The sequence below is a fragment of the Microlunatus flavus genome, assembly GCF_900110855.1.
Classification (GTDB): Bacteria; Actinomycetota; Actinomycetes; order Propionibacteriales; family Propionibacteriaceae; genus Microlunatus; species Microlunatus flavus.
The window spans coordinates 56436-171778 of sequence record NZ_FOFA01000004.1; the positions used below are offsets into that span (position 1 = coordinate 56436).

The following is a 115343-nucleotide window of genomic DNA, read 5'->3' on the forward strand; positions in this document are numbered from 1 at the left end:
GAGGATCCTCCAGGCGGCGGAGTCGGAGCGGGCCCGGACCGTCGCGCGCCAGGTGTCCCGCAGCTCGATGGTGCGCGCCGCCAGCTGGCGTCCCTGGTCGACCGCCCGGAGCGAGGCTCGGACGAACTGGCGGACGATCGGGCCGGCGTCGCCCTCGCGGAAGGCCTCGAGCGCGTCGAAGTAGCGGCTCTTCTCCGTCAGCAGACCACCGGAGACGGGCACGGTCGCCGTCCGGGTCAGGCCCTTGCTCCTCAGCAGGATCTGCACGAGCGCGCGGCCGGTCCGGCCGTTCCCGTCGGCGAACGGGTGGATGGTCTCGAACTGCGCGTGGGCGATCGCGATCTGCGGCAGCAGCAGCAGGTCGTCGCGCGCCGCGAAGGCGACCAGGTCGTCGACGGCACCGACGATGCGCCGGTGGTCCGGCGCCACGTAGTCGGCGGAGACCGGGGTCGAGCCCCCGCCGCCGATCCACACCGCCTCCTCGCGCCAACCGACCAGGCCCGGCGAGTGCCGCTCGAGCAGCACCCGCTGCACCCCGGCGATCACCTCCGCCGTCAGCGCGTCGGCCGACGAGACCGCGTCCGTCATGGCCCGGGTGTTGTCGGCCACGACGACGGCGTTGGGCTTGCCCGAGCCCGTCAGCTCGGCCTCGGCGATCGCCCGCGCGGAGGCGCTGATCTGCTCGATCTGGGAGGAGGACGCCGACTCCGAGCGCAGCAGCACGGCGGTGATCGCGCCCAGCCCGTGCTCGGTCGAGGCGTCGAAGCGGGCGATCTCCGCGGCCGCGTCCTCGGCGTCGGCGGCGAGCGCCGGCGGGACCTGCAGACGGAGGTCGGCGATCCGGGCTGGCACAGCCGAGGTGTACGCCCGTCCCCGGGCGGCCCGCTCGCGACGCGTCTGCCCGAAGCCGGTGGGTGGGTCCCAGACCTGCGGCTCCCAGTCGGTCGGAGGCACCCGCACCTCAGCTCCGGCCTTCGTCATGGGAGCCATCCTACTGGCTCGCTAATCACCTACGGCCGTAAGCGCTTAGCGAAGGCCCTCTGTTGCGCTCACGTCCACCCGGCCGCACCCGTCGCCGGTGCACCGGTCATGGCTGGCGATCCGGTCGGCGGGCCTCGACGAGGAAGCGGCTGGAGTGCGCGACGAAGGGTCCGTCGCTCACCATCCGGTCGTGGAGCCGGCGCAAGGTCGGCCGGTACCGCTCGACGCTGAAGTCCGGCACCCACCAGACGCACGTGCGCAGGACGTAGACGATCGCCCCGACGTCGGCGAACTCGGCCCGCAGCCTCACCGACCGCAGGTCCACGACCTCGAGCCCGCACCGTTCCGCGGCCGCGCGGGCGTCCTCGGGCCGCCGCCACCGGTGCGCGTCGGGCAGGGGCCCGAGGAACGCCTCGCTCAGCTCGACCATGCTCGCCGGGCCCACCTGCTGGGAGAGGTAGGTCCCTCCCGGCGCCAGGACCCGGGCGATCTCGGGCCAGTCGGTGCTCACCGGGTGCCGGCTCGTCACCAGGTCGAAGACGCCGTCGACGAACGGCAGCGGTGTCGCACCGTCGTGGCCGAGCACGGTGACGCCTCGCGGGCGGAGACGGTCGGCGGCCACCGCCAGGTTGGGCAGCCACCCCTCCGTCGCCACCGCGAGCGGCGGGTAGGTCCCCGCCTCGGCCAGCACCTCCCCGCCGCCCGTCTGCAGGTCGAGCGACGCGGTCGCGCCTTCGAGCCGCCGGGCGACGGTGCGGGCGTACGCCCACGGCGGGCGCTCCTCGCTGGCGCGGCCGTCCAGCCAGGAGAAGTCCCAGCCCTCGACGGCCACCGCCGACGCCTCGGCCACGAGGTCGTCGAAGCTGGGCACGGCGACAGTCTGTCGGCGTCGCGGGCGTCGGGCGAGGGATTTCCTCGCGAAGGCGCCTTCAGCCTTCCGCCTTCCGTCGTCAGCGGTCGGCCGCCTCGCCCCCGACCGGCGGTCAGGGGCGCGGGCCGGCCGCCACGACCGCGCGGACCTCGTCGAGGTCCATCCGGTACGGCCCGACCTGCGTCAGGACCCAGCTCGCGCCGGCGTCGCCCCACGCCTCGGGGTCGGTGTCCCCGGCGACCTGCACGACGAGCTCGACCGGCTCGTCAGGACGCCCGGCCGCCGCTCGCGCCGCGTCGATCGCCGTCCGGGCCTCGGCGACGTCCTCGGGTCCGCCGAGGCCGATGACGAAGTAGCCGTCGAACCGTGCGGCCCGGCGCTGCGGCGGCTTGTTGGGCCACCGGCCGCCGATCCAGAGCGGGATGCCTCCGGGACGGGTGGCCGGCGGGAGGAACGTGACTCCGGCGGCCCGGTGGTGCGGGCCGTCGTGGTCGACGCGCTCGCCGGACAGCAGGGCGGTGAGGACCTCGAGGCCCTCGTCGAGCAGCGCCGCGCGGGTCTTGGGGTCGACGACCTCGCCGAACGCCGACAGCTCTCCCCCACCACCGTCCCGGGCGCCGCCGTCGTCGCCGAGGCCGAAGCCGAGGACGAGGCGGCCGCCCGACAGCCGGTCCAGCGTCGCGGCCTGCTTGGCCACCACGTGCGGGCGGCGGCGGGACAGCGGGGTCACCATGATCCCGAGCTCGATGGTCGAGGTGACCATGGCCGCCGCTGCGAGGCAGATCCAGGGGTCGGCGATCTCGGTGACGGGGTCGGCGTAGAGCAGGTGGTCCCAGACGAACACGCCGTCCCAGCCCGCCTCCTCGGCCTGCCGGACCACGTCGGCGAACACCCGCGGGTCGGCCAGCGGGTCGAACGCCGGCAGGAAGAGCCCACGCCTCGTCATCGCGCTCCCCCCGCCGCGACGGAGGGGTCCGACGGGAGTCCGGCCGCCTCGCGCGCCAGGCGGAGCGCCTGCGCGACCGGCAGCGCCGACGTCGCCGCCAGGTGCTCCGGGATCGCGCCCTCGCGCAGGACGGCGGCGACGTGCCGCAGCGCCGCGGTGAAGGAGTGCGCGTCGACGGTCGGGCTCTCGACCACGGGCTCCGACGAGGAGGACGAGCGGATCTCCACCTGCGCCCCCGGCGTCGGGTGCCAGGGGTTGTCGACGCGGATGGTGCCCTCGGTGCCGAGCAGCAGCGTCGTGGTCTCCGGCTGGCGACGGAACCCGCACGTGAGCAGCAGCCGGCGCCCGTCCGCGTACGTGAGGACGCCGGCCGCCTCGACCTCGACCTCGACGCCGAGCTCGGCGGCGACCTGGGCCTCCGCGAGCGGCTGGCCGAACAGCTCGTGCGCGAGCCGCATCGGGTAGCAGCCGACGTCGGCGAGCGCGCCGCCGAACATGGGCGCGGAGAGCCGGATGTTCTCGGGCCTCGTGACGGGGAAGTGGAACGACGCGACGATCTCGCGCAGCTCCCCGATGGCGCCGGAGCCGATCAGCTCGACCACGCGCCGGTGCTGCGCCTGGAACGGGAAGACGAACGACTCCCACAGCAGGCCGCCGCTGGTCCGGGCCACGTCGAGCAGCGCGCGGGTGGCGACCGGGTTGGTGGTCAGCGGCTTCTCGCACAGCACGGCCTTGCCGGCCTCGAGCGCGGCCGCGGCCCACTCCGCGTGCAGCGGGTTGGGCAGCGGCACGTAGACGGCCTCGACCTCGGGGTCCTCCAGGACGGCCTGGTAGCCGTCGACGGCCCGCGTGACGCCGTGCTCGCGGGCCCACGCCTGCGTACGGTCGCGGTCACGCCCGCCGACCACCACGGCCACGTCGCCGGACTCGGCGAGGGCGGGCAGCAGCTGGGCGCGGGCGATGTTCGCGGTGCCGAGGACGCCCCAGCGCACCGGTTCGCGGGCGCTCACGCCTGCCCCACGTCCGGAACGGCCGCGGCGAGGAGGTGCCCGGGGACGGTGTTGCGGTCGGTGACGTAGTGGGCGTAGATGGCCTTCTCGATCTGTCGGGAGGTGCCGGTGCGCAGGGCGTCGCGGACCGGTTCGTGCCGGGCGCGCGCCGCGGTGAGGGCGAGGTGCTGGCGGTCGATCGAGGCGCGCATGAGGGCACCGATCTGGCCGTTGACGGTGGACCAGAGCTCGACGGCCCGCCGCCGTCCGGAGGCGTTGACGATGAGCCCGTGGAAGTGCACGTCGGCCTCCACGACGCCCTGCATGTCGCCCTGCCGCGCGGCCTCGTCCATCCGGTCGAGCGCGGCGGCCAGCGCCTCGTCGAGCCCGACCTTCTCCTCGCGGGTCAGCGCCTTGGCGATGCCGGCCTCGAGCACGTAGCGGGCGAAGCAGACGTCGTCGGCGTCCTCCTCGCTCATCCGGGTGACGACGCTGTGCCGCCGCGGCGAGATCTCAATCAGGCCCTCGGAGGAGAGGCCCCGCATCGCCTCGCGCACCGTCGCGCGGCTGACCCCGAGGTCGGAGGCGATCGTCGCCTCGACCAGCCGGGCGCCCGCGGGCAGCTCGTTGTTGAGGATCTGGCGGCGCAACGCGTTGCGCACCGCCTCCGGCAGCGACTCGTGCTCGAGCACCGCGCGCACCCCCTGCCTGCCGGCCGCCTGGACCAGCGTGTCGGACGTCATCCTGCCCTGCCCGAGGTGCTGCCGAGTGCTCCCACAAGGGCGTTCACCGTGAGTCCCTCGTGCGTCTGAGCGTCCGGGACGGCCCGCAGCAGGGCGGCCGGCCCGCAGAGCAGCGGGACCAGGCCGGGACCGTGGCCCGGCATCGGGCTGTCGCCGTGCACCACGAGGCCGACCGTGACGTGCCCGCGGCGGTAGCCCATGTTGTGCCGCACGTCGAGGTCGGCGACGGCGAGCAGGTCGCCCAGCCGCAGCACGGCGAGCAGCGGGTCGCCGGCCGGGAAGGCGAGGTCGACGTCCCACTGCTGGGCCGGCCGGCCGATGCCGTTGCCGGCGAGGCGGCTGGGGACGACCCCGCGCACGCCGACCTCGACGCCGTCGGCACCGAGTCGGATGCCGAGCGCCGGCGCGAGCCACGGGTCGAGGTTCAGCAGGGCGACCCCGTCGGGCAGGCCGTCGAGCGTGGCGCCCTGGCCGTGCGCGCGGACGCTGAACCCGTCGCCGGGCCGGAGCCGCTCGAGCGCCTCGTCGGGGAGCCAGACCAGCAGCCGGCCGTCCTCGCCCCGCTTGCCGAACACCCGTCCCTCGGCCCCCGCCGCCGCACCGGAACGGACGACGACCGGGTTGCCGACGCACCCGTACGCGGTCAGGGCGTGCCGGGCCGGCTGGTCGGGGTGGCCGACGCTGACGCCGGGGGCGACGTGGTCGCCGACGGCAGAGGTGACGAGGTCGCCGAGCGCGACGCCGAGGACGATGCCGCCGTCACCGACCGGCACGTACGGGTGGCCGTCGACGTCGATCCGGTACGGCGTGCTGCCCATCGCGGGCGCCTCGGCGACCCCGGCGAGCTTGACCGCGACGCTCCTCACGCCGCCACCCCCTTCGCAGCGGGCGCGGCGTCGGCGACGTACGCACCCAGGTTGGCGTCGCGGTCGAGCACGACGTGGAAGGCCTCGGCCGGACCACTGAAGAGCGAGGTCGGACCGGGCCCGTGGCCGAATAGCGCGCACTGCCCGGTCGAGATCGTGCCGACGGTGATCCACCCCGGGCGGAACCCGCGCCCCCAGCTGTGGTCGGTGTCGCGCAGGACGACGAGGTCGCCGATGCGCAGCCCCTCCAGGCCGAGCGAGAGGGAGGCGTCGAGGCCGGCGTACGCACCCATGAGGTCGGTGTTCGCGTACTCCGACGACATCCCGCCGCCGGCACCGGCGGCGTCGGCGGGGACGTCGACGGCCACGTGCACCTCGAGGCGTCCGTCGGCCGTGGTGCCGCCGGGCAGGGCCGCGAGGACGGCGGGGTCGAGGTTCTTGACCCGGACCTGCGGGTGGTCGGTGAGCACGAGGCCCTGGCCGCGGGCGCGGACCGTGACCTGGTCGCCCACCGTCGCGCCCTCGAGCACGGCGTCGGCGGCGTCGACGAGGACGTACGCGTGCTGGCCGATCGCGACGCCGCGCCCGCCCGCCGACGCACCGGAGACGAGGGTGACCTCGTTGCCGACGCAGGTGAGGTACTGCAGGGCGAAGTTCGCGGCCGGGTCCGCGTGCCGCACCGACAGGCCCGGCTCGAGGTGGTCGCTGGCCCAGCCCGTCGCCGGCTCGCCGAGGTGGCCGGCGAGGGTCACGCCGCCCATGCCGGGCAGCAGGAACGGCGAGCCGTCCGCGTCGACCCGGTAGGCGTGCCGGTCGGCGGTCGCCGGCCACACCTCGCCGGCCAGCAGCTGGGTCACCAGCCGGTCGGCGTTGCTCTCGACCTTCACGCGGTCTCCTCCTCGGGGGACTGGGATGTCGCAGCGGCGCTGCCCGCCGAGCCGAAGCGGAAGCCCCGGACCCGGAGGGCGGGAGCGGAGACCGCACCGTTCCACACGTTGGCCAGCGGCTGGGCCAGCACGTCGGCGCCGAGCGCGTCGACGCGCGACAGCACGCCGAACACGGACTCGGTGAAGCGCGCCGGCCGCACCGGGGTGGTCAGGCGCCCGTCCTCGATGAGGAAGCAGGCGTCGCGGCTGCCGCCGGTCAGGGTCGTGGCGGCCGGGTCGACCACCCGGAGGTACCACAGTCGCTGGACGTAGACGCCGCGCTCGACGCCGCCGACGAGCTCGTCGACGGACGCGCTGCCGGGCGCCATCGTCAGGCTGGCGGGCGCGGGGTGCGGCGTCTCCTCGCGGGCGATGTGCGCGTGCCCGGTCGCCGGCAGCCCGGCGCGCGCCGCGCTGGCCCGGTCGGTGACGGCGTCGGCGACGACGCCGTGGTCGAGCAGCGGGACGCGCACGGAGTCGGTGCCCTCGGGGTCGAAGGGGAACGGGAGCCCCCGCACGGCCCGCGGGTCGTCGGCCACGTCGACCGTCTCGGGCGCGACGCGCTCGCCGCGGCGCCGCGCGACCGCACCCACCCCGTCGGCGACCGCGTCGCCGGTGAACCCGTACGCGTGGAACCCCTCGAGCAGCTCGCCGGTGGCGAGCGGGCCCAGGACGACGTCGTACGTCCCGTCGGCCAGGTCGACCCGGCCGCGAGCACGACCGGCCTCCTCCACGGTGCGGGCGACCACGGCATCGAGGTCGAGGACGGCGAGGCGCCGGTCGAGGTCGACCCAGTGCGAGGTGCCGTCGTCGATGCGGACCGTGAAGGTTCCGAAGGCCTCGGTCGCGGCGGCGTAGCGCTCGACGCCGTCGTGGTCGACGACGGCGAGCTCGGTGACCGCGCGACCGAGCATGCCGAAGGCCTCGCCTCCCGCGGCTCCGGCGGCGCGCATGAGCCCGCGCACCGCGTCGACGCGCTCCGGGGTGCCCCAGGCCGCGGTGGCCGGGTCCCACAGCGTGCCGGGAGCGAGGACGCCGACGTCGTGCCCGGACGCCGGCGCCGGCAGCACGGGCAGCGGTCCCGCGGCCCGGGCGAGCGCCGCGGCTCGTCCGGTCGCCCGGCGACCGGCGTCGGCCGCTCCGGCCAGGTCGGTGGTCGCCACCCGGGCCGAGCGGCCATCGACGACGGCGCGGACCATCAGCTGGCGCTCGTGCACGTCCTGCGGCTGATGCACGCGGTCGACGGCGAAGCGGGTGTAGCCGCCGGCCCGTCCGGAGAGGAAGGCCTCGGCCTCGTCGGCGCCGGCCGCCCGGGCCGCACGGACCGCCTCGGCGCACGCGGCCACGGCGCGGTCGGCGCCGACGGCGGGTTCGGCGAGGTCGAGGAACGTGCTGGTCGTCATCGGGCCACTCCCGTCGAGAGGCCGCGGAACAGCGACGGCGAGGCGCCGTGCCCCAGGAACCCCCACTGCTTGGGCTCGCCCTTGCCGCAGGGCATGCCGTACGCCTTGAACTCCTCCGGCCCGGCGACCGCCTCCAGCGAGCCCCAGAACTGCGGGGTCAGGCCGCCGTACGAGAAGCCGCGCAGCAGCCGGCCGCGCTTGCCTCCCTTGACCTCCCAGGCCGCCTCGGTGCCGAACTGGAACGCCATCCGCCGGTCGTCGATCGACCAGGTCCGGTTGTCGTCGGCGTAGTAGCCGTCGCCCATCCGGTCGAGGAGCTCGTCGAGCGAGCCCTCGCCCGGCTCGAGGTAGACGTTCGTGGCGAAGCAGACCGGGAGCCAGGCCCAGCCGTCGGACCGGGCCGCGCCGGGCCACGACCCGGCAGCCTCGCCGCCGTGTCGTGCCACAGCGTCGCGGCTGGACAGCACGTCGCGCAGGATGCCGTCCTGGATGAGCAGGTGGCGCGAGGCCGGCGTGCCCTCGTCGTCGAAGGCGAAGCTGCCGCGGGTGCCGGGCACGGTCGGGTCGGCCGCGATGGTCATCGCGGGCGAGCCGTAGCGCAGCGTCCCGATGTCCTCGGGCTGCACCCACGAACGCCCGGCGTAGTTGGTCTCGTCGCCGAGGATCCGGTCGAGCTCGAGCGCGTGCCCGACGGACTCGTGGATCTGCAGGGCGAGCTGGGCTGGGCCGATGACGACGTCGGCCGTGCCGCCGGGGGCCTGCGGCGCGCCGAGCAGCGCGACCGCCTCCTCCCCCACGCGGGTGGCCTCGTCCTCGAGCCCGAGGCCGAGGACGTACTCCCAGCCCGCGGCGGCGGTGTTGCCGTGGAACGAGTTCGGGAAGCTGCGCCGCTGGGCGCCGCGCTCGTCGGCCGCGACGGCCAGCAGCATGGCGCCGCTCTCCACCAGGTGCTGCGACTGCCGTGAACCCTCCGAGTCGGCGTAGTGCTTGTGCTGCCGCTTGGCGTTGAGCCCGGCGGTGACCGAGCGCACCAGGTCGGGCGCCGAGGCGGCCTTCACGACGCGCTGCAGCAGGTCGTGCCGCTCGCCCGCGGAGACCGCGAAGGGGTCGACGTCGACCGGCACGGCCCAGGTGCCGCTGGTCGGCTCGCGCGGGGCGAGCACGACCGGGGCGGTCCCGGCGGACGCGCCCGCGACGGCGACCGCACGCCGGGCGACCGCGCCTGCGCCGCCGGGACCGTCGAGCGGCGCCGAGGCGAAGCCCCAGACCCCGTCGCGCAGCACCCGGACGCCGAGGCCGGCGTTGTGCTCGCGGCGCTCGTCGAGCTTGCCGCGCAGGTCGGTGTAGAGCCGCTCCTCCTCGGCCTCGACGAGGCGGACGTCGGCGAAGGTCACGCCCTCGCCGGTCGCCGCCGCGAGCGCCTCCTCCAGCAGGGCACGGGCCGAGCCGTCGTCGAGGGAGCCCCAGGTGTGGGCGCTCACGCGGCCGGGGTCTGCGACTGCGTCCCGGCCAGCGGGAAGTCGACCCACGCACGCTGCCGGTGCGAGGCCTCGAAGGCGTTGATCGTGTGCTGCACGAGCGCGCCCTGGCGGAAGTCGCCCTGGTTCTCCGGGCCGCCGGACAGGATCTCGGTGGCGAAGTCGGAGACCAGGTTGGAGTAGAAGAGGAACGGCCACGCCTCGAGCGAGGTGCCGCCGACCGGGAAGAAGCGCTCCGGGATCTCCCGCTCGACGAACTCGACCTCGTCCTTGGTCGCGGTCTTGATCGTCTGGCAGATGCCGTTCTCCTCCACGAGGCGGACGATGATCGCGCCCTCGGAGCCGTAGATGCGCACCTCGATGCCGGGGAAGTTGCCGACGGTGACGAAGGAGGACTGCACCGACGCCAGGCCGCCGCCCTCGAACTCGGCGATGAACATGTCGCCGTCGTCGATGTTCATGCGCTCCATGCGGCCCGTGTCGCGGACCATCCGGCGCGGCACGAAGTTGCGCATGGTGCCGACGACGGAGGTCAGGGGCGCCCCCATCCACCAGTGCATGATGTCGATCACCGGGGCGCCGTAGCCCTCGATCGAGGCGACCTGGATGCGGTCGGGGTCGCTCGGGTCGTTCTGCTGGCGCAGCGGGTTCATCGGGTCGAGCCACTGGCTGTTCTGCTCGTAGGCGTTGATCATGTAGACGTCGCCGACGAACCCCTGCTTGATCAGCTCGGCGGCGTACATGGTGGCGGGCGCGTAGCGGAACGTGAAGCCGAGCTTGGTCTTGAGGCCCTTGCTCGCGGCGAGGTCCGCGGCGCGGACGACCTCGTGGTAGTCGTGGTTGACCGGCTTCTCGCAGAGCACGTGCTTGCCCGCCTCGAGGGCGGCCATGGTCACCTCGAAGTGCATCGCGTCGCCCGTCACGACGTCGATGACGTCGATGTCGGGGTCCTCCACCAGCTCGCGGTAGTCGTCGGTCACGCGGTCGACGCCGAACTGGTCGCCCGCGGCCTTGACGAGGTCGCGGTCGACGTCGGCGAGCCCGACGACGCGGCAGCGGGGGTCGCGCTGCCAGCCGGGGATGTGCGAGCGGGTCGCCCAGCGGCCGGTGCCGACGACGCCGACGTTGAGGGTCCTGCCGGACGTGGTCTGGTCGGAAGCAAGAGTCATCGTTGTTCTCCTTGGTCCTTCGGGGTGGTCGGGGGTGCTGCGTCGGCGGTCGCGAGGTCGGGGGCGCGACGGCAGCGGCTCTGGTGGGAGACGAGGCGGAGGGCTGGCCGGAACGGGGACGGGGAACCGGCTGGCGCGCCGACGGGGAGCAGCTCGGTGGGCCACTCGTCGCAGGCCGCCTCGTGCAGCTCGCAGCGGGCGGCGAAGCGGCAGGTCGGGCCGAGACCGACGAGCGGCGGCGGCGCGCCCGGGATGACGCGCAGCGGCTCGTCGCGGGCGACGGCCCCGGGCAGCGCGCCGATGAGGGCCCGCGTGTACGGGTGGCGCGGGCTGCTCAGGAGGGTGGCGGTGTCGGCGAGCTCGACGACCTGGCCCGCGTACATGACGGCGACCCGGTCGCACACCTGGGACACCACGGACAGGTCGTGGCTGACCAGCACCAGGCTGGTCCCCAGGTCGCGCTGCAGCGACAGCAGCAGCCCGAGGATCTGGTCCTGGATCAGCACGTCCAGCGCCGTCGTCGGCTCGTCGGCGACGAGCATCGCCGGGTTCTGCGCGATGGCGATGGCGATGAGCGTGCGCTGCAGCATCCCGCCGCTGAACTGGTGCGGGAAGGCGTCGAGGCGACGTTCCGGGGCGGGCAGACCGACCTGGCGCAGCAGCTCGATCACCCGCTCCCGGCGGGCGGCCGCGCCGTGCACGGTGTCGCCCAGCGCCTCGGCGACCTGGTCCCCGATCCGGCGGACCGGGTCGAGGGAGGTCATCGGGTTCTGCGGGATCATCGCCACGTGCCGGCCCCAGAGCCGGCGCAGCCGCCGCGGCGGCAGGCCGGTGATGTCGTCGACCCCGAGGCCCGGGTACGCGACGGTTCCGCTGACCTCGGTCCGCGGCGTCGGGCGCAGGCCCAGCAGCGCGCGGCAGGTGACGCTCTTGCCCGAGCCGGTCTCCCCGACCACGCCGAGCACCTCGCCCTGGCGCAGCGTCAGCGTGACGCCGTCCGCGGCGTGCACCGGGCCGGCCGCCGTCGGGATGCTGACCCGCAGGTCGCGGACCTCGAGCAGCACGTCGCCGGGCTCGCGGCGGTCGGCCGGGGCGGGCACGACCTCCTCCGCGGCCGGCGTTCCGACCTGCTCGGTGCTGTCGGGCCGGCTGCCGGGCTGGCCGAGCGCCGGCGTCGCGGCGCTCACTGCTCGGCCCTCAGGACGTCGGCCAGCCCGTCGCCGAGGAGGCTGAACGCCACCCCGAGGACGACCAGGGCGATGCCCGGCACGAGCGACAGCTGCCAGTTGGACAGGATGTAGGCCTGCCCCTCGGAGATCATCGAGCCCCACTCCGGGGTCGGCTGGCGCACACCGATGCCGAGGAAGCCGAGCGAGGCGCCCAGCAGCACGTTGCCGACGGCGTCGACCATCGCGAAGACGATCACCAGCGGCGCGACCGAGGGCAGCACGTGGCGCAGCAGCACCCGCGGCGTGGAGTAGCCGAGCACGTTCGCGGCGACGACGTAGCCGTAGCGCCGCGCGGCCAGGGTCTGGCCGTGCGCGATCCGGGCGTAGCCGACCCAGCTCGCCACCCACAGCGCGATGAACATGTTGCGCAGGCTCGGGCCGAGCGAGGCGACGATCGCGATCACCAGCACGATGAAGGGGAACGCGAAGAACAGGTCGACGACGCGCATGACGACCGACTCGACCCAGCCGCCGAGGTACGCGGCGAGCATGCCGAGCGCGGTCCCCACGACGAGCGTCACGATCGTGGCGCCGAAGGCGATGGCCAGGTCGTAGCGGCCGCCGTACAGGACGCGGGCCCAGAGGTCGCGACCGAACGCGTCGGTCCCCAGCGGGTGCTCGGGCGACGGCGGGGCGAGCGGGTTCAGCGGGTCGATGTCGAGCGGCGACGCCGAGGTGAACAGCGGGGCGCCGATGCACAGCACCGCGATGGCCAGCAGCAGCACGATGCCGGCGACGAGCGAGAAGCGACCGCGCAGCACCTTCGGCAGCGGCAGCCGCAGCCAGCGCGCGCGGCTGAGGCCGCGGACGTCGCCCAGCTGGGCGGGGTCGACGAGGGTCGTCACCGGGTCACCGCCACGGCGAGCCGGGGGTCGAGGAGCCGGTGGACGACGTCGGTGAGGACGTTGACGGCCAGCACGAAGACCGCGAGGACGAGGGAGACGGCCTGCACGACCGGGTAGTCGCGCGTGGCGACCGCCCCGACGAGCAGGCTGCCCATCCCGGGGATGGAGAAGACGTTCTCGATCACGACGGTCCCTCCGACGAGGAAGGCGAGGTTGACGCCGAAGACGACGGCGACAGGGGCGATGGCGTTGCGGAGCACGTGCCGCGCCAGGACCGACCACGCCGAGATGCCCTTGAGGCGCGCGATGGTGACGAAGTCCGACTCGAGCACCGTGATCGTGCTGGCCCGCAGCGACCGGACGAGCACCGTCGAGAACGGGATCGCCAGGGTCACCGCCGGCAGCACGAGGTGGTAGAGGTGCCCGCCGAGTCCGGTGCCGTACCCGCCGATCGGGAACCAGCCCAGCTTGAGCCCGAAGACCAGGATCAGCACGATGCCGATCAGGAAGGCCGGCAGCGCGTAGCCGAGGGTGAAGAACACCCGCGTGCCCTGGTCGAGCGCCCCGCCGCGCCGCACCGCCGCCAGCACCCCGAGCGGGAGGCTGATGAGGGTGCAGAGCACGGCGGTCACCGCGACCAGGAGCAGCGAGGGCCCCACCCGGTCGAGGAGGATCTCCCCGACCGGGCGGTGGTACTGGTACGACTCCCCGAACGAGCCCGAGAACACCGAGCGCAGGAAGATCCCGTACTGGGTGAGGATCGAGTCGTTCAGGCCCAGCGAGCTCCTGATCTGCTCGGCCGCCTCCGGCGTGTAGCGGTTGCCGAGGATCTGGGTGGCCGGGTCGCCCGGCACCAGGCGGATGAGCACGAAGCTCACCAGCGTGATGCCGAACAGCACCGGGACCAGGTTCGCCAACCGGGTCCAGCTCAGGCCGAGGTTCCTCATCAATGCCCCCCGTCCGGGATGCGGCACCTGCCTCCGCCCCTCAGGCGGCGCCTCGCTGCGTTCTCCTCAGTCGCGGTACGTCCAGTAGCGCTCCCTCGTCGGCCTTGCGATGCATCCACCTGAGCGACGGATCCAGGCACCGCACCCCGGACGGCGGGCATTCAGTGCGTCCCGACGGTGAGGCTGAGCAGCGAGTCGTTGTAGTTGCCGAGCGGGGAGACCTGGAAGCCGTTCACCCACGCGCCGGAGGCGTAGCGGAAGGGCGGGTAGGCCAGCGGGATGAAGGGCGCCTGGTCGGCGACCGTCTGCTGCACCTGGGTGTAGAGCTCGGCGCGCTTGTTCTCGTCGGTCTCCGAGCGGGCCTCGTTGATCGCCTTGGTCGTCGCGTCGTCGCCCCAGTAGGAGCTGAACGAGTTCGCCCCGCCCTTGATGTCCGCGCCGAAGGTCGCGACCTCGTCGGGGTCGATGATGTCGTTGGTCCAGTAGCGCAGACCGAGGCCGTTGGTGCCCGAGCGCTCGTTCGTGTACGCCGTCGACTGCTCGTAGGACTGGATCGTCACCTCGATCCCGACCTTGGCCAGGTCGTCCTTGATCACGACGGCCTGCGCCTGGCCCGCGGCGTCGCCGCTGACCGTGATGAGGTCGGTCTTGAACCCGTTGGGGTAGCCGGCCTCGGAGAGCAGCTGCTTGGCCTTGTCGAGGTCGGGCTTCGGGGCCTGGATCGACTCGGCCCAGTAGAGCATCTTGTAGGGGAAGAAGGTGTTGGCCGGCGTCGCGTTGCCCTGGTAGGCCAGCGTGTTCATCGCGTCCAGGTCGAGGGCGGCCTTGACCGCCTGGCGCACCCGGACGTCCTCGAAGGGCTTCGTCTTCAGCGGCACCTGCATGAAGTCCACGCGGGTCGACGGGAAGAGGTCGACCTTGAGCTTGGGGTTGGCCGAGAGCTGCTTGAGCAGGTTGCCCGGCGGGTTCTCGATCACGTCGACCTGGCCGCCCTGCAGCTGCAGCACGCGGGTGTTGTCGTTGGTGACGACACTGACCTCGACGGTGCTGATCTTGGGCTTCGGGCCCCAGTAGCTGTCGTTGCGGGTCAGGACCAGCTGGCTGTCGGGGTCGAGCTTGGTGACCTTGAAGGGGCCCGCGCCGTACGGGGTCTTGTTGAAGAAGTCCTTGTCGGCCTCGACGGCCTTCTGCGGCAGGATCCCGAAGGCGTACATGGCGAGGTCGGCGAGCAGCGGCGCGTGCTTGGTCTTGAGCTTGATCACGACCGTCTGCGGGTCGCTCGCGGTCACCGAGGTGACCGGGGTGATCAGGAAGCCCCAGCCGCCCTCGAGCGCGCGGGCGCGGTTGATCGACCAGGCCGCGTCGGAGGCGGTCACCGCGGTGCCGTCCGCGAACTTCGCGTCGGGGTTGAGGTGGAAGGTCCAGGTGAGGCCGTCGGTGCTGGTGTCCCAGCTCGAGGCCAGGTCGGGGACGACCTTGGTGCCGGCCGGGTCGGTCTGCACCAGCCGGGCGTAGATGTTCTGGTCGAGCCAGATGCTCTCGTTGGCGGCGTTCTCGGCGGGGTCGAGGGTGTCGATGGCCACGCCGTTGGCGATCTTGAGCGTGTCGACCTCGCTGGAGGCGGCGGGTGCGGAGGCCTCGGGCGCCGTCGTCGACGAGCCCCCTCCGCCGCAGGCGGCGAGCACGAGCGCCGCGGCGGCCAGGCCGGTGAGACCGGTGAGGCGGAGCCGGCGCAGCCGGGATCCGCGGGCGTGGGTGAGGGGCACGGACGTCATCGGGTTCCTCCAGGGGACGGGGCGGGGTGCGAGACGGCGGCGGCGCCGCTGGCGGGGGTGCTGGGGGGTCGGACCGGGGGTTCGGTGCCCGGGGTGGAGCCCGGGTAGAGGTGGCAGGCGACGCGCTGGCCCGTGGCCGTGGTCGTCGTGAGCGGCACGACCTCGCGGCAGACCGCCATGGCGGCCGGGCAGCGCGGGTGGAACGTGCAGCCCGACGGCGGCGTGATCGGGTTCGGCAGCTCGCCGGCGACGGCGCTGGTGGTCGAGCGGCGCCGGCCGAGCTTGGGGGCGGCGGCGAGCAGGGCCTGCGTGTACGGGTGGGCCGGGCTCGCGAAGAGCGCCTCGGCCGGACCCTGCTCGACCACCTTGCCGAGGTAGAGCACGGCCACGTCGTCGGCGATCCGCTCCAGCACGGCGAGGTCGTGGGTGATGAAGAGGTAGGCCAGGCCGAGCTCGGACTGCAGGCGCTGGAAGAGGTTGAGGACCTGGGCCTGCACCGAGACGTCGAGGGCGGACACCGGCTCGTCGGCCACGAGCAGCCGCGGACCCACGGCCAGCGCCCGGGCGATGCTCACGCGCTGGCGCCCGCCGCCGGAGAGCTGGCCGGGCTTGCGGCCCGCCCAGCCGGAGGGGAAGCCGACCTGGTCGAGCAGCTCGGCCACGCGCGCCGGGCGCCCGGCGGCCGGGACCGACCCGGTGACCTTGAGGACCTCGGCGAGGGCGCCGCCGACGGTCTCGTGCGGGTTGAGGGACGTGTACGGGTCCTGCAGCACGACCTGCACGTCGCGCCGCAGCCGGTGGCTCATGGCGCCGCCGCCGGAGGCGACGTCCTGCCCGTCGAGCAGGACCTGGCCCGCGCTGGGACGCTCCAGGCGCAGCACCAGCCGGCCGAGCGTGCTCTTGCCCGAGCCCGTCTCGCCGACGACGCCGAGCGTGCGCCCGGGCAGCACCGCGAGGCTCACGTCGTCCACCGCGCGCAGCACCTCGCCCGGCTCCCGCCGGAGCCACGCCCGCGTGCTGCGCTGCAGCGCGTAGTGCTTGCTCAGCCCGCGCGTCTCGAGCAGCGGCGTCCGCATGGTCGCCGCCAGCTCCGTGGCGAGGGCGGTCATGCGCCGGCCCCGACCGGGTCCCCCGCGCTGTGGGGCAGCGCGGAGGACCCGGTGGTGGGGGGCGCGGAGGGACCGCTGGTCGTGAGCTCGCCCGGCATCCGGAACCGTCCGGCGCCCGAACCGCCGTCGACGGCGAGGACGGCCGCGTTCACGTGGTCGCTCTCGGGCAGGCAGAGGAAGCGCACGGCGTTGGCGATGTCGGCCGGCAGGCCCGCGCGCCCGGTGGGGATGGACGCGGTGAGCGAGGCGCGCAGCTCGTCGCTGGCGCGGTCGGGGTTGGCCTCGCTGGCGCCGCGGACGTCGATGTAGCCGGGGGCCACGACGTTGCTGGTGATGCCGAGGGGGCCGAGCTCCATCGCGAGCGTCGCGGAGATCGTCTCCACGGCCGCCTTCGACGACGCGTACGCCGCTCCGCGCGGCCGGGGGCTCCGCGCGGAGCCGGTGGAGATGCTGACGATGCGCCCCGACGTCAGGCCGGCGTCGACGTAGCGCTGGACGAAGGCCCGGCAGGCCAGGAACAGGCCGGTGACGTTCACGTCGAACACGTGGCGCCAGGCGGCCGGCTCCATCTCCAGCAGGCCGGCGGTCGGGTAGTCCGCCGCGTCGTTGACGAGGATCGAGGCCGGGCCCCAGCGCTCCTCGAGCGCGGCGAGCGCACCGTCCACGGCGCCGTCGGCGGCCACGTCCCCGACGACCGAGAGCACGTCGGGCCGGTCGAGCGGGCACGGCGCGAGGTCGAGCACGCCGACCTTGGCGCCGCTGTCGGCGAGGGCGGCGACGATCGCGCGGCCGAGCCCGTTGGCCCCGCCGGTGACCAGGGCCACCGACCCCTCGAGCGCTCCTGCGGCCACTGCTCCCCCTCGGTCGATGCGGCACCGTCGCGGTGCGACGTCGTCGTTCGCCGACGTCGTTCTCGTCGTCGGTTGTCGACAATCGACGATGTTGTACGTCGAGGGTCGTTGTCAAGAAGTTCTGAGGAACAGCCGTGTAACGGTCAGGAGTCGGTGCGCAGCCACGGCTTCCGCACCGTGCGCCGCTCTGGACGGGAGCGCGCCGGAGGGTCTACGTTCGGTCGACAATCGACGATCTGCGGCCGCGCTGCGCGTCGCCGCCGTCGATCACCATCAAATCTCCGTCGCGCCCCGGGCTCTTCCGTCGGCGTGCGCCACCCCCCGACCGAGGACGCCCGCCGCGTCCGGGAGGAGCATCCCGACCGTGCCCGGAACCACCACGGTGCTGATCGCGTCACCGCTCGAGCCCGAGCTCGTCGAGCGCGTGGCCGCGGCCGTGCCCGACGTCGACGTGCTCTTCGAGCCCGCCCTGCTGCCGGTCCCCCGCTACCCCTGCGAGCACGGCGGCACCAAGCCCGACCTCGACGCGTCGCAGTCGCGGCGCTGGTCGGAGCTCCTCGCGTCCGCGGAGGTCACCTTCGACTTCGACTGGCGCGACCCCGCCGCGACGGCGACGAACGCCCCCCGGCTGCGCTGGGTGCAGGCCACGAGCGCCGGCATCGGCGGGTTCGTCGCGCGTACGGGGCTCGACCGCACCGGCATCACGTTCACGACCGCGGCCGGGGTCCACGCCGTCCCGCTCGCCGAGTTCGCGCTGACCGGCGTGCTCGACCTGGCCAAGGGCGTGCCGCACCTGCGGGCCCAGCAGGCCGCGCACCGCTGGGAGCGCTACGCCACCTCCTCGGTCCGCGGCCGGCGCGCGGTGGTCGTCGGGCTCGGCTCGATCGGGCGCGAGACGGTCCGCCTGCTCGACGCGGTGGGCCTCGACGTCACCGGCGTCGGGCGACCGGGGCGGACGTACGACGTGCCCGGGGCGGCCCGCCTGGTGAGCACCGACGACCTGGACGCGGTCCTGCCGGGCGCCGAGGTGCTCGTGCTGGCGACGCCGCTCACCGAGGAGACGCAGGGCCTGGTCAGCGGCGCGCGCATCGCGTCGCTGCCGCAGGGCGCGATCGTGGTGAACGTGGCGCGGGGCCAGGTGGTCGACGAGGCGGCGCTCACCGAGGCGCTCACCTCGGGGCATCTGGGCGGCGCGGCCCTCGACGTCTTCGAGGTCGAGCCGCTGCCCGAGGCGTCCCCGCTGTGGGACCTGCCGAACGTGATCGTCTCGCCGCACTCCGCCTCGACCCTGGTGAGCGAGAACGCGGCGATCGTCGACCTGTTCGTCGACAACCTGCGCCGCTTCCTCGACGGGCGGCCGCTGCGCAACACCTACGACGCGACGAGGGGCTACTGAGGGCATGGGGAGCATGGACGAAGCGGCACGGGACCGGGGCCGGCGGACGCTGGCCGGCGGCACCTGGTGGATCGCGCCGACGCCGTTCACGCCGGACGGCTCGGTGGACGGCGACGCGCTCGAGCACGCCGTCCGCACGGCGGTGGGCTGGGGCGTCGACGGCGTGACCGTGCTCGGCGTGATGGGCGAGGTCACCTCGCTCTCCGACGCCGAGCGCGACGTGGTCCTCGCGGCGGTCGCCCGCGGGGCCGGTGACGTGCCGTTCGCCGCCGGGTGCTCCGCCGCGTCGGCGTCGCTGGTCGCCGAGCGGGCCGCGCGGGCGCAGGAGCACGGAGCGGTGGCGGCCATGGTCGCCGCCCCTCCCCTGGTCCGCGACGCCGACACCGTGGTCGGGTTCTTCCACGCGGTCGGCGGGCGGTCGCCCCTGCCGGTGCTGCTGCAGGACGAGCCCGTGGCCACCGGCGTGCAGCTGGCGGTGTCCACGCTCGTCGAGGCGCTGGAGCGCAGCGGCGCCGTGGCGGTCAAGCTCGAGGACGCTCCCACCCCGCCCAAGATCACGAAGCTGCTGGCGAAGGTCCCGGACCTCACCGTCTACGGCGGGCTGGGCGGCGTCTCGGCGTTCGCGGAGCTCTCGCGAGGGGCCGCCGGCACCATGACCGGCTTCGCCTACCCCGAGGTGCTGCGCGCGGTCCGCCTCGCGCTCGCCGGCGGCGACCGCGCCACGGCGGCGAGCGTGTTCGACGCGTTCCTCCCGCTGATCGCCTTCGAGGGACAGCCGGGCTACGGGCTGGCCATCCGCAAGGAGGTGCTGCGCCGCCGCGGCGCGCTGACCTCCGGCGCGCTGCGCGGCCCGGTCCCGTCGGCGGGCATCGACGCCGTCACCGCGGCCGAGCTGGACGAGGTCCTGCAGCGGGTCGGCCTCGAGCCGTCGCCCGACCGCCTCGACGTCGACGCCCACCTGGCTGCGAGGGTGGCGGCATGAGCACCACCTCCGAGACCACCACCACCGGCGGCCGCCGCGTCGCCGTCGTCGGCGGCGCCACCTCCGGCCTGGGCGCCGCCTCGGCCCGCGCCCTGGCCGACGGCGGGCACGACCTGCTCCTGTGGTCGCGCGACGCCGAGCGCCTCGACGCCGCCGCGCAGGAGCTCGTCGCCCCCGGACGCACCGTGCGGACCGTGGCCGCCGACGCCGCGGACCCGGGCGCGGCCGCCGTGGTCGCCGAGGCCGCGCTCGAGGCGTACGGGCGCGTGGACGTCCTCGTCCTCAACGCCGGCGGGCCGCCAATCGCCCGGGCCGACGAGGTGACCGCCGAGGGCCTGCGCACCGCGTTCCAGCTGCTGGCCGTCACGCCGGTCGACCTCGCCAACCGGCTGCTGCCGCAGATGCGCGAGCGCAGGTCGGGGCGCGTGATCGCGATCATGTCCTCCGGCGTGCGCGAGCCGATCGACACCCTGGCCTACTCCAACGCCGGACGGGCGGCGCTCGCCGCCTGGCTGAAGACGCTGTCGCGCACGGTCGCCGGCGACGGCGTGACCGTCAACGGCGTGCTGCCCGGCCGGATCGCCACCCCGCGCGTCGCCTCGCTCGACGAGGCGGCGGCGAGGCGGACCGGCCGCGACGTCGAGGAGGTCAGCCGCGACAGCGCCGCGTCGATCCCGGCCGGGCGCTACGGGCGGCCCGAGGAGCTGGCGGCGGTCGTCGGGTTCCTCGCCTCCGACGCCGCGTCGTACGTCACCGGGACCACGATCGCCTGCGACGGCGGTTCGCTGAGGTCCCTGCCGTGACCGCCGGAGCCTTCACGGTCGGCTCCTCCGCCGCCGCGGCCATCGCGCCGTCGGGCATCCGCGCCGTCGCCGACCTCGCCTGGCGCACCCCCGGCACCCTGCAGCTGCAGATGGGCGAGCCGTCGCACCCCACCCCGCCGCACGTCGTCGACGCGCTGGCGCAGGCCGCGCGCGAGGGGAACACCCGCTACGGCCCGACGCCCGGCGTCCCCGCGTTCCGCGAGGCGGTCGCCGCGAAGGTCGTCCGCGTGAACGGCCTCGACGTGTCCCCCGACGACGTCACCGTCTGCGCCGGCGGCGTCGAGGGCCTGGGCGCGACGTACCGGGCGCTGCTCGACGCGGGCGACGAGATCCTCGTGCCCGACCCGGGCTGGCCCAACCTCGGCACCCTCGCCGTCGTCTGCGGTGCGGTTCCGGTGGGCTACCCGCTGCTCGCCGGGGACCACCCCGGACCCGACCTCGACGCCCTCGATCGCCTCGTGACCCCGCGGACGCAGGCCCTGGTGGTGAACACGCCGTCCAACCCCACGGGCGGCGGGTTCAGCGAGGAGACCCTTGCGGCCGTGCTCGGCTGGGCCGCGCGCCACGGGCTCTGGGTCGTGGCCGACGAGTGCTACGACGAGATGTGGCTCGACGAGCCGCAGCCGTGCGCGGCCCTGGTCGCGCAGCGGCTGCGCGAGGCCGAGCAGCCGGCGCCCGAGGTCGTCAGCGTCTTCTCGCTGTCGAAGACGCACGCGATGACGGGCTTCCGCCTCGGCTACGTCGTCACCCCGCCCGCCCTGACCCCGGTCGTGCGCCGCGTGCAGGAGACGACGCTGTCCTGCGTCAGCACCCCGACGCAGTGGGCCGGGGCCGCCGCGCTCGGCGGGCCGCAGGACCACGTCGAGGAGATGCGCGCAGCGTACCGTTCCCGGCGCGACCGCTGCGTCGAGCAGCTGCGCGACCAGTCGGTGCTGACCCTCGCCACCCGGCCGGCAGGCGCGTTCTACCTCTGGCTCTCCTACGCCGGGCCCGAGCCGAGCACCGACCTCGCGCGCCACCTCGTCACCGAGCACCAGGTCGCGCTGGCCCCCGGGCGCGCGTTCGGGCCCGCCGGCGAGGGGCACCTGCGCATCTCGCTCGCCTCCGCCGACGACGTCCTCACCGAGGGGCTGCGCCGCGTGGTCGCCGCGCTCGGCGACCGGGCGCGCGTCGGCGAGAGCTGAGACGGGCGGGCACGGCCTCGGTACTCTGCCGGGCGTGGACCTCTTCCGCCGGTTCCGGGCTCGACGGGCAGCACCCGAGGAACCGCTGCGGTGCGCCTGCGGCGCTCCGCTCGACCCCGAGAACCTGGACTACGGCTTCGAGCTCCCCGACGAGGTCTTCGCGCTCGCGCCGGAGGAGCAGGACGCGCGCATCCGTGGCCGGCGCCGGGCGTTCGTGCTCGACGGCGAGCGGGGGTTCGTCCGCACGCTGCTCCCGGTCCGGCTCGACCGGGGCAGCGTGACCTTCGGCGTCTGGCTGGAGACCGTCGCCCGGGACGCGGCCGTCGCGATCGAGGTGTGGGAGCTCCCCGCTTACCTGGACCTGGCCGTCGACGGCGTGGTCGCGAACGACCTCGAGCCGTTCGGCTTCGCGCTGACGGGCGCCCGCGCCCAGGCGCGACCGCGCTCCCAGGACGAGCTGCCCCGGGTCGTCGACGGCGAGGCGGGCTGCGCGACCTGCTCGCCCGCACCTGGTCGCGCGACGCGCTCTCGGCGAGCATCCCCGCGCTCGCGCACGCCCACTGACGCCGGCCGGTCCGAGCAGCGGACCGCGGATCAGGCCGACGGGCGTGGTGGCCGCGCCAGGTACGCGCCCAGGGCCTCGACCAGCCCGCGGGTGCCCGCCTCCCGGCCCGGCCCGTCGGCGTGGAAGCGGTCGAAGAACACCCCGTGCTCGGTGTGGGTGAACCGCGTGCCCCCGTCGACCGGCTCGAGCTCGATGGACGCGAGCGAGGTCGACATGTGCACGCCGTCGATCCACATGTCGTACGTCGTGACGATCCGGACGTGCTCGACGATGTCGGTGTAGACCGCCTCGTAGCGCGTCACCGGGCCCTCGTGGAACGTGCCCTCGGCGACGTCGCGCCCGCCGACCCGGAAGTCGAACGCCCACTCCCCCGGCGCTATCGCCTCCGGGTTCCCCCACCACCGGAGCTTCTCCTCCTCGACGGCGAACGCGTCCCACACCCGCTCGACTCCGACGGGGTAGTCGCGGGTGAGCGTGAACCCTGCCCGGGCCAGCCGGCGCCCCTGCGTCACGCGGTCGCCTCCTTACGGGTGAACGTCACGTGGAGGGTGCCGCTCTCGGCCACCTCGCTGCGCACGTCGTGGGTGCGGTCGAGGGCGGGCAGGTCGTCCCACAGCCGGGGCCCACGACCGAGGACGACCGGGGCGACCATCAGGTGCAGCTGGTCGACGAGCCCCTCGCGCAGGAAGGCACGGGCGACCCCGACCCCGCCGCCCACCCGGACGTCGCGACCCGCCGCGGCCTCGGTGGCCTCGGCGAGCACGTCACGCAGCGCGCCGCTCCGGAAGTGGAACGTCGTGCCGCCGTCCATCGGGATGGACGGGCGGGGTGCGGTCCCGGTGAGCACGTAGACCGGGGTCCCGAACGGCGGCCGGTCGCCCCACCACCCCTTCCAGGAGGGGTCGTCGGGGTACGCGTGCAGCCCGAACATCGCGGCACCCATGATCTCGGCGCCCACGCCCTCGGGGAAGGCGGCCGCGTACGCCTCGTCGAGGCCGGTCGTCCCCGCCCCGCTGGTGTCGCCGAAGACCCGCTCGCGGAACGTGCGCGTCGCCGCGTACGCGGCCGTCAGGCGTCCCCAGTCGTCACCCATCGGGTTGTCCGGGGTGGTGCCGGGCTCGGCGGTCCGCCCGTCGAGGGAGAGGAAGAGGTCGAGGCGTACACGGGTCATGGCGGGTCTCCTGGGGTCGAGGGGCGGGTGAGATGGAGGCCGAGGCGGTCGGCCTGGTGCTCGGCCGGCGTCCGCTGCTCGGCGAGCCAGACGTGGAGGACGTCGAGGGCGCCCGGACGCAGGCTCACGGTCCGGACGCGGCCGTGCTTCTCCGACGTCACCACCCCGGCGTCCTCCAGGACGCGCAGGTGCTGCATCAGCGACGGCAGCGCCATCGAGAACGGGGCGGCGAGCTCCGACACGACGGCCGGCGAGCGGACCAGCCGTTCCACCACGGCGCGCCGCGTCGGGTCCGCGAGCGCGCGGAGCACGGCGTCGAGCTCGCCGTAATAGTGAGGCACAAACCTAAGTATTGGGGTCAGGGCCCTCGGGGTCAACAGGTCTGGCGAGGAGACGGACCCTGTCCGCTCAGGCCGGGCGGTAGATCGTGAGGACCTGGTCGGGCTGGTCGCTGACCTGGAACGACGCGTACGTCAGGCGCCGCTCCTCGCCCGACGGCGTGCGGACGCGCTTCACGCCCGACTGGCTCGTCGCGATGTCGTAGCGCGGCCACCAGGCGTCGGCCTCGGGGCTCGCCGCCCGCAGCTCGCGCTCGAGCTCGGCGAACCGCGCCGACCCCGGGTGCCGGCCGGCGTTCGCGCGCAGCCGCGCGAGCACGCCCTGGGCGACGAGAGGCCACTCGGGCAGCACCTCCCGCGCGGAGGGATCGGTGAAGACCCACCGCGCGAGGTTGGGCGCCGGACCGTCCCAGGCACCGCGGAACCAGCGCACCGCGGCGTCGTTCCAGGCGAGCAGGTCGAACGTGCGGCCCGTCACGTACGCCGGGTTGGGCTCGACCATGGCGGGCACGCCGGCCACCTCGGGCGACACGGTCTCCGACTCCACGGCCGGCACGTCCTCGTCCGCGCCGAGCGCGCGGAGGTGGGCCCGCTCCGCGTCCCCGAGCCGCAGGCCGTGCGCGATGGCGTCGAGGACCTGACGGGAGGCCCGGACGTCGCGGCCCTGCTCGAGGAACGTGTACCAGGTGGTGCTGATGCCGGCCAGCGCGGCGAGCTCCTCGCGGCGCAGCCCCGGCGTCCGCCGCCGGCCGCCGGGCGGCAGCCCGACGTCGCCGGGCGAGGTCCGTTCCCGGCGGGCGCGCAGGAAGGCCGCGAGCTCGTGCCGGCTCTTCGTGCTCGTCACCTGCTCGGTCCCTCCGCGTAGCACCTGCAGTACCAGTATGAAGCGGCTCTGGATACCAGTCTCGCACCGACCGAGACTGGCGGACATGAAGGCCTGGACGCTCACCTCGCTCGACGCCGGACTCACCCTGGAGGAGGTTCCTGACCCGCAACCCCGCAGCGGCGGCGCTGTCCTCCGCATGCTCGCCGTGCAGGTGCCCGCCTACACGCGGGTGCTCGTCGCCGGTGGTCGCGGCGGCATCGCCACGCCGACGGTCCTGGGGGTCGGCGGCATCGGCGTCGTCGAGGCGGTGGGCGACGACGTCCACGCGGTGCGGCCCGGCGACGTCGTGATGTCGAGCGGCTTCCTGAGCTCCGGGCGGGTCGCCGAGCCGGAGGAGGTGCTGCTCGGCTGGACGGGCATCGGCGGCCGGGGCACCGCCACCGGGACCACCGACGCGATGCGCCGGACGTGGCGCACCGGCACCTTCGCCGAGCGCGCGCTGATGCCGGCCTCGACGTTGATCGCGCTGCCGGGCGCCGAGGACCACCCCGACCTCGCCCGGCTCGCCTTCCTGCCCTGGCTCACCATCGCCGCCGGTGCGGTCGAGCGCGGCGACCTCGCGGCCGGCGACAGCGTCGTCGTCGCCGGGGCCACGGGGCAGCTCGGAGGTGCGACGGTGCTCCTCGCGCTCGCCGCGGGCGCCGGCCGCGTCGTCGCCTTCGGGCGCAACCGGGCGAGCCTGGAACGGCTGGCCGCGCTCGACGACCGGGTGGTCCCCGTGGCCGCCCTTGCGGACCGCGCCGCGGACGCGGCCGCCCTGGCCCGGGCGTTGGGCGGCGACGCCGACGTGGTCGTCGACGCGCTCGGCCCGGCGCCGACGAGCGACCTCACCATGGCGGCGTACGACGTGCTGCGCACCGACGGAACGATGGTGCTCGTCGGCGGCGTGCGGCAGTCGCTGCCCATCCCCTACTCCGACCTCATGCACCGCCGCCTGACGCTGCGCGGGTCGTGGATGGCCTCGAACGAGACCGCGTACGCCACGTGGCGCCAGGTCCGCGCCGGCCTGGTCGACCTCGACGCGCTGCAGGTGACGACGGTCGGCCTGAACGACCCGGACCAGGCGCTGGCGCAGGCCGAGGCGGTGCGCGGGCTCGAGATCGTCACGCTGCGCCCGTGAGACGGAGCACCGCGACCGGCGCAGATCGCCGGGTCAGGGCAGGAGCACGACCAGCAGCAGGGCGGCGACCGCGAAGGCGAGCCCACCGACGAGCAGGCCGCGCGCGCCGGCGCTGCGCTGCGGCGACGGCCCGATCCGGCCGTCGAGGAAGGTGAGCGACGGCGGGCTGTAGTGCAGCACGACCTGGCCGTCCGGCGGCACGTCGACCGTCGTCGTCGCGCGCCCGTAGTCGCTCAGGTAGTCGATCCAGACGCTCACCGTGGTCGACCCGGGCGGCACGAGGTAGCGGTTGCGGCCCCACTCCGACGCCACCAGCTCGCCGTCGACCCGCACCGCGGTCGCACTGAGCGAGGCCCCGCCACCCCACGGCGGGCGGATGCGGAGATCGAGGAGCCCACGGCCGGAGCGTGCGTCAGGGTCGACCACGTCCACGTCGAGCAGCCGCTGGACCCCCTCGGCGGGCACGGGCGGCAACGCGGTCTCCCGGAGCCGCTCCCGGTGAGCCCTGCGCCGAGCTGTTCTCCGAGCACCCAGGGCCACGATGCCGGCGAGCGACCCTCCTAGCGCCCACCACCAGGGTGAGGTCAGGGCACCCGCCACCACGCAGACCAGAGCCAGCGCGAGGAACACGACCTGGCCGACGCGACCGCTGCCGGGCCGGGCGTCGGCCCACTGCTCGGCCAGGCGGCGGGCCTCGGCGCGGACCACGGGGTCGGCCGGCAGCGGTCCCCCGCGGGCGGTGGCGACAACCTGTTCACGTTGCGTCGCGGTCAGGTTCCCCGGCAGCCGCTCGGCCGCGCGTCTGCGTGACCGCGCGGCCGCGATCGCGCTCATGACGCTGACGCCGACCCCGGCGAAGACTCCGCCGAAACCACCCGGCAGGTCGCCGAACCCCGACCCGGCCAGCGCAAGGACGAGGAACACCGCGAGGGCGGTCGTCACCAGCGTGGTCGAGACCACCGGGAGGACCACCGACCGCAGCGTCGCTCCCCGGGTCACGCGGCCATCGTGGACCCCCGGAGGTGCTCGCCGGGCAAGAACCGCTGATACGGGCTGCGGATCGACGGCCCCGGAACGCTCAGCCCTCGGCGATCAGCGTGAGCACCTCGGTGATACGTCCGTCCACGACCGTCAGCACGTCCAGGCCGCGGGCGACCGGCTCGCCGCCCTCCGGCCCGAACGTCCAGGCGAGCGCCGCCCGCTCCCCGGCCGCGTACGCCGGTCCCGCCTCGGCGAACACGAAGCCGGGCGCGTCCTGGAGGAGGCGGGCCGCCTTGGCGAGGAGCGCGTCGACGCCCACCACCGTCTCCTCCGGGTCGGTGAACCGCACGTCCTCGGCGTACGCGGCCTTCGCGGCGGCGCGGCGTCGGTCCGGGTCGCGCTCCCCGAAGACGTGGTGCAGGTTGGCGGCCAGGAGCTGGTGGGCCGTCGCGGTCATGGGGTCCCCTCACGTCGGTGGTGTCGCGCCCGATGATGCCCGCGGCCGAGGCGGGTGGGAAGCGCACCGGAGGCGCGTCCCCGAGGGCGGACGGCTCCTGCCGCGGGGCACCGGTCGCCGGGATGGTTCGCTGGAGCACCCCATCGCAGGAGGACGCGTGCACGTTCTGATCACCGGCGCCGCCGGCATGCTCGGCCGCAAGCTGACCGAGCGCCTCGTCGCGGACGGCTCGCTGGCCGGCCGACCCCTCGACCGGCTGACGCTGACCGACGTCGTCGAACCCTTCCGACCCGCCGAGGTCACGGCGGACGTGGTCGCGACCGACCTCGCCGCACCCGGGGCGGCCGATCGGCTCCTCGCCGGGCGACCCGACGTCGTCTTCCACCTCGCTGCCGTGGTCTCGGGCGAGGCCGAGACGGACCTGGACCTCGGCTACCGGGTCAACCTCGACGCGACCCGCGCGCTGCTGGAGGCCGTCCGGGTCCTGCACGAGCAGGACGGCTACCACCCGCGGGTGGTCTTCACCTCCTCGATCGCGGTGTACGGCGCCCCGCTGCCGGACCCGATCCCCGAGGACTTCCACCACACGCCGCTCACCAGCTACGGCACGCAGAAGGCGATCGCGGAGCTGCTGCTGGCGGACTGGTCGCGGCGCGGCTTCTGCGACGGCGTCGGCGTCCGGCTCCCGACCGTCTGCATCCGCCCGGGCCGGCCCAACAAGGCGGCCAGCGGCTTCTTCTCCAGCATCCTGCGCGAGCCGCTGGTCGGGCAGGAGGCCGTGCTCCCGGTGCCGGAGACGGTGCGGCACTGGCACGCGTCGCCCCGCTCCGCGGTCGGCTTCCTGGTCCGGGCCGCCGGGCTCGACACCGCCCTGGTCGGGCCGCGGCGGACGCTCTCGATGCCAGGGCTGAGCGCCACCGTCGGCGAGCAGCTCGAGGCCCTGCGCCGTGTCGCCGGCGAGCGCGCCGTACGCCTGGTCCGCCACGAGCCCGACGAGGCGGTCATGCGGATCGTCGGGACGTGGGCGGCCGCGCTGGACGCGACGCGGGCCGAGCGGCTGGGGTTCGTCGCGGAGACCTCGTTCGACGAGATCATCCGCGTGCACGTCGAGGACGAGCTCGGCGGCGTGCTGCCCTCCTGACCTCGTCACATTGTCGCGAATCGGACCCGCCGGACCTCGCCGCCAATTACGGTGACCGCGGCCAGAAAGACCAGACCGCGGCGAGACGTCGCGGACCACGAGGAGAACACGTGCGCATCACCCACGCCATCGCCGCTGCAGCCCTGACCGCAGGACTCGTCGCCGGAGCACCTGCCGCCGCCCAGGCTGCTCCGGTCGCGCCGCCCACCGCGCACGCCTGGCACGCCCAGGAGAGCGCCGCACCGGCCAAGAAGGCCGCGAAGGCCAAGACGAAGATCAGCGCCGACGCCCCGAGCGAGGTCAAGGCCGGCGACGACATCGAGGTCACCGCCAAGCTCACCCGCAAGAGCGGCAAGAAGTACAAGGCGTACGCGGGCAAGAAGCTCGAGCTCGTGCTCCTGGACGCACCCGGCGCGGACACCGGCGTGATCATCGACAAGCGGAAGACCAGCAAGAAGGGCAAGGTCACCTTCCTCCTGGACACGACCGACCCCGAGGTCGCGGGTCAGAGCTACGACTTCCTGGTCGCCTACGAGGGCGGCTCCAAGGCGAAGGCGTCGGAGTCCGACGTCTTCACCGTCACCGTCTCCTCGTAGTCGTGCCGCGGCGCGCCCTCCGGGGGCGGAGGGCGCGCCGCGCGTACGGGAGCACCCCGCCCCCGCGGCGGCCGCGCAGGACGGGTTGGATGGGGGCATGACCACCGCGGACCACGCAGAACCCGCTGTCCCCCTCGGCCGGCACCGGATGCCGCTGCTCGGCTTCGGCACCTGGCAGATCGACGACGCCGACGCGCCCGAGGCCACCACGACGGCCCTCGAGCTCGGCTACCGCCACATCGACACCGCCACCGGCTACCGCAACGAGGCCGGCATCGGCAAGGCGCTCGCCGCCTCCGGCCTCGATCGCGACTCGATCTTCATCACGACCAAGCTGCCCCCGGACCACGGCGGCCGCGAGCGTCAGACCATCGAGGAGAGCCTCACCAAGCTCGGCACCGACCACGTCGACCTGTGGCTGGTGCACTGGCCGCCGGACGGGCAGGCCTCGCCCGAGGTCTGGGCCGAGGTCGTCAGGGCCCAGCAGGACGGGCTCGCGACCAGCATCGGGGTCAGCAACTACTCCCTCGAGCAGATCGACGAGCTCACCGCCGCCACCGGGGTCACCCCGGCGGTCAACCAGATCCGCTGGAGCCCGGGCATCTACGACGCGGCCGTCGCGTCCGGCCTGGCCGAGCGCGGGGTGGTCCTCGAGGGCTACAGCCCGTTCAAGGCGAGCAACCTCGACGACCCGACCCTCGTACGCATCGCCGAGGCGCACGACGCGACCACGGCCCAGGTCATCGTCGCCTGGCACGTCGCCCACCAGTTCGTGGTGATCCCCAAGTCGGTGCGCCGGGAGCGCATCGAGGCGAACGCCGCCGGCGCGGACATCGCGCTGAGCAGCGACGAGGTCGCGGCGATCGACGCTCTGGGGGCCTGAGCCCGCAGCGGTCCCGAGCGGGCGGCGGTCAGACCCTTCCGGTCGCCGCCGCCCGCTCGGCCTGCTCCCGGGGAACGTCCGCGGTGCGCCCGCACACCGTGCACACGTCGAGGTAGCGGGTCCCGACCGGGATCAGCGGGACGAAGAACAGGCTGATGCGGCGTACGCGTCGCAGGAGCTGGTGGGCGCCCTGCTGGTGGCAGCGCTCGCACAGGAACACCAGCGTCGCCATGAGGAAGTCCCGCGAGGACAGCCCGAAGATCAGCACCGGGCCACGGTACGGGCCCGGACGCGCAGGTTCCTGGGCCGGATCGCGAGGTCGGCGCCCTCGCCGCGTCGGACGGCGCTGACAGCGGTTGGCCCCACAATGGCTGCGTGCCGGCCCCGAGCAGCGACGCACCGCCCCACGAGGCGGTCGACCTGACGCCGCTCGAGGGGCTGACCAGCGACGAGGCGGAGGAGCGGCTGCGGCGGGGCGAGGGCAACGTCGCGGTCAGCGCCTCGTCGCGCACCTACGTCCGCATCCTGCGCACCAACGTCTTCAACCTCTACAACTCGATCCTCTTCGTCATCGGCCTCGCCCTCCTCGCGCTCGGGCGCTACAACGACGCCGTCATCAGCGTCGGCATCGGCCTGCTGAACGCCGTCATCAGCGCCGCCCAGGAGATCCACGCCAAGCGGCAGCTCGACGCCCTGCAGGAGAGCGAGCGCGGCACGGTCGTCGTCGTCCGCGACGGCCAAGACGTGGAGCTCGACCCCGCCGAGGTCGTCCGGGGCGACCTCGTCCGGGCGCGTCCCGGGGACCCGGTCGTCGTCGACGGGCCCGTCCGTGAGGGCCGGGTGTCGGTGGACGAGTCCCAGGTGACCGGAGCCGCCGGGGCGCAGCGCCGCGACGTCGGTGACGACCTGCTGGCCGGCAGCCGGGTCGTCGACGGCCACGGCCTGCAGGAGGCCCGCGACGTGGGCGCGACGAGCCGTGCCGGACGGCTCACCGCCGAGGCGCGGGGCTCGCGGACCGGCAGCACCCCGCTGCAGCACCAGATCGGGTTCTGCGTGCGGCTCGTCATGGTCGTCGTCGTGCTGATGAGCGGCGCGATCATGCTGCAGGCCGCGCTCGACGACCTCCGCGTCACCCGCGTCGTGCAGACCGCGGCGGTCCTGTCGGGCCTCGTGCCGTACGGGCTGTTCTTCCTCATCGTGCTCGCCTACACGGGTGGGGCCGTCGTCGCCTCGCGCCGTGGGGCGCTGGTGCAGCAGGTGAACGCCGTCGAGTCGCTCAGCAACGTCGACGTCCTCTGCACCGACACCGGAGCGCTGACGACCGGTCGGCTCGACGTGGTCGAGGCGCTGCCGCTCGCCGGGCGCAGCCGTGGCGACCTGGAGGGCGCCCTGGCCGCGCTCACGCGGGCCGTCGGACCGGCGAGCCCCGTCGGTGCGGCGCTCGTGGACGCGCTGCCCGGCGGCACGGGCGCGCGCGTCGTCGAGGAGGTCCCCTTCACCACCGCCCTGGGCTGGGGCGCCGTCCGCACCGACCGGGGGACATGGGTCCTCGGCGAGGCCGGCACGCTCGCCCCGGCCCTCACGGGAACCGGCCTCGAGGACGAGGTCGCGACCCGCTCGACCCAGGGCGTCCGGCTGCTCGTCGTCGCCGAGACGGCCGAACCCGGCGCCGAGCTGCACGACGCCGGCCGGCCGGCCCTGCCCGCCCTCGAGCCGCTCGGGCTGGTGAGCATCGCCGACGAGCTGCGTCCCGGGTCGCGGGAGACGGTGGACCGGCTCCTCACCGCCGGCATCCGGGTCGTGCTCCTCTCCGGCGACGACCCTGCCGCCGTGGCCGGGACCGCGAGACGGGTGGGCCTCGAGGTGGACACCCCCGTCGACGCCACCACCCTGGACGGGCTCGACGACGCCGAGCTGGACGCGACCGTCACGCAGGCCGAGGTCGTCGGTCGGGTCACCCCCGAGCAGAAGGTGCGGATCGTCACCTCGTTGCGCCGCGACGGCCACTACGTCGCGATGGTCGGCGACGGCGTGAACGACGCCCCGGCGATGCAGGCCTCCCAGGTCGGCGTGGCCATGCGCGGCGGCAGCGCGGTGGCGCGCGACGTCGCCGACATCGTCCTGCTCGAGGACTCGCTCGACGCGCTGCTCCCCGCGCGTCGGGAGGGGCGACGCATCATCGGCGGGATCGCCGTGTCCACGCAGGTATTCCTGACCCGGGTGGCGACGCAGGCGCTGGTCATCGTGATCGTCACCATGCTGGGGCTCGGCTTCCCGTACTCCCCCGCGCAGACCGGCCTGACGCTGTTCACGGTGGGCCTGCCGACCCTCTTCCTGACGGCGTGGGCGCGGCCGGGCGGGACGCACCGCAGGCTGCTGCTCGAGCTGGTCCGGTTCGTGGCGCCCGCGGCGGTGCTCACGGCCGCCTTCGCCGTCGGCACGTACACCTACCTCTACACGACCATCAGCGACGGCTTCGCCGACCCGCGGCTGCGCGACCGGCTCGTCACCGAGTTCTCGCGCTACACCGACCTGACGTACGGCGTCGACCCGGGCTTCGTGCCCGCCGCGGCCACCGTGGGCGCGCAGACCGGCCTGTCGACGTTCGTGTCGATCGCGTCGATCCTGCTGATCCTCTTCCTCGAGCCCCCCACCCGGCTCTTCGCCTCGTGGACCCGGCCCAGCCCGGACAAGCGGCCCACGGTGCTCGTGGTGGTCCTGCTCGTCGGGCTGCTGGCCGCGCTGATCATCCCCACCCCGCGGGACTACTTCGGACTGACCCGGCCGGCGCCGATCGTGTACGAGATCGCCGTCCCGCTGCTCGTGCTGTGGTTCCTCGTGCTCTCGGTCACCTACCGTCTGCGGCTGCTGGACCGGGTGCTCGGCCTGCCCGACCTCGTCCCCGACGAGCCCGGGACCACGGAGGTCACGGGACGGGCCGCGTCGACGGCGCCGACGCGTCCGGAGGAGCCTCGGCGTCGCTCCTGAGGAGCGCGTGCAGCCGTTCGTCCTCCCGCACGAGGCGCCACACGCCGACGCCCATCATCGTGATGCCGACCAGCTCGACCAGGGAGCGGCCGGGCGTCGTGAACAGGCGGTCGCCGAAGACGACCGCGCCGAAGGTCACGGCGACGAGGACGTCGACGATGTTCAGCACCGGCGCGCTGACCGACAGCCGCGTCGCCTGGTAGGCCCGCTGGCTGATCAGGAAGGCGCTGAGGCCCGCCACCGGGACCAGCCAGACCGGCCAGTGCCCGAGCAGCTGCACCAGACCCGGACCAGGGCCAGGACCAGGGCCAGGGCCAGGTCCCGACCCGTGGCCGGGTCCCGGGCCGGGGCCGAGCGGGGACGTCGCCAGCTTGACCAGGCCCGCGGTCAGCCCGTAGAGCACGCCGGCGCCGAGCCCGAGCAGGAAGCCGCGGCGGGCCGGCACCGGGGTGGAGCGCGCGAAGCAGCACGCGGCTACGGCGAGCAGCGCCCCGACGGCCAGCACCAGCAGGGCTTCCCGCTCCGCGGGCGGGTGGTGCGGTGCGCGGAGGCCGGCCGACACGACGAAGAGGGTCAGCCCGGCGACGGTGCAGAGGGCCCAGACGACCTCGGCGAGGTCGGGGCGCGTCCGTTCGAGGCCCGACCGGATGAAGACGGCGAACACCGTCGTCGTGACCACGATGGGCTGCACCAGGCTCAGCGGGCCCTCGTGGAGCGCGGCGACGTGCAGGACGAAGGCCACACCGCTCAGCACGATGCCGAGCAGCCAGATCGGTCGCTGCAGCAGCCGCGCCAGCAGGCGACCCTCGGCGACCTCGGCCCGGGTGACGCCGCTCGCCGCCCGGTGCTGCAGCGCCGTCGCCGTCCCGAAGACGGCGGCGGCCGCGAGGGCGAGCAGCACGGCGAGCATCGCCGCCGACTCTATGACGGGCGTGGGGCGCGAGGCGTCCGACCTGGGTCGCACGCCTCGCCCGGTCAGGGCGCTCGGTGCGGCGCCACGTCCTGGACCTCGAGCTCAGGCGGATGGATCGAGGGCCCCGCCGAGGTCGACAGGGTCAGCGGTCGCTACGCAGGATCGCGTAGAGGACGCCGTCGCGGTACGCGCCGTCGCGCCACTGCGCGCCCCGGGTGACGCCCTCGCGGGTGAACCCGGCCCGCTCGAGGGCGCGCTGCTCGGCGACGTTCTCGACGTCGGTGTGCGCCTCGACGCGGTTGACGTTGGTGTGGGCGAAGAACAGCTCCACCACGCGTCGCTGGGCGGCCGCGCCGAGCCCGCGACCGCGGTGCTCCGGGCGCACCCAGATGCCGATCATGGCGCACCGCGAGCCGGCGTTCGGGCCCCAGCCGCGCCAGTGCCAGCTGATCTCGCCGGCGACCTGGTCACGCTCGTCGACGACGGTCAGCGCGCCGGCGTCGTCCAGGCGCGACGGGGCCGGGTGCGGGCTGGGCGCGAGCGGACCGAAGTCGTCGAACTTGGTGTCCCCGCCGACGAGCAGCGGCAGGTCCGACGGCCGCTGCGGACGCAGCGTGACGGCGGGCGCGCTCTCGGCGGCGGGGGTCACGGGACGGGTCGCAGGATCAGACGTTGAAGCCGAGCGCGCGCAGCTGCTCGCGGCCGTCGTCGGTGATCTTCTCCATGCCCCACGGCGGCATCCAGACCCAGTTGATCGCGAAGCGGTCGACCAGGCCCTCGAGCGCCGTGTCGGTCTGGTCCTCGATGACGTCGGTCAGCGGGCAGGCCGCCGAGGTGAGCGTCATGTCGATGGTCAGCGAACCGTCGTCGTCCAGGTTGAGGCCGTAGATCAGGCCGAGGTCGACGACGTTGATCCCGAGCTCGGGGTCGACGACGTCCTTCAGCGCCTCCTCGATGTCGCCGAGGGTGGCGCGCGCGGCCGGCGCGTAGTCGCCGTTCGACGTGCCCGCGCTCGTCACGTCGGGCAGGTCGTCCTGCACCAGCTCCGACGGCCTCATGGTCTGGCTCTCCCGCTCGCTCGTCTCGCTCGTCACTTCGACACCTCTTCCGTCGTCCCTGCGCTCACCCGTACGGCCGCGTCCTTGAACGCCGACCAGCCCAGCAGCGCGCACTTCACGCGCGCCGGGAACTTCGCCACGCCCGCGAAGGCGATCCCGTCCTCGAGGCGTTCCTCGTCGGGCTCCACCTGGCCCCGCCCCTGCATGAGGGTCAGGAACTCCTGGTGCAGGTCGAGCCCCTCGGCCACGCTCTTGCCGATGACCAGGTCGCTCATCACCGAGGTCGACGCCTGCGAGATCGAGCAGCCCACACCCTCGTAGGAGACGTCGGCGACGGTGCCGTCGGCCACGTGCAGCCGCAGGGTCACCTCGTCGCCGCAGCTCGGGTTGACGTGGTGCACCTCGGCCTCGTACGCGTCGCGCAGGCCGCTGTGGTGCTTGGCCCGGTAGTGGTCCAGGATGATCTCCTGGTACAGGTCCTCGACGTTCATGATCACTCTCTCCTGATCAGCGGCCGCGCGGGGGCCGGCTGAAGAAGCCGACCACGTACGTCAACGCGTCGACCAGCGCATCGATTTCCGACGTCTTCGTGTAGAGGTAGCTCGAGGCGCGCGTCGAGGACTGCACCCCGAACCGCTCGTGCAGCGGACGGGCGCAGTGGTGCCCGCCCCGCACGGCCACCCCGCGGCTGTCGAGCAGCTGGCTGACGTCGTGCGGGTGGATCTGCTCGCCGTCGCGGTTGACCAGCGTGAACGAGAGGGCCCCGCCCCGGTCGACCGCCGTCGCCGGCCCGAGGACCGTCAGGCCCGGAACCGTCGCCAGCCCGTCGAGCGCGTAGGCGGTGATCAGGTGCTCGTGCGCCGCGACCTGGTCCATGCCCAGCGCGCTCAGGTAGCGCGCCGCGGCGGCCAGCCCGACCGCCTGCGCGATCGGCGGGGTGCCGGCCTCGAAGCGGTGCGGCGGCGGGGCGAAGGTCGACCCCGTCATCCGGACCGTCTCGATCATCTCGCCGCCACCGAGGAACGGCGGCAGCGCGGCGAGCAGGTCGTAGCGGCCCCACAGGACGCCGATGCCGGTCGGGCCGACCATCTTGTGGCCGGTGAAGGCGACGAGGTCGGCGCCCAGCGTCTGCACGTCGACCGGCATCTGCGGCACGGCCTGCGAGGCGTCGACGACGACCGTCGCCCCGTACGCGTGCGCCGCCGCGGCGACCTGCGCGACGGGGTTGACCGTGCCCAGCACGTTCGACACGTAGGTGATCGAGACGACCTTGGTGCGCTCGTTGATCAGCCCGGCGGCCAGGCCGCCCTCGACGTCGAGCCGGCCCTCGTCGGTCACGTCGAACCAGCGCAGCGTGGCGCCCGTGCGCTCGGCGAGCAGCTGCCACGGGACGATGTTGGAGTGGTGCTCCATCACCGAGACCACGATCTCGTCGCCGGGACGCAGGGCGGCGCCGACGGTGTGGGCGCAGAGGTTCAGCGCCTCGGAGGCGTTCTTGGTGAAGACGATCTCCTCGCTGGAGGCGGCGCCCACGAACTCGGCGATCACCGCCCGCGAGGACTCGAACGCCTCGGTCGCCTCCGCGCCGAGCAGGTGCATGGCCCGGGCGACGTTGGCGTTGTGGCTGAGGTAGTGGTCCTCGATCGCCTCGACGACGCAGCGGGGCTTCTGCGAGGTGTTCGCGCTGTCGAGGTAGACCAGCGGCCGGCCGTCGGGCGTCGTGCGCTCGAGGATCGGGAAGTCCGCGCGGATCGCCTCGACGTCGAACGGGATCGCCTCCTCGGCCGGGAGCGCCTGCGCGCCCTCCAGCTCCTCCGGCTCGACGAGCGCCGGGTACTCCGCGTGCGTGGTCACGAGGACCTCCTCAGGCTGTGGTGCAGCGTGCTCAGACGGTCGCCGCGGCGTTGGCCGCGCGGACGTACTTGTCGTAGCCCTCGGCCTCGAGGCGCTCGGCGAGCTCCTGGCCGCCCTGCTCGGCGACGCGGCCGTTGACGAAGACGTGGACGAAGTCGGGCTTGATGTAGCGCAGGATCCGCGTGTAGTGCGTGATCAGCAGCACGCCGCGGTCGCCCTGGGCGGAGAAGCGGTTGACGCCCTCCGAGACGATGCGCAGCGCGTCGATGTCGAGGCCGGAGTCGGTCTCGTCGAGGATCGCGAACCGCGGGTTGAGCAGCTCCAGCTGGACGACCTCGTGGCGCTTCTTCTCACCGCCGGAGAAGCCCTCGTTGACGCTGCGGTTGGCGAACTCGCGGTCCATCTGGACCCGGTCCATGGCGCCGTTGACGTCCTTGACCCACGTGCGCAGCTTGGGGGCCTCGCCGTCGATCGCGGTCTTGGCGGTGCGCAGGAAGTTCGCGACGCTGACGCCGGGGACCTCGACCGGGTACTGCATGGCCAGGAACAGGCCGGCGCGGGCGCGCTCGTCGACCGACATGGCGAGCAGGTCCTCGCCGTCCATCGTCACGGTGCCCGAGGTGACCTGGTACTTCGGGTGGCCGGCGATGGAGTAGGCCAGCGTGGACTTGCCGGACCCGTTCGGACCCATGATCGCGTGGACCTCGCCGCTGCGGATGGTGAGGTCGACCCCCTTGAGGATCTCCTTGGGGCCGGACTCGGTGTTCACCGAGACGTGCAGGTCGCGGATCTCGAGCGTGGACATCGTCATATCTCCTAGAGCGTGCGGGAAGTCAGTTCTGGGGGGCGTCAGGCTGGGCCTCGAGGTCGACGAACACGTCGTCCCCGACCACCTCGACGCGGTAGACCGCGACCGGTTCGGTCGCCGGCAGCCCGAGCGGCTGCCCGGTGGTCAGGTCGAAGCGCGACCCGTGGAGGTAGCACTCGATCTCGCCGTCGCCGACGTCGCCCTCCGACAGCGGGATGGCGGCGTGGCTGCACTCGTCGGCGATGGCGTAGACGCGCTCGCCGCTGCGGACGATCGCGACGTCGTCACGACCGATCTCGACCGCGAGGGCCGACTCGCGGGCGAGGTCGCGCAGGGCGCAGGCCCGGACGAGGGCCATCAGGCGTCCGTCCCGGCGGGCTGGGTCGGCAGGCCGACGTTCACCTCGAGCTCGGCCTCGACGGCGGCGAGCAGCCGCTCCTCGACCCCGGCGACGCCGATGCGGCGGATGATGTCGGCGAAGAAGCCGTGCACGACCAGGCGGCGGGCCTCGGCCTCGTCGATGCCGCGGCTGCGCAGGTAGAACAGCTGCTCGTCGTCGAAGCGGCCGGTGGTCGAGGCGTGCCCGGCGCCGGCGATGTCGCCGGTCTCGATCTCGAGGTTCGGCACGGAGTCGGCGCGGCAGCCGTCGGTGAGGACGAGGTTCTTGTTCGACTCGTAGGTCTCGATGCCCTCGGCGACCTTACGGATCAGCACGTCGCCGATCCACACCGAGTGCGCGCCCTGGCCCTGCAGCGCCCCGCGGTAGTCGACGTTGCTGCGGGTGTGCGGCGCGTTGTGGTCGACGAACAGGCGGTGCTCGATGTGCTGGCCGGCGTCGACGAAGTAGAGGCCGAGCTGCTCGACCGAACCGCCGGGGCCCGCGTACTCCGCGGTCTCGACGAGCCGGACCAGGTCGCCGCCGAGCGAGGCGGCGATCGTGCGCACCTCCGCGTCGCGGCCGACGACGATCGAGGTCTGGCCGCCGTGCACGGCGTCGTCGTCCCACAGCTGGAGGCCCGCGAACTCGACCTGGGCGCCGTCGCCGACGAGCAGCGTGGTGTTGCCGGCGTAGACCGCGCTCCCCCGGTGCTCGAGCACGACGATGCCCTTGGCGAAGGCGCCGACGCGCACGAGCAGGTTGCCGTACGCCCGCTGCGCGCCGCGACCGGTGACGGTCACGACGACCGGCGCGTCCAGCTGCGTCTCGGCCGCCACGTCGACGAGCGCCACGTGCGCGGCGTGCGCAGCCGCGAGGGCGGCCACCCGGTCGACGGGGGCCGGACCGCCGAGCGCCCGCGCCTCGTCGGCGGTGATCTCGGAGACCGTGACGCCGGCGGGCGCCTCCACGCTCACCTCGACGTCGCCCTGCGCGTCCCCGCCCTGCAGCAGCCCACGGAACCGCTTCAGCGGGGTGAACCGCCACACCTCCTCGCGCCCGGTGGGGAGCGGGTGGTCGGCGAGGTCGTACGAGGGGTTCGGGTGCAGGTGGGACGCGACGGTCTCCACCGCCGCCGAGACGGCCGCGACCGAGCCGTCGGGCGCGGCGTCCGGCACGACCTCGATGGGCGCGTCGATCTGGACGGACAAGTCAGGCATTCCTTCGGGTTGCGCCCCCGGGCCCCTCCACGGGGCCCAGGGGGACGTGCTCGGTCTGGCGGCGGGTGGTGCGGCCGGCGTCAGCCGACCGCGCCCTCCATCTGCAGCTCGATGAGGCGGTTGAGCTCGAGGGCGTACTCCATCGGCAGCTCGCGGGCGATCGGCTCGACGAAGCCGCGCACGATCATCGCCATCGCCTCGTCCTCGGCCATGCCCCGGCTCATCAGGTAGAAGAGCTGGTCGTCGCTCACCTTGGACACCGTCGCCTCGTGCGCCATGGACACGTCGTCCTCGCGCACGTCGACGTAGGGGTAGGTGTCGGACCGGCTGATCTGGTCGACGAGCAGGGCGTCGCACTTGACGATCGAGGCCGAGTGGCTCGCGCCCTCCTGCACCTGGACCAGGCCGCGGTACGAGGTCCGGCCACCGCCGCGGGCGACGGACTTGGAGATGATCGAGCTCGACGTGTGCGGCGCGCAGTGGACCATCTTGGAGCCGGCGTCCTGGTGCTGGCCCTCGCCGGCGAAGGCGATCGACAGCGTCTCGCCCCGGGCGTGCTCGCCCATGAGGTAGACGGCCGGGTACTTCATGGTGACCTTGGAGCCGATGTTGCCGTCGATCCACTCCATCGTCGCGCCCTCCTCGCAGGTGGCGCGCTTGGTGACGAGGTTGTAGACGTTGTTCGACCAGTTCTGGATGGTCGTGTAGCGGCAGCGGGCGCCCTTCTTCACCACGATCTCCACGACCGCGCTGTGCAGCGAGTCGGAGGAGTAGATCGGGGCGGTGCAACCCTCGACGTAGTGCACGTACGCGCCCTCGTCGACGATGATCAGCGTCCGCTCGAACTGGCCCATGTTCTCGGTGTTGATCCGGAAGTAGGCCTGCAGCGGGATCTCGACGTGCACGCCCTTGGGGACGTAGATGAACGAGCCGCCCGACCAGACCGCGGAGTTCAGCGCGGAGAACTTGTTGTCGCCGACCGGGATGACCGTCGCGAAGTACTCGGCGAAGAGCTCCGGGTGCTCCTTGAGCGCCGTGTCGGTGTCGAGGAAGATGACGCCCTGCTTCTCGAGCTCCTCGTTGATCTTGTGGTAGACCACCTCGGACTCGTACTGGGCGGCGACGCCGGACACCAGGCGGGCCTTCTCGGCCTCCGGGATGCCGAGCTTGTCGTACGTGCTCTTGATGTCGGCGGGCAGGTCGTCCCAGGTCGCCGCCTGCTTCTCCGTCGAGCGCACGAAGTACTTGATGTTGTCGAAGTCGATGCCGTCGAGCTCGGCGCCCCAGGCGGGCATCGGCTTGCGGTCGAAGAGCTTGAGGCCCTTGAGGCGCAGGTCGAGCATCCACTGCGGCTCGCTCTTGAGCGCCGAGATGTTCTCGACGACGGCGGTGCTCAGACCGCGCTGTGCGATCGAGCCGGCCTCGTCGGAGTCGGACCACCCGAAGCGGTAGCGACCGAGGGCGTCGAGGTGCTCGTCCTGGCTCTGCCCGGTGCCCGGGGCGGCCGCGACGGGCGCGGTGCTGGTGGCGGTCTCGTCAAGGATGTCGGTCATGTGTGCTCCTCGTGGTCGGGGGCGTACGTGAAGTTCAAGCCGGGCTCGGGACCGGATGTTCCGGTCGGCCCGTGTGATCTCGGTGGGATTCGGGGGACGTGGGTCGTGCAGACGCCGTCGCCGTGCGCGATGGTGGCCAGGCGCTGGACGTGGACGCCGAGCTGGCGGCTGAACGCCTCCGTCTCGGCCTCGCAGAGCTGCGGGAAGCGCTCGGCGACGTGGGCCACCGGGCAGTGGTGCTGGCACAGCTGCTCCCCCGCCGCCGCCGGGCGGACCGACGCCGCGTAGCCCTCGGCCGACAGCGTCCTGGCCAGGACCTGCGTCGGGCTCTCGGCGTCGTCGGCCCCGTCGAGCGCGCGCCGGAAGTGCTCCTCCAGCGCCGCGAACCGGGCCTCGGCGAAGGCGTCGACCGCCTGCGGCCCCGCGGTGCGCGCCAGGAACTCCAGGGCCTGCACCGCGAGGTCGTCGTAGCCGGCGCCGAAGCTGTCGCGACCGGCGTCGGTCAGGGCGAAGACCCGGGCGGGGCGACCCCGGCCCCGGGCGCCGTACACGCGCTGCTCGCGCGAGGTGAGCAGGCCCTGCTCCGCGAGGCCGTCGAGGTGGCGCCGCACGCCGGCGGCCGTGAGACCGAGACGCTCGGACAGCTCGGCGGCCGTCGACGGGCCGTGCTCGAGGATCGAGCGCGCCACCCGCTGCCGCGTCGGGGCGTGGTCGGGAGCCGGCTGCTCGCCGGCCACCTGCCCCGACGTCTCCTCGGCGGTTTTCACAAGGCCAGTGTGCTCTTATTCACCGCCCGATCAAGCGAGGCGACCCTTACCCCTGGGGCTCGGCCGGCGCCTGCTCCTCCAGGGGTCGGGCCGCCCGGCCCCGCCGGGGCCGCGCGTCGTCCAGCAGGGCCAGGACCGCTTCCCGGTCGGCCGGGTCGAGGCGCCGGAAGAACACCGACGCGTCGTACGCCGCCTGCGTGCGCCGCGCGCGCCGGGCCCCGAGCAGCGCGAACCCGGCGAGCAGCGGCAGGGTCACCACGAACCCGGCGACCAGGTACGCGTTCGTGACGGAGGTGAGGCTGTCGGTCCTCGGCCGGACCATGACCGTGGCGAGGTTGGCGAGCCGGACCAGCCCGTAGACGGCCATGCCGAGCAGGAGCCAGCGGCGCCGGTGCTCGCGCAGGCGCCGCCCGGCCGCCAGGGCGAGCAGGTAGACGGTGGTCAGCACCACCGGCAGCGTGAGGAGCGAGCCGAGCACGGCGTACACGGCCGCGAACCGACCCTGGTCGGCGCGCGCGGCCCGCAGCACCCAGCCCGAGAGGTGGTAGACGAACCATCCCCAGGCCGACTCGACGACGAGCACGCCGAAGGCGAAGGCGGAGGCGAGCAGGACCTTGCGCGACAGGTCGCTGGGCGGGCGCCGCGCGACGGGCCCCTCCCCGCGGCGGCCGCGCCGCTGCCGGAGCCCGTCGACGAGCAGCGGGGCAGCACCGCTCGAGGCGCCCGCGGTCTGCGACGCCAGCTCACCGCCCCAGCCGAGGGCGGCGAACAACCCGCTGACCGCCACCGAGAGCACGACGCCGAGGGCCAGCGCGCCGACCGACGACACCCAGGAGCCACCCGACGGCGGCGTACCTGTGGTGCTCACGCCCTCATTCTGGCCAGAATCGGCTCCGGAGGTGTCCGACCCGGCGCAGCCCGTTCGTCCAGAGGGCAGACCGGGCGCCGGGCCCGGCCGGAAGGAGGAGGACGAATGACCCAGTACGCGCTGCTCATCCACAGCCGGGACGTCGACTGGTCCCTGCCCGAGCACGCCGCGGAGACGGCGGAGTACGACCGGTTCGGCCGGGACCACGGGGCGGACATCCGCGGCGGCGCCGCCCTGCACCCGACCAGCACGGCCACGACGGTCCGCGTCACCGGCGCCCGCGGGGGCGACGTCGTCACGACCGACGGCCCGTACGCCGAGACCAAGGAGGCGCTGATGGGCTTCTACCTGGTCGAGGCGGCCGACCTCGACACGGCGCTGAAGATCGCCCAGGACTGCCCGGGGGCGTGGGACGGCGCGATCGAGGTCCGCCCGGTCCTCCACATGGGCGACTGAGGACCACCCTGAGCAGCTCGGCAGCGGGCACCGGCGACCGGCTCGCCGAGGTGGTGCGGCTGGAGGGCGGGCGGGTGCTCGCCTCCCTGGTGCGCCAGCTCGGCGACTGGTCGCTGGCCCAGGACGCGGTGCAGGAGGCGTCGCTCGCGGCGCTGGAGACCTGGCCGGCTCGGGGGATGCCCGACGAGCCGCGGGCCTGGCTGATCGCCACGGCGCGGCGCAAGGCCGTCGACATGCTGCGCCGGGAGCGGGCTCGCGGGGACAAGGAGCGCGACGGGGTGGCGCTGGTCGACCAGCGGCGGCGCGACGAGCCGGCGGAGGGAGACCCCTCCGGTCTCCCCGCCGGCCTCGAGGACGACCTGCTGCGGCTGCTGTTCACCTGCTGCCACCCCAGCCTGGCCCCCGAGGCGCGGCTGGCGCTCGCGCTGCGGACGCTGTGCCAGCTGTCCGTCGCGCAGGTGGCGGCCGTGCTGCTGACCACGGAGACCGCGATGGCGCGCCGGCTCGGGCGCACGCGGCAGAAGATCACCGCCGCGCGGATCCCCTACCGGGTGCCGGCCGCCGAGGAGCTGCCGGAGCGGCTGGGTGCGGTGTGCGGCGTGGTGCACGCGACGTACACCGCCGGCCACGCCCCGCTCGTCGGGGACGCCCTCGTCGACGTCGACCTGTGCGCCGAGGCCGTGCGGCTCGCGCGGCTGCTGGTCGCGACGTTCCCCGACGAGCCCGCGCCCACGTCGGTGCTGGCGCTGCTGCTCCTGACCGAGGCCCGGCGCCCGGCGCGTGCGGACGCCGACGGCGAGGTCGTCCTGCTGCCCGACCAGGACAGAGGGCGCTGGGACAGCGCGCTGGTCGTGGAGGGGGCCGCGCTGCTGGCGACGAGCCTGCGTCGCAGCGGCGGTGTCGCCGACCCGTACCAGCTGCAGGCGGCGGTCGCGCTCGAGCACGACCGGGCGCCGTCGTACGCGGCGACGGACTGGGCCGAGATCGTGCGCCTCTACGACCTGCTGGTCTCGGTCGCGCCGAGCCCGGCGGCGTCGCTCGCGCGCGCCGTCGCCCTGGCCGAGCGGGACGGGCCCGAGGCCGGCCTGGCGGCGCTGGACGGGCTCGGCGGGTCCCACGACGCCCGGGTCCGCGGCGTGCGCGGCGAGCTGCTCGCCCGGACGGGCCGGCGGGCGGAGGCGGCGCAGGCCGTCGAGCCGCGCGCGGACGACGAGCTCACCGCCCCGGAGCGACGGTTCCGGGAACGGCGGGTCCGCGCCTGGCGAGCCCTGGCCGGGGAGGGCGCCGGCGGTCAGGAGCAGCCGGGTCAGCCGCCCAGGATGTCGGCGAGGTCGTAGGTGACGACCTCCTCGAGCTGCGCGTACGTGCACGAGCGCGGGTCGCGGTCGGGGCGCCAGCGGTTGAACTGCGCCGTGTGGCGGAACCGGGGCCCCTCCATGTGCTCGTAGCGGACCTCGACGACGAGGTCGGGGCGCAGCGGGGTGAAGGAGAGGTCCTTGCCGTTGTTCCAGCGGCTGTACTCGCTGTTGCGCGGCGTGCGGGTGCCCTCTTCCTGCTTGGCCCAGGCCCACGGGTGGTCGTCGAAGGTCGTGACGAGCGGCTGGAGCTCGGTGAAGAGCTCCTTGCGGCGGGCCGCGGGGAAGGCGCCGATGACGCCGACGTTCGCGAGCTGGCCCTCGTCGTCGTAGAGGCCGAGCAGCAGCGAGCCGATGCTGTCGGGGCCGCTCTTGTGCACGCGGTAGCCGGCGACGACGCAGTCGGCCGTCCGCTCGTGCTTGATCTTGAACATCACGCGCTTGTCGGGGCTGTAGCGCAGCCCGTTCGGCTTGGCGACGACGCCGTCGAGCCCGGCGCCCTCGAACTGGGTGAACCACTCCTGCGCGACCGCGGGGTCGGTGGTCACCGGCGTCAGGTGCACCGGGGGCTGCGCGCCGGCGAGGGCGCGCTCGAGCACGGCGCGCCGTTCGGCGTACGGGCGGGCCGAGAAGTCCTCGTCGCCCCAGGCGAGCAGGTCGAAGGCGACGAAGCTCGCCGGCGTCTCCTTCGACAGCTTCGTGACGCGGCTGACCGCGGGGTGGATGCGCTGCTGCAGCACCTCGAACTCCAGCCGCTCCCCGCTCGCTGGGTCGACCACGACGATCTCGCCGTCGATCACCGCCCGCTCGGGAAAGCTCGCCAGGACGGCCTCGACGACCTCGGGGAAGTAGCGCGTCATCGGCTTGCCGTTGCGGCTGCCGATCTCCACCTCGTCGCCGTCGCGGAAGATGATCGACCGGAACCCGTCCCACTTGGGCTCGTAGGTGAGGTCCCCGGTGGGGATCTCCTTGACCGACTTCGCCAGCATCGGCGCGACCGGCGGCATCACGGGCAGGTCCATCCGCTCATCCTGCCCGGACCCGCTGCGCGCCGCCCGGGTGGCTGTGACCCCTCGCTCACCAGGCCGGTTCGCGGGCACCGCCGCCCTAGACTCCAGACGTGGCCAGCCCGACCGCGTTCGCGCTCCAGGTGCGCGACCTGACCGTGCGCCTCGGCGGCACGGCGGTGCTCGACGCGCTGAGCCTCACTGCGGCCGACGGCGCCCTGACGGCCGTCCTCGGGCCCAACGGCGCCGGCAAGACCACCCTCGTGCGCTGCTGCACCGGGCTCGTGCGTCCCGACGCCGGCGAGGTCGCGGTGCTCGGTCGCGCCCCCGGCTCGCCCGACGTCACCGCCGCGATCGGGGTCATGCCGCAGAGCACGGGCGCCTGGTCGGGCATCCGCGCCGTCGAGCTGCTCCGCTACCTCGCCTCGCTCTACGCCCACCCGCTCGACGTGGACGCCCTCGTCGCGCGCCTCGGCATCGGCGCGTACGCCCGCACGCCCTACCGGCGCCTCTCCGGCGGGCAGCAGCAGGCCGTGAACCTCGCGGGCGCCCTCGTCGGGCGCCCCTCGCTGGTGTTCCTCGACGAGCCGACGGCGGGCATGGACCCGCACGCGCGGCGCGCCACCTGGGAGCTGCTGCGCGAGCTGCGCGCGGCCGGGGCGTCGGTCGTGCTCACCACCCACGCGATGGACGAGGCCGAGGCCCTGGCCGACCAGGTCTGGATGATCGACCGCGGCCGCGTGGCTGCGTCCGGCACCGTCGCCGAGCTCACCACGGGCGGCCAGACCCTCGAGGACGTGTTCCTCACGCGGACCCACGGGGTCGTCGGATGAGCGCCGCCGGCACCGTGAGCGGGCCCGGCCCCCTCGACCTCAGCCCCGCCCCGGGCGCCGCCCCCGCGGGCACCCGGGTGCTGAGGCACGCGCTGACCGAGTTCCGGCTGCTGGTCCGCAACGGCGAGCAGCTCCTGCTGGCCCTGGTCATCCCGCTGGCGATCCTCGTGCTCGCCGCGCTGACCCGCGGGCGGTTCGTGCCGCTCGCGGACGCCGCGCCGTCGGTGCTCGCGCTCGCCGTGTGGTCCTCGGCCTTCACCTCGACCGCGATCGCCACGGGCTTCGAGCGGCGCTACGGCGTGCTCGAGCGGCTGGCAGCGACCCCGCTGGGCCGGGGCGGGTTGCTGCTGGGCAAGGCGCTGGCCGTCGCGCTGGTGCTGCTGGCCCAGCTCGTCGTGCTGGCCGTCGTGGCCCTCGCGCTCGGGTGGCGCCCGGCGTACACCGGCGCCTCCGTGCTGGCGAGCCTCGCGCTGCTGGTTCTGGCCGCGGTCGCCTTCGTCGCGCTGGCGCTGCTGCTGGCCGGACGCCTGCGCGCGGAGATCACGCTCGCCGTCGCGAACCTCGTCTACGTCGTGCTGCTCGTCGCCGGCGGCCTCGTGCTGCCGGTCGCGCGCTACCCGCGCGTGCTGCAGCCGGTCGTCGAGGCGCTGCCCACCGCCGCCCTCGGTGAGGGCCTGCGCGCGGGGGCCGCGGGTACGGTCCTGGGCTGGCCCTTCGCCGTTCTCGCCGTCTGGCTCGTGGTGGCCGTGCTCGTCGCGCGGCGAGGGTTCCGGTGGACGTCATGACGACCGCGCCAGCACCAGCAGCACCGACCGAGCCGAGGGGACAGCGATGACCGCGACCGAGGTCCGCCCGGCGTCGCCGGAGCGGCGCAGCACCCCGCCCTGGGCGCCGCTCCTGCGCCTGGTCACGGGCGCGGACGCGATGCGTCGCTGGGCGGTCGCCGCGCTGGCCATCAACGTCCTGATCGTCGTCACCGGCGGGCTCGTCCGGCTCACCGCGTCGGGCATGGGCTGCCCGACCTGGCCGGAGTGCAGCGACGGCTCCTTCGTCGCCCACCCCGAGCTCGGCGTGCACGGCGCGATCGAGTTCGGCAACCGGCTGCTGACGTTCGTGCTGATCGTCGTCGTCGCCCTGACGTGGATCACCGCCCTGCGGTTCCGCGACGCGCGCCGACCCGAGGTCCGCGGCGGCCGGCGTCGCGACCTGCGCTGGCTCGCCGGCGGGCTGCTGCTCGGCATCCCCGCGCAGATCGTCATCGGCGGGATCAGCGTCCTGACGCACCTCAACCCGTGGGTCGTGGGCCTGCACTTCGTCGTCTCGATGGTCCTGGTGGGCCTGGCGACGGCCCTCGTGCGGCAGGCCTGGGCGTCGCGCCGGGCCGACGTCCGCCACGGCCTCGGGCGCCTCGCGGGCCGGGTGGCGTTCGCCGGCATGGTCCTCGCCGTGTGGCTCGGCACGGTCGTCACCGGCAGCGGTCCCCACGCCGGTGACCTCGGTGCGGTGCGCAACGGCCTCGACGGCGGGCAGCTGGCGCACCTGCACGCGGCGGCGGTCTGGGTGACCATCGCCGCGACCGTGGTCTGCCTCGCCCTCACGCGCAGCCGCGCGGTCGTCCTGCTGCTGGTCGTCGAGGTGCTGCAGGCCGCGATCGGGCTGGCGCAGTACCACCTGGGCGTCCCGGTCGGCCTCGTCGCCCTGCACCTGCTGGGCGCCTCGCTCTCGGTCGCCGCCGCGACGAACGTCCTGCTCGCCGTCCGCCGCCGCCCCGCGCCCGCGGCCCTCGTCTGACGGCCTCCGGGAACGCTGCCGTCAGGTGCGCGGGTTGCGCGCCCAGACGAGGCAGAAGACGCCGAACGCGGCGAACCCGAGGGCGAGCGCGGTGAGCAGCACCGCACCGGCCGGCTGGGAACCGACCGTGTGCAGCGCCTCGTCGAGCCCGCCGGCCTTCTTGGGGTCGTAGCTCAGCGCGGCCCAGCCGAACAGCGCGCCGACCACGGCGAGGGCGACCCCCTTGGCCACGTAGCCGATCGTGCCGAGCACGCGGACGGCGCGGGTGCGGTCACCGCTCAAGTCCTCGGTGAACTTCTGCCGCACGCCGCGGACGACCTGCGCCACGGCGACGGCCAGGATCACGGCGGCGACGAGGACGACGAGCGCGCGGCCGAGGGGCACCCCCATCAGCCGACCGGTCAGGCCCTCCTCCTGCTGGTCGGACGAGCCGCCCCCGCCGAGGACCAGCCGCAGCGCGCTCACGCCCAGCGCGAGGTACACCAGCGCCCGACCCGCCGAGGAGAGCCGCTTGAGCGTGCGGCGCCGCTCGTCGTGCTGCTCCGCGACCCGGCCCTGGCCGAGTGCCGCCTCGAACCCCTGCCACACCGTGAGCGCGAACATCCCGACCGCCACCACGCCGAGCAGGACCGGACCGGCCCCGGTCTTGGCCAGCGTCTTGAGCGCACCCTGCTGCGACGCGTCCCCGCCGCCGCCCCACGCCACGCGCAGCGCGAGGTAGGCGATCAGCAGGTGCACCGCCGCCCAGCAGACCAGCCCGGCGCGGACGAGCGCGCCGTACCCGCGGGAGCGCCGCAGCCGCTGGCTCTGCTGCTCGACCTCCGCCTCCGCGCGCTCGGCGGTGACCCCCTCGTCGGCCATGGCCGCAGCGTACGGCGCACGGCGCGGCGGCGGGGGCCGGTTCAGGCTCCTTCCGGCCGGTGCGGGTCAGCGGCGGATCAGGGGCGCTGACGCTCGAGCCACGGGCGCAGCCGGGCGGTGACGAGGGGCAGCACCAGGTAGGTCATCACCGGCGTCAGCACCACGGTGGTGATGAGCACGCGCAGCGCCAGCGGGACCCCGCCCCACGCCGGCAGCAGGGAGACCAGGAGGGTGAAGACGAGGTTCGTGGGGAAGAAGCCGAGCCAGATGCTCACCGCCTGCTTCCACCGGGGCGGGACCGCCCGGCCGCTGCCCTCCTCCTCCAGGACCCGCGAGGCCGGCACGTCGAACCAGCCCTCGATCCCGGTACGCCGCTCGACGCGGGCGTCCTGGACGAACTCCTCGCCCGACCGCAGCCACCAGTGCCGCTCGGCCGACGACTCCCACGCGGCAAGCGAGCCGGCGTCGGCGAAGCGGTAGAGCGTGTACCAGAGCGACGACGAGGCGTCGGCGCGCACCCAGCCCGAGCCGAGGTAGCCGGGCATCCGGCTCGCGAGGCTGGTCCCCGTCTGCACCCAGGCCAGCGCCTCGGCCTGGTGGTCGGCGTCCACGCGCCGCTCGACCGCGACGGTGATGGGCTGCTCGGGGGTCGTCTGGACGTGCTCCACCCCCTCAGTGAAACGCCTCCGGATGACGGTCGTGAAACCGACGACGACGGTTCAGGTGACAGCACCCGACGCCCCTCGAGCCCGTGCGAACGCCCGAGGACGCTCCCTGAGCCTTGTCGAACGCTCCCTGAGCCTGTCGAAGGGCCCAGGACGCTCCCTGAGCCTGTCGAAGGGCCTCGAGAGGTCGGCGTCCGCGCCACGGTTCGACGCCGACCCGTTCCGGGCCCTTCGACGAGCTCAGGGGGCGTTCCGACGGTCGCCCTCACGGCGCGCTCCCGGGGTGGTTGCCGCGTCAACCGCTCGACGACCCGCTATAGTGGTGATCAACAGCTTGCTTTCGCTCCTGCCGCAAGCAGTCCGCACGTCGTAGCCCTCGCGCTCCGTGCGTGGCGCCTCCGAGAGACCTCGGGCCAGGTGTCGGCGGGACATCACGGACGGAACTCCTTGACCCAGCACGACTTCAGCACGCTCGGCGTGCCCTCGTCCCTCGTCGGCGTCCTCGCCGAGCGGGACATCACCATCCCCACCCCGATCCAGGCGGCCACGCTGCCCGACTCGCTCGCCGGGCGCGACGTGCTCGGCCGCGGCCGCACGGGCTCGGGCAAGACGTACGCCTTCCTGCTGCCGCTCGTCGCCCGGCTGACCGCCTCGACGACCCGCCGCCGCTCCGGCGCCCCGCGCGCCCTGATCCTGGCCCCGACGCGCGAGCTCGTCGGCCAGATCGAGGCATCCCTCGCGCCGCTGGCCAAGAGCGCCGGCCTCACCTCGCGCACCGTCTTCGGCGGCGTCGGTCAGGGCCCGCAGGTCGCGGCGCTGCAGCGTGGCGTCGACGTGGTCATCGCCTGCCCGGGCCGCCTCGAGGACCTGGTCCAGCAGGGCCACGCCTCGCTCGGCTCGATCGAGGTCACCGTCATCGACGAGGCCGACCACATGGCCGACCTCGGCTTCCTGCCGGTCGTGCGCCGGCTGCTCGACAAGACGCCGAGCAACGGGCAGCGCCTGCTGTTCTCGGCGACGCTCGACGCCCAGGTCGACGTGCTCGTCAAGCGCTTCCTGCACGACGCGGTCGTGCACGAGGCCGACTCGGCGCAGTCCCCCGTCTCGACGATGACGCACCACGTCCTGCACGTGGACCGCGAGCAGCGCGTGCCGGTGCTCGTCGACCTGACCAGCGCCCCGGGCCGGACCGTGGTCTTCACGCGGACCAAGCACGGCGCCAAGGCCCTCGCCCGCCAGCTGAACTCGCGCGGCGTCCCCACGGTCGACCTGCACGGCAACCTGAGCCAGGGCGCCCGGACGCGCAACATGGACGCCTTCCACAGCGGCAAGGCCACGACCCTCGTCGCCACCGACATCGCCGCCCGCGGCATCCACGTCGACGACGTGGCGCTCGTCGTGCACGCCGACCCGCCGGTCGAGCACAAGGCGTACCTGCACCGTTCCGGCCGCACCGCGCGCGCCGGCAGCGACGGCACCGTCGTCACGCTCGCCACGGGCGACCAGCTGCGCGAGGTCCGTTCGCTGACGCGCGCCGCCGGCATCAACCCGACCACGAGCCGCGTGCAGGGCACGTCCGACCCGGTGCTGGCGCAGGTCGCCCCGGGCGAGCGCACCCTGCCCGGCGGCCTCGCCGTCCCGACGTCGGAGGAGCCCGGCGCGGGTGCGGGTCGCCCCCGTACCGGCGGTGGCGGTCGTCGCCGCAGCGGTGGCGCCGGGGGCGGTCAGCCCAAGGCGGCGTCGCAGCAGCAGCCCGCCCGCGGTGGCAGCCGCCCCGCGCGCGGCTCGGCTCCGGCCGCGGCGAAGACCCCGGCCGGCAAGGGCCGCGGCTCCGCCCGTCCCGCCGGTCGGCGCACCTCCGGCGGCGGTGGCGGGAGCGCGCTCGCGTACTCCACGAGCACCTCCGGCGGCGGCAGCACGCACTCGGCCGCCGGCTTCAGCAGCAAGGGCCGCCGCTAGCCCAGGCCTCGGCCTTGACTTCTCGCCCTCTGACCACCTCAGCGGTGGCCAGAGGGCGAGACGTTTCTCAGCCCAGGTCCCAGGCGACCTTCGCGTCGCCGTCCCAGCGCCGGCAGGTGCGCACCCGCGCGTCGAGGTCGGGCACCCCGTCCAGGGCGGCGACGACGTCGCCGAGCTGCTCGAGCCGTACGCGCCGCGCGAGGGTCACGTGCGGGCTCCAGCGCCCCGGCGCGAAGTGGCTGTCGGGCTCCGTGCCGCACGCGGCGGCGACCGCGGCCTGGAGGGCGAGCAGCGCGGCGCCCGCCACCACCTGCCGGACCAGCACGACCTGACCCCGCCGCGGGCCGAACACCAGCAGCGAGCCGAGCAGCAGCGGCAGGTCCAGGTCCGCGACCAGCGCCGGCAGAGCGTCGTCGACCTCGGCCGGAACCGTCGGTCCGGCCCACAGCGTCACGTGCGGCCGGTGCGTCGGGCTCGGCTCCACCCGCTGCTCGGTCGGCAGCCCGGCCTCCGCCAGCCGGGCCCACTCCCCCAGCACGGACGCCTCCGTCGCGTCGTCCATCAGCAGCTCGACCGACTGCGTCATGCAGCACCGGGACGCGCGCCGGCTCCGCTCGTCCACGACCCCACGCCGGGAGCGTACGGGGCGCCGGTCCTCGCGCTCTGCCACGATGACCGCATGCGCATGGAGGACCTCCGAGCCCCGGACACGCCCGCGACGCGGGGCGCCCTCGAGCTGGCCGCCGCCCTCCACTCGCCGGCCCTGCTGAACCACGTGCTCCGCTCCTGGCTGTGGGCCGAGGCGTTCGCCCTGCTCGAGGACCGCCGCGGTGTCGACCACGAGCTGCTGCGCACCGCCGCCGTGCTGCACGACATCGGCCTCGTGCCGGCGTACGACAACGTCGCGCTCTCCTACGAGGAGGCCGGAGGTCAGGTCGCCGTGGCGCTGACGGCGGGCGCCGGGTGGCCGGCGGAGCGCCGGCAGCGGGCGCTGGAGGTGGTCGTCCGCCACAACTGGCCGGCGGTCGACCCGGGACTCGACGTCGAGGGCTACCTGCTCGAGGTCGCGACCGGCCTCGACATCAGCGGCGCGCGGCCGGACGCCCTGCCCGCCGACTTCGTCCGGGAGGTGCTGGACCGCCACCCCCGCCTCGGCCTCGGCGCGGAGTTCACGGCCCGGGTCACCGAGCAGGCGGCCCGCAAGCCGACGACGGCCGCGCACCGGCTGGTGCAGGGCGGGCTGGCGGACAAGCTGGCCCACCACCCGCACGAGCGCCTGACGGCGGGCTGACGGAGCGACCCTCGCGACCAGTACCCGTCGCGTCGGGCCCCGCGGCGGGCGTTCGCTCGATCTTGTGGCGTTCGCGCGTGTTCAAACGCGCGCGAACGCGACAAGAGCGAGCAGACGGGACAAGAGGGCGACGGAGCCGAGGCCCGGACGTCAGCGCAGCAGCGGGTCGACGGCCGCGGCGACGAACACCAGGGCCAGGTAGGAGTTCGACCAGTGGAACAGCCGCATCGGCCGCAGCGCGGCGTCGGTGAGGCCGGCGCGCGCCCGGTTGTGGAGCTGCACGGCCTCGACCAGGAACACGAGGCCCGCGACCCCGGCGACTGAGGGGTAGAGCCAGCCCGTCTGCGCCACGGGCCACAGCGCGAGCGACACCAGCACGGTGACGACGCTGTAGACCAGGATCTGGCGCGCGACGACCGGCGCGGAGCGCACGACCGGCAGCATCGGCACGTCGGCCGCCGCGTAGTCGGCGCGGTACCGGAACGCCAGCGCCCAGGTGTGCGGCGGGGTCCAGAAGAAGACGATCGCGAACAGCACGAACGGCGCCAGCGCGATGTGGCCGGTCACCGCGGTCCAGCCGATGAGCGGCGGGAAGCAGCCGGCGATGCCGCCCCACACGATGTTCTGCGGGGTGCGCCGCTTCAGCAGCATCGTGTAGACGAACACGTAGAAGGCGTTCGCCCCGAGCGCGAGGCCGGCCGAGAGCCAGTTGACGCCGTAGCCGAGCACGAGGGTCGCGGCGACGCCGAGGACGGCGCCGAAGACCGTCGCCGCACGGGGGCCGACCATGTGGCGCGGCAGCGCACGCCGCCGGGTGCGCCGCATCCGCTCGTCGATGTCGCGGTCGAGCACGCAGTTGAAGACGTTGGCGCTGGCCGCGGCGAAGCACCCGCCGAGCATGGTCAGCAGCACCAGGGTCAGGGGCGGCACGCCGCGGGCCGCGAGGAACATCGCCGGCACGGTCGTGACGAGCAGCAGCTCGATGATCCGCGGCTTGGTGAGGTTGACGTACGCCGAGACGACGTCGCGCGCGGTCACCCGCTCGCCGCTGCTCCCGCGGGTCTCGTCCCGGGTCGCCGGCCCGCGGTCCGCCGCAGCGGCGTCGCCGGTCAGGTCCAGGGCGGTCACACGGATCAGCCTCTCACGTCGGGCACCTCGGACCCAGCGGACCGCGTGCGTGTGCGGGGCCCAGGGTAGGACGCCCGGGCGACCGGACCCATGCCTCAGGGGTGTGGGCTACGTCCCTCCCCCAGGCGCACCTGCGGTGGCGGGCAGGTGAATGGTCGGTGCCCACCCCGGGTAGGCCCTGTCCGGCGGCGCGGCCCGGTCGATAAGGTCGAAGGCGTCGGAGTCGCCGGCCCACGAGTCGTCGGCGCACCCGCCTGATGCTCGCACCCCGGAAGGATCGCCAGTGACCGACACCCAGACCACCTCCCCGACCGAGGACGACGTCTTCCCGGAGGGCTGGACCGACCTCGACACCAGGGCGGTCGACACGGTCCGCGTGCTGGCCGCCGACGCGGTGCAGAAGGTCGGCAACGGACACCCGGGCACGGCCATGAGCCTGGCGCCCGTGGCGTACCTGCTGTTCCAGAAGATCATGCGCCACAACCCGGCCGACACGCACTGGCCCGGGCGCGACCGCTTCGTCCTCTCCTGCGGCCACTCGAGCCTGACGCTCTACCTGCAGCTCTACCTCGGCGGCTTCGGCCTGGAGCTCGAGGACATCGAGTCGCTGCGCACCTGGGGCTCCAAGACCCCGGGCCACCCGGAGTACGGCCACACCGACGGCGTCGAGATCACCACCGGCCCGCTGGGCCAGGGCATCGCGAACGCCGTGGGCATGGCGATGGCCGCCCGCCGCGAGCGCGGCCTGCTCGACCCGGACGCCCCCAAGGGCCAGTCGATCTTCGACCACCACATCTACTGCCTCGCCTCCGACGGCGACATCGAGGAGGGCATCACCTCCGAGGCCAGCTCGCTCGCCGGCACCCAGCGCCTGGGCAACCTGACGCTCATCTACGACCAGAACCGCATCTCGATCGAGGACGACACCAACATCGCCCTCTCCGAGGACACGGCGCTGCGCTACGAGGCGTACGGCTGGCACGTCCAGACGGTGGACTGGACCAACGGCGAGACCCACTACGTGGAGAACGTCAAGGCGCTCAACGAGGCCATCGAGACCGCCCGCGGCATCACCGACCGCCCGAGCTTCATCGCGCTGCGCACGATCATCGCCTGGCCCGCCCCGGACGCCCAGGGCACGGGCAAGGCGCACGGCTCCGCGCTGGGCAAGGACGAGGTCGCCGCCACGAAGAAGGTCCTCGGCTTCGACCCGGACAAGTCGTTCGACGTCGCCCCCGAGGTCATCGCGCACACCCGTGAGCTGCAGCAGCGCGGCCAGGCCGCGCAGGACGCGTGGCAGCAGTCGTACGACCAGTGGGCCGCCGCCAACCCCGAGGGCCACGCGCTCTACCAGCGCTTCGTCAACGACGAGCTGACGCCGGGCTGGGAGGAGGGCCTGCCGAGCTGGGAGGCCGACCCCAAGGGCATCGCCACCCGCGCCGCGTCGGGCAAGGTGCTCAACGGCATCGTCCCGCGCATGCCGGAGATGTGGGGCGGCTCGGCCGACCTGGCCGAGTCCAACAACACCACCGTCGAGGGGGAGCCGAGCTTCCTGCCGACCGACCGCCAGACCAAGGCCTGGAGCGGCAACCCGTACGGGCGCACGCTGCACTTCGGCATCCGTGAGCACGCCATGGGCGCGATCATGAACGGCATCAAGGTCCACGGCGGCACCCGTCCCTACGGCGCCACGTTCCTCACGTTCAGCGACTACATGCGCGGCGCGGTCCGGCTGTCGGCGCTGATGCGCGTCCCGGTCACCTACGTCTGGACGCACGACTCGATCGGCCTCGGCGAGGACGGCCCGACCCACCAGCCGATCGAGCACGTGGCCGCGCTGCGCGCGATCCCGGGCCTGGACGTGGTGCGCCCGGCCGACGCCAACGAGACCGCGGCGGCGTGGAAGCAGATCCTGCTGAACAAGACCCGCCCCGCCGGCCTCATCCTCACCCGTCAGGCCCTGCCGATCGTGCCGCGCGGCAGCGACGGCTTCGCCACCACCGACGACGTGTCCCGCGGTGCGTACGTGCTGAAGGACTCCGAGGGCGCGCCCGACGTGATCCTGGTCGGGACCGGCTCGGAGGTGCAGTACTGCGTCGCCGCGCAGGAGCAGCTCGCGGCCCAGGGCATCCACGCCCGCGTGGTCTCGATGCCGTGCCGCGAGTGGTTCGACGAGCAGGACGAGGACTACCGCAGCTCGGTCTTCCCGCCCGAGGTGACGGCGCGCGTCAGCATCGAGGCCGGCGTCCCGATGGGCTGGCGCGACATCGTCGGCGACGCCGGGCGCATCATCAGCATCGACCACTACGGCGCGAGCGCCCCCGGGGCGTTCCTGTTCGAGCAGTTCGGCTTCAGCGCGGACACCGTCGTCGCCGCCGCCCAGGAGAGCCTGACGGCAGCCACCAAGCCGGGTGCGGCCACCGCGCCCGCGCACCGCGGGCCCAGCGGCCCGCAGACGACCGACGACCAGTCGGACGACCCCGGCGTCTCGATCTCCTGACCGGGCACCAGCAGCAGCAGCAGGGAAGGACACACACATGAGCGACCGACTCAAGGGGCTCGCCGACGAGGGCGTCTCCATCTGGCTCGACGACCTCTCGCGCGAGCGCCTCACCACGGGCAACCTCGCGAGCCTGATCAAGGACTCGTCGGTCACCGGCGTGACCACGAACCCGACGATCTTCGCCTCGGCGCTGTCGAACGGGGCGGCCTACAACGACCAGGTGCGCGAGCTCGCCGCCCGCGACACCGCGGTCGACGACGCCATCAAGGCGCTGACCTCCGACGACGTGCGCCACGCCTGCGACGTCTTCAAGGACGTCTACGAGGCCACCGGCGGCGTGGACGGGCGCGTCTCGATCGAGGTCGAGCCGGGCCTGGCCATGGACACCGACGGGACCACGGCCCAGGCCGCCGACCTGTGGAAGATCGTCGACCGGCCGAACGTGCTGATCAAGATCCCGGCGACCAAGCCGGGCCTGCCGGCGATCACGAACGCGATCGGTGAGGGCATCAGCGTCAACGTGACGCTGATCTTCTCCCTCGAGCGCTACCGCGCCGTGATGGACGCCTACCTGAGCGGGCTGGAGACGGCCGCGGCCAACGGCCACGACCTCAGCCGGATCCAGTCGGTCGCGTCGTTCTTCGTGTCCCGCGTGGACACCGAGGTCGACAAGCGGCTCGACGCGATCGGCAGCGACGAGGCCAAGGCGCTCAAGGGCAAGGCGGCCATCGCCAACGCCCGGCTGGCCTATGCGGCGTACGAGGAGGTGTTCGCGGGCGAGCGCTTCGCGGCGCTGGAGGCCAAGGGCGCGAACCGCCAGCGGCCGCTGTGGGCCTCGACCGGTGTCAAGGACCCCAACCTGCCCGACACGCTCTACGTGACCGAGCTCGCCGTCGCCGGCACCGTCAACACGATGCCGGAGAAGACCATGAAGGCCTTCGCCGACCACGGCGAGCTGAACGGCGACCGCGTGAGCGGCACCGAGGAGGAGTCGACGCAGGTCCTCGACTCCCTCGAGGCCGTCGGCGTCGACCTCGACGACGTCTGGGAAGTGATCGAGAAGGAGGGCGTCGACAAGTTCGACAAGTCGTGGGCGGAGCTCGTGGACACCGTCCAGACCGCGCTCGACGACGCCAAGAAGGGCAAGTCGCCGGGCGAGTCGACCGACGTCGACGACCCGAACAAGTAGCAGCGAGACGGCCGGGGCCGGGTGGAGCAGCGCTCCGCCCGGCCCCGGTCACGTCCCGACCCCTTCCACCGAGGAGACGCCGACCGTGCCCACCCCGAGCGAGATCTACGTGTACGACGGCGCGGACGCCGTCGCGGAGGCCCTGGCCTCGCGGCTGACGGCCGTGCTGGCCGACGTGCAGGCCCGCGGCGGCACCCCCCAGGTCTGCCTGACCGGGGGCCGGATCGCCACCAAGGCGTACGAGCGCCTGGCCGCCGACGGTCCCGGTGACGTGGACTGGACCCACGTGGACCTGTGGTGGGGCGACGAGCGGTTCGTGCCCGCCGGCGACGGCGACCGCAACGCCGACGCCACCCTCGACACGCTGCGGGCTCCGCTGCGCCTCGACGAGGCCCACGTGCACGTCATGGCGCCCTCCGACGCCGGGATGGACCTGGACGCCGCGGCCGCCGCGTACGCCGACGAGCTCGGGGACACGATCTTCGACGTGTGCCTGCTCGGGGTGGGCCCGGACGGGCACGTGGCGTCGCTGTTCCCCGGCCACCCGTCGCTGGAGACCCCGGGCTCGGCGATCGCCGTCCGGAACTCCCCCAAGCCGCCGCCGGACCGGATCAGCCTGACCCTGCCGGTCATCGACCGCTCGCGCCAGGTGTGGTTCGTGGTGTCGGGCTCGGACAAGGCCGACGCGGTGCTCCAGGGCGTCCTCGGCACCGGCCCGGACCCCGTACCCGCCGCGCTGGCCTCGGGCGTCGACGCGACGGTCTGGCTCGTCGACCGCGACGCCGCTGCGCAGCTGCCCGACGACGTGGCCCGGATGGAGCTCTAGCGGGACCCTCCGCGGCCGCGCGGGGCCGGGCGCAGCCGCCCGTCGAGCCACCGGAACAGCAGCAGGAGCAGCACGCCCAGCACCAGGACCCCGCCGACGGCGAGCAGCGCCGTCGCGTAGCCGACCTCGGTCACGTCCAGGAACGGGTAGGGGTACCAGCCGATGACGGCGCCACGGACGAACGTGTAGACGACCCACGCCACGGGCCATGCGAACGCCCAGGCGACGGTCGACCACGTGATGCGGGGGCGCGGCCCCACGAGGAACCACACGACCACCGTGCCCACCGGCGAGACGAGGTGGAAGCCCAGGCCGGCCACCAGCCCCCAGCCCGACAGGTCCACCAGGGGCGCGAGCAGCGCCCAGTAGACGAGGCCGGTGATGGAGATCCCGAGCAGCGCGTCGAGCCGGAGCACCCGCCAGACCGGCCCGTCGCGCTCGGGGTCCAGCGCGAGCGTGAGCGAGATGGCGAGGACGAAGAGGTTGCTCTGGATGGTGAAGTAGCTGACGAAGTCGCCCAGCCGCCTGCTCAGCGGCACACCGGCGAGGCTGTCGCCGGTGTTGGTGTCCGTCCCGCCGAAGAGGAGCAGCGCCAGCTGCACCACGAGGGAGACGAGGACGACCAGGGCGACCGCGGCGTGCAGCACGCGCGGGACGAGGTTGCCGCGGAGACGGGTCGAGCCGTTCAGCGCAGCTCCACGTCGTCGAGCAGGTCGCGCATGGTGCGGTGCGGGTCGGGCGACCCGAGCACGTTCTCCCCGCGCTTGAGCAGGCAGCAGAGGACGCGCGCGTGGTCCGACCCGACCGTGCGCCAGGACGCGACGCGCGCCTGCTCCCACAGGCAGGTCGTCTCGAGGACGTACGGCTGCAGGAGCTGCCAGGTGTTCAGGTCGGCCGTGCCCAGCAGGCCGGTGTTGAGCGGCACGCCGGCCAGCCACGCCACGATCTCGTCGACCCGACCGCCCTCGCGGACCGGGCTGCCCACGGTCGCCCCGGCGAACACGTGCAGGAACGTCGTCGTGGCGACCTCGACGGCGTCCGCGCGGTACAGGCCCTCGAGGCCTGCGTAGCGCGGCGCCCTCGGCGGGACGCTCAGTAGATGACCTCGCCGCGGGCCCGACGGTCGCGCAGCGACTGCAGGGCCTCGCTCAGGATGGTCGCCGCCTCGAGGTCGCTGCGGCGCTCCTTCACGTAGGCGAGGTGCGTCTTGTACGGCTCGGTCTTGGGCGGCGGCGGCGGGTTCTTGGCGTCGTTGTTCGCCGGCAGCCCGCAGCGCGGGCAGTCCCAGACCGCCGGGACCGCCGCGTCGGCCGCGAAGGCCGGCCGCGTCTCGTGCCCCGACGAGCAGAAGTAGGAGACGTACAGCCGCGGGGCGGTGTCGCCCCGCTCGGCCTCGCCCATGGGTCCTGCACCGACCCGGCTCCCCCGGATCGCGCTCCCGCTGCCAGCCACCGTCAGATCCCCCGATCCTTGTTGTCAGGAGTGCACATCGTGCACGTTGTCACGCGAAGCACATCCTCGGTCGCCGGTTGTGAGACGGCTGAACGACGCGCCGCCACACGACCAGCGCCTTCTCAGGAACCGAGCTTGTAGAGCAGGCCCAGCGCCACGATGCAGGCGAGCCAGATGACGGCGATGATGATCGTCAGGCGGTCGAGGTTCCGCTCGGCGACCGAGGAGCCGCCGAGCGAGGAGGAGATGCCGCCGCCGAAGAGGTCGGACAGGCCGCCACCGCGGCCCTTGTGGAGCAGCACGAACAGGGCCAGCGCCACGCTCGTCACGACGAGCACGATCGAGAAGATCAGGATCGGGGTGGTCATCAGGGGCTCGAGCACGGGCTGAAGTTTAACCCAGCATCAAGCCTGGACCGACCTCCTCGCGCGTGCCCCGCCTCCCCCGCGCGTACGCCGTCGGAGTCCCGACGGCCGCGTGCCGACGGCCTGCAGAGCAGACGTCGGCTGCGGGCCTCACCCGAGTCACCGGTTTCTCACGTGAACGTGAAACACCGGTGCTTCCCATGGCAGATCTGCTGGGTGAAGCACCGGAGCTTCACGTGAACGTGAAAAAACCTGAGGCCTTGTACGGGCCCCAGGCGGGGCGTCAGAGGGCGGGCAGGTCGTAGAAGCGCGCGATCGCCGCGAACTCGTCGACCTTGAGGCTCGCCCCGCCGACGAGGGCGCCGTCGACGTCGGGCTGGGCCATGATCGCGGCGACGTTGTCGGCCTTGACCGAGCCGCCGTAGAGGACGCGCACCGCGTCCGCCGTGTCCTGCGCGAACAGCTCGGCGACCACGCCGCGGACGGCCTGGCAGACCTCCTGCGCGTTCTCCGGGGTCGCGACCTCGCCGGTGCCGATGGCCCAGACCGGCTCGTACGCGATCACCAGCGTCGCGGCCTGCTCGGCCGAGAAGCCGGCGAGCGCCGCCTGGACCTGCGCGACGACGTACGCGACGTGCTCGCCGGTCTGGCGGACGTCCTTGCCCTCGCCGACGCAGATGATCGGGGTGACCCCGGCGGCGAGCGCCTTGTGGGACTTGAGGTTGACCAGCGCGTCGTCCTCGTGGTGGTAGAAGCGGCGCTCCGAGTGGCCGACGGTCACGTAGCGGCAGCCGAGCTTGGCCAGCATCGCCGCCGAGATCTCGCCGGTGAACGCACCGGGCTCGTTGGCCGAGACGTCCTGGGCGCCGTAGCCGACCTTGAGCCGGTCGCCGTCCACCAGGGTCTGCACCGAACGCAGGTCGGTGAACGGCGGCAGCACGACGACCTCCGACCTCGCGGCGTCGTGCTTCTTGTCCTCGAGCGTCCAGGCGAGCTTCTGCACGAAGCCCACCGCCTCGACGTGGTTGAGGTTCATCTTCCAGTTGCCGGCCATCAGCGGCGTGCGGGGCACAGTCAGTCCTTCGTCGGTGGAGCGGGGTACGGGTCCGGCGTGGGTGCCGGGCGTCAGCCGAGCACGGACAGGCCGGGCAGCGACTTGCCCTCGAGGTACTCGAGGCTGGCGCCGCCGCCGGTCGAGATGTGGCCGAAGTCGTCGTCGGCGAAGCCGAGGTCGCGCACGGCCGCGGCCGAGTCGCCACCGCCGACGACCGACAGGCCGTCGACCTCGGTCAGCGCCTCAGCCACGGCGCGGGTGCCCTCGGCGAACGGGGCCCACTCGGCGACGCCCATCGGGCCGTTCCAGAAGACCGTCCTCGAGGAGCGGATCACCTCGGCGAAGGCGGCGCCCGACTCCGGGCCGATGTCCAGGCCCAGCTGGTCGGCCGGCATCGCGTCGGCCGCGACCACGGTCGGCGGGGCGTCGGCCTTGAACTCCGGGGCCACGACGATGTCGGTCGGCAGCACGATGCGCTTGCCGTCGGCCTGCGCGCGCTCCAGGTAGCCCTTGACGACGTCGATCTGGTCGCGCTCCAGCAGGCTGGTGCCGACCTCGTGGCCCTGCGCGGCGAGGAACGTGAAGACCATGCCGCCCCCGACCAGGAGCGTGTCGGCGGTGCTCAGCAGGTTGTCGATGACGGCGAGCTTGTCCGACACCTTGGCGCCGCCGAGGACGACCGCGTACGGGCGCTCGGGCGACTCGGTGAGGCGGCGCAGCACCTCGACCTCGGCGAGCACGAGGCCGCCGGCGGCGTTCGGGAGGAGCTGGGCGACGTCGTAGACGCTGGCCTGCTTGCGGTGCACGACGCCGAAGCCGTCGGAGACGAACACGTCGCCGAAGGAGGCGTACTTCTGGGCCAGCTCGGCGCGCTCGGCGTCGACCTTGGACTCCTCGGCCGGCTCGTAGCGCACGTTCTCGAGCATGGCGACGTCGCCGTCGCCCAGCCCGGCCACGATCTCGGCGGCCGACGGGCCGACCACGTCCTCCGCGAGGCGCACGTCGGTGCCGAGCAGCTCGCCGAGCCGCGCGGCGGCCGGGGCGAGGGAGTACTTCGGGTTCACCTGGCCCTTGGGCCGGCCGAGGTGGGCCATCACGACGACCCGGGCACCGGCGTCGCGCAGCCGGGTGAGCGTGGGCACCGAGGCGCGGATGCGGCCGTCGTCGGTGATGGTCCCGCCGTCGAGCGGGACGTTGAGGTCGCAGCGGACGAGGACGCGCTTGCCGCGCAGGTCCCCCAGGTCGTCGACGGACTTCATCGGGCGTGCTCCTTCGCGTGCCGGACGGCACTCAGGGACGGGCGGAGACGTGACCTGAGCCCGCCGAAGCGGGCTTCGACGGGCTCAGGACGGGACGTGCTGCGGTGTCGCGTGGGTCAGAGCGACTTGCCGACCAGGCTCACGAGGTCGACGAGGCGGTTGGAGTAGCCCCACTCGTTGTCGTACCAACCGACGACCTTGACCTGGTTGCCGATGACCTTGGTCAGCCCCGAGTCGAAGATGCAGGAGCTCGGGTCGGTGACGATGTCGGACGACACGATCGGGTCGGCGGTGTAGGTGAGGTAGCCCTTGAGGCTGCTCTCGGCGGCCGCCTTGAACGCGGCGTTGACCTCGTCGACGGTGGTCTCGCGGCCGACCTCGACGGTCAGGTCGGTGGCGGAGCCCGTCGGCACCGGCACGCGCAGCGCGTAGCCGTCGAGCTTGCCCTTGAGCTGCGGGAGCACGAGGCCGATGGCCTTCGCCGCGCCCGTGGAGGTCGGGACGATGTTGAGCGCGGCCGCCCGGGCGCGACGCAGGTCGCTGTGCGGGCCGTCCTGCAGGTTCTGGTCCTGCGTGTACGCGTGGATCGTCGTCATCAGGCCCTTGACGATGCCGAACTCGTCGTCGAGCACCTTGCCCAGCGGCGCGAGGCAGTTCGTGGTGCAGGAGGCGTTGCTGATGATGTTGTGGCTGGCCGGGTCGTAGTCGCCGTCGTTGACGCCCATGACGACGGTGACGTCGTCGTTCTTGGCCGGGGCCGAGATGATGACCTTCTTGGCGCCGCCGTCGAGGTGCGCCTTGGCCTTGAGGCCGTCGGTGAAGAAGCCGGTGGACTCGATGACGACGTCGGCGCCGACCTCGCCCCAGGGCAGCTTGGCCGGGTCGCGCTCGGCGAAGGACTTGATCACGGTGTCGCCGACCTTGATGCCACCGTCGACGACCGCGACGTCCTGGCCGAGCCGGCCGAGGATGGAGTCGTACTTGAGCAGGTGGGCCTGGGTGGCGTCGTCACCGAGGTCGTTGAAGGCCACGACCTCGATGTCCGCGCCGGAGGCCTGCACGGCGCGGAAGAAGTTGCGCCCGATCCGGCCGAAGCCGTTGATGCCGACACGCACGGTCATGAAGCGATCTCCTCACAGGTGGTCCAGCAGCCCTCGGAGGGCTCTACCGCCACGATAACGAAGTCGTCGCGAACGCGTTACGACCGATCGCACACTGGTCTGATACCACTGGGCCCAGTGGTCAGGCACTGGTACGGGTGAGGCTCCGGCGACCTCCGTCAGCGGTCGCGCGGCGGCCGCATCGCGCGTGCGCGGGCGTAGCCCTGGTCGAGCCCGGTCCGCTCGGCGCCCGGCTCGAGGGTCAGCGTACGGACGGTGCCGGAGGGCCGGCCGGCCGCCGGGGGCGAGGTCACCGCGACCGTCCGGTAACCGGGCACCCCGGGGAAGGTCGCCGCGTAGTCGCCCGCGGCGAGACCGCCGAAGGCGTACGACCCGTCGGCGCGGGTGGTCGCCACGAGGTGCGACGGGTAGGCGCGCGGGCTGCGCGCGTCCAGCTGCACCCGCACTCCCCCGAGACCCGCCTCGCCGCGGTCGCGGACGCCGTCGGAGTCCCGGTCGTCCCACACCGTCCCGCGCACGCCGGCCGCACGGAACGCGCTGGTGGAGGTGACGACGGCCATCGGGTGGTCCTCGTCGGTCTGCACCGACCAGTGCGGCTGGCGGAAGGTCTGCGGGCTGAAGGTCGTCGGGCCGGCGACCGCGTACAGGTCGGCCGGCCCGTAGCGCGGGTCGATCTCGCTCACGGTGCACTCCCAGCCGGAGGTGTTGTCGAGCTGCTTGACCCACACGCCCGTGGTCCCGGTCGAGGCGCCCCTGGCGACGTCGACGGAGAAGAAGTCCGGCTCGAGCCAGTCGATGCAGCTGATCTGGCCGGTGAAGGTGAGGGTGTCCCCCGCCCCGTGCGGGCCGAGGCCCGTGACGGTCTTGTCGAGCCGGACGAACTGGGAGAACCAGGTCCAGCAGCCGTCGTCGCTGCAGCGGGCGGGGCTCGCCACCGGCTCGGCGGCGGCCGGCTGCTGGCCCAGGACCCCGCCCAGCAGCAGCGCCAGGACGGCGCCGCCCGCGAGGCGGGCACGGCGGGGACGACGAGCGCGAGCCACGGCTCCTCCTGGGAGACGCTCAGGAGGAGCGTCTGGAGCGCACGCTAGCGGAGGGCGCGAGCGCGCGCCAGGAGTTCGTGCGGCCTACGGACGATCCGAGCTCAGTCGTCGAGCATGTCCGAGGTCAGCGAGGCCTCGGTGCTGGGGATGCCGAGCTCGGCGGCCTTCTTGTCGGCCGTCGCGAGCAGCCGCCGGATGCGCCCGGCCACCGCGTCCTTGGTCAGCTGCGGGGTGTGCAGCTGCCCGAGCTCCTCGAGGCTCGCCTGCTGGTGCTGCACGCGCAGGTCGCCCGCGACGCGCAGGTGCTCGGGGACGTCGTCGCCCAGGATCTCCAGCGCCCGCTCGACCCGGGCCCCGGCCGCCACGGCCGCGCGGGCCGAGCGGCGCAGGTTGGCGTCGTCGAAGTTCGCGAGGCGGTTGGCCGAGGCGCGGACCTCGCGGCGCATCCGCCGCTCCTCCCAGGCCATCAGCGACTCGTGCGCGCCGAGGTGGGTGAGCAGCGCGGCGATCGCGTCGCCGTCGCGGACGACCACCCGGTCGACGCCGCGCACCTCGCGGGCCTTGGCGGGGATGCCGAGCCGGCGGGCGGCGCCGACGAGCGCCAGCGCGGCCTCGTTGCCCGGACAGGTGACCTCGAGCGCCATCGAGCGGCCGGGCTCGGTCAGCGAGCCGTGGGCCAGGAACGCCCCGCGCCAGGCGGCGATGCAGTCGCACGTCGCGCCGCTGACGACCTGGGCGGGCAGGCCCCGGGCCGGGCGGCCCTTGGAGTCGACCAGCCCGGTCTGCCGGGCGAGCGCGTCGCCGTCCTTGACCACGCGGACGACGTAGCGCGTGCCGCGGCGCAGCCCGTTGCCGTTGACGACGATGAGGTCGCTGCTGTGGCCGAAGACGTCGGCGATGTCGGTGCGCAGGCGGCGGGCGGCCGCCCCCGTGTCGAGCTCGGCCTCGATGACGATCTTGCCGCTGACCACGTGCAGGCCGTTGGCGAAGCGCAGGGTGGCGGCCACCTCGGACTTGCGGCAGCAGGGCTTGGTGACCTTGACGGTCGCGAGCTCAGCCTTCACCTGCGCTGTCATCGCCATGCGGGGAACTATGCCACGCGTGTCACGCACCCCCACCCCGCGCGGGACGGCGTACGGGCCGCCCCGGAGAGCGTGCTAGGAGGCCTCAGACGCCCATGATCTCGGCGTACGCGGAAGCCAGCCGGAGCGGGTCGTGGCGCGGCGACCCGTCGCGCACGGCGAGGTCCGCGAGCGCCAGGTCGGCGCCCAGCGAGTCGGCCCAGGCGGCCAGGTGCGGGTCCTCCGAGGCGAAGGCGCTGTCGGCCAGGACGACGTCGAGGCGCAGCTTGGGCGCGTGGTCGGCGAGCAGCTCGATGTGCTTGGCCGCGGAGAAGCCGGCGGTCTCCTCGGCCGGCTCGAGGTTGAGCACCAGCACCCGCTTGGCCGACGTCGTCTCGATGGCCTCGGCCAGCTGGGGCACCAGCAGGTGCGGGATCACCGAGGTGAACCACGACCCCGGCCCGAGCACGACCCAGTCGGCGGCCAGGACGGCCTCGACCGACTCCGGGCAGGCGGGCGGGTCCTCCGGCAGCAGGTGCACCGAGCACACCTCCCCGGTCGTCTTCGCGACGCGGGCCTGGCCGCGGACCGACGAGATCTCGTCGGGTCGCGCCGGCGTCAGGCCGATGACGTCGGCCTCGATCTCCAGCGGCACCGAGGCCATCGGCAGCACGCGGCCGGTGCAGCCGAGCAGGCGGGCCACCATGTCGAGACCGGCGACCGGGTCGCCGAGACGCTCCCACAGCCCCGCGATCAGCAGGTTGCCGATGGCGTGGTCGCCGAGGGGCCCGGGCGAGACGAAGCGGTACTGCAGGACATCGGCCCAAGTACGCCCCGACTCGTCGTCGCCGCACAGCGCGGCCAGGGCCATCCGCAGGTCGCCGGGCGGCAGGCAGCCGAGCTCGCGGCGCAGCCGGCCGGACGAGCCACCGTCGTCCGCGACCGTGACGATGGCGGTCAGCCGGTCCGTGACGCGGCGCAGGGCGGACAGCGACGCCGACAGCCCGTGCCCGCCGCCGAAGGCGACCACCGAGGGCCGCTGCTCCACGAGCGGCCGGCCGTGCAGGCGCACCGGTTCGCGCGCCTCGCCCCTGGGCCTCATCGCCGCCTCATCCCTGCCTCGTCCTCCTCCGCAGCGCCGGGCCTACTCGCGCCCGAGGTCGCGGTGCAGGACCGTGGTCGGCAGGCCGTCGGCCCGCAGCCGGCGGGCCAGCTCCTCCGAGATCGCCGTGCTGCGGTGCTTGCCGCCGGTGCACCCGATGCCGATGGTCGCGAAGCGCTTGCCCTCGTGCAGGTAGCCGGACGCCACCGTGGTGAGCACGGACTCGAGCGAGGTCAGGAACGGCTCGGCCCCCGGCTGGCTGAGCACGTACGCGCTGACCGGCGCGCTCAGGCCCGTCTGCGGGCGCAGCTCGGGCACCCAGTGCGGGTTGGGCAGGAAGCGGACGTCGAAGATCATGTCGGCGTCGAGCGGGATCCCGTTCTTGAAGCCGAAGGACAGCACCGTCACCCGCAGCGCGTGGTCGGGCCCGCCGTACGCGTGCGTGATCCGCGAGCCCAGCTGGTGCACGTTCAGCGAGGAGGTGTCGATGACCAGGTCGGCGGCGGCGCGCAGCGTGGCGAGCAGCTCCCGCTCGCGGTGGATGCCGTCGAGCAGCCGGCCGTCGCCCTGCAGCGGGTGGGGCCGGCGGACCGACTCCTGGCGCCGGACGATGACGTCGTCGGAGGCTTCGACGTAGACGATCTCGGGGACCGTCCCGGACTCCTTCAGCTCGGCGAACATCGCCGGCAGCTGCTCGAAGAAGGAGCGCGTCCGCACGTCGAGCACCACGGCCAGCTGCCGGATGCCCGTACGCCGGGCCTCGTCGCAGACGTCGGGCAGCACGCTGGGCGGGAGGTTGTCGACGACGTACCAGCCGAGGTCCTCGAGGTTGTCCGCGGTCGTGGACCGGCCCGCGCCCGACATCCCGCTCACCACGACGAGCCGCAGCGGCCGCTCCTCGGCGCTCGGGGCCGCGCTGGCCGGGCGGACCGGCTCGGGGACGCTGGTCGCCGCCTCGGCGGCGATGGGCGGCGTGGGGGGTGTCGCCGTCTCGGTGCTCACGCCAGCCATTATCCGCGCCCGCCCCGCTCCACGCAGGACTCCCGCACCGGGGAACGCGAGGTTCCGCGGCGCCCACGGCTGCCGAGTGAAGGCGGCGCCGGGAGGTGGAGCGGGTCGAGTGGCAGGCGAAGCGCGCGCGGGAACGTGACCACGACGGTGCCGCGGGGGCTCATCCGAGCCCGCGCTCGTCGTCCGCCCGGCCGGCGACGCGGTCGGCACCCACCGGGAGTGCGGTCGAGCGGACCTGGGCAGGCAGCCGGTGACCGTGAACGTGGACCTCCGGACGAGGTCGCTGGACGTGGATGGGCCTGACGGGAGCACGGGCGCGGCCGCTCACGAGCCCGAGCGTCGATCACGCGCCCGTGCGGATGGTTGTCCGGCGCCCTCGTCCGGAGGTCCGCCGGCAGCTGGTTCGAGGGGACAGACCTCGACTAGCGGTCGACCAGCACCTCACCCGTGGCCATGTCGATCGCGTCGCCGGCCGGGCGGGCCTCGAGCGCGGCGAGGACCGCTTGCGCGGTCTTGAGGCCGAACCCCGGCACCGCAGCGATCTCCTCGACGCTGGCGGCGCGGAGCTTCTTCAGCGACCCGAAGTGGTGCAGCAGCGCCTTGCGGCGCACCTCCCCCAGCCCGGGCACCTGGTCGAGCACGGACTCGACCATGCTCTTGCTGCGCCGCCCGCGGTGGTGGGTGATGGCGAAGCGGTGCGCCTCGTCGCGGACGCGCTGGAGCAGGTAGAGGCCCTCGCTGGTCCGCGGCAGGATCACGGGGTCCTCGACGTCGGGGAGCCAGACCTCCTCGAGACGCTTGGCCAGGCCGCACAGCGCCACGTCGTCGATGCCCAGCTCGTCCATGGCGGCGGCCGCCGCGGCGACCTGCGGCGGCCCGCCGTCGACGACGACGAGCTGCGGGACGTACGCGAACCGGCGCGGGGCCCCGGTCTCGGGGTCGACGAGCAGCGGCCCCTCGCCGTTCGAGCCGTCGGAGGCGCCCAGCGCGGCCTTGCGGTCGTCGATCATCCGGCGGAACCGTCGGGTGATGACCTCGTGCATGGACGCGACGTCGTTCTGGCCGTCGACGCCGCGGATGACGAAGCGGCGGTACTCGCTCTTGCGCGGCAGGCCGTCCTCGAAGACGACCATCGAGGCCACGACCTCGGTGCCCTGCAGGTTGGAGATGTCGAAGCACTCGATGCGCAGCGGCGCGCCGGGCAGCTCGAGCGCCTCCTGGATCTCCTCGAGCGCGCGGTTGCGGGTCGACAGGTCGCTGGCGCGGGTCGTCTTGTGCCGGACGAGGGCCTCGTTGGCGTTCTTGGCCACCGTCTCCATCAGCGTCCGCTTGTCGCCGCGCTGCGGGACGCGGATGTCGACGTGCGAGCCGCGGCGCTCGGTGAGCAGCTGGGTGAGCGACTCCAGCGACGTCGGCAGCGCCGGGACGAGGATCTCGCGCGGCACGGCGTCGCGGGGGTCGGGCTCGTCGTCGCTCTCCGCGTAGAGCTGCAGGAGGAACTGCTCGACGAGCTCGGGCGTGCCCTCCTCGTCGAACCGGTCGGCCACCCAGCCGCGCTCGCCGCGGATGCGGCCGCCCCGGACGTGGAAGATCTGCACGGCGACCTCGAGCGGGTCCTCGGCCACGGCGATGACGTCGGCGTCGGTCCCGTCGGCGAACACGACCGCGTTGCGCTCGAGCGCGCGCTGCATGGCCTGCAGGTCGTCGCGCAGCCGGGCCGCCCGCTCGAAGTCGAGCTCGGCGCTGGCGGCCTTCATCTGCCGCTCGATCTGGCGGATCATCGGCGTCGCCTGGCCCGCCATGAACTGGCAGAAGTCGTCGACGATGTCGCGGTGCTCCTCCGGGGTCACCTTGCCGACGCAGGGCGCGGAGCACTTGTCGATGTAGCCGAGCAGGCAGGGCCGGCCGAGCAGCTGGTGGTTGCGGAACACGCCGGGCCGGCACGAGCGCATCGGGAACACCCGCAGGAGCAGGTCGACGGTCTCGCGGATCGCCCAGGCGTGGCTGTACGGGCCGAAGTAGCGGTTGCCCTTGCGCTTGGCCCCGCGCCCGACCATCACCCGCGGGAACTCCTCGGACAGCGTCACCGCCATCCACGGGTACGACTTGTCGTCGCGGTACTTCACGTTGAAGCGCGGGTCGTACTCCTTGATCCAGGAGTACTCCAGCTGCAGCGACTCGACCTCGGTCTGGACGACCGTCCACTCGACCTTGGCGGCCGTCGTCACCATCTGCCGGGTGCGCTCGTGCAGGTTGCGCGGGTCGGCGAAGTAGGAGTTCAGCCGCTGGCGCAGGCTCTTGGCCTTGCCGACGTAGATGACGCGGCCGTTCTCGTCGGAGAAGCGGTAGACGCCGGGCTGCTCGGGGATCGATCCAGGTGCCGGTCGGTAGGACAGCGGCGCGCGCCGCGTACGGGTTCCAGGCACGCGCCCCAGGTTAGGTCGCGGCCCCGACAGTTCCGGCCACGTGCGTCAGGCGGACGGGGGGCCGGCGTCGCGGCGGTCGTCTTCGCCCTCCCCCGGCCCGGCCGACCGCTGGAGCTCGGCCGCGCGGTCGTTGAAGCGACGCACCTGCCGCCGCCAGGCCAGGAAGCACAGCACCGCGAGGGCGGACCACAGGACCGCCAGCACCCAGCGGAACGTCGACGGGCCCTGCTGGGCGATCCCGGCGAAGTTCACGACCGCGCTCACCACCGCGAGGGCGGCCAGGACGCCGAGCAGGACCGGAGGACGGCGGGGCCAGGGCTGCGGGACGGACATGGCGTCGACGCTAGCCCGGGCGCGGCGGGCCCTCGACCACCGCACGCTCAGCCGGTGACGAAGACCTTCGAGCCGACGACGGTGGTCGCCGACTCGGCCAGCGGCTTGCGAGCGGGCGGCTGCTTGACCGAGCCGTCCTCGATCGAGAACTCGCTGCCGTGGCAGGGGCACTTGATGACCCCGCCCTCGACCGACCCGACCGGGCAGCCCTGGTGGGTGCAGATCTTGCTGAACGCCTTGTAGGTGCCCTTGCTGGGCTGGGTGACGACGAAGTCCGCGTCCTTCAGGATCACCCCGCCGCCGACCGGGACGTCCGCGGTCGCCACGCTCGGGCCGCTGGGCGCGGCCTGGCTCGACGGCGCCGCGGACGACGCCGAGGCGCTCGGGCTGCTCGCCGCGCTCGACGAGGCGGCGCTGCTCGGGGCGGCCGAGGTCGGGACGGGCGCGCCCGCCTGACCCTCGGCCCCGCACGCGGCGAGCGTGAGGACCGCACCGCCCGACACGGCGACGATGCCGGCCGTCCGCAGGACGTCGCGGCGCGACGGCGCGAACGCGGGCCGTGCGGCAGGACGGGCGGCAGGACGGGCGGCAAGACGGGTGTCGCTGAGCAGGTCGGACCGGTCCATCGGAACCTCCGGGGGCAGGCAGGGCTGCGGTCAGCCACTGGTTGACCAGGCAACGACCCGGTTGCGCCCCGAGGTTCCCGCCGCTCCGCTGCGGTCGAGGCCTGAGACGCTGCGGTGGTGCGTCCGACCCCGCTGCCCTGGCCGGCCGTGCCGCCGGCCTCGGGCACGGTGGTCCTGCGTCGCTTCACCTCGGCCGACGTCGGCATGCTGCGCGACCTGGCCACGGACCCGTACGTCCCTCTGATCGGGAGCCTCCCCCACCGGGCCGACGAGGTGCAGGCGCTGGCGTACGTCGAGCGTCAGCTCAGCCGTCCGGAGCAGGGCGTCGGCTGGTCGTTCTGCGTCGCGGACGGCGTCAGCGACGAGGCTCTGGGCGGTGCCGGCCTCTGGCTGGTGCCGGACGACCCTCGGGTGCTGACGGCGGGCTACTCCGTCGCGCCGCGGGCGCGGGGTCGGGGGGTGGCGACGCAGGCCCTGCGGGCGCTGGTCGGGTTCGCGTGGACGCGGCCGCACGTCGAGCGGGTCGAGCTGCGCGTCGAGCCCGACAACGCCGCGTCGCTGCGCGTCGCCGCGGCCGCGGGCTTCGAGCGGGACGGGCTGGAGCGCGGCCGGGAGTTCCGGGGCCGCGCGGTCGACCTGGTGCGGTTCGTCCTCCGGCGGCCGGCGGGCTGACCCGTGCGGTCCGACGAGCGCTCGGGCTGGCCGGCGCTCGAGCCGGTCAGCGCTCGGCGCGGGCTCCGCGGACCCGGGCGAGGACGTCGTCCAGGGCCGTCGCGACCACCGCGTGGGTGCCGGCGGCGCGGACGTCCTCGCGGACCTGCTGGTTGAGCCCGCCCGGGGTGGCGTGGTCGTCGGCCAGGGCCGCGAGCTCGCGGTCCGGCTCCTCGGCCAGCGCGTCGCTGAGCCCGCGCAGCAGCACCCCGACGTACGCCCGCGCCTCAGGAGCGGGGACGCCCTGGCCCGCGAGCCAGGCCTCCACCGTGGCGAGCAGGTCGAGCTGGGTCGCCGCGAAGGCGGACGCCGCGCTGAAGGCGTCGAAGGCCGTCTCGTCGTCGAGGGCGGCCACGTCACCCAGCCGCCCGAACAGCTCGAGGGCGTCGGGCTCGGGCGGCACGACGGGGACGAGGCCCTGCCGGGCCGCGACCGAGGGCAGCGGGATGGCGCGGGCGACGCGGGTGGCCGGCGCGACCGCCGACCGCAGGTGCGCGAGCGGGAGGGCGGCGACCACGCTCACCACCACGTGCTCGGGCGTGAACCGCAGACCCTCCACGACGGCCGGGGCGTCCACCGGGCGCGGCGCGAGGACCACGCACCGGACCGCGTCGACGACGGCCTGGTTGTCGGCGGCGACGCGCACGTTCGCGAACCGTCGGGCGAGGGCCGCGCTCACGGCGGCCCCGCGCGGCGAGACGACGATCGCGGGCGGGTCGTCGACCGTGCTCAGGCCCTCGACCATGGCGCGCGTGATCGACCCGGTGCCGACGAACCCGTATGCCGCGGTCCCGACCGGGGAGTCGACCCCGTCCGTGGAGCTCACGGGACGTCGACCTCTCCGAGGCCCCCTTCGACAGGCTCAGGACGCCGCTTCGACGAGCTCAGGGAACGTCCCCCGCGCTTCGACGCGCTCAGGGAGCGCTCCTCCGCTGCCGACGCGCTCACCGGCGCTTCAGCTGGCCTTGCGGGCCGCGGCAGGCGTGGCCTTCTTCGCCGCTGCCTTCTTGGCCGGGGCCTTGGCCGCGGCCTTGACGGGGCGCCCGTTGGTCGGGATCTCGCCCGGCTTGCGCTTGGTCGCCTCGCGCTTCTGCGCGTCGGCCGCGCGCTTCATCGCGGCCTTGGTCAGCGGCGCGGCGACCCGGGCGGCGAACGCCTCCTGAACCAGGCCGACCTCGACCTCGCGGCCCTCGAGGAGCGGCCGCAGGAACTCACCCGTGTACGACTCGGGCGTCGCCGCGATCTGCTCCGGCGTGCCCTCGGCGACGAGCGTGCCGCCGCGCGACCCACCCTCGGGACCCATGTCGATGAGCCAGTCGGCGGTCTTGATCACGTCGAGGTTGTGCTCGATGACGACGACCGTGTTGCCGGCGTCGACGAGGCGACCGAGGACCCCGAGCAGCTTGCGGATGTCCTCGAAGTGCAGACCCGTGGTCGGCTCGTCGAGCACGTAGAGCGTGCGGCCGGTCGAGCGCTTCTGCAGCTCGCTGGCGAGCTTGACGCGCTGCGCCTCGCCGCCCGACAGCGTCGGGGCGGACTGGCCCAGCCGGACGTACCCGAGCCCGACCTCCTTGAGCGTGGTCAGGTGCCGCGCGATCGCCGGGATCGCCGCGAAGAAGTCCGCGGCCTCCTCGATCGGCATGTTGAGCACGTCGGCGATCGTCTTGCCCTTGTAGTGCACCTCGAGCGTCTCGCGGTTGTAGCGCGCGCCGTGGCAGACCTCGCAGGGGACGTAGACGTCCGGGAGGAAGTTCATCTCGATCTTGATCGTGCCGTCGCCCGCGCAGTTCTCGCAGCGGCCGCCCTTGACGTTGAACGAGAACCGGCCCGGCTGGTAGCCGCGGACCTTGGCCTCGGGCGTCTCCGAGAACAGCCGGCGTACGTGGTCGTAGACGCCGGTGTACGTCGCGGGGTTGGAGCGCGGCGTCCGGCCGATGGGCGACTGGTCGACGTGGATGATCTTGTCGATCTCGTCCGCGCCGGTGATCGAGCGGTGCCGGCCGGGGACGTCGCGGGCGTTGTAGATCTTCTTGGCCAGCGCCGAGTAGAGGATCGAGTTGACCAGCGTCGACTTGCCCGAGCCGGACACGCCGGTGACGGCGATCAGCTGGCCGAGCGGGAAGCCGACGGTCACGTTCTGCAGGTTGTGCTCGGTCGCCTGGTGCACGACGATCTCGCGGCCCTTGACGCGCGGCCGGCGCAGCGCCGGCAGCGGGATGGACCGGCGACCCGACAGGTAGGCGCCGGTGATCGACTCCTCGCTGTCGAGCAGCTCCTGGACCGGGCCGGAGACGACGACGTGGCCACCGTGCTCCCCCGCGCCCGGACCGATGTCGACCGCCCAGTCGGCGACGCGGATGGTGTCCTCGTCGTGCTCGACGACGATCAGGGTGTTGCCGAGGTCGCGGAGCCGGATCAGCGTCTCGATGAGGCGGCGGTTGTCGCGCTGGTGCAGCCCGATGCTCGGCTCGTCGAGGACGTACAGGACGCCGACGAGGCCGGAGCCGATCTGGGTGGCGAGCCGGATGCGCTGGGCCTCGCCGCCGGAGAGGCTGGCGGTGGGCCGGCTCAGCGAGAGGTAGTCGAGGCCCACGTCGAGCAGGAACCTCAGGCGCTCGTTGATCTCCTTGAGCACGCGCTCGGCGATCTGCAGCTCGCGGTCGGTGAGCTCGAGCTCGCGCAAGAACGCGGCGGCGGAGTCGATCGACATCGACGAGATCTCGGCGATGTTCTTGCCGCCCAGGGTGACGGCCAGCGAGGTCGGCTTGAGGCGGGCGCCCTTGCAGCTCTTGCAGGGGACCTCGCGCATGTAGCCGGCGAACCGCTCGCGGGACGTGTCGGTCTCGGCCTCGGAGTGGCGGCGCTCGATGTAGGCGACGACGCCCTCGTACTTGGCGTTGTAGCTGCGCTCGCGGCCGTAGCGGTTGCGGTAGCGCACGTGCACCTGGCCGGGGACGCCGTAGAGGAGCAGCTTCTGGATCGTCGCGGGCAGGCGGTGCCACGGCGTCGAGGTCTTGAAGCCGTGCTCGGCCGCCAACGACTCGATGAGGCGCTGGAAGTAGTCGGCCACGTGCGCCGACGCCCACGGGGCGATCGCTCCGCCGTCGAGGCTCAGCTCGTCGTCGGGGACGACCAGCTCCGGGTCGACCTCCATGCGCGTGCCGAGCCCGGAGCAGACCGGGCAGGCGCCCCACGGCCCGTTGAAGGAGAACTGGCGCGGCTCGAGCTCGTCGATGGCGATGTCGTGGCCGTTGGGGCACGCCATCTTCTCCGAGTAGGTGCGCTCGCGCTCCGGGTCGTCGGTCTCGCGGTCGACGTAGTCCACGGTCACGATGCCCTGCGCCAGACCCAGCGCGGTCTCGACCGAGTCGGTGAGCCGCTGCTTGATCGTCGGCTTGACCGCGATCCGGTCGACGATGACGTCGATGGAGTGCTTGTACTTCTTGTCGAGCACCGGCGGGTCGGTCAGCTGGACGATCTCGCCGTCCACCCGGGCCCGGCTGAAGCCCTGCGTCGCGAGGTTGCGGAACAGGTCGGCGTACTCGCCCTTGCGGTCGCGGATCATCGGCGCGAGCACCTGGAAGCGGGTGCCGTCGTCCAGCCCCATCAGCCGGTCGACGATCTGCTGCGGCGACTGCTTGCTGATCCCCTCGCCGCACACGGGGCAGTGCGGGCGCCCGGCGCGCGCGTAGAGCAGGCGGAGGTAGTCGTAGACCTCGGTGATGGTGCCGACGGTCGAGCGCGGGTTGCGGCTCGTCGACTTCTGGTCGATCGAGACGGCCGGGGACAGGCCCTCGATGAAGTCGACGTCGGGCTTGTCCATCTGGCCCAGGAACTGGCGTGCGTACGCCGACAGCGACTCGACGTAGCGGCGCTGGCCCTCGGCGAAGATCGTGTCGAAGGCCAGGCTCGACTTGCCCGAGCCGGACAGGCCGGTGAAGACGATCAGCGCGTCGCGGGGCAGGTCGAGCGAGACGTTGCGCAGGTTGTGCTCGCGGGCACCGCGGACGACAAGACGGTCCTGCTGAGCAGCTGCTGGGGGCACGGACGACAGAGTAGATGTGGACACCGACAGTTCCGAACCGCGCGGAGCGGGCCGCTATTCCGCCCGGCGACGCGTCCGCCCGCGGCTCCCGGGCGAACGCGCGGACCCGTGAGGCGACCGTCCGGCGACCGTCCGGCGTCGCCCGGGACAGGCGTGGCGCGAGGGGCAGGAGACGATCCCGAGCACTAGCGTGAGGGCCGTGGACCAGCCCTCAGCGCCCGCCGCCGACGAGCAGCTCGCCGACGTCCGCCGGCTCGTGACCGGCGCCACGCAGCGGCTCCTCGGCGCGACCATCGCGGTGACCGACGAGCAGTGGGCGGCGCCGAGCCGGCTCCCCCGCTGGAGCCGGGCCCACGTGGCCACCCACCTCGCCCGCCAGGCCGACGGCCTCACCCGCCTCGTCGAGGGCGCGGCGGTCGGCGAGCACCGCACCATGTACTCCTCCCGCGAGGCGCGCGACGCCGAGATCGAGGCGGGCGCGCGGCGTACGGGCCTCGAGCTGCAGTCCGACCTCGACACCACCGCCGGTCGCCTGACCGAGGCCTTCGAGCGCCTCGACCACGTCGGGCCGAGCGCCACCACGGGGTGGACGGCGTCGGTCGAGATGCGGAACCTGGTCGCCCCCGCGCGGCTGCTGCCGCTGGCCCGGCTCTTCGAGGTCGAGCTGCACCTCGTCGACCTCGACGTCGGCCACGAGGTGAGCGACGTCGACGCGGCGTCCGCGGAGTGGCTGCTCGAGTGGTTCGCGTTCCGCGCGACGGCCCGCGACGAGTTCCCGCGGGTGGAGCTGCGCGCCTCCTCCGGCTTCACCACCACCGTCGGCTCGGTCGGCGGTCCCGTGGTGGTGCGCGGCAGCGCACCCGCCCTGCTCGGCTGGCTCACCGGCCGGACGGACCCGGACGCCGTCGAGGGTGCCGGCGGGCTGCGCATGCCCAGCCTCTGAGCGAGGCCTCCTGCTCCCGCCTCCTCCCGGCAAGTGGTCACTCCCCGCCCGCGACACGCCGTGAACAGCACCCGGGGTCGACCACTTTCCGCCAAAGGAGACCCACGAGAAAGCGCGGGAGAGACGGGCCCGAGACTGGGCGCATGGCCGGACTGAACCACGTGACCCGCGGCGGCGACCCGCTGACGTTCCCCCTCTCCCCCACCGTCACCCTCACCAAGGTCTCGGTGGGACCGATGGACAACAACGCGTACGTGCTCGAGGGCGCGGGCGGCGTGGTCCTCGTCGACGCGGCGGACGACGCGACGACGCTCGTCGGGGTCCTCGGCGACCGCAGCCTCGACACCGTCGTCACGACGCACCGGCACCGCGACCACTGGCAGGCGCTCGGCGTGCTCGACCGCACCGGCGCCCGCCTGGTCGCCGGGACGCCGGACGCGGACGCGATCGCCACCGAGGCCGGCGTGCACCACCCCGACGGCGTGTGGGACGGCGACACCGTGCCCCTGGGCTCCGAGCACCTCGACGTGATCGGGCTCGTCGGCCACACGCCCGGCTCGGTCGTCCTCGCCTACCGCGGGACCGAGGGGCCGACGCACCTCTTCACCGGCGACAGCCTCTTCCCCGGCGGCCCGGGCAAGACCGGGAGCCCGGAGGACTTCACGTCCCTGATGGACGACCTGGAGGCCAAGGTCTTCGCGGTCTTCGACGACGACACCGTCGTGCACCCCGGCCACGGCGACGACACGACCCTCGGCGCGGAGCGGCCACACCTGGCGGAGTGGCGCGAGCGCGGCTGGTGAGCCGCGGCGTCAGGCGGTGACGGGGCCGCCGGACGCGCCCTCGACGGCTTGGCGCAGCGCAGCGGCCAGGTCTTCGGCCGATCCCGGGTCGAGGTCGCCGACGGTGACGCGCACAGCCGGCCCGGCCTGCTGCCGGAAGCGCTGACCCGGAGCGACGGCCCAGCCGGCGGCGAGCAGCCCGGCCACGGCACGGGCCTCGTCGGGGACGGGTACCCAGACGTTCAGGCCGGTCGCGCCCGAGCCCGGCAGGCCGGCGGCCTCCAGCGCGTGGAGCAGCGCCGTGCGGCGCTCGTCGTACGTGTCCGCAGCGGTGGCGACGACCCGCGCGACGTCCGGGTCCGACCACAGCGCGACGGCGACGTGCTGCAGCAGCGTGCTGACCCAGCCCGAGCCGACCCGGAGCTGCCCCTCGACCCGGGCCACGGTCGCCTCGTCGCCCGCTACCAGCGCGAGGCGCAGGTCGGGCCCGTACGGCTTGGACAGCGAGCGCACGGACGCCCAGGCCGCGGTGACGCCGGCCAGGCTCGCGAGCGGCACCCGGGCCAGCTCGGCCGCGTGGTCGTCCTCGACGAGCAGCACGTCCGGGTGCGCGGCGAGGACCGTCCGGAGCCGGGCGGCGCGCTCCGGCGTCACGCGGGCGCCGGTCGGGTTCTGGGCGCGTGCCGTCACGACCACCGCCCGCGCCCCTTCGGCCAGGGCGCCGGCCAGGGCGCGCGGGTCCGGACCGGCGTCGTCGACCCGGACGGGCAGCGCGCGCAGCCCGGAGGCGGCGAGGAGGTCGAGCAGGTTCGGCCAGCCGGGGTCCTCCACCGCGACCGCGTCCCCGGGCGCCAGCCGCGCGAGCAGCACCCGGCGGATCGCGTCCAGGCCGCCGCCCGCGACCGTGAGGTGCGTGGCGTCGACGCCGTCGGCCACCAGCCGGGCGCGACCGAGCTCGGCGAGGGCGGGCAGCACCAGGTCGCCGGGCGCCGCCGCGGGCCCGCCCGGCACCGCCACCGCCTCGAGCCGGGGCAGCAGCGCGGCCGACGGCTGGCCCGAGGCGAGGTCGACGACGCCCTCCGGCACCGCCGGGCCGGTGCTGCGCGTCGCGAGGGCCGGGCGGGCGCGCACCCGGGTTCCCAGGCGCCCCCGGGTCTCCAGCAGACCCCGGGCCACGGCCGTCTTGTACGCGCTGGCCACCGTGCCGGGCGCCACGCCCAGCTCCGTGGCCAGCGCCCGGACGGTCGGCACCAGGTCACCGGCGACGAGCCCGCCGTCGCGGACCGCGGCCTCCAGGGACGCGAGGATCTCGGTTGCCGAGCGCCCAGCCAGGCGATAACGTTCTGTCACAATCACCAGATTGTACTAGAACATAAGGACGAGGGCCACCTGCGATGACCGCCGAGACGACCGGCACCTACACGCCGACCGACCGCACCACGCCCACCCGGTTGCGGGAGCGGGTCTCGTACGACCGCGAGGCGGTCCACGCGGTGCTGGACGAGGCGGTGCTGTGCCACGTCGCCTTCGTCGCCGACGGCCTGCCGGTGGTGCTCCCCCAGCTGCACGTGCGGGTGGGCGAGTCGCTCTACCTCCACGGTTCCACGGGGGCGCGGGCCATGCGCGGGTCGCGGGACGACGGCCTGGACGTCTGTGTGACGGTCACCCTCCTCGACGGGCTGGTGCTCGCCCGCTCGGCGTTCCACCACTCCGCGAACTACCGCTGCGTGGTCGCGCACGGGCGGGCGCACCTCGTCACCGACCCGGCGGAGAAGGACGAGGCGCTGCGGCACCTCGTCGACGCGATCGTGCCCGGCCGTTCCGACCACGTCCGCGGGCCGGACCGGCGCGAGCTCGCCGCGACCGCCCTGCTGCGGCTCGACCTCGAGGAGGTGTCGTACAAGCACCGCGCCGGCCCGCCGGGCGACGACGCAGAGGACCTCGACCTGCCGTGGTGGGCGGGCGTGCTGCCAGTGCGCGGTGCGGTCCCCGACGCGCCGGTGCCCGCGCCCGACCTGGCGCCAGGGATCGCCGTCCCCGACCACGTGCGCGGCTGGCGTCGCGGCTGAGCCGACCTGGCTACCGTGTCCGCGTGCACGCCCTCGTGGAGTGGTCCGGCTTCGTCGGCGCCTGGCTGCTGGTGGCCGGCCCGCTCTTCCAGGCCGCGGTCGAGCTCGACGAGCAGGGCGACCACCGTCGCGGCCTCACCCGGGCCTCGGACGCGGTCGGCCCGCCGCCGCGGCTGTCCCCGTGGTGGTGGCTGCTGCCGCCGGTCGCGTACGTCAAGCAGCGCCGGCGGCAGGCCGCCTACCGCGAGCGGATCATGGACGCGCTGACGACCGGCGAGCTCGAGGCCTTCATCGACCTCAGCAGCACCGCCACGGGCTGGGCGCTGGTCGCGTCGGGCGCCTTCTTCATCGCGGTCAAGGAGACCTGGGAGCTGCTCGAGACGTACGAGGCGCCGGCGTGGCTGCTGCCCGTGGTCCTCGTCCTCCTGCTGGCCCTCTGCGCCGCGTACACCGTCGTCCGGGTCCGGTGGGCCCACGGCGTGGTCGACGCGAAGCGGCGGGCCGCCGCGGGGGCCGCATGACGGACCCTGTCGCACCAGAGCCCGCTCCCGGCGCCGGTGATGAGGCCGACGCCGACGCCGTCGGCGCCGACGACCTCGCCCGGCTCGTCGACCGGGTGCCGCCGGGCTGGACCGAGGTCGCGTACGGCGGGCGCACCTGGGGGCTGAGCCGGACCGACCGGGCCGAGGGCCGCACGACGACGCTGTGGGCCGAGGAGCTCGGCGGGTTGGGGTTCGTCAGCGCGAACGTCTGGCGCACGAGCGGGGGCGAGGTGCTGCGCCCCTGCGAGATGCCGGCCGAGACCGTGCTCGACCTCCTGCGCGGCTGGACGCCGCACGAGGACGGGCAGGGCGACCACTAGCGTGCGCTGACGTGCCGCGCCCCCCGCAGGTCGTCGACGCCACGGGGTCCTCCTGGCGCCGGGTGGCACCGGCGATGTTCATGGTCGCGTGGGGCGGCAACCACTTCTCGCCGCTGCTGCTGCTCTACCGCGAGGTCGAGCGCTACTCGGCGGTGCAGGTCGACCTCTTCTTCGCCTTCTACGTCCTCGGGCTCGTGCCGGGCTTCCTGCTCACCGGGCCCGTCTCCGACCGGCTCGGGCGGCGCCCGCTCGTGGTCGCCGCCCTGGTCCTCGGCGTCGTCGGCAGCGTGGTCCTCGCGCTCGGCAGCGCGAGCCCGGTCGCCCTGTGCGCGGGCCGCTTCGTCAGCGGCGTGAGCGTGGCCACGGCGATGGTCGCCGGCACCACCTGGGTCAAGGAGCTCTCCGCTGCGGCCCCGCCCGGCCTCCGCGCCCGGCGGGCCGCGCTCACCCTCACCGTCGGCTTCGGCCTCGGCGCGGCGGTCGGTGCGGCCCTGGCCCAGTGGGGCCCCGCGCCGACGCTGCTCCCGTACGCCGTGCAGGTCGCGCTCTCCCTCGTCGCGGCGGTCCCGCTGCTCGGCAGCAGCGAGACGCGGCCGCGCGGTGCGCTGCCCGCCCGACCGCTGCGCGAGGAGCTGCACCTGCCCGCCGCCAGCCGGACACGGTTCCTGCGCGTCGTGGTCCCGATGGCGCCGTGGGTGTTCGGCGCACCCGCCCTGGCCTTCGTGGTCGGGCCCGCGCTGGTCGCCGGCCGCACCGCCGGGCAGACGGTCGCCTTCGCGGGCCTGGCCGCGGTCGTCACGCTGACCGCCGGGGCGGTGGTGCAGCCCCTCGTGCCGCGGCTCGCCCGCCTGGTCGCGGGGCGGCAGGCGGTCGTCGGCCTCGTCCTCGTCGCGGTGGCGACCGCCCTGCTCGCCGTCGACGTGAGCCTGCGCTCGGTCGCGCTCGCGCTCGTCGCCGCGGCGCTGCTCGGCGCCGCGTACGGGATCTGCATCCTCACCGGGCTGGTGGAGACGCAGGCGCTCGCCGACCCCGAACGGGTCGCCGGGCTGACCGGTGTCTACTACTCCCTCATCTACGTCGGCTTCGTGCTGCCCGTGGTGCTCTCCGAGCTCGTGGCCGTGGCCCCGGAACCCTTCCTGCTCGTCGCCGTCGCCGTCGTCTGCCTCGGCTGCGCAGCGGCCGTCGAGCGCGGGCTGCGGAGCACGCGCACACCCGCCTGAGGTCGCGCGCCCACGCCGGCCCTCAGGGGATCAGCAGCTGGCGCAGCGCGGTGCCGGCGGCGAGCTCGTCCAGGCTCGCGGCCGCCTCCTCCAGCGGGCGGCGCCGGCTGACGAGCTCGTCGAGCAGCAGGTCGCCGGCCAGGTAGGCGTCGACCAGCTGCGGGATGTCCCGGGCGGGGTCGATGCCGCCGTAGTTCGAGCCGAGGATGCGCTGCTCCTTCGCCACCAGCGTGCCCGCGTCGAAGGACGGCCGGACGCCGGCGGGCGGGATGCCGACCACGACGGCCGTGCCGCCCATGCCCAGCACGGCGACGCACTGCTCGGTCAGCACGCGGCCGCCGATCGCGTCGAAGGCGTAGTCGACGCCGTCCGGGAAGAGCTCGCGCACGACCTCCACCGTGTCGCTGGCGGAGGCGTCGACGACGTCGGTCGCGCCCAGCGTCCGGGCGAGCGCCGTCTTCTCGGCGCGCAGGTCGACGGCCACGATCCGCTCCGCCCCGGCCAGCCGGGCGCCCTGCACCACCGACAGCCCGACGCCGCCGCAGCCCAGGACGACCACGGTCGAGCCGGCCTCGACCTTGGCGGTGTTGCGGACCGCCCCGACGCCCGTCGCCACGCCGCAGCCGACGAGGGACACGACCTCGAGCGGCGCCGCCGGGTCGATCCTGATCGCGCCGGACGCCGGCACCACGGCCTCCTCCGCGAAGGCCGAGACGCCCATGTAGTGGTGGACGGTCCGCCCGCCCGCCGACAGGCGGCTGGTGCCGTCCTCGAGCACGCCGCCCCGCGAGACGACGCCGGAGGCGACCAGGCACTGGGCGGGGTGCCCGCGGCGGCAGGGCACGCACCGGCGGCACGGGGCGACCCAGGAGAGCACGACGTGGTCGCCGACCGACAGGGCGTCGACGCCCGGCCCCGTCTCGACCACCGTGCCGCTGCCCTCGTGGCCGAGGACGAGGGGCAGCGGCAGGGCCCAGTCGCCGTCGCGCACGTGCAGGTCGGAGTGGCAGACGCCGGCGGCGGCCAGGCGGACGCGCACCTCGCCCGCCCGCGGCGCCGCGAGGTCGACCTCCTCGACCGTGACCGGGGTGCCAGGAGCATGGAGGACTGCTGCGCGCACGGGAACCTCTCGAAGTGTCGGCGACGGACTGCTAACGTCCGCGCCGGAGCCTAGAGCATACGTATGCCGTAAGGAGCAGCCCGATGCGCGAGTACCTGCAGTTCTACGTGGACGGCCGATGGGTCGAGCCGTCGTCGACGGCCGTCCGCGACGTCGAGGACCCGGCGACCGAGGAGGTCGTCGGCCGCGTGGCCCTCGGCGACGCCCAGGACGTGGACGCCGCCGCGCGTGCCGCCCGTTCCGCGGCGCCCGGCTGGGCGGCCAGCACCCGCGAGGAGCGGCTGGAGGCGCTCGAGAGGGTCCAGGTCGAGTACGGCCGCCGCGCCGGCGACCTGGCCGCCGCGATCACCGCCGAGATGGGCGCGCCGGCGACGCTCGCCCGCGACGTCCACGTGCCGTCGGGCACCCAGCACCTGGCCATCGCCCTCGACGTGCTGCGGACCTACCCGTTCTCCGAGCAGCGCGGCGAGACCCTGCTCGTCCGCGAGCCCATCGGCGTGACCGGCCTCATCACACCCTGGAACTGGCCGCTGAACCAGATCATGTGCAAGGTCGCCCCCGCCCTGGCGACCGGCTGCACGGTGGTGCTCAAGCCGTCCGAGGCCGCGCCGTTCTCGGCCCACCTCTTCGCCGAGGCGCTCGACGCCGCCGGGCTGCCGCCCGGGGTGTTCAACCTCGTGCACGGCGACGGGCCGGGTGCCGGCAGCGCGCTCAGCCGTCACCCGGAGGTCGACATGGTGTCGTTCACCGGGTCGACGCGGGCCGGCGTCGAGGTGGCCCGGAACGCGGCGGACACGGTCAAGCGCGTCCACCAGGAGCTGGGCGGCAAGAGCCCGCTCGTCGTGCTCGACGACGACCTGCTGGCCGAGGGCGTGGCCCGTGGGGTGCGCGCCACGATGGTCAACTCGGGCCAGACCTGCAGCGCGCCCACCCGTCTGCTGGTGCCGCGCCACCGCCTCGACGAGGCCCTGGCGGTCGCCGCGGAGGTGGCCGACGGCCTGGTGGTCGGCGACCCGAACGGTCCCGTCGACCTCGGGCCCGTGGTCTCCGGAGCGCAGTGGCACAAGGTGCAGGGGCTGGTCGAGAGCGGTCTCGCGGAGGGCGCCCGGCTCGTGGCCGGCGGGCCTGGCCGCCCCGACGGGCTGACCCGCGGCCACTTCGTCCGCCCGACGGTCCTGGCTGGCGTCACCCCCACCATGAGGGTCGCCCGGGAGGAGGTCTTCGGCCCGGTGCTCGTCGTCCTCGCCTACGACGACCTCGACGAGGCGGTCCGCCTCGCCAACGACACCGACTACGGGCTCGCGGCGTACGTCTCCGGCGGCGACCTGGACCTCGCGCGACGGCTCGCCGGCCGGCTCGTGGCTGGCCAGGTCTCCATCAACGGCGCCTACGACCTCGCCGCGCCCTTCGGGGGCTACCGCCGCAGCGGCAACGGCCGCGAGTGCGGGGAGCTCGCCTTCGCGGAGTTCCTCGAGACCAAGGCCGTCATGGGCTACGGGTCCGCGGCCGCCTGACGACCGCGTGGCCCGGTGGCGCGCGGTTCCTGCGCTGCCAGGCATGACACCGGTGCCGCCGATCGGTCGCCCACGACCCTTGAGATTGAGATCACAAGCAGCAGAATCTTCGACGACTTGGACCATCGGCGCCCGCCTCCGGTACTGTACGGAGCGGCTGGGGGGGTCAAAACAGGCGACTCAGCCTTTCGGGGGCTGAGAGACCAGGTCCGGCACCGCACCCGCGGTGCCCCGACGGAAGGCTCTATGAGCGCGTTGTCCGTGCCTCTGCGCCACGCCGAGGGCACATACGTCCCCCAGGCCCCCGGTGAGTCCGGGAGCCAGGTGGCTCCCGCGTGCATGCTCGACGAGATCCCCCGCGGCGCCAAGGTGCTGTGGGTGACCTCGACCGGCGGCCACCTCGCCGAGCTGAACCTGATCGCCGAGCGCGTGCAGCCCTCGGCCGGTTCGCGGTGGGTCACCTTCGAGACCGCTCAGAGCGTCGACGCGCTCCGGGACCGTCCGCACCTCTTCGTCGACTACGTGTCGCCCCGCGACGTGCGTGCCGCCGTCCGCGCCGCCCGCAAGGTCCTGCCGCTGCTGCGCCGCGAGCGCTTCGACGCGTGCGTGAGCACCGGCGCCGGCGTGGCCGCGACGATCCTGCCGCTGGCGGCCTGGAGCGGCATCCCCACCTACTACGTCGAGAGCCTGGCCCGTCCGCACGGCCCGTCGACCACCGGGCGGATCCTCGCTCACGTCCCGCGCGTCCGGACCGCCACCCAGTACACCTCCTGGACCGGGCACCGCTGGTCGTACGCCGGCAGCATCCTCCAGGACTGGACCGTGGAGCAGGGCCCCGTCGAGGACGGTCCGCTCAAGATCCTCGTCACGCTCGGCACCATCGCGCCGTACCGCTTCGACCGCGCGGTCGACGCCGTGCTGTCGATGCTCCGCCCGGGTGACGAGGTCGTCTGGCAGCTGGGCTCGACCACCCGGACCGACCTGCCGGGCGAGGTCCACGAGCAGGTCAGCGTCGAGCACCTCAACGCGCTCTCGAGCGCGGCCGACGTGGTCGTCGCGCACAGCGGCGTCGGCTCGGTGCTGCAGCAGTTCAGCCTGGGCAAGAGCCCGGTGCTGGCCGTGCGCCAGGCCGGTCACGACGAGCACGTCGACGACCACCAGGCCGGGCTCGCGGAGGCGCTGTCGGAGCGCGGGCTGGCCGGCGTCCTCGATCTCGCCCACCCGTCGCGCCAGACGCTGGTGCAGGCCGCCGCACGTCGCGTCGTCCCGCCGCAGACCTTCTAGCGCACCTGCTCGACCCCGGGCGGCACCGCCACCCACGCACCGCTCTCCGAGAGCCCGTCACCCAGAGGTGGCGGGCTCTCGCCGTTCCGAGCCGCCGGACGGCCGGGTCAGGGTCGTCAGGGTCAGCGGGCGGGGACGAGCACCGCGGCGAGCCGGTCGACCGCGTCCGCGACCTCGCCGAACGCCCGCTCGTACGCCTGCTGGTCGCGCCCGTACGGGTCGGCGATGTCGTCCTGGCGCGGGTCGCGCACGAACGCGCGACGGGCGGTGGCGACGGGCAGCGCGGCCTCGAGCCGCTCCCCCACCCCGGCCTCGGGCAGCGCGTCCGCTCCGGCGCCGTCCAGCAGCCGCGCGAGCTCCCGGAGCGTGAAGACCCGCCGGACCACGGCGGGGACCAGCGCGGCGACCTTCGAGCGCTGGCGCGCCGTCATCGTCAGCACCACGTCGGCGTCGCGCACGTGGGCGGGCACCAGCTGACGTGCCCGGAAGTCACCGCTGCTCAGCCCGCGGGCGGCGAGCAGGGCCTCCATCGGCTCCGCGACCGGCGCCCCCACGACCGCGCGGGTGCCGGCGGAACCGACGTCCACGCCGGGGCCGAGCGCCCGCGCGAGCAGCACCTCGGCCGTGGGCGAGCGGCAGATGTTGCCCTCGCAGACGCAGAGCACGCGAAAGGGGCGGCCACCGGCCGCCCCTCCCGTCGTGCTCATGCCCTGCTCAAGCCCTGCTCGTCCGCGCCACGTCCAGCATCACCCGCGGGCGTGCTCGACCTCCTTGTCGGCGTCGCTCGCCGCCCGGGCCTCGGCGCGACGGGCGGGGACGGACGCCCCGGTCTGCGCCCCGCGCTGGGAGTAGGTGTAGCCGTACTCGTACGGGCCGAAGTTGTGGGCCGCGACCTTGTTGAGCACGATCCCGGAAACGTGCACGCCGGCGGTCGAGAGCGACTCGAGGGCCGCACGCAGCTGCGTGCGGTGCAGGCGGTCGGCGCCGGCCACGAGGAGCGTGGTCCCGGCGAGCCGGCCGAGGATCGCCCCGTCGGTCACCGGCAGCAGCGGCGGGCTGTCGAGGACGACCATGTCGAACTGCGCCGTCAGGCGCTCCAGGAGCTCGGCCATCGCGCCCGAGCCGAGCAGCTCGCTCGGGTTCGGCGGAACCTGCCCGGCCGGCAGCACGCGCAGCGAGGTGTCGCCGTACGGCTGCAGCACGTCGTCGAGGTTGGCCTCGCCGATGAGCACGGTGGTGAGGCCCACCGAACCCTCGATGCCGGCGAAGCGGGCCAGGCTCGGACGACGCAGGTCGGCGTCGACGAGCGCGACGGACAGGCCGGCGTCGGCGAGCGACAGGGCGAGGTTCAGCGCCGCGGTCGTCTTGCCCTCGCCCGGGATGGAGGAGGTGACGACGACGGAGCGGGAGTGCTCGGCGGCCTCGACGAACTGCAGGTTGGTCCGCACCCGGCGCAGGGCCTCGGACCGCACGCTCAGCGGGTCGTCGCGGATGACGACCGGGTGGGCGTCGGCGTCGGAGTCGAAGGGCACGACACCGAGGACCGGCACGTCGGTGACCTGCTCGAGGTCGGTCTCGTTGCGGACGCCGGTGTCGAGCAGGCGCCGGACGATGGCGACCGCGATGCCGAGCAGGAGGCCGAGGATGAGGCCGGCCGCGATGTTGCGCAGGATGTTCGGCGAGGACTGGCCGGTCGGCAGCTGGGCCGGCGACAGGATCGTCGCCTTCACGGCCTGCGAGCCGTCCTGGCGGCGCGGCGACAGGTCGCTCGCGACCGAGGCGAGCTGCTCGCCGACCGCGTTGGCGATGTCGGCGGCGCGCTGCGGGTTCGTGTCGTTCACCGTCACCTGGATGATGACCGTGTCGGTCGGCGCGTACGCGGACACCTGCTGCGCGAGACCGTCCGGCGTCGTCTGCAGGCCCAGCTTGCTGATCACCGGCTGCAGCACGAGCGGCGAGGTCGCCACCTGCGCGTACGAGGTCAGCTGGTTCTCGGCGAAGGTCGAGCCCTGCGCGAGGTCGCTACCGGTCGTGGCGCCCTGCACGCCGAAGAACAGCCGCGTCGACGCCGTGTACTGCGGCGTCAGTGCGAAGGTGACCCCGGCCGCGACCGCGACGGTCGCCAGGGTGATGACGAGGATGCTGATCCAGCGTCGCTGCAGGACTTTGAGGTAGCCGCGCAGGTCCATGTGGTGTGAGCCTTTCGAGTGCACCAGGGTGGTGTCCGGGGGAGAGTCTGTCACAGCTCGAGGACCTCGCCGTCCTGCTCGGCGCTGTTCGTGCCGTCTGCGTATACACCCAAGCACCTCGAGGGCGGGAGGTGGGCCCCCTCCGACGGCCCGCGTGACCGATGTCTCAGTTTTACCGCGATCCGCACGACGTGGTTGAATCTTGGCCGACGGCACGGCCGCGGGTGCGCCCGCAGGTTGGGTGCCGGCCTCGTCGAGGAGGCGCCACCGACGTCCCGCTCCCGGGACGACCACCGAGGGCCTCCGCGCCCGCGGCGCCCACTCGGCCGAGTGCCAACGAAAGGACCGTGCGTGCCCGACCCCCAGGCACCCCCCGCCCGCGTCGACCGCCTGATCGTCCACCAGTTCGACCCCGCGCGCTCGTCGCCCGGCGGCATCGACACCTGCCTGCGCGGCATGACCCGCTACCTCCCCGAGGACGCCGAGGTCGCCGTCGTCGGCGTCGACACGGGCGTCGGGCACCCCGGTCGTGAGCTGGGCCGCTGGGAGCGTCACGACCTCGGCGAGGGCCGCTCCTTCTGGTTCCTGCCGGTCGCCGCGCTCGACCCCGCCGAGGGCGCCCGCCGCGTCCCGCACGCCGCCCGCCTGATGGCCGGCCTGGCCCGCTACCGCAGCCGCGTGCCCCAGGCCCGCGTCGTCCAGGTGCACAGCCTCAACTCCGCCCTCGGGACGCGCGTCCTGCTCCGGCGGCCGCAGGCGTACTTCATCCACACCCAGGACCACGGCCTCACCGGCGCCACGTCCGACTCGTTCTGGCGCTTCGCCGCCGACGCCTACTCCGCCCTCGAGCGGCGCACGGTCGGCGCCGCCCGCGACGTGGTCGTCTTCAACGAGGACTACGCCGGCACGGTGCGCGGCTGGAACCCGCGGGCGCGCTTCTCCCCCACGTGGTTCGACCCGGCCCTCATCACGAACCTGCCGGACGCCGAGCGCGACCCGCACCACGTCGTGTGGGTCGGGCGCATGGAGGTCCCGAAGGACCCGGCGCTGGCCGTCTCCGCCTTCGCCGCGCTCGTCGAGGCCGACCCGGGATCGCCCTGGCGCCTCGACCTCCTCGGCCAGGGCTCGCTGCTCGAGCCGGTGCGCCAGCAGGTGGCCGCGCTGCCCGCCGCGACGGCGGAGCGCATCACCGTGGCCGGGCGCGTCGCGCCGCCGGAGGTCGCCCGCCGGATGGGCACGGCCGGCGTCTTCCTGATGACCTCGCACCCCGGCTACGAGGGTTACCCCCGCGTGCTGGTCGAGGCCATGGCCTCGGGCCTGCCCGCGGTCGTGACGGACGGCTCCGACACCGGCGGCCTCGTGGTCGACGGCAAGACCGGCTACGTCACCGACCGCGACCCGGCGACGATCGCCGCCCGCGTGCGGGAGGCGGCGGGCCTCGAGCGCTCGGTCGTCCGCGACGCGGTGGCCGACCTCAGCGCACCGGTGCTCATCGAGCGCATCTACTCGATCCCCGCCGCCTGAGCCGGTCGCGCCGTCTCCCACCCCTTCACGACCCCTCTGATTCCCGACCCTCTGACGTGACCCAGACGTGACGTCACCCACCGAAGCGAGGAACCCCCGATGAGAGCACTCGTGACCGGCGTCGCCGGTTTCGTGGGCAGCAACCTGGCCAGTCAGCTGCTGAAGCAGGGTCACGAGGTCGTCGGCATCGACGTGCTGACCGACTACTACGAGGTCTCGATCAAGCGCGACAACCTCGCCTCGATCCCCCAGGACGGCTTCACCTTCCACGAGGCCGACCTGAACACCGCCGACCTCAGTGCCCTCCTGGCCGACGTCGACTGGGTCTTCCACGAGGCCGGCCAGCCCGGCGTGCGGATGTCGTGGGGCAAGGACTTCGCGGTCTACGTCCGCCAGAACATCGAGGCGACGCAGCGGCTGCTCGAGGCGGCGAAGGACGCGCCGAACCTCAAGCGCCTCGTGTACGCGTCGTCGTCGTCGGTCTACGGCAACGCGGAGCGCTACCCCACCTCCGAGGACGACCGGCCGCAGCCGGTCAGCCCGTACGGGGTGAGCAAGCTGGCCGCCGAGCACCTCTGCTCGCTCTACGCCGCCAACTTCGGCGTCCCGACCGTCTCGCTGCGCTACTTCACGGTCTACGGCCCCGGGCAGCGCACGGACATGGCGTTCACGCGCTTCGTGCGCGCGGCCGTGCTCGACGAGACCATCACGATCTACGGCACCGGCGAGCAGATCCGCGACTTCACCTTCGTCGACGACGTGGTGGCGGCGAACATCGCGGCCGCCAGCCGCGACGACGTGGCGCCGGGCACCGTGCTCAACGTGGCCGGCGGCTCGAACGTCTCCGTCAACGAGACGCTCGCCATCATCGAGAACCTCAACGGGCGGCCGCTGAAGGTCGAGCACGCCGAGGTGGTCAAGGGCGACGTGTTCCGCACCGGTGGCGACACGACCAAGATCAGCCAGGTCCTCGGCTGGAAGCCCGAGGTCACCATCGAGCAGGGCCTCGCCCGCCACCTCGCCTGGGCCCAGCAGACGTTCGGCGCGCAGGCGTGACCGACGCGGTCGCCCCCGCGCCGGCCGGCACCGCGTCCGGGCTGAAGGTCGGGCTGCTGCTGCCGAGCCTGTCCGGCGGCGGCGCGGAGTTCGTCGCGGTCCAGTGGGCCGAGCACCTGGCCCGCCAGGGGCACCGGCCGACCCTGCTCACCACGCACCAGCCGGACGCCACCCACCCGGACGTCCCGGTCGTCGCGCTGCGTGCGTCGTCGTTCCCGGCGCGCGTGCGGGCCCTGCGGAGCCACGTCGCCGAGGCGCGCTACGACGTCCTCATGGGGCTCATGCCCCACTGGAACCTGCTCGTCCTGCTCGCGACCCGGGGGCTCTCCGGCGCCCCGGCCACCGTGATCAGCGGCCGGAACGTCGAGGCGCCGCTGCGCCGCATCCACGGCCTGTCGTACAAGGTCGAGCTCGGGCTCGCGCACCGGCTCTACCGCTCCGCCGACGCCTACGTGGCCATCTCGCACCCCGTCGCCGCCGAGGCCGCGGGCGTGTACTCGCTCGACCCGGACCGCGTCTGGGTCGTGCCCAACCCGGCGACCGGCAAGGATCCGGCCCGTGCCGCCGCGGCCCGGGCCGAGGCGCGTGCGCAGGTGGGCACCGGTGACGGCCGCAGCGTGACGCTGACGATCCCCGCCCGGCTCGTCCCGCAGAAGCGCCCCGTGCTCGCCGTCGAGACGGCCGCGCTGCTGCGCGAGCGCGACGGGCTCGACGCCAGGGTCGACTTCTTCGGCAAGGGCCCGCTCGAGGCCGAGGTGCGGGCCGCGGCCGAGCGCCTGGGCGTGCCGGTCACGTTCCGCGGATGGGTCACCAGCTGGTTCGACGAGGCCGAGCCCGACGCCGTCGTCCTGCTCACGTCGGCCGCGGAGGGCTTCGCGAACGTCCTCGTGGAGGCCGCCGCCGCCGGGATCCCGAGCGTCGCGTCCTCGCGCGCGCTCGGCAGCGCCGACGCGATCGTCCCGCACGTGACCGGTGAGTTCGCGATCGGCGCGGAGCCGGCGGACTACGCCGACGCCGTGCTCGCCGCGCGCGGCCTCGCCCCGGTGTCCCAGCCTGCGTGGCTCGAGCGCTTCTCCCCCGCCGAGAGCGGCCGCGCGCTGGAGCACGTGTTCCGCAGCATCACCGCCGCACGCGCCTAGCACCCGTACGCCGCACAGCCCCCCGCCGCACGACCCGTCGCACACGCCCGTCGCACACGCCCGTCGCACAGCCCCGCCGGTCGCCGACCGGCGGGGCTGCGTCGTCCCGGGTGCGCTCGGCGCGTCAGGCGCGCTCGAGGAGACCCCGCGCGATGCCGTACAGGCGCTCGCCGTAGGCGGCCGCGGAGAACCGCTCGGCCACGTCGGCCTGGGCGGCCTCGCCGAGGCGGCGACGCAGGTCGGCGTCGGTCACCGCGGCGTTGACCGCCTCGGCGAGCGCGCCGGCGTCGTCGGCGGGCGGGACCAGGCCGGTCACGTCCGGCCGGACGTGGTCCAGGACGCCGGGAGCCTCGGGCACGACGACGGTCTGGCCGAGGCCCATGGCGCCGAGGTACGTCTTCTGCCCGCCGCTGCGCTGGGCGTCGGCGACGAGCGGCACCACGGCGACCTGGGCCTGGACGGCCAGCCGGAGGAACTCGTCCTGCCCCACGGGACCGGCGACGACGTTCGACGGCAGGCTCGAGGGCACCGGCAGCCGGGTGGCGATCCGGACGGTGCCCTGCACGGCCTCGGCCGCCTCGAGCAGGGGCCGGTAGTCGCGCAGCGAGTCCCCACCGGCGAAGACGGCCGGGGGTTCGGCGCCGGCCGGCGCCGGTGCGGCGTCGCGGGCGTCGCGCAGGGCCCCGAGGTTGCTCGCCCAGTAGGGCGTGACGTGCACGTTCGCCTCCTCGATGCCCCAGAAGGGCGGGAACCGTCGCCCCTCCTCGCTGGACAGGACGCAGCAGTGGATGTTCGGGGCCCGCAGCCGGCCGATCGCGAGCCGGGTCACCCGCCGGCCGTGGCGGGCGGGACGGTCCACGCCCACCGGGCGCTCGGTCCGGAAGACCCGGTCGAGGGCGCGGCTGCCGGGCTCCCAGGTGCAGTCGGCGAGCACGACGGGGCGGCGGGGGTAGCGGGAGGCGAAGACCCGTGCCGCGACGAGCTGGTCGTAGCGGGTACCGAGCGAGACCGACCCGCTCAGGACGACGGCGTCGGCGTCGGCGGCCTTCTCGAGCCACGCGGAGAGCCGGCTGCGCAGCGAGCGGCCACCGGAGGCCATCCGGTGGTGGACGACGTCCTCGCCCGGGACGATCGAGGTGCTGAGGATCTGCATGGGGGTCCGTCCGTCGGGGGAGGCCGGCCCCGGGCGGCAGCCCGGACCCGCGCCGGCCCTGGCGCGCCAGAACCCTACCGGGCCGCCGTCCTCGGGGCCATTCGGCGAGGCGCTCGGAACCGCCCTCCCCTGGCCGTCGGCCGCCTGAAAATCCTGCCGTCGTTCTGAAACCTGCTGGGACCCGCCGATGGTCCGGACCCTGAGAACAAGGCGCAGCAGGGCCTGAGAAAGGCCCGGAGAAGAACGGGTTCCAGGGATCGTTACAGGGGCGGGATCACAAGATGCCAAGCGACGTTGAGCCTCGTCTCAGACATGAAAAGCCCTTTGAACCTGAGGCCCCGCCTCATCTCTGAATCTTCAACCAATCGCCGAAACCGGCCGATCCGGCTTGCCTACGATCTGCCTGCTGGCAAGGAGAAAGCCCGGTCCACGGACCCTCTCCGAGCCCTCGGGGGATTGTCATCAGGTCGAGAGCCGGTCGTCCGGCTCGGTCGTTCGAAAGGCCCCACCCATGCGCTCAGCTTCTGTTGGCATGCCCGGAATCCCTGCTCCGGCACGGATCGCTGCCACCAGCGCGCTCGTCGTCCTCGCCCTCGCGGGCAGCCTGCTGGTGCCGGTCGAGGCCCACGCGGCCGACGCGGGGGTGCTGCCCGGCCGCTACGAGAACACGGCCGCGGCGATCACGTACACGGGGGCCTGGACCACGGCGACCTCGTCCACGGACTCCGGCGGCTCGTACGCGACCCTGAACGCGGACGGCAACGCGCAGGTCACCTTCACCGGCACCGGCGTCACCTGGGGCACCCGCGTCAACAACTACTCCGGGACCGCGGACGTCTACCTCGACGGCGTGAAGAAGACCACCGTCGACCTGTACTCCGCGACCAGCAAGACCAAGCAGTCCGTCTGGTCGGCCTCGGGCCTGGCCGACGGCAACCACACGCTCAAGATCGTCCGCACCGGTGCCAAGAACGACAGCTCCATCGGGCGCAACGTCACCGTCGACTACATCGACGTCGTCGACGCCAGCGCGCCCTCCACCCCGACCGGCCTCAGCGCGTCGGCGTCGGGCACCTCGGCCACCCTCGGCTGGACGGCGAGCCCCGAGGCCGACGTCGCCGGCTACAACGTCTACCGCGCCACCGGCACGGGCACCGCCAGCAAGATCACCTCCGACCCGGTGACCGCCACGACGCTCGTCGACGACGGCCTGGCCGCCGGCTCGACCTACGGCTACCAGGTCAGCGCCGTCGACCGCGCGGGCAACGAGTCGCCGCGCACCTCCGCCGCGACCGTGACCGTCGCCGCCCCCACGCCGACCCCGACCCCGACCCCCACCCCGACGCCGACCCCCACGCCCATGCCCACGCCCACACCGACGCAGGCACCGGCGCCCACCGGCCCGGTGGTCGGCCAGGGGACGTACGAGAACGACGACCCGGCGATCACGTTCAACGGCACCTGGACCAAGGTCGCCTCCAACCAGGACTCGGGCGGCTCGAGCGGCAGCCTCGGCACGGCGGGCTACGCGGAGCTCTCCTTCAACACCTCCGGCATCCGCTGGATCGCCCGCAAGAACACCTACTCCGGCATCGCGGACGTCTACCTCGACGGGACCAAGGTCACCTCGGTCGACCTCTACTCCGCCACGACCAAGGTCCAGCAGGTCGTCTACGAGGTCACCGGCCTGCCGGAGACGACCCACACGATCCGCATCGTCCGGACCGGCACCAAGAACGCGTCCTCGACGAGCCCGAACATCATGCTCGACGCCTTCGTGGCCCCTGACGTCCACGAGCCGGGCGCCCCGACCGGCGTCACCACCTCGTTCGCGGGCACCGCGGCCACCGTCAGCTGGCCGGCCAACCCCGAGCCCGACGTCGCCGGCTACAACGTGTTCCGCCAGACCGGGAGCGGCTCGTTCACCAAGGTCAACGCCAGCCTGCTCAAGACCACCAGCCTCGTCGACGACGGCCTCGCCCCCGGCACGCCGTACGCCTACCAGGTCAGCGCCGTCGACACGAGCAACCTCGAGTCCGCCCGCAGCGCCTCGGCCTTCCTCACCACGCCCATCAACGCGGTCGGCCAGGGCACCTACGAGAACGACGACCCGGCCGTCACCCTCAACGGGACCTGGACCAGGACCGCGTCGGCCTCCGACTCCGGCGGCTCGACCAGCACCCTCAGCGGCGCCGGCTACGCCGAGATCTCGTTCAAGTCCTCCGGCATCCGCTTCATCACCCGCACCAACACCTACTCCGGCATCGCCGACGTCTACGTCGACGGCGTCAAGCAGACCTCCGTCGACCTCTACTCCTCGACCACGAAGACGCAGCAGGTCGTCTACGAGGTCAGCGGCCTGCCGCTGATGAACCACACCCTCCGCGTCGTGCGGACCGGTACCAAGAACGCCAGCTCCACGAGCACGGGCATCATGATCGACGCCTTCGCCGTCACCGACACCGAGGCGCCGACCGCCCCCACCGGCGTCACGACCTCCTTCGCCGGCACCGCCGCGACGGTCACCTGGCCCGCCAACCCCGAGGGCGACGTCGCCGGCTACAACGTCTTCCGCGCCACGGGCGACGGGGCCTTCGGCAAGGTCTCGACCGGCCTGGTCAAGGCGACGAGCTTCGTCGACGACGGCCTCGCCCCCGGCACGGCGTACGCCTACCAGGTCAGCGCCGTCGACACGACCGGCAACGAGTCCGACCGCAGCGCGGCCGCGACGCTCACCACCCCGATCAACGCGGTCGGCCAGGGCACCTACGAGAACGACAACCCGGCCGTCACGCTGAACGGCGCGTGGAGCATCGTCTCGTCCAGCCTGGACTCCGGCGGCTCGACCAGCAGCCTGACCGGCGCCGGCTACGCCGAGATCTCCTTCACGACCTCCGGCATCCGCTGGGTCAGCCGTACCAACACCTACTCCGGCATCGCCGACGTCTACCTCGACGGCGTCAAGCAGACCTCCGTCGACCTGTACTCCTCGGCCACCAAGGTCCAGCAGGTCGTCTACGAGGCCACCGGCCTGCCCGAGACGAACCACACCCTCCGCGTCGTGCGGACCGGCACCAAGAACGCCAGCTCCACCGGTTCCGCGATCATGCTCGACTCCTTCGTCGCCCCCGACATCCACGAGCCGACGGCCCCGACCGGGGTGAGCGCGTCCTTCGCGGGCACCGCCGCCACCGTCACCTGGCCGGCCAACCCCGAGCCCGACGTCGCCGGCTACAACCTGTTCCGCCAGACCGGTGCCGGCGACTTCACCAAGATCTCGAGCGGCCTGCTCAAGACGACGAGCTTCGTCGACGACGGCCTCGCCCCCGGCACGGCGTACGCCTACAAGGTCAGCGCCGTCGACACGAGCGCCAACGAGTCCGACCGCAGCGCGGCCGCGACGCTCACCACCCCGATCAACGCGGTCGGCCAGGGCACCTACGAGAACGACAACCCGGCCGTCACGCTGAACGGCAGCTGGAGCGTCGTGCCCTCCAACCAGGACTCCGGCGGCTCGACCAGCACCCTGACCGGCGCCGGCTACGCCGAGATCTCCTTCACCACCTCCGGCATCCGCTGGATCACCCGGTTCAACAGCTACTCCGGCATCGCCGACGTCTACCTCGACGGCGTCAAGCAGACCTCGGTCGACCTCTACTCCTCCACCACCAAGGTCCAGCAGGTGGCGTACGAGGCCACCGGGCTGAGCGAGACGCCGCACACCCTCCGCATCGTGCGGACCGGCACCAAGAACGCCAGCTCCAGCAGCACCGGGATCATGACCGACGCCTTCGTCGCCCCGGACATCCACGCGCCGGGCGCCCCGAGCGGGCTCCAGGCGAACCTCAACGGCATCGACGCGGTCCTGACGTGGGCGGCCAACCCCGAGCCGGACGTCGCGGGCTACCGGATCTTCAAGACCGGCGGCACCACGACGGACCGCACCCAGATCGGCACCACCACCGCCGACGTGCTCACCTTCACCGACCCGGCCCGCCGTCCCGGGGTCGTCTACACCTACGACGTCGTCGCGGTCGACACCTCGTCCAACGCCTCCGACCCCTCCGACACCGCGTCGGTGATGGTGCCGATGGCCGCCCAGCCCGCCGGCGTCTACGAGAACGACGACCCGGCCCTGGTCCTCAACGGTTCCTGGTCGGTCGTCACCTCGACGATGGACTCGGGCGGCTCGTACGCGGCGCTCAACACCGCCGGCTTCGCCCAGATCTCCTTCAGCACCTCCGGGATCCGCTGGGTCTCGCGGACCAACAGCTACTCCGGCATCGCCGACGTCTACCTCGACGGCGTGAAGCAGGCCCCGGTCGACCTCTACTCCCCCACGACGAAGTACCAGCAGGTCGTGTACGAGGCCACCGGGCTGAGCGAGACGCCGCACACCCTGCGGATCGTGCGGACCGGCACCAAGAACGCCGCTTCCAGCAGCCCGGCGATCATGCTCGACTCCTTCGTGGCGCCGGACATCTACCCGCCGTCGGCCCCGACCGACGTGGTCGCGGCCCCCGGCCGGGGCAGCGCCTCCCTCGGCTGGACCGCGAGCCCGGAGAGCGACGTCGTCGGCTACCGCGTCTACCGCGGGGCGACCGACGGCAGCGACCTCACCGCGGTGAGCACCGCCCCGGTCACCCAGACGAGCTTCGTCGACGACGGGCTGCAGCCGGGCGCGACCTACCGCTACGCGGTGACCGCGCTGGACACGATGGGCAACGAGTCGCCCCGCTCGGCGACCACCGACGTGACCGTCACCTTCTCGCCGATGCCCGCGGGCGTCTACGAGGACGACGACACCGCCGACATCCTGCTCAAGGGCGGCTGGACCAGGACGGCCTCGACCGGGGCCGGCACGGACAGCGGCAGCTCGTTCTCCACGCTGAACGCCGACGGCTACGCCGAGATGTCCTTCTCCACCAGCGGCATCCGCTGGCTCGCCCGGACGAACAGCTCCTCGGGCCTCGCCGACGTCTACATCGACGGCGTGAAGAAGGCGACGGTTGACCTGTACTCCTCGACCACCCGCTACGCCCAGAACGTCTGGGAGATCACCGGCCTCCCCGAGACCGGCCACACGATCCGCATCGTCCGCACGGGCAACAAGAACGCCGACTCGGTCGGTCGCAACATCACCCTGGACGCGCTCGTGGCGCCCGACATCTACGCCCCCGCGGCGCCGACGTCGGTCAGGGCGAGCGGCATCCGGGCCGGAGCGAAGATCAGCTGGACGGCGAGCCCGGACACCGACGTGGCCTCCTACCGGGTCTTCCGCCGGGCGGCCGGGACGAGCACGGACGTCCTCGTCGGCACCACCACCGCCGACACCACGGCCTTCGCCAACGTGGGCCTGGCCGACGGCGGCAGCTACAGCTGGAGCGTCGTGGCCCGCGACTCGTGGGGCAACGACTCGGCGGCCTCGCTGCCCGCGTCGTTCACCAACGGCGGCGACCCGTACGCCTCCTTCCCGCAGCGCTACAGCACCTGCCCGACCGCGACGGTCACCGTCTCGACGCGCAGCCAGCTGCTCAACGCCATCGCCTCGGCCACGTCGGGCACCGTGATCCGGCTGAACCCGGGCACCTACGGCGCCAACTTCGACGTCTCGACCACGGCCACCCCGGACAAGCCGGTGTGGATCTGCGGGCCGCGCACGGCGATCGTCGACAACGGCGACATCACCAAGGGCTACGGCTTCCGGGTCAACGGCGCCTCCAACCTCGTCATCGCCGGCATGACCGTCCGCAACGTCCAGAAGGGGGTCGCGGTCCTCTACAGCAAGGGGGTCACGGTCGCCGACCTGCGGGTGGAGAAGATCGGTGACGAGGCCATCCACCTCAAGAACCAGACGACCGACAGCACGGTGATCGGGAACTCCGTGAACACCACCGGGCTGAACTCGCCGAACTACGGCGAGGGCGTCTACATCGGCACGGCGCAGGGCAACTGGTGCCTCTACAACAGCTGCAACCCCGACACCTCCGACCGCAACCTGGTGGCCTTCAACGACATCAGCGGCACGACCGCCGAGCCGATCGAGGCCAAGGCGGGCACCAGCGACGGCACGATGTGGAAGAACACCCTCGACGGCGCCGGCGTCACGTCCTCCGACAGCGACTCGCTGATCCAGGTCATGGGCAACCGCTGGGTCGTCGCCGGCAACATCGGCGGCCACAGCCCGAACAACGCCATCCAGGTCTGGAACACCAGCGACGACTACGGCTTCGGCAACATCGTCTACGGCAACAACATCGCCGACGCCATCCCCGGCTACGCGGTGCGGATGCCCTACAACGACGCCGCGGGCAACGTCGTCGGCTGCAGCAACAACGGTCCGGGCGCCGCGCTCGGCATGACGAACAAGACCTGCCAGAACTGACGGGCGGCTCCTGTCGGGGGAGATCGCCCCGTCCGTACGGGGGCTCCAGGCGACGGCACCGGGCGGCGACGCTGCCCGGTGCCGTCGTCGTCCCCGCCGGCCTGCGCCGCACCCGGCCCGGGCGGCGGGTCCGGTCGGCACGACCACCCGAGGTCTCCGTGACGGCGGACGGGACGGCCCGGCGGCACTACAGTGGCGCGCACGCCGCCGTCGCCGCCCGGGTCCTGCCCGGTCCCCGCCCTGTCCTGCCCCGTCCCCCCGAGGAGCACCTGTGCCGAGTCTCGTCCGACGGTTGCCGCGCTGGTGGCGGTGGCGGGCCCTGAGCGTCGTCAAGGGCAACGAGCAGGCCGCCCGTGAGCTCGGGGTGACCGTCGGCGAGGGCTGCCGCATCTACTCCCTGCAGATCAGCTCGGAGTGGGAGCTGCTGACCATCGGCGACCGGGTGACGGTCTCGAGCGACGTCCTCTTCATCACCCACGACGGCACGGGCTGGTTGTTCCGCGACGAGCAGGGCCGGCGCCACTACTCCCTCGCCCGCATCGAGATCGGCGACGACGTGTTCGTCGGGGCCCGGGCCACGATCATGCCCGGCGTCCGGATCGGCAACCGCTGCGTCGTCGCGGCCGGTTCCGTGGTCACCCGCTCGGTGCCCGACGGCCACGTCGTCGGGGGCAACCCGGCCAGGATCATCGGCACGTACGAGGCGCTCGGGGCGAAGGTCGCGCAGTGGCCGACGACCCGCGAGGTGGCCCCCGGCTTCAAGCCGGAGCTCGAACCCCGCCGGTGACATTGCCCACAGCCGCTCCGCGCCCGGCCGCCCTCACCCGGCCGGTCGTGCGGACCAGGTTGACACGTCCGGACCGGCCAGCGACGCTTGTCGCGCAGCGCGGAGCCGCCGACGTCCCCGACCGGGCTCGCGGCACCTCGTCGGCCGCGGGGGCGGCCGTCTCGAGAGCGCACCTCATCACGACCGAAGGCTGACCCATGTCGAACGTCCGCCCGGCGGCCACGAGCCCCGGAGCCGTCCTGGTGCCGGCCGCCCTCGTCGTCGTCGCCGTCCTCGCCCTGGGGGCGATCGCGGCGGCCTCGCCGACCACCACGCTGGTCGTCGTCGGCCTCGCGGTCCTCGTCGTCGCCGCCTCGCTGCCCACCTGGGTGCTGCCGAGCGTCAGCCTCTGGCTCTTCGCGCTCATCCCCGTGGGCTACCTGATCGGCGTGCCCAACGTCGTCGGCCGCTTCTACAGCCCCGCCGTCGTCGTCCTGATGATCTTCCTCGTCCGCGTCGTCGCGCGTCGGGGACGCCAGGCCTTCGTGCACTCGCTGCGCTGGCTCGTCCCCGTGTACGCCGTCCTGCTGGTGCTGTCGTACACCGGGCTCAGCCCGTCGCGCAGCGTCAACTGGCTCCTCGTCGTCGCCATCTGCATCGCGCTGCCCGCCGCGCTCGTCCCCTCGCTGGACGACAAGACCTCCGGCACGCTGCTGCGCTCGTGGTTCGTGCTCGGCATCGGCCTGGCGATCCTCGCGGTCATCGAGTCGCTGCTGCAGACCAACCCGCTCTCGGACTACTACAGCTTCGACCAGCACTGGGCGCTCTACCGGGTCAGCACCACCCTCGGCCACCCGCTGATGGCCGGCACCTTCTTCGCGGTGACCGCCGCCCTCGCGGCCTTCTCCATGACCCGCCAGGGCGCGCCCCGCCAGCTCGCCTTCGGCTGCTTCGTCCTGTGCGCCCTCGCCGCCGGCCTCACCGGCTCGCGCAGCGGCGTCTACGCCCTGGTCAGCGGCCTGGGCGTCGGGCTGGCGGTCACGCTGGTCTCCGGCCGCACGAGCCTGGCGAACAAGTTCCTCGGCGTCCTGCTCGGCACCGTGGCCCTGGTCGTGCTCCCGGCGCTGCCGACGATCGCCGGCCGGGCCAACAGCGCCGAGGGCACCGCCTCGAGCCTCTACCGCGACTACGTCGTCCGCCTGGCCGGGCGGCTGTTCCTCGAGCGCCCGGTCGTCGGCTACGGCCCCGGCAACTCCGCCACCGCGGCCATCCAGTCGGGCGCCAAGCTGCCGCTGGAGAACTCCGTGCTCGGCACGCTGGTCAGCGGCGGCGTCATCGGCACCGCGGCCCTGCTCGTGCTCGTCGTCGTGGTCCTCGTCCGCGTCGGCCGCAGCGGCCGGGCCGACGGGGTCGCGGCCATCGCCGCGTACGTCGTCGCCGGCGCCGCGTTCCCGCTGTGGGAGAGCAACCCGGCGGGCCTGGCGCTCGTCGGCCTCGTCGTCATCGCCACCCGTACGGCCGACGCCGCGCCCGGCACCGACCCGGTGGCCGAGGCCGACGCCGCGAAGGCGGTCGGCGGCCGTCGGACGACCCCGCAGCGGCCCGTGCTGGTCCGCAGCCGGCCCCAGCCGGTGGGCGTGCGTCGGTGATCAAGACCCGCGCCGACTACGAGCGCTACCTGCGCGACGACCTCACCGCGAACGGCCTGGCCCGCTGGAGCTTCCAGCAACGGTTCCGCAAGCCCGAGGTGCACTTCCTGCGCACACTGCGCCTCGTCGAGCACCTGCTCGCCCAGCCCGGCGCCGTCGCCCGGGCCCGGCGGTCCGTGGCCCGCTTCCGCCTGATGCGGCTCTCCGCCCGCCTGGGTCTGAGCATCCCCCCGAACGTCTTCGGCCCGGGCCTGGGCATCGCCCACTACGGCAGCATCGTCGTCAACTCCAAGGCCCGCGTCGGGGCCTGGTGCCGCATCAACTCCGCCACCAACATCGGCCTCGGCCCGAGCGGCGTCCCCACCATCGGCGACTACTGCTACATCGCGCCGGGCGCGGTCGTCTACGGCGGCATCACGGTGGGTGACCGGGTCGTCGTGGGCGCCAACGCGGTCGTCGGCCGCGACGTCCCCGACGGCGTCACCGTCGCCGGCGTGCCCGGCCGCGTGGTCTCGCAGTCCGACTCGTCGTCGATCATGCCGGACTTCGTGCCCGTCCCGCGGCCCACCGAGTCGTGAGCGCGACCGCGCCCGCACCGCGCGTCCGCTCCCGTTCCGACGTCCTCACCACCGGAGTCGCGGCGCTCGTCCTCTTCCCCGGCTTCGCCTTCTCCTTCGTCCTGTCCTGGCTCGTCGGCACCGCCCGCAGCGACGAGCTGCTGCTGGCCGCCTCGGTGTCGCTGACCCTGACGAACGTCGTCGGCAACGCGATCGAGGCCAACAGCGTCGCCGAGATGGGCCGCCTCATCGGCCGCGGAACGCCCCCGGGCCGCACCGTCCTGCGCTCGTACGCGCGCCGGATCCTGCTCTTCGCCCTCGCCTGCTGCGTGGCCGTGGGCGCGCCCCTGACCGTCGTGTACGCCTTCCGCCGGACCGACCCGCTGACGTTCGCGGCGCTGGCCGGGGTCATGCTCCTGATGGCGCTCGTCGGCGGCGTCTCGAGCGCGTTCTCCGGGCTCAACATCGCCCACGGCAAGGTCGCGCTGCCGATCAGCCTGCAGTCGCTGCGCACCCTGGTCCCGATCGTGCTGGTGCTGGCCTGGCCGACCGCTCCCCTGTTCGTGTACGCCGCGGGCTTCGTGCTCGGCGAGCTGGCGCGCCTGGCGATCCTCTACCGTTCCGCGCGGCGCCTGCCGACGAGCACCGAGGCCGACCCGCTGCCCACGCGCGGGCTGGTCTGGCAGTCCGCGTCCGCGCTGACGGCCCAGTCCGGACCGGTCACCGACCGCATCTTCCTGGCCCGTAGCCCCGTCGGGTCGCTGTCGGCGTACGAGATGGCCGACAAGCTGTTCTTCGCCGCGTCGCAGGTCGTCAACCTCGGCCTGGTCGTGCGCCGCCTCTCGCGCTGGGCACGCCTCCCGAGCTACGAGCCGGCCGCCGGGCGCGCGATGATCCGCAAGGACTTCGCGATCCTCTTCGCCGTCAACGTCGCCGTCGGGCTCGTCGGCTCCGGCGTCTGCCTGCTGGCCAGCACGTTCGACTTCCTGCCGCGCCCCTGGCTCCAGGGCCTGCGGTGGGGCGCGATCCTGTTCCTGTCGCTGCCGCTCAGCCTCTGCATCTCCTGCGGCGGGCGGATGCTCATCATCGCCCGGCGCCAGCGCCTGCTGGTCTGGTTCGCGGCGACGTTCGCCGTGCTCAACGCCCTGGCCGACTGGCTGTTCTTCGTGATGCTCGGCCCCATCGGCATCCCGGTGGCGACCGCGCTCGTCCGCCTGGTGTCCGCCGTCCTCTACCTGGTCGTCGTCACCCGCCTGCTGCCCTCGGTCATCGGCTCCGACCTGCCGCCGCCCGACCCCGACGAGTCCGCCGCCGCCGAGGCGTACGTCGAGGCCGAGTCCACCAGCGGCGACCGGGCCTGACCGAAGGTTCCGCGGGGTCGCAGGGCCGCGCTCTCCCGCACCGCACCGAGGCTCCGAGCGGTACCTCCGTACGCCGAGCGGTACCTGTTCCCGCTCAGGACGCCTCCAAGACCGGGAAGGCCTACCGCTCGAGCGGTCGCTCCTCCTCACGAGCGGTACCTGGTCCCGCCTCGGACGGCCGCTCGACCGGGAAGACCTACCGCTCGGCGTACGCGGCCGGCCCACCCTCACTCCTGACGCCTCCGCAGGAACGTCGACGGCCCCGCACGACGCGAGGTCGTGGGGGGCCGTCGGGCACCGCGTACGGGGGTGAGGGTCAGTAGGCGCCGCTGGAGCCGAGGACGGCGCGGACGGTCTTCCAGATGATGACGATGTCCTGGAAGAGCGACCAGTTCTCGACGTAGTAGAGGTCGAGGCGGACCGACTCCTCCCACGACAGGTCGGAACGTCCGCTGACCTGCCACAGGCCGGTGATGCCAGGCTTGACCAGCAGCCGGCGGTGGACCATGTCGGTGTAGGTCATGACCTCGTCGCGCAGCGGCGGCCGCGGGCCGACGATGCTCATCTGGCCCGAGAGCACGTTGAACAGCTGGGGCAGCTCGTCGAGGCTGAACCGGCGCAGGAACCGCCCGACCGTCGTCACGCGCGGGTCGTTGCGCATCTTGAACAGCGGCCCGGCGCCCTCGTTCATCTGCAGCAGGTCGGTACGGACCTTGTCCGCGTCCTGGCGCATCGAGCGGAACTTGAGCATGCCGAACGGCTCGCCGTTCAGGCCGATGCGCTCGGAGCGGTAGAAGACCGAGCCGGGGCTCGTGAGCTTGACCAGCAGCGCGATGACCAGCATGACCGGCGACAGCACGAGGACCGCGAAGCCGGCGCCGAAGAGGTCGAGGGCGTGCTTGCCGAGCTTGCCGGCGCCCTCGTACTGCGGCTTGTCCACGTGCAGGAGCGGCAGCCCGGCGACGGGGCGGACCTGCAGGCGGGGGCCGGCGACGTCGACCACGCCGGGGGCGACGACCAGGTCGGTCCCGGTGGCCTCGAGCTGCCAGGCCAGGGCCCGCATGCCCTCGTTGCCGAAGAACTCGGTGTTGCTCACCGCGACCATGTCGGCCTGCGTCGCCTCGACCGAGTCGATGACCGTGGACTCGTCACCCAGCACCGGGACGGAGTGGCCCTCGATGTCGAGGACCTCGCCGGTGTGGCCGCGGCCGGGCTCGCAGACGCCGACGACGCGGTAGCCCGCGGCGGGGTCACGCTCGAACACGGTGGCCATGGCCATGGCCGCGCGGTGCGATCCGACGACGAGCACGTCGGAGAGGTAGCGGCCCTCGCTGCGCTGGCGCCGCAGCCAGACCCGCCAGAGCTGACGCTGCACGAGCAGCAGCACCAGCCCGACGGGCAGCGCGACGGCCAGGTAACCGCGGGCGAGGTCGAGCTTGAGCAGGTAGGCCAGGATCGCGATCGTCCCGAACAGCGCGAACGAGGCGCGCACGACCCGGCGGAACTCCTCCGGCCCGGAACCGACGACGCGGCCCTCGCGGCTGTGGAACCCCGACAGGGCGAGCGCCCACAGCACGACCAGGACGGCGGAGATCAGCGAGTAGCTGATGGAGGCCCGCAGCAGCACGTCGTCCGACGAGACGCCGAACCGCACCAGCTGGGCGATGACCACGGCGACCACGACGACGATGAGGTCGCTGACGGCCAGCCGGGCCCGGTAGGCCTCGAGCCAGCGCGAGACCGGCGGTGAGGTGCTGAAGCCCGTACGGGCCAGGATGTGGTGAGGCGCCAGAGGCCTCTGGTCGATCTGCGTCACGGTCTCAGCACTTCTCCCCGAGGTGGTGCCCACGAGTCTCCCCAGACTCGTGCTGACTCCTCGGACGCACGCGCGCGGTGACTTTCGGGCTCCGGGGTCGGCCCGCGTCGGCGGCGGTCACCCGTCTCCGACAACGAGATCACCTTAACGGGGACGAAGAGCGACCGCCAACCGTTGAGCGGTGACGGCCGTCATACCCGGAACACCGGCTCCTCACACCGACGACGGCTAGCCTTCCGCCCGGTACGAAACGCCCGACCCGACCCCCGAGGACGACCCCGATGATCCCCGACGCGCCCGCGCCGCAGCGCCGCGCAGCCCGACCGGCGTGAGGCACCTAGCCCGCGCCCTGGTCGTCGTGCTCGGGGCCGTGTCCACCCTCGGCTTGGCCGCCGGCTGCAGCCCCGAAGCGAAGCCGCCCGCCGAGCCCACCTGCGCGATGCCCGACCCGGCCCCCACACTGGCGCCGGGCAGCCTGACGCTGCCGGCGAAGCCGTCGGTGCTGATCCTCGGCGACTCCTACACGGAGGGCTACGGCGCCGAGCCGGAGACGAAGGGCTGGGCCTACCTCGTCGGCAAGCCGCTCGGCTGGCGGGTCACGGTCAACGGCGTCGGCGGCACCGGCTACGTCAACCCGGGCCCGCGCAGCGAGGGCACCTACCTCCAGCGGCTCCCCTCGCTCCAGGGCCGCTCCTTCGACCTGGTCGTGGTGCAGGGCGGGTCGAACGACCGGGACACGCCCTACCCCGCCCTGCAGGACGCGGTCACTCGCACGATCGACGCCGTGCGGAGCGACTTCCCGACGGCCAAGGTCGTGATCATGGGACCGGCCACCCCGTACGGGAAGCCCGACCCGACCCGCGTGCTCTCGCAGTGCGTGCTCGCCGGCTTCGCGCAGAGCCAGCAGCTGCCGTTCGTCGACCCGCTGGGTGAGCGGTGGTTCGTCGACGGGGACGGCGACCGCTACGCGAACCCGCAGAACGGCCACCCGAGCAACGCCGGCTACTCCCACATCGCGGAACGCTTCGAGGCCGACGTCCGGGTCCTGCTCGGCACCGGCGCCTGAGCGGTCCCGCCGAGCGCACGACGCCGCCCCCGCGCGCTACCCCGGACGGCCGTCCAGCCCGACGTGCAGCAGCCACTCGTCGCTGTTGCCGGAGACCGAGTCCTTGTCGCCCTTCGTCGAGGTCGTGACCCACAGGCCGTGGCCCGACCGGTCCGGCTCCACCGTCCGCAGGCGCCCGTAGGTGCCGGCGAGGTACGCCGTCGGCGTGCCCAGCGACGAGCCCTCGACCGGGATCCGGTAGAGGCGCTGCCCGCGCAGGCAGCCCACGTAGAGCACCTCGCGGACGGCGGCGATGCCCGAGCACGACCCGAGATGGGTGGCGTAGGTCTTCTTCGGCGCGACGAGCCACGACTCCGAGCAGCGCCCGACGGTCCCCTCGCAGCGCGGCCAGCCGTAGTTGCCGCCCTTGACGACCAGGTTCGTCTCGTCCATCGCGCTGTTGCCGAACTCCTGCTCCCACAGCCGCCCCTGGGCGTCGAAGGCCAGGCCCTGCGGGTTGCGGTGCCCGAAGCTCCACACGTAGTTGCCGAACGGGTTGTCGGAGGGCACCGTGCCGTCGGGCTCCATCCGCAGGATCTTGCCGCCGAGGACCGACAGGTCCTGCGCCGACGACTGGTCCTGCCCGTCGCCGACCGCGACGTACAGGCGACCGTCGGGCCCGAAGCGCAGCCGGCCGCCGTCGTGGAACTTGTTGCGCGGCAGCCCGGCGAGCAGGACCTGCTCGCTCGCCGCGTCCAGCGTGCTGCCGACCAGGCGCACGCGGACGACGCGGTTGTCGGTGGCGGTGCTGTGCATGGCGTAGACCCAGTGGTCGGTGGCGAAGGTCGGCGCCACCGCGAGGCCCATCAGCCCGCCCTCGCCGTCGGTGCCCTGGACCCCGGGCAGGGTGCCGACCACGCTCTGCCGCCCGGTGGCGGGATCGGTGCGCACCAGCTGGGCCGCGTCGCGCCGGGCGTGCAGCACGGTGCCGTCCGGCAGCGCCACGAGGCCCCAGGGCAGGTCGTCGTCGTGGGCCACCTTGCGCACGGAGCAGACGAGGCAGCCCGTGCCCACGGTCACCGTGACGGCCGCGCTCGCCGGGGAGGTGTTCAGCTGCGGATCGCGCGCCAGCACCCGGTAGGTGTGCGTGGACCCGGCCGCGACGCCCGAGTCGAGGAACGTGGTCTCGGTCGGGCCGTCCTCCACGCCGGTCAGCCGCCCGACGGTGACGCCGTCGCGCTGCACCAGGTAGTAGCGCACGCCGCTCGCGTCGAAGGAGGGCTGCCAGCGCAGCCGGACCGCGGTGCCGCCGACCACGGCGGCGGTCAGGCTCGTCGGCGCGTTCGGCGGCGTCGTGTCTGGGGCGCACGCGGGCGGGGTGATCGCTAGCGTGGCGCTGGCCTGCGAGACGAGCCCGGCCTCGTCCCGGTCGTTGACGTAGAGCCCCCACGGCACGCCCGGCCGGACGTCGAACCGCAGCGACTGCCGCTCCGGGCTGCCCGCGACGGAGGTGATGAGCTGGCCGTCGTGGTAGACGTCGGCCCAGCGCGCCGTCCGCCCGTCGCTCTGCAAGCCGTCGCGCCAGTGGAGGGTCACGCGGCGGCAGGTGAGCTCGCTGACGGTGAGGTCGTCCGGCGCTCCGGGCGGTTCGGTGACCTGCGGGAAGGCCGACGAGCGCCAGAGCCGGTCGAGGGTCCCGGTGCAGGGCTGCAGCTCGACCGGCGTGCCGGCCGCCGGAGCGCTGCCCCGCAGCGTCGCGCACCGGGAGGTGCCGCCGACGGCGAGGGCACCGGTCACGGGCTGGACCCGTACGGCCTGCGACGCGGCGCCCGTGCAGGGCTCGACGACCAGGCGCAGCCCCGCCTGCAGGGTCCGACCGTCCAGGCAGCGCGTCCCGCCGAAGCCGGTCAGGACGCCGACCCCGTCGCCGTCGGGGTCCGCGTACGCCCACCGCTGCCCGGCCCGGCCGTCGCAGTTCTCGACGACCAGCGGCGTCGTCGGCGCGTCGGAGCCCTGGGCGGGCGTCAGGCACCGCCCGGAGCCGCGGCTCACGACCGGGGCCCCGACCTCGGCGGCCGCAGCGGGCCCCGGGGCGGCGAGGGTGGTCAGCAGGACCAGTGCGGCCAGCAACCACGCGGCGGTCGGGGCCGGGGAGCGACGGGGCAGGTGCACGGGCGTGCCTCTCGACGGCGCGGCGCCGGGCCCCCGCCACGGCTGCCCGGTCGGCCCGGGCGGCGCCACGCTAGACCCGCGGAGGACCCGGGCGCCAGGGCCGAAGGAGCGGTCGCGTCAGCCGCGGCGCAGGACCCGGCGGCGTACCGGCTGCCCGATCAGCTCGGCGACCAGCACGGCCGCGGCGATCGCGAGGCCCCGCGCGACCGCGTCGACGAGGCTGACGATGCCGTCGACGGCCTGGCCGGTCGAGAGCTCGAGCATCCCGCGGTACAGCGTGAGCCCGGGCAGCAGCGACAGGATGCCCGGCACGAAGACCATGAGCGGCAGGGCCCGTTGGGCGTTGGCCAGCGCGTAGCCGCTGAGGCCCACCACGAACGCCGCGCAGGCGTAGGCCGCCACCCCGGTCAGGCCGAGCGACTGGACCACGGACAGGACGAGCATGCCCAGCGCCCCCGACAGCGCCGCGGCGGGCAGCAGGCGGTAGGGCGTGTAGTAGGTGATGGCCGCCGCGGTCGCCGCGACCCCCGCGGAGGCGACCCGGACGGGCAGCGCGTCGAGCCCGAGGACGTCGGGGTCGACCGACATGTCGACGCCGAGGGCCCGGGTCAGCCCGAGCCCGAGGGCGACGCCGCCGACCAGGCCCCCGACGACCAGCAGGACCTCCGAGACGCGCGCCGTCCCGGTGACGAGGTAGCCCGCGAGGGCGTCGCGCACGCCGTTGACGAGCGTGCCCCCGGGCAGCAGCGCGACGATGCTGCCCGCGACGACCAGGGCCGGCGTTCCCTGCGCCCCGAGCGCGGTCGTGGTGGCGGCGGCGAGGGTCGCGACGACCCCGCCGACGACGTTCAGGTAGAAGGTCGGGACCCGGTGGCGGGCCAGCCCCCGGCCGAGCACGTCGATGAGCGCCGCGGTGGTGAGCACGACCAGGGCCGCCGCCCAGGAGCCGCCGAGCTGCGCCACGATCGCGGCGGCGAGCACGCCGCGGGCGGCGGTGACGAGGTTGTCGCCGTACGGGTGCGGCCGCTGCTCGATCTCGGCCAGCCGCTCGAACGCGGCGTCCCGGTCGAGGTGGCCGTTGGCGAGCGCGATCAGCAGCTGGTGGGTGTCGGCGAGGCGGGAGTGGTCGTCGCCGCGCTGCCGGACCACGCTGACCGAGGTCAGCGGCGGCCGCTCGGGGTCGGGGCGGACGGAGACGAAGATCGAGGTGAAGGTGACGTCGACCTCCGGGTGCGGCAGGCCCATCGCGAGCGCGGCCGCCCGGATCGAGGCCTCGACGTCGTCGATCGACGCGCCCCGGGCGAGCATGACCGCCCCGACCCGGTGCGCGAAGTCGAAGGACCGCTGCTGCTCCGCGTCGACCGGCGCGGGCAGCGGCCGCTGGACGTCCCACAGATCGAGCGGCGGGACGGCGTTGATGAGCGTCGGCGGGTCGTCGTCGGCCCAGACCCGGTTGACCTGGCGGCGCAGCCGGCGCCAGCGCTCCTGCCCCGGCTGGTCCTCCCAGGACATGGCCACCCTCCGCTCGACGGGCCCCGTGCGCCGTCGACCCGGGCGGGACACCCGATGCTCAGCCGCGCCCGTCGGCCTTGTCAACTGCGCCCGGAGCACTGGAAGCCGACCCCGGCGCGCACGCACGCGACGACCCCCAGGCAGGCGTTCGGTCACAGATCGGGAACGGTTCCTGTGACCTTGCTTGACCCTCCCTGTGAGCCGCCTTAGTTTGTCGAGTCAACAGACAAAGGAGCCTGTGGTGTCGTACGGGGGACGGCTCACGGCTGACGCGGGAGCGTCGGCCGGGCTGGTCGAGGTGCGCCGCCACAACCTCGCGCTCGTCCTCGCGCACCTGCGCTCCAGCGGCGCCCGCTCCCGCGCCACCATCGCCGCCGAGACCGGGCTCACCCGGTCCACGGTCTCCAGCCTGGTCGCCGAGCTCGCCGAACGCGGGCTGGTCGCCGAGGGCGCCACGGCGCGTGGCGGCGTCGGGCGGCCGTCGCAGCCGGTCGACCTCGACGGCGCGCACTTCTTCACCGTCGGCGCCGAGGTCGACCTCGACCACCTCGCCGTGACCGCCCTCGACGTCCGGGCCGAGGTCGTGGCCGAGCGGTGGGTGCCGCTCGACGCGGGCGCGCTGCGGGCCACGGCCGTCCTCGGCCGCCTCGCCGGCCTCGTCGGAGAGGTCACCGCGCAGCTGCGGCGCTCGGGCCGGGAGCTCGTCGGCATCACGCTCGCCGTCCCCGGGCTGGTCGAGCAGCCCACCGGCCGGGTGCTCAGCGCCCCCAACCTGGGGTGGGCCGACATCGACGTCGTCGACGTCGTACGCGGGCTGCTCGACGAGCCCGCCTGCCCGCTGCTGATCGACAACGAGGCGAACCTGGCCGCGCGGGCGGAGGTCTCCACCGGCGACCGGGTCGGCGTGCGCGACCTCGTCCTGCTGACCGGCGGGATCGGCGTGGGCGCCGGGGTCGTCGCCGGCGGGCACCTGCTGCGCGGCGTCCACGGCTTCGCCGGCGAGGTCGGCCACATGCAGCTCGACCCGGGCGGCCAGCCCTGCGGCTGCGGCCGGCGCGGGTGCTGGGAGACGCAGGTCGGGTTGAACGCGCTGCTCGCCGCGGCCGCCGACGAGGGCGACGCCGTGCGCGACCCCGCGCTCGACGTACGGCGCCGCCTGGAGACGCTGGCGGCACGCGCGGAGGACGGGGACGCCCGCACCCTCGAGGCGCTGGAGCGGACGGCCGGGTGGCTGGGTGCAGGCGCCGGCGTCCTGGTCAACCTCTTCAACCCCGAGCTGCTCGTCCTCGGCGGCTACTTCGCCGTGCTCGGCCGCTGGCTCGCCGACCCCGTCGCCGCGGCGCTGCCGGCCCGCGTCTTCGCCCCCCGCTCCGGCGGCTGCCGCGTGGAACCGTCGACGCTCGGCTACTCCGCCGCCGCCCGGGGCGGCGCGCTGGAGGCCCTGTCGCGCATCTTCGCCGACCCGACCGCCGTGGCCGTGCGGTCGTCCCCGCCCACCCGTCCGGCACCCGTCCCCTCAGGAGCACCCGCATGAGCGACCCCGCCGCCCCCGGAGCCGAGCCCGCCGCCGGTCGGAGCGTCGAGCCCGGGTCCGGCCGCACCGACACCCTGCCGCTGCTGCAGATGAGCGGCATCGTCAAGCGCTTCCCCGGCGTCGTCGCCCTCGGCGGCGTGGACCTCGTCGTCCGCGCGGCCGAGGTGCACTGCCTGCTCGGCCAGAACGGGGCCGGCAAGTCGACGCTGATCAAGGTGCTGTCGGGGTCCTACCAGCCCGACGAGGGCGAGATCAGCTGGGAGGGCCGACCGGTGTCGTTCCCGACGCCGATCGCCGCGATCAAGGTCGGCATCTCCACGATCTACCAGGAGCTCGACCTCGTGCCGGACCTCACGGTCACCGAGAACATCTTCCTGGGCCACGAGCTGTCGACGGCCGGCTTCACCCAGCGGGGCAAGGCCGCCGCCCGGGCGCGCGAGCTGCTGGCGCGGATGGGCCACACCGGCATCTCCGTGAACGCTGCCGTCGGCAGCCTCTCCCCCGCCGCGCAGCAGATCGTCAGCATGGCCCGCGCCCTGTCGCACGACACCCGCCTGCTGATCCTCGACGAACCGTCCGCCGTGCTCGACGCGGGCGAGGTCGAGAACCTGTTCCGCGTCGTGCGCCAGCTGGTCGCCCAGGGCGTCGCCGTCGTCTACATCTCCCACCGCCTCGAGGAGATCCGCCGGATCGGCGACCGCATCACCGTCCTCAAGGACGGCACGAGCGTCGCCACCGACCTCCCGGTCAGCGAGACGCCCACCCGCGAGCTGATCCGCCTGATGACGGGACGCTCGATCGAGTACGTCTTCCCGCCGCGCACCGAGGCCCCGGCCCTCACCGCCGAGCCGGTGCTCGAGGTCACCGACCTCGAGGTGCGCGGGCTCTTCTCCCCCGTCAGCCTCGCCGTGCGGCCCGGGGAGATCGTCGGCCTCGCCGGGCTCGTCGGCGCCGGTCGCTCCGAGGTCGTCGAGACCCTGTACGGGGCCCGGCGCGCGACCGGCGGAACCGTGCGGGTCGGCGGCCGGACGATGCCGAACGGGTCGGTCTCCGCCCGCGTCGCCGCCGGCGTCGGGCTGTGCCCCGAGGAGCGCAAGAGCCAGGGGCTGCTGCTCGACCAGTCGGTCTTCAGCAACATCACCATCTCGACGCTGCGGCGCTTCTCGCGCGCGGGGTTCCTCGACGACCACGCCGAGCGGGTGGCCGCCCGCCGCCTGACCGAGTCCCTCGACGTCCGGCCCACCGGCGTCGACCGGGCCGTCCGCACCCTGTCGGGCGGCAACCAGCAGAAGGTCCTGCTCGCGCGCTGGCTGCTGCGCGACTGCAAGGTCCTGCTGCTCGACGAACCCACCCGGGGCGTCGACATCGGCGCCCGCACCGAGATCTACACCCTCGTCCGCCGCCTCGCCGACTCCGGCGTCGCGGTGGTGGTCGTCTCCAGCGAGGTCGAGGAGGTGCTGGGCCTGGCCGACCGCGTCCTCGTGATGCGCGAGGGGTCGGTCGTCCACGAGGCACCCGCCGCCGACCTCGACGAAGCCAAGGTCCTGGACCTGGTCATGGAAGGAGCTCCCGCATGAGCGAACCGGAACTCACCACCGTCGTCGGCCGCGCGACGGCCTCGCCGGGCGCGCGCGAGGACACCGGTCCCTCGCCGAGCCGGTCGGACGGGCCGCGGCGCGAGGGCGGCGTCGCGCACGTGCTGCGCACGGGGGCCGGCCGGAACCTCGGCCTGGTCATCGCGCTGCTGGTGCTGTGCATCGCCGGCGTGGCGACCGCGGGCGACCGCTTCGCCGACGTCAACAACGTCCTCACCATCCTGCGGCTGGCCGCGGTCATCGGCGTCGTCAGCGTCGGGCTCACCTTCGTCATCACGGGCGGCGGCATCGACCTCTCCGTCGGCGCGATCGTCGCGCTCAGCTCGGTCTGGTGCACGACGCTCGCGACCCAGTCGATGGCCAACTCGAGCACCTGGCTGGTGATGGCCTTCGCCGCGCTGGTGGTCGGGGCCGGCTGCGGCCTGGTGAACGGGGTGCTGGTCGCGTACGGCAAGGTCGTGCCCTTCATCGCCACGCTGGCCATGCTCGCGGCGGCGCGTGGCCTGGCCGAGATCATCTCCAACCGCCGCACGCAGATCGTCAACGTGCCGGCCTTCGTCGACGTCCTCGACGCCGACGTGCTCGGCATCCCGGTGCTGGTCATCCTCTTCGCCGTCGTGGCCGCGCTCGGCTGGGTCGTGCTCAACCGCACGACCTTCGGCCGGCGCACCATCGCCGTGGGCGGCAACCCGGAGGCCGCCCGGCTCGCGGGCATCCGCGTGCAGCGCCACACCATGTACCTCTACGTGCTGCTCGGCCTGTGCTGCGGCGTCGCGGCGCTCATGCTGGTCGCCCGGACGACGACCGGCAGCTCGACCCACGGCACCCTCTACGAGCTCGACGCGATCGCCGCGGTCGTCATCGGCGGCACCCTGCTCAGCGGCGGGCGCGGCACCATCGTCGGCACCGTCATCGGGGTGCTGATCTTCACGACGCTGTCGAACGTCTTCACGCTCAACAACCTCTCGGTCTCGGCCCAGTCCGTCGTCAAGGGCCTGATCATCGTCGCCGCCGTGCTGCTCCAGCAGCGCCTGGCGACCCGCACCCGGACCTGAACCCCCAGCACGCGCACACCTGCCCAGCACGCCCGCTTCACCGTCGAAAGGGAGTCCTCCAGATGCCTGCCCACCACCACCCACGACCCGTACGCCGCCACCTCGTCGGTGCCGTCGTCCTCGGCTCCGCCGCGCTGCTCGCCGTGAGCGGCTGCACGAACAACACCCCGGCGCCCGCCCCCGCACCGGCACAGAGCTCCGGCGCCGGTGCCGGGTCCGGCTCGAGCAACGACGCCGCCGGCCAGAAGGTCACCATCGGCTTCTCGGCGCCGGCGGCCGACCACGGCTGGATCGCCTCGATCACCGACCAGGCCAAGGCGACCGCGACGGCCAACAGCGACATCGACCTCAAGGTCGCGGCCGGCACCAACGACGTCAACCAGCAGATCAGCCAGGTCGAAACCTTCATCAACGACAAGGTCGACGCCATCGTGATCCTGCCCTTCGACGGGGCGGCGCTGACGACGGTGGCCAAGAAGGCCATGGACGCGGGCATCCCCGTGGTGAATGTCGACCGCGAGTTCAGCGACCCGAACGCCGCCCGCGTCACCGTGCTCGGCGACAACTACGGCATGGGCGTCTCGGCCGGGCAGTACATCTGCGACCAGCTGCAGGGCAAGTCCGACGCCGTGGTCGCCGAGATCGCCGGCATCGACTCGCTGCCGCTGACCCAGGACCGCAGCAAAGGCTTCAAGGACGCGCTCGCCAAGTGCGGCCAGGACGTCGACAACCGGGTCGCCGCCGACTTCACCGTCGAGGGCGGGGAGAAGGCGACCTCGAACCTGCTCCAGGCCGCGCCCAAGATCGACGCGATCTGGAACCACGACGACGACCAGGGCGTCGGCGTCCTCGCCGCGATCAAGAACGCCAACCGCAGCGAGTTCTTCATGGTCGGCGGCGCCGGTTCGGCGAACGCCATGCGCGAGATCCAGAGCGGCAACGGCGTCCTGAAGGCGACCGTGATCTACCCGTCGACGCAGGGCGCCGACGGCGTCAAGCTCGCCCGCCTGCTCGTGCAGAAGAAGGGCCTGTCCGACATCCAGGAGGTCGAGGTGCCGCGCAAGGTCCAGCTGTACGCGCCCGTCGTCACCAAGGACAACGTCGACCAGTACCTGGGGACGGCCTTCGAGTCCTGACCGACCCCGCGCCCGGCCGCCGAGCGGCCGGGCGCGAGGCTGGACCCCGTGCACGCACGCGGCACACCCGCACGCCCTCTCGTGAACCGCCCCCACACCCGCCCGCCGACCCCAGGAGGTCGCCGCATGACCCGTCCGATCACCCTCTTCACCGGCCAGTGGGCCGACCTGCCCTTCGAGGAGGTCTGCCGCCTCGCCTCCGGCTGGGGCTACGACGGCCTCGAGATCGCCTGCTGGGGCGACCACTTCGACCCCTGGGCCGCGGTCGAGGACGACGCGTACGTCCCCGCCAAGCTCGAGACGCTGAAGCGCCACGGGCTGCAGGTGTTCGCGATCAGCAACCACCTCAAGGGCCAGGCCGTCTGCGACGACCCGATC

At 73.9% G+C, this 115343-nt stretch carries 104 protein-coding genes and 1 pseudogene (2 of these 105 cut by a window edge); 42 read left to right on the plus strand and 63 right to left on the minus strand.

The window, feature by feature from the left end:
• From BMY04_RS11050 to BMY04_RS11125, 16 genes are all read right to left on the minus strand, one after another.
• A protein-coding gene (locus BMY04_RS11050) for a Fic family protein (RefSeq protein WP_091179855.1) crosses the window boundary here: on the minus strand, window positions 1-981 show its 5' portion. Its footprint begins 219 nt before the window's first position; the window shows 981 of its 1200 coding nt (coding positions 1-981); it begins with the start codon at window positions 979-981; its stop codon lies beyond the left edge, outside the window.
• 106 nt (window positions 982-1087) lie between these two features.
• The gene (locus BMY04_RS11055) at window positions 1088-1852 is read right to left on the minus strand and encodes a class I SAM-dependent methyltransferase (RefSeq protein ID WP_091179857.1); all 765 of its coding nucleotides are present in this window, start codon (window positions 1850-1852) and stop codon (window positions 1088-1090) included.
• Between the two features lie 112 nt (window positions 1853-1964).
• Window positions 1965-2798: an LLM class flavin-dependent oxidoreductase gene (locus BMY04_RS11060; RefSeq protein WP_091179860.1), complete on the minus strand. Its 834-nt coding sequence runs from the start codon at window positions 2796-2798 to the stop codon at window positions 1965-1967.
• Window positions 2795-3808 carry a Gfo/Idh/MocA family protein gene (locus BMY04_RS11065; protein WP_091179862.1) on the minus strand — a complete coding sequence of 338 codons (1014 nt, stop codon included), beginning with the start codon at window positions 3806-3808 and terminating at the stop codon, window positions 2795-2797. The genes BMY04_RS11060 and BMY04_RS11065 overlap by 4 nt, the downstream gene beginning before the upstream one ends.
• Window positions 3805-4530, minus strand: a complete 726-nt coding sequence (locus BMY04_RS11070) for a GntR family transcriptional regulator (protein ID WP_091179864.1) — start codon at window positions 4528-4530, stop codon at window positions 3805-3807. The genes BMY04_RS11065 and BMY04_RS11070 overlap by 4 nt, the downstream gene beginning before the upstream one ends.
• A complete protein-coding gene (locus BMY04_RS11075; RefSeq protein ID WP_091179866.1) occupies window positions 4527-5396 on the minus strand; it encodes a DUF4438 family protein in 870 nt (289 codons plus the stop codon). Before BMY04_RS11075 ends, BMY04_RS11070 begins: the two co-directional genes overlap by 4 nt.
• A complete protein-coding gene (locus BMY04_RS11080; RefSeq protein ID WP_198410088.1) occupies window positions 5393-6283 on the minus strand; it encodes a DUF4438 family protein in 891 nt (296 codons plus the stop codon). Before BMY04_RS11080 ends, BMY04_RS11075 begins: the two co-directional genes overlap by 4 nt.
• Entirely contained in the window at window positions 6280-7725 is a 1446-nt protein-coding gene (locus BMY04_RS11085; protein WP_091179869.1) for a TldD/PmbA family protein, read from the minus strand. The genes BMY04_RS11080 and BMY04_RS11085 overlap by 4 nt, the downstream gene beginning before the upstream one ends.
• On the minus strand, window positions 7722-9206 hold the full coding sequence (locus BMY04_RS11090) for a TldD/PmbA family protein (RefSeq protein ID WP_091179871.1): 1485 nt from the start codon (window positions 9204-9206) through the stop codon (window positions 7722-7724). The genes BMY04_RS11085 and BMY04_RS11090 overlap by 4 nt, the downstream gene beginning before the upstream one ends.
• Window positions 9203-10372 carry a Gfo/Idh/MocA family protein gene (locus BMY04_RS11095; protein WP_091179873.1) on the minus strand — a complete coding sequence of 390 codons (1170 nt, stop codon included), beginning with the start codon at window positions 10370-10372 and terminating at the stop codon, window positions 9203-9205. The genes BMY04_RS11090 and BMY04_RS11095 overlap by 4 nt, the downstream gene beginning before the upstream one ends.
• Window positions 10369-11559 carry an ABC transporter ATP-binding protein gene (locus tag BMY04_RS11100; protein ID WP_170854086.1) on the minus strand — a complete coding sequence of 397 codons (1191 nt, stop codon included), beginning with the start codon at window positions 11557-11559 and terminating at the stop codon, window positions 10369-10371. The genes BMY04_RS11095 and BMY04_RS11100 overlap by 4 nt, the downstream gene beginning before the upstream one ends.
• Window positions 11556-12446 (minus strand): ABC transporter permease, encoded by an 891-nt coding sequence (locus BMY04_RS11105; RefSeq protein WP_091179877.1) that lies wholly within the window; start codon window positions 12444-12446, stop codon window positions 11556-11558. The genes BMY04_RS11100 and BMY04_RS11105 overlap by 4 nt, the downstream gene beginning before the upstream one ends.
• Complete coding sequence (locus BMY04_RS11110) at window positions 12443-13393, minus strand: ABC transporter permease (protein ID WP_091179879.1); 951 nt, start codon at window positions 13391-13393, stop codon at window positions 12443-12445. The genes BMY04_RS11105 and BMY04_RS11110 overlap by 4 nt, the downstream gene beginning before the upstream one ends.
• A 161-nt stretch (window positions 13394-13554) precedes the next feature.
• Complete coding sequence (locus tag BMY04_RS11115; RefSeq protein WP_091179881.1) at window positions 13555-15168, minus strand: ABC transporter substrate-binding protein; 1614 nt, start codon at window positions 15166-15168, stop codon at window positions 13555-13557.
• Window positions 15165-16277, minus strand: a complete 1113-nt coding sequence (locus tag BMY04_RS11120) for an ABC transporter ATP-binding protein (RefSeq protein ID WP_198410089.1) — start codon at window positions 16275-16277, stop codon at window positions 15165-15167. Before BMY04_RS11120 ends, BMY04_RS11115 begins: the two co-directional genes overlap by 4 nt.
• Window positions 16274-17128: an SDR family NAD(P)-dependent oxidoreductase gene (locus BMY04_RS11125; RefSeq protein WP_170854087.1), complete on the minus strand. Its 855-nt coding sequence runs from the start codon at window positions 17126-17128 to the stop codon at window positions 16274-16276. Before BMY04_RS11125 ends, BMY04_RS11120 begins: the two co-directional genes overlap by 4 nt.
• Window positions 17129-17492: 364 nt before the next feature.
• Here BMY04_RS11125 and BMY04_RS11130 point away from each other — a divergent pair, with 364 nt between their 5' ends.
• The 4 genes from BMY04_RS11130 to BMY04_RS11145 are packed head-to-tail and all read left to right on the plus strand — an operon-like array spanning window position 17493 to window position 21514.
• Window positions 17493-18524: a D-2-hydroxyacid dehydrogenase gene (locus BMY04_RS11130; protein ID WP_198410090.1), complete on the plus strand. Its 1032-nt coding sequence runs from the start codon at window positions 17493-17495 to the stop codon at window positions 18522-18524.
• 13 nt (window positions 18525-18537) lie between these two features.
• Window positions 18538-19506 carry a dihydrodipicolinate synthase family protein gene (locus BMY04_RS11135; RefSeq protein ID WP_170854089.1) on the plus strand — a complete coding sequence of 323 codons (969 nt, stop codon included), beginning with the start codon at window positions 18538-18540 and terminating at the stop codon, window positions 19504-19506.
• Window positions 19503-20309: an SDR family oxidoreductase gene (locus BMY04_RS11140; protein WP_091179887.1), complete on the plus strand. Its 807-nt coding sequence runs from the start codon at window positions 19503-19505 to the stop codon at window positions 20307-20309. The genes BMY04_RS11135 and BMY04_RS11140 overlap by 4 nt, the downstream gene beginning before the upstream one ends.
• Window positions 20306-21514, plus strand: a complete 1209-nt coding sequence (locus tag BMY04_RS11145; protein ID WP_091179888.1) for a pyridoxal phosphate-dependent aminotransferase — start codon at window positions 20306-20308, stop codon at window positions 21512-21514. The genes BMY04_RS11140 and BMY04_RS11145 overlap by 4 nt, the downstream gene beginning before the upstream one ends.
• A gap of 594 nt (window positions 21515-22108) precedes the next feature.
• On the opposite strand, the gene BMY04_RS11150 is transcribed toward BMY04_RS11145, so the two are convergent.
• The 4 genes from BMY04_RS11150 to BMY04_RS11165 form a co-directional block, all read right to left on the minus strand.
• Window positions 22109-22591 carry an SRPBCC domain-containing protein gene (locus BMY04_RS11150; RefSeq protein ID WP_091179890.1) on the minus strand — a complete coding sequence of 161 codons (483 nt, stop codon included), beginning with the start codon at window positions 22589-22591 and terminating at the stop codon, window positions 22109-22111.
• Window positions 22588-23250, minus strand: coding sequence for a dihydrofolate reductase family protein (locus BMY04_RS11155; RefSeq protein ID WP_091179891.1), 663 nt, complete (start codon window positions 23248-23250; stop codon window positions 22588-22590). The genes BMY04_RS11150 and BMY04_RS11155 overlap by 4 nt, the downstream gene beginning before the upstream one ends.
• Complete coding sequence (locus BMY04_RS11160) at window positions 23247-23591, minus strand: ArsR/SmtB family transcription factor (RefSeq protein WP_091179894.1); 345 nt, start codon at window positions 23589-23591, stop codon at window positions 23247-23249. Before BMY04_RS11160 ends, BMY04_RS11155 begins: the two co-directional genes overlap by 4 nt.
• A 67-nt stretch (window positions 23592-23658) precedes the next feature.
• The gene (locus tag BMY04_RS11165) at window positions 23659-24432 is read right to left on the minus strand and encodes a helix-turn-helix transcriptional regulator (RefSeq protein ID WP_198410091.1); all 774 of its coding nucleotides are present in this window, start codon (window positions 24430-24432) and stop codon (window positions 23659-23661) included.
• Between the two features lie 85 nt (window positions 24433-24517).
• Here BMY04_RS11165 and BMY04_RS11170 point away from each other — a divergent pair, with 85 nt between their 5' ends.
• Window positions 24518-25594 carry an MDR/zinc-dependent alcohol dehydrogenase-like family protein gene (locus BMY04_RS11170; protein ID WP_091179897.1) on the plus strand — a complete coding sequence of 359 codons (1077 nt, stop codon included), beginning with the start codon at window positions 24518-24520 and terminating at the stop codon, window positions 25592-25594.
• Between the two features lie 33 nt (window positions 25595-25627).
• On the opposite strand, the gene BMY04_RS11175 is transcribed toward BMY04_RS11170, so the two are convergent.
• The gene (locus BMY04_RS11175; RefSeq protein ID WP_091179898.1) at window positions 25628-26593 is read right to left on the minus strand and encodes a hypothetical protein; all 966 of its coding nucleotides are present in this window, start codon (window positions 26591-26593) and stop codon (window positions 25628-25630) included.
• 79 nt (window positions 26594-26672) lie between these two features.
• Complete coding sequence (locus BMY04_RS11180; protein WP_091179901.1) at window positions 26673-27032, minus strand: nuclear transport factor 2 family protein; 360 nt, start codon at window positions 27030-27032, stop codon at window positions 26673-26675.
• A 157-nt stretch (window positions 27033-27189) separates the two neighbouring features.
• Here BMY04_RS11180 and denD point away from each other — a divergent pair, with 157 nt between their 5' ends.
• The 3 genes from denD to BMY04_RS11195 all read left to right on the plus strand — a co-directional run bounded on the left by denD (window position 27190) and on the right by BMY04_RS11195 (window position 29652).
• On the plus strand, window positions 27190-28173 hold the full coding sequence (gene denD / locus BMY04_RS11185; RefSeq protein ID WP_091179904.1) for a D-erythronate dehydrogenase: 984 nt from the start codon (window positions 27190-27192) through the stop codon (window positions 28171-28173).
• A 110-nt stretch (window positions 28174-28283) separates the two neighbouring features.
• Window positions 28284-28769 carry a hypothetical protein gene (locus BMY04_RS11190; RefSeq protein WP_091179905.1) on the plus strand — a complete coding sequence of 162 codons (486 nt, stop codon included), beginning with the start codon at window positions 28284-28286 and terminating at the stop codon, window positions 28767-28769.
• 97 nt (window positions 28770-28866) lie between these two features.
• On the plus strand, window positions 28867-29652 hold the full coding sequence (locus tag BMY04_RS11195; RefSeq protein ID WP_198410092.1) for an aldo/keto reductase: 786 nt from the start codon (window positions 28867-28869) through the stop codon (window positions 29650-29652).
• 28 nt (window positions 29653-29680) lie between these two features.
• Here the strand turns inward: BMY04_RS11195 and BMY04_RS11200 are convergent, their stop codons facing one another.
• Window positions 29681-29920, minus strand: a complete 240-nt coding sequence (locus tag BMY04_RS11200; RefSeq protein WP_091179908.1) for a zinc ribbon domain-containing protein — start codon at window positions 29918-29920, stop codon at window positions 29681-29683.
• Window positions 29921-30027: 107 nt separating this feature from the next.
• Here BMY04_RS11200 and BMY04_RS11205 point away from each other — a divergent pair, with 107 nt between their 5' ends.
• Entirely contained in the window at window positions 30028-32640 is a 2613-nt protein-coding gene (locus BMY04_RS11205; RefSeq protein ID WP_198410093.1) for an HAD-IC family P-type ATPase, read from the plus strand.
• Here BMY04_RS11205 and BMY04_RS11210 read toward each other — a convergent pair.
• From BMY04_RS11210 to BMY04_RS11260, 11 genes are all read right to left on the minus strand, one after another.
• Window positions 32579-33550, minus strand: coding sequence for a DMT family transporter (locus BMY04_RS11210; RefSeq protein ID WP_091179912.1), 972 nt, complete (start codon window positions 33548-33550; stop codon window positions 32579-32581). The two genes, BMY04_RS11205 and BMY04_RS11210, sit on opposite strands and share 62 nt — an antisense overlap.
• Window positions 33551-33695: 145 nt before the next feature.
• On the minus strand, window positions 33696-34202 hold the full coding sequence (locus BMY04_RS11215) for a GNAT family N-acetyltransferase (RefSeq protein ID WP_091179915.1): 507 nt from the start codon (window positions 34200-34202) through the stop codon (window positions 33696-33698).
• Window positions 34203-34218: 16 nt separating this feature from the next.
• Window positions 34219-34611, minus strand: a complete 393-nt coding sequence (locus tag BMY04_RS11220) for a metal-sulfur cluster assembly factor (RefSeq protein WP_091180664.1) — start codon at window positions 34609-34611, stop codon at window positions 34219-34221.
• Between the two features lie 32 nt (window positions 34612-34643).
• Window positions 34644-35102, minus strand: a complete 459-nt coding sequence (gene sufU / locus BMY04_RS11225) for a Fe-S cluster assembly sulfur transfer protein SufU (RefSeq protein ID WP_091180668.1) — start codon at window positions 35100-35102, stop codon at window positions 34644-34646.
• Between the two features lie 16 nt (window positions 35103-35118).
• Complete coding sequence (locus BMY04_RS11230) at window positions 35119-36384, minus strand: SufS family cysteine desulfurase (RefSeq protein ID WP_091180672.1); 1266 nt, start codon at window positions 36382-36384, stop codon at window positions 35119-35121.
• A 112-nt stretch (window positions 36385-36496) separates the two neighbouring features.
• Entirely contained in the window at window positions 36497-37270 is a 774-nt protein-coding gene (gene sufC, locus BMY04_RS11235) for a Fe-S cluster assembly ATPase SufC (protein WP_091180675.1), read from the minus strand.
• Window positions 37271-37298: 28 nt separating this feature from the next.
• Window positions 37299-37631, minus strand: a complete 333-nt coding sequence (locus BMY04_RS11240) for a non-heme iron oxygenase ferredoxin subunit (protein ID WP_091179918.1) — start codon at window positions 37629-37631, stop codon at window positions 37299-37301.
• On the minus strand, window positions 37631-38860 hold the full coding sequence (sufD, locus tag BMY04_RS11245; RefSeq protein ID WP_408630457.1) for a Fe-S cluster assembly protein SufD: 1230 nt from the start codon (window positions 38858-38860) through the stop codon (window positions 37631-37633). The genes BMY04_RS11240 and sufD overlap by 1 nt, the downstream gene beginning before the upstream one ends.
• Before the next feature lie 89 nt (window positions 38861-38949).
• Window positions 38950-40422, minus strand: a complete 1473-nt coding sequence (gene sufB / locus BMY04_RS11250; RefSeq protein WP_232506297.1) for a Fe-S cluster assembly protein SufB — start codon at window positions 40420-40422, stop codon at window positions 38950-38952.
• Window positions 40419-41189: a helix-turn-helix transcriptional regulator gene (locus tag BMY04_RS11255; RefSeq protein ID WP_198410094.1), complete on the minus strand. Its 771-nt coding sequence runs from the start codon at window positions 41187-41189 to the stop codon at window positions 40419-40421. Before BMY04_RS11255 ends, sufB begins: the two co-directional genes overlap by 4 nt.
• A 46-nt stretch (window positions 41190-41235) precedes the next feature.
• Window positions 41236-42057: a hypothetical protein gene (locus BMY04_RS11260; RefSeq protein WP_139209826.1), complete on the minus strand. Its 822-nt coding sequence runs from the start codon at window positions 42055-42057 to the stop codon at window positions 41236-41238.
• Window positions 42058-42162: 105 nt separating this feature from the next.
• On the opposite strand from BMY04_RS11260, the gene BMY04_RS11265 reads away from it, so the two are divergent.
• Window positions 42163-42513 (plus strand): YciI family protein, encoded by a 351-nt coding sequence (locus BMY04_RS11265; protein WP_091179934.1) that lies wholly within the window; start codon window positions 42163-42165, stop codon window positions 42511-42513.
• A 50-nt stretch (window positions 42514-42563) separates the two neighbouring features.
• The gene (locus BMY04_RS11270) at window positions 42564-43850 is read left to right on the plus strand and encodes an RNA polymerase sigma factor (protein ID WP_139209827.1); all 1287 of its coding nucleotides are present in this window, start codon (window positions 42564-42566) and stop codon (window positions 43848-43850) included.
• On the opposite strand, the gene BMY04_RS11275 is transcribed toward BMY04_RS11270, so the two are convergent.
• A complete protein-coding gene (locus tag BMY04_RS11275; protein WP_091179941.1) occupies window positions 43820-44890 on the minus strand; it encodes an ATP-dependent DNA ligase in 1071 nt (356 codons plus the stop codon). The genes BMY04_RS11270 and BMY04_RS11275 overlap by 31 nt on opposite strands.
• Before the next feature lie 98 nt (window positions 44891-44988).
• On the opposite strand from BMY04_RS11275, the gene BMY04_RS11280 reads away from it, so the two are divergent.
• From BMY04_RS11280 to BMY04_RS11290, 3 genes are read left to right on the plus strand one after another with little or no spacing between them, the layout of a single operon-like run.
• Entirely contained in the window at window positions 44989-45708 is a 720-nt protein-coding gene (locus BMY04_RS11280; RefSeq protein WP_170854090.1) for an ABC transporter ATP-binding protein, read from the plus strand.
• Window positions 45705-46493 carry an ABC transporter permease gene (locus BMY04_RS11285; protein ID WP_091179943.1) on the plus strand — a complete coding sequence of 263 codons (789 nt, stop codon included), beginning with the start codon at window positions 45705-45707 and terminating at the stop codon, window positions 46491-46493. Before BMY04_RS11280 ends, BMY04_RS11285 begins: the two co-directional genes overlap by 4 nt.
• 46 nt (window positions 46494-46539) lie before the next feature.
• On the plus strand, window positions 46540-47499 hold the full coding sequence (locus BMY04_RS11290) for a COX15/CtaA family protein (protein WP_091179946.1): 960 nt from the start codon (window positions 46540-46542) through the stop codon (window positions 47497-47499).
• Window positions 47500-47520: 21 nt separating this feature from the next.
• Here BMY04_RS11290 and BMY04_RS11295 read toward each other — a convergent pair whose 3' ends face one another.
• Window positions 47521-48360, minus strand: coding sequence for a DUF1206 domain-containing protein (locus BMY04_RS11295; RefSeq protein WP_091179948.1), 840 nt, complete (start codon window positions 48358-48360; stop codon window positions 47521-47523).
• 77 nt (window positions 48361-48437) lie between these two features.
• Window positions 48438-49028 carry an antibiotic biosynthesis monooxygenase gene (locus BMY04_RS11300; RefSeq protein ID WP_091179951.1) on the minus strand — a complete coding sequence of 197 codons (591 nt, stop codon included), beginning with the start codon at window positions 49026-49028 and terminating at the stop codon, window positions 48438-48440.
• 444 nt (window positions 49029-49472) lie between these two features.
• Here BMY04_RS11300 and BMY04_RS11305 point away from each other — a divergent pair, with 444 nt between their 5' ends.
• A complete protein-coding gene (locus BMY04_RS11305; protein WP_091179954.1) occupies window positions 49473-50984 on the plus strand; it encodes a DEAD/DEAH box helicase in 1512 nt (503 codons plus the stop codon).
• Between the two features lie 67 nt (window positions 50985-51051).
• Here BMY04_RS11305 and BMY04_RS11310 read toward each other — a convergent pair whose 3' ends face one another.
• Window positions 51052-51570 carry a 2'-5' RNA ligase family protein gene (locus BMY04_RS11310; protein WP_091179958.1) on the minus strand — a complete coding sequence of 173 codons (519 nt, stop codon included), beginning with the start codon at window positions 51568-51570 and terminating at the stop codon, window positions 51052-51054.
• A 93-nt stretch (window positions 51571-51663) separates the two neighbouring features.
• Here BMY04_RS11310 and BMY04_RS11315 point away from each other — a divergent pair, with 93 nt between their 5' ends.
• On the plus strand, window positions 51664-52275 hold the full coding sequence (locus BMY04_RS11315) for an HD domain-containing protein (RefSeq protein ID WP_091179963.1): 612 nt from the start codon (window positions 51664-51666) through the stop codon (window positions 52273-52275).
• A gap of 150 nt (window positions 52276-52425) precedes the next feature.
• On the opposite strand, the gene BMY04_RS11320 is transcribed toward BMY04_RS11315, so the two are convergent.
• The gene (locus BMY04_RS11320) at window positions 52426-53403 is read right to left on the minus strand and encodes a heme o synthase (protein ID WP_408630458.1); all 978 of its coding nucleotides are present in this window, start codon (window positions 53401-53403) and stop codon (window positions 52426-52428) included.
• Window positions 53404-53686: 283 nt separating this feature from the next.
• On the opposite strand from BMY04_RS11320, the gene tkt reads away from it, so the two are divergent.
• The 3 genes from tkt to pgl all read left to right on the plus strand — a co-directional run bounded on the left by tkt (window position 53687) and on the right by pgl (window position 57921).
• On the plus strand, window positions 53687-55903 hold the full coding sequence (gene tkt, locus BMY04_RS11325; protein ID WP_091179968.1) for a transketolase: 2217 nt from the start codon (window positions 53687-53689) through the stop codon (window positions 55901-55903).
• A gap of 37 nt (window positions 55904-55940) precedes the next feature.
• Window positions 55941-57095, plus strand: a complete 1155-nt coding sequence (gene tal, locus BMY04_RS11330) for a transaldolase (protein WP_091179972.1) — start codon at window positions 55941-55943, stop codon at window positions 57093-57095.
• Between the two features lie 85 nt (window positions 57096-57180).
• Entirely contained in the window at window positions 57181-57921 is a 741-nt protein-coding gene (gene pgl, locus BMY04_RS11335) for a 6-phosphogluconolactonase (RefSeq protein WP_091179975.1), read from the plus strand.
• Here pgl and BMY04_RS11340 read toward each other — a convergent pair.
• The 14 genes from BMY04_RS11340 to BMY04_RS11405 all read right to left on the minus strand — a co-directional run bounded on the left by BMY04_RS11340 (window position 57918) and on the right by BMY04_RS11405 (window position 70771).
• A complete protein-coding gene (locus BMY04_RS11340) occupies window positions 57918-58568 on the minus strand; it encodes a Pr6Pr family membrane protein (RefSeq protein WP_198410095.1) in 651 nt (216 codons plus the stop codon). The genes pgl and BMY04_RS11340 overlap by 4 nt on opposite strands.
• A gap of 38 nt (window positions 58569-58606) precedes the next feature.
• Entirely contained in the window at window positions 58607-58924 is a 318-nt protein-coding gene (locus tag BMY04_RS22755) for a hypothetical protein (RefSeq protein ID WP_091179978.1), read from the minus strand.
• Between the two features lie 89 nt (window positions 58925-59013).
• Window positions 59014-59373 (minus strand): RNA polymerase-binding protein RbpA, encoded by a 360-nt coding sequence (locus BMY04_RS11350; RefSeq protein ID WP_091179979.1) that lies wholly within the window; start codon window positions 59371-59373, stop codon window positions 59014-59016.
• 122 nt (window positions 59374-59495) lie between these two features.
• Entirely contained in the window at window positions 59496-59741 is a 246-nt protein-coding gene (gene secG, locus BMY04_RS11355; protein WP_091180688.1) for a preprotein translocase subunit SecG, read from the minus strand.
• Between the two features lie 280 nt (window positions 59742-60021).
• Window positions 60022-60810 (minus strand): triose-phosphate isomerase, encoded by a 789-nt coding sequence (gene tpiA / locus BMY04_RS11360; protein ID WP_232506298.1) that lies wholly within the window; start codon window positions 60808-60810, stop codon window positions 60022-60024.
• 53 nt (window positions 60811-60863) lie between these two features.
• The gene (locus tag BMY04_RS11365; protein WP_091179982.1) at window positions 60864-62051 is read right to left on the minus strand and encodes a phosphoglycerate kinase; all 1188 of its coding nucleotides are present in this window, start codon (window positions 62049-62051) and stop codon (window positions 60864-60866) included.
• Window positions 62052-62167: 116 nt separating this feature from the next.
• A complete protein-coding gene (gene gap / locus BMY04_RS11370; protein ID WP_091179984.1) occupies window positions 62168-63172 on the minus strand; it encodes a type I glyceraldehyde-3-phosphate dehydrogenase in 1005 nt (334 codons plus the stop codon).
• A 158-nt stretch (window positions 63173-63330) separates the two neighbouring features.
• Window positions 63331-64212: an SdrD B-like domain-containing protein gene (locus tag BMY04_RS11375; protein ID WP_091179987.1), complete on the minus strand. Its 882-nt coding sequence runs from the start codon at window positions 64210-64212 to the stop codon at window positions 63331-63333.
• Between the two features lie 101 nt (window positions 64213-64313).
• Complete coding sequence (gene whiA / locus BMY04_RS11380; RefSeq protein WP_091179990.1) at window positions 64314-65294, minus strand: DNA-binding protein WhiA; 981 nt, start codon at window positions 65292-65294, stop codon at window positions 64314-64316.
• An 85-nt stretch (window positions 65295-65379) separates the two neighbouring features.
• The gene (locus BMY04_RS11385) at window positions 65380-66375 is read right to left on the minus strand and encodes a gluconeogenesis factor YvcK family protein (protein WP_091179994.1); all 996 of its coding nucleotides are present in this window, start codon (window positions 66373-66375) and stop codon (window positions 65380-65382) included.
• 42 nt (window positions 66376-66417) lie between these two features.
• On the minus strand, window positions 66418-67263 hold the full coding sequence (gene rapZ, locus BMY04_RS11390) for an RNase adapter RapZ (RefSeq protein WP_269766217.1): 846 nt from the start codon (window positions 67261-67263) through the stop codon (window positions 66418-66420).
• 545 nt (window positions 67264-67808) lie between these two features.
• Window positions 67809-69812: an excinuclease ABC subunit UvrC gene (gene uvrC, locus BMY04_RS11395; RefSeq protein ID WP_091180002.1), complete on the minus strand. Its 2004-nt coding sequence runs from the start codon at window positions 69810-69812 to the stop codon at window positions 67809-67811.
• A gap of 45 nt (window positions 69813-69857) precedes the next feature.
• Window positions 69858-70145 (minus strand): hypothetical protein, encoded by a 288-nt coding sequence (locus BMY04_RS11400; protein ID WP_091180006.1) that lies wholly within the window; start codon window positions 70143-70145, stop codon window positions 69858-69860.
• A gap of 47 nt (window positions 70146-70192) precedes the next feature.
• Entirely contained in the window at window positions 70193-70771 is a 579-nt protein-coding gene (locus BMY04_RS11405; RefSeq protein WP_091180009.1) for a Rieske (2Fe-2S) protein, read from the minus strand.
• A gap of 117 nt (window positions 70772-70888) precedes the next feature.
• Between BMY04_RS11405 and BMY04_RS11410 the strand changes: the two genes are divergently transcribed.
• Window positions 70889-71443 carry a GNAT family N-acetyltransferase gene (locus BMY04_RS11410; RefSeq protein ID WP_198410096.1) on the plus strand — a complete coding sequence of 185 codons (555 nt, stop codon included), beginning with the start codon at window positions 70889-70891 and terminating at the stop codon, window positions 71441-71443.
• 46 nt (window positions 71444-71489) lie between these two features.
• On the opposite strand, the gene BMY04_RS11415 is transcribed toward BMY04_RS11410, so the two are convergent.
• On the minus strand, window positions 71490-72308 hold the full coding sequence (locus BMY04_RS11415) for an NAD(P)-binding domain-containing protein (RefSeq protein ID WP_198410097.1): 819 nt from the start codon (window positions 72306-72308) through the stop codon (window positions 71490-71492).
• Between the two features lie 129 nt (window positions 72309-72437).
• A complete protein-coding gene (uvrA, locus tag BMY04_RS11420; protein ID WP_091180013.1) occupies window positions 72438-75527 on the minus strand; it encodes an excinuclease ABC subunit UvrA in 3090 nt (1029 codons plus the stop codon).
• A gap of 199 nt (window positions 75528-75726) precedes the next feature.
• Between uvrA and BMY04_RS11425 the strand changes: the two genes are divergently transcribed.
• Window positions 75727-76470 carry a maleylpyruvate isomerase family mycothiol-dependent enzyme gene (locus BMY04_RS11425; protein WP_170854092.1) on the plus strand — a complete coding sequence of 248 codons (744 nt, stop codon included), beginning with the start codon at window positions 75727-75729 and terminating at the stop codon, window positions 76468-76470.
• A 143-nt stretch (window positions 76471-76613) separates the two neighbouring features.
• Complete coding sequence (locus BMY04_RS11430; RefSeq protein WP_091180019.1) at window positions 76614-77273, plus strand: MBL fold metallo-hydrolase; 660 nt, start codon at window positions 76614-76616, stop codon at window positions 77271-77273.
• A gap of 9 nt (window positions 77274-77282) precedes the next feature.
• Here BMY04_RS11430 and BMY04_RS11435 read toward each other — a convergent pair whose 3' ends face one another.
• The gene (locus tag BMY04_RS11435) at window positions 77283-78602 is read right to left on the minus strand and encodes an aminotransferase class I/II-fold pyridoxal phosphate-dependent enzyme (RefSeq protein WP_091180024.1); all 1320 of its coding nucleotides are present in this window, start codon (window positions 78600-78602) and stop codon (window positions 77283-77285) included.
• Between the two features lie 44 nt (window positions 78603-78646).
• Here BMY04_RS11435 and BMY04_RS11440 point away from each other — a divergent pair, with 44 nt between their 5' ends.
• The 4 genes from BMY04_RS11440 to BMY04_RS11455 are packed head-to-tail and all read left to right on the plus strand — an operon-like array spanning window position 78647 to window position 81403.
• Window positions 78647-79321 carry a pyridoxamine 5'-phosphate oxidase family protein gene (locus tag BMY04_RS11440; RefSeq protein ID WP_091180028.1) on the plus strand — a complete coding sequence of 225 codons (675 nt, stop codon included), beginning with the start codon at window positions 78647-78649 and terminating at the stop codon, window positions 79319-79321.
• A gap of 23 nt (window positions 79322-79344) precedes the next feature.
• Window positions 79345-79842: a hypothetical protein gene (locus BMY04_RS11445; RefSeq protein WP_091180032.1), complete on the plus strand. Its 498-nt coding sequence runs from the start codon at window positions 79345-79347 to the stop codon at window positions 79840-79842.
• A complete protein-coding gene (locus tag BMY04_RS11450; RefSeq protein ID WP_232506300.1) occupies window positions 79839-80183 on the plus strand; it encodes a hypothetical protein in 345 nt (114 codons plus the stop codon). The genes BMY04_RS11445 and BMY04_RS11450 overlap by 4 nt, the downstream gene beginning before the upstream one ends.
• Window positions 80184-80194: 11 nt before the next feature.
• Window positions 80195-81403: an MFS transporter gene (locus tag BMY04_RS11455; RefSeq protein ID WP_091180037.1), complete on the plus strand. Its 1209-nt coding sequence runs from the start codon at window positions 80195-80197 to the stop codon at window positions 81401-81403.
• A 22-nt stretch (window positions 81404-81425) separates the two neighbouring features.
• Here the strand turns inward: BMY04_RS11455 and BMY04_RS11460 are convergent, their stop codons facing one another.
• On the minus strand, window positions 81426-82523 hold the full coding sequence (locus BMY04_RS11460) for a Zn-dependent alcohol dehydrogenase (RefSeq protein ID WP_091180041.1): 1098 nt from the start codon (window positions 82521-82523) through the stop codon (window positions 81426-81428).
• A gap of 83 nt (window positions 82524-82606) precedes the next feature.
• On the opposite strand from BMY04_RS11460, the gene BMY04_RS11465 reads away from it, so the two are divergent.
• Complete coding sequence (locus BMY04_RS11465) at window positions 82607-84037, plus strand: aldehyde dehydrogenase family protein (RefSeq protein ID WP_091180046.1); 1431 nt, start codon at window positions 82607-82609, stop codon at window positions 84035-84037.
• 246 nt (window positions 84038-84283) lie between these two features.
• Window positions 84284-85321 carry a glycosyltransferase gene (locus tag BMY04_RS11470; protein WP_139209828.1) on the plus strand — a complete coding sequence of 346 codons (1038 nt, stop codon included), beginning with the start codon at window positions 84284-84286 and terminating at the stop codon, window positions 85319-85321.
• Between the two features lie 122 nt (window positions 85322-85443).
• Here BMY04_RS11470 and BMY04_RS11475 read toward each other — a convergent pair whose 3' ends face one another.
• Window positions 85444-86028 carry an arsenate reductase/protein-tyrosine-phosphatase family protein gene (locus tag BMY04_RS11475; protein WP_091180056.1) on the minus strand — a complete coding sequence of 195 codons (585 nt, stop codon included), beginning with the start codon at window positions 86026-86028 and terminating at the stop codon, window positions 85444-85446.
• A 39-nt stretch (window positions 86029-86067) separates the two neighbouring features.
• Window positions 86068-87510: a tyrosine-protein kinase domain-containing protein gene (locus BMY04_RS11480; protein ID WP_091180059.1), complete on the minus strand. Its 1443-nt coding sequence runs from the start codon at window positions 87508-87510 to the stop codon at window positions 86068-86070.
• Between the two features lie 351 nt (window positions 87511-87861).
• On the opposite strand from BMY04_RS11480, the gene BMY04_RS11485 reads away from it, so the two are divergent.
• The 3 genes from BMY04_RS11485 to BMY04_RS22760 all read left to right on the plus strand — a co-directional run bounded on the left by BMY04_RS11485 (window position 87862) and on the right by BMY04_RS22760 (window position 91229).
• Window positions 87862-89034 (plus strand): glycosyltransferase family 4 protein, encoded by a 1173-nt coding sequence (locus BMY04_RS11485; RefSeq protein WP_091180062.1) that lies wholly within the window; start codon window positions 87862-87864, stop codon window positions 89032-89034.
• 99 nt (window positions 89035-89133) lie between these two features.
• Complete coding sequence (locus tag BMY04_RS11490) at window positions 89134-90090, plus strand: NAD-dependent epimerase/dehydratase family protein (RefSeq protein ID WP_091180065.1); 957 nt, start codon at window positions 89134-89136, stop codon at window positions 90088-90090.
• On the plus strand, window positions 90087-91229 hold the full coding sequence (locus BMY04_RS22760; protein WP_170854093.1) for a glycosyltransferase: 1143 nt from the start codon (window positions 90087-90089) through the stop codon (window positions 91227-91229). Before BMY04_RS11490 ends, BMY04_RS22760 begins: the two co-directional genes overlap by 4 nt.
• A 124-nt stretch (window positions 91230-91353) precedes the next feature.
• On the opposite strand, the gene BMY04_RS11505 is transcribed toward BMY04_RS22760, so the two are convergent.
• Entirely contained in the window at window positions 91354-92382 is a 1029-nt protein-coding gene (locus BMY04_RS11505; protein ID WP_091180070.1) for a glycosyltransferase, read from the minus strand.
• A 532-nt stretch (window positions 92383-92914) separates the two neighbouring features.
• On the opposite strand from BMY04_RS11505, the gene BMY04_RS11510 reads away from it, so the two are divergent.
• The 5 genes and pseudogenes from BMY04_RS11510 (at window position 92915) to BMY04_RS11530 (ending at window position 103100) form a co-directional block, all read left to right on the plus strand.
• Entirely contained in the window at window positions 92915-98767 is a 5853-nt protein-coding gene (locus BMY04_RS11510) for a fibronectin type III domain-containing protein (RefSeq protein WP_170854094.1), read from the plus strand.
• A 541-nt stretch (window positions 98768-99308) separates the two neighbouring features.
• Window positions 99309-99554 (plus strand): annotated as a pseudogene (locus tag BMY04_RS23690) (DapH/DapD/GlmU-related protein); the annotation flags it as partial.
• A gap of 197 nt (window positions 99555-99751) precedes the next feature.
• Complete coding sequence (locus BMY04_RS11520; protein ID WP_091180079.1) at window positions 99752-101182, plus strand: O-antigen ligase family protein; 1431 nt, start codon at window positions 99752-99754, stop codon at window positions 101180-101182.
• On the plus strand, window positions 101179-101760 hold the full coding sequence (locus BMY04_RS23530; RefSeq protein WP_091180082.1) for a serine O-acetyltransferase: 582 nt from the start codon (window positions 101179-101181) through the stop codon (window positions 101758-101760). The genes BMY04_RS11520 and BMY04_RS23530 overlap by 4 nt, the downstream gene beginning before the upstream one ends.
• Window positions 101757-103100: a hypothetical protein gene (locus BMY04_RS11530; RefSeq protein ID WP_091180085.1), complete on the plus strand. Its 1344-nt coding sequence runs from the start codon at window positions 101757-101759 to the stop codon at window positions 103098-103100. Before BMY04_RS23530 ends, BMY04_RS11530 begins: the two co-directional genes overlap by 4 nt.
• A gap of 316 nt (window positions 103101-103416) precedes the next feature.
• On the opposite strand, the gene BMY04_RS11535 is transcribed toward BMY04_RS11530, so the two are convergent.
• A complete protein-coding gene (locus BMY04_RS11535) occupies window positions 103417-104916 on the minus strand; it encodes a sugar transferase (protein WP_198410098.1) in 1500 nt (499 codons plus the stop codon).
• Window positions 104917-105244: 328 nt separating this feature from the next.
• Between BMY04_RS11535 and BMY04_RS11540 the strand changes: the two genes are divergently transcribed.
• Window positions 105245-105982, plus strand: coding sequence for an SGNH/GDSL hydrolase family protein (locus tag BMY04_RS11540; protein WP_139209830.1), 738 nt, complete (start codon window positions 105245-105247; stop codon window positions 105980-105982).
• A gap of 36 nt (window positions 105983-106018) precedes the next feature.
• Here the strand turns inward: BMY04_RS11540 and BMY04_RS11545 are convergent, their stop codons facing one another.
• The gene (locus tag BMY04_RS11545; RefSeq protein ID WP_091180093.1) at window positions 106019-108133 is read right to left on the minus strand and encodes a PQQ-dependent sugar dehydrogenase; all 2115 of its coding nucleotides are present in this window, start codon (window positions 108131-108133) and stop codon (window positions 106019-106021) included.
• 117 nt (window positions 108134-108250) lie between these two features.
• On the minus strand, window positions 108251-109645 hold the full coding sequence (locus BMY04_RS11550; protein ID WP_139209831.1) for a threonine/serine exporter family protein: 1395 nt from the start codon (window positions 109643-109645) through the stop codon (window positions 108251-108253).
• Between the two features lie 241 nt (window positions 109646-109886).
• On the opposite strand from BMY04_RS11550, the gene BMY04_RS11555 reads away from it, so the two are divergent.
• From BMY04_RS11555 to BMY04_RS11575, 5 genes are all read left to right on the plus strand, one after another.
• Window positions 109887-111179, plus strand: a complete 1293-nt coding sequence (locus BMY04_RS11555) for an ROK family transcriptional regulator (RefSeq protein ID WP_091180100.1) — start codon at window positions 109887-109889, stop codon at window positions 111177-111179.
• Window positions 111176-112756, plus strand: coding sequence for a sugar ABC transporter ATP-binding protein (locus tag BMY04_RS11560; RefSeq protein ID WP_198410099.1), 1581 nt, complete (start codon window positions 111176-111178; stop codon window positions 112754-112756). The genes BMY04_RS11555 and BMY04_RS11560 overlap by 4 nt, the downstream gene beginning before the upstream one ends.
• Window positions 112753-113829 (plus strand): ABC transporter permease, encoded by a 1077-nt coding sequence (locus BMY04_RS11565; protein ID WP_091180103.1) that lies wholly within the window; start codon window positions 112753-112755, stop codon window positions 113827-113829. Before BMY04_RS11560 ends, BMY04_RS11565 begins: the two co-directional genes overlap by 4 nt.
• A gap of 62 nt (window positions 113830-113891) precedes the next feature.
• Window positions 113892-114965, plus strand: coding sequence for a substrate-binding domain-containing protein (locus tag BMY04_RS11570; protein WP_091180107.1), 1074 nt, complete (start codon window positions 113892-113894; stop codon window positions 114963-114965).
• A gap of 126 nt (window positions 114966-115091) precedes the next feature.
• A protein-coding gene (locus BMY04_RS11575; protein WP_091180111.1) for a sugar phosphate isomerase/epimerase family protein crosses the window boundary here: on the plus strand, window positions 115092-115343 show its beginning. 756 nt of this gene lie beyond the right edge of the window; 252 of the gene's 1008 nt are visible here — the first part of the coding sequence; its start codon is at window positions 115092-115094; its stop codon lies off the right edge, out of view.

Bases quoted from the DNA above. Each gene is read 5' to 3' on its own strand.
- BMY04_RS11060 (WP_091179860.1), bottom strand. From the start codon at position 2,798: ATGACGAGGCGTGGGCTCTTCCTGCCGGCGTTCGACCCGCTGGCCGAC.
- BMY04_RS11070 (WP_091179864.1), bottom strand. From the start codon at position 4,530: ATGACGTCCGACACGCTGGTCCAGGCGGCCGGCAGGCAGGGGGTGCGC.
- BMY04_RS11085 (WP_091179869.1), bottom strand. From the start codon at position 7,725: ATGACGACCAGCACGTTCCTCGACCTCGCCGAACCCGCCGTCGGCGCC.
- BMY04_RS11095 (WP_091179873.1), bottom strand. From the start codon at position 10,372: ATGACTCTTGCTTCCGACCAGACCACGTCCGGCAGGACCCTCAACGTC.
- BMY04_RS11110 (WP_091179879.1), bottom strand. From the start codon at position 13,393: ATGAGGAACCTCGGCCTGAGCTGGACCCGGTTGGCGAACCTGGTCCCG.
- BMY04_RS11115 (WP_091179881.1), bottom strand. From the start codon at position 15,168: ATGACGTCCGTGCCCCTCACCCACGCCCGCGGATCCCGGCTGCGCCGG.
- BMY04_RS11120 (WP_198410089.1), bottom strand. From the start codon at position 16,277: ATGACCGCCCTCGCCACGGAGCTGGCGGCGACCATGCGGACGCCGCTG.
- BMY04_RS11135 (WP_170854089.1), top strand. From the start codon at position 18,538: ATGGACGAAGCGGCACGGGACCGGGGCCGGCGGACGCTGGCCGGCGGC.
- BMY04_RS11140 (WP_091179887.1), top strand. From the start codon at position 19,503: ATGAGCACCACCTCCGAGACCACCACCACCGGCGGCCGCCGCGTCGCC.
- BMY04_RS11155 (WP_091179891.1), bottom strand. From the start codon at position 23,250: ATGACCCGTGTACGCCTCGACCTCTTCCTCTCCCTCGACGGGCGGACC.
- BMY04_RS11170 (WP_091179897.1), top strand. From the start codon at position 24,518: ATGAAGGCCTGGACGCTCACCTCGCTCGACGCCGGACTCACCCTGGAG.
- BMY04_RS11180 (WP_091179901.1), bottom strand. From the start codon at position 27,032: ATGACCGCGACGGCCCACCAGCTCCTGGCCGCCAACCTGCACCACGTC.
- BMY04_RS11195 (WP_198410092.1), top strand. From the start codon at position 28,867: ATGACCACCGCGGACCACGCAGAACCCGCTGTCCCCCTCGGCCGGCAC.
- BMY04_RS11210 (WP_091179912.1), bottom strand. From the start codon at position 33,550: ATGCTCGCCGTGCTGCTCGCCCTCGCGGCCGCCGCCGTCTTCGGGACG.
- BMY04_RS11220 (WP_091180664.1), bottom strand. From the start codon at position 34,611: ATGAGGCCGTCGGAGCTGGTGCAGGACGACCTGCCCGACGTGACGAGC.
- sufU (WP_091180668.1), bottom strand. From the start codon at position 35,102: ATGAACGTCGAGGACCTGTACCAGGAGATCATCCTGGACCACTACCGG.
- sufC (WP_091180675.1), bottom strand. From the start codon at position 37,270: ATGTCCACGCTCGAGATCCGCGACCTGCACGTCTCGGTGAACACCGAG.
- BMY04_RS11240 (WP_091179918.1), bottom strand. From the start codon at position 37,631: ATGGCCCTCGTCCGGGCCTGCGCCCTGCGCGACCTCGCCCGCGAGTCG.
- sufB (WP_232506297.1), bottom strand. From the start codon at position 40,422: ATGACCGACATCCTTGACGAGACCGCCACCAGCACCGCGCCCGTCGCG.
- BMY04_RS11265 (WP_091179934.1), top strand. From the start codon at position 42,163: ATGACCCAGTACGCGCTGCTCATCCACAGCCGGGACGTCGACTGGTCC.
- BMY04_RS11275 (WP_091179941.1), bottom strand. From the start codon at position 44,890: ATGGACCTGCCCGTGATGCCGCCGGTCGCGCCGATGCTGGCGAAGTCG.
- BMY04_RS11285 (WP_091179943.1), top strand. From the start codon at position 45,705: ATGAGCGCCGCCGGCACCGTGAGCGGGCCCGGCCCCCTCGACCTCAGC.
- BMY04_RS11290 (WP_091179946.1), top strand. From the start codon at position 46,540: ATGACCGCGACCGAGGTCCGCCCGGCGTCGCCGGAGCGGCGCAGCACC.
- BMY04_RS11295 (WP_091179948.1), bottom strand. From the start codon at position 48,360: ATGGCCGACGAGGGGGTCACCGCCGAGCGCGCGGAGGCGGAGGTCGAG.
- BMY04_RS11310 (WP_091179958.1), bottom strand. From the start codon at position 51,570: ATGACGCAGTCGGTCGAGCTGCTGATGGACGACGCGACGGAGGCGTCC.
- BMY04_RS11315 (WP_091179963.1), top strand. From the start codon at position 51,664: ATGCGCATGGAGGACCTCCGAGCCCCGGACACGCCCGCGACGCGGGGC.
- tal (WP_091179972.1), top strand. From the start codon at position 55,941: ATGAGCGACCGACTCAAGGGGCTCGCCGACGAGGGCGTCTCCATCTGG.
- secG (WP_091180688.1), bottom strand. From the start codon at position 59,741: ATGACCACCCCGATCCTGATCTTCTCGATCGTGCTCGTCGTGACGAGC.
- BMY04_RS11365 (WP_091179982.1), bottom strand. From the start codon at position 62,051: ATGAAGTCCGTCGACGACCTGGGGGACCTGCGCGGCAAGCGCGTCCTC.
- gap (WP_091179984.1), bottom strand. From the start codon at position 63,172: ATGACCGTGCGTGTCGGCATCAACGGCTTCGGCCGGATCGGGCGCAAC.
- whiA (WP_091179990.1), bottom strand. From the start codon at position 65,294: ATGGCGATGACAGCGCAGGTGAAGGCTGAGCTCGCGACCGTCAAGGTC.
- BMY04_RS11385 (WP_091179994.1), bottom strand. From the start codon at position 66,375: ATGAGGCCCAGGGGCGAGGCGCGCGAACCGGTGCGCCTGCACGGCCGG.
- BMY04_RS11400 (WP_091180006.1), bottom strand. From the start codon at position 70,145: ATGTCCGTCCCGCAGCCCTGGCCCCGCCGTCCTCCGGTCCTGCTCGGC.
- BMY04_RS11405 (WP_091180009.1), bottom strand. From the start codon at position 70,771: ATGGACCGGTCCGACCTGCTCAGCGACACCCGTCTTGCCGCCCGTCCT.
- BMY04_RS11430 (WP_091180019.1), top strand. From the start codon at position 76,614: ATGGCCGGACTGAACCACGTGACCCGCGGCGGCGACCCGCTGACGTTC.
- BMY04_RS11440 (WP_091180028.1), top strand. From the start codon at position 78,647: ATGACCGCCGAGACGACCGGCACCTACACGCCGACCGACCGCACCACG.
- BMY04_RS11450 (WP_232506300.1), top strand. From the start codon at position 79,839: ATGACGGACCCTGTCGCACCAGAGCCCGCTCCCGGCGCCGGTGATGAG.
- BMY04_RS11465 (WP_091180046.1), top strand. From the start codon at position 82,607: ATGCGCGAGTACCTGCAGTTCTACGTGGACGGCCGATGGGTCGAGCCG.
- BMY04_RS11470 (WP_139209828.1), top strand. From the start codon at position 84,284: ATGAGCGCGTTGTCCGTGCCTCTGCGCCACGCCGAGGGCACATACGTC.
- BMY04_RS11475 (WP_091180056.1), bottom strand. From the start codon at position 86,028: ATGAGCACGACGGGAGGGGCGGCCGGTGGCCGCCCCTTTCGCGTGCTC.
- BMY04_RS11480 (WP_091180059.1), bottom strand. From the start codon at position 87,510: ATGGACCTGCGCGGCTACCTCAAAGTCCTGCAGCGACGCTGGATCAGC.
- BMY04_RS11490 (WP_091180065.1), top strand. From the start codon at position 89,134: ATGAGAGCACTCGTGACCGGCGTCGCCGGTTTCGTGGGCAGCAACCTG.
- BMY04_RS11505 (WP_091180070.1), bottom strand. From the start codon at position 92,382: ATGCAGATCCTCAGCACCTCGATCGTCCCGGGCGAGGACGTCGTCCAC.
- BMY04_RS11510 (WP_170854094.1), top strand. From the start codon at position 92,915: ATGCCCGGAATCCCTGCTCCGGCACGGATCGCTGCCACCAGCGCGCTC.
- BMY04_RS11520 (WP_091180079.1), top strand. From the start codon at position 99,752: ATGTCGAACGTCCGCCCGGCGGCCACGAGCCCCGGAGCCGTCCTGGTG.
- BMY04_RS11550 (WP_139209831.1), bottom strand. From the start codon at position 109,645: ATGTCCTGGGAGGACCAGCCGGGGCAGGAGCGCTGGCGCCGGCTGCGC.
- BMY04_RS11560 (WP_198410099.1), top strand. From the start codon at position 111,176: ATGAGCGACCCCGCCGCCCCCGGAGCCGAGCCCGCCGCCGGTCGGAGC.
- BMY04_RS11565 (WP_091180103.1), top strand. From the start codon at position 112,753: ATGAGCGAACCGGAACTCACCACCGTCGTCGGCCGCGCGACGGCCTCG.
- BMY04_RS11570 (WP_091180107.1), top strand. From the start codon at position 113,892: ATGCCTGCCCACCACCACCCACGACCCGTACGCCGCCACCTCGTCGGT.